Source organism: Latilactobacillus parafuchuensis, assembly GCF_055271665.1.
This window is the reverse complement of the sequence record NZ_CM143875.1, coordinates 634,388-749,730: the sequence shown is the minus strand read 5'-3', so window position 1 is coordinate 749,730 and position 115,343 is coordinate 634,388. Positions and strand designations below refer to the sequence as shown.

General features: G+C 40.6%; 97 protein-coding genes and 2 pseudogenes (1 of these 99 cut by a window edge). 82 read left to right on the top strand and 17 right to left on the bottom strand.

Going from position 1 to position 115,343, the window contains the following annotated elements; all coding sequences use genetic code 11:
• The first annotated feature begins 74 nt into the window (after positions 1-74).
• Positions 75-638, top strand: a complete 564-nt coding sequence (locus ACVPPQ_RS03935; RefSeq protein WP_463495838.1) for an NADPH-dependent FMN reductase — start codon at positions 75-77, stop codon at positions 636-638.
• Entirely contained in the window at positions 631-1,272 is a 642-nt protein-coding gene (locus ACVPPQ_RS03930; protein ID WP_463495837.1) for a DNA alkylation repair protein, read from the top strand. Before ACVPPQ_RS03935 ends, ACVPPQ_RS03930 begins: the two co-directional genes overlap by 8 nt.
• A 79-nt stretch (positions 1,273-1,351) precedes the next feature.
• Here ACVPPQ_RS03930 and ACVPPQ_RS03925 read toward each other — a convergent pair whose 3' ends face one another.
• The gene (locus ACVPPQ_RS03925) at positions 1,352-2,191 is read right to left on the bottom strand and encodes a MurR/RpiR family transcriptional regulator (RefSeq protein WP_463495835.1); all 840 of its coding nucleotides are present in this window, start codon (positions 2,189-2,191) and stop codon (positions 1,352-1,354) included.
• Between the two features lie 124 nt (positions 2,192-2,315).
• Between ACVPPQ_RS03925 and ACVPPQ_RS03920 the strand changes: the two genes are divergently transcribed.
• From ACVPPQ_RS03920 to ACVPPQ_RS03850, 15 genes and pseudogenes are all read left to right on the top strand, one after another.
• Entirely contained in the window at positions 2,316-3,221 is a 906-nt protein-coding gene (locus tag ACVPPQ_RS03920) for an ROK family protein (protein ID WP_463495833.1), read from the top strand.
• A gap of 97 nt (positions 3,222-3,318) precedes the next feature.
• Positions 3,319-4,380: a MupG family TIM beta-alpha barrel fold protein gene (locus tag ACVPPQ_RS03915; RefSeq protein ID WP_463495832.1), complete on the top strand. Its 1,062-nt coding sequence runs from the start codon at positions 3,319-3,321 to the stop codon at positions 4,378-4,380.
• Between the two features lie 4 nt (positions 4,381-4,384).
• Complete coding sequence (locus tag ACVPPQ_RS03910) at positions 4,385-5,644, top strand: PTS sugar transporter subunit IIC (protein WP_463495830.1); 1,260 nt, start codon at positions 4,385-4,387, stop codon at positions 5,642-5,644.
• Positions 5,641-6,582, top strand: coding sequence for a GNAT family N-acetyltransferase (locus tag ACVPPQ_RS03905; protein ID WP_463495829.1), 942 nt, complete (start codon positions 5,641-5,643; stop codon positions 6,580-6,582). Before ACVPPQ_RS03910 ends, ACVPPQ_RS03905 begins: the two co-directional genes overlap by 4 nt.
• Positions 6,583-6,584: 2 nt before the next feature.
• Positions 6,585-7,241, top strand: a complete 657-nt coding sequence (locus ACVPPQ_RS03900) for a PIG-L deacetylase family protein (RefSeq protein WP_463495828.1) — start codon at positions 6,585-6,587, stop codon at positions 7,239-7,241.
• 48 nt (positions 7,242-7,289) lie between these two features.
• Positions 7,290-8,186: an N-acetylmuramic acid 6-phosphate etherase gene (murQ, locus tag ACVPPQ_RS03895; RefSeq protein ID WP_463495826.1), complete on the top strand. Its 897-nt coding sequence runs from the start codon at positions 7,290-7,292 to the stop codon at positions 8,184-8,186.
• 152 nt (positions 8,187-8,338) lie between these two features.
• A complete protein-coding gene (locus ACVPPQ_RS03890) occupies positions 8,339-9,193 on the top strand; it encodes a MurR/RpiR family transcriptional regulator (protein WP_463495824.1) in 855 nt (284 codons plus the stop codon).
• A gap of 90 nt (positions 9,194-9,283) precedes the next feature.
• A complete protein-coding gene (locus tag ACVPPQ_RS03885; protein ID WP_463495823.1) occupies positions 9,284-10,558 on the top strand; it encodes a PTS sugar transporter subunit IIC in 1,275 nt (424 codons plus the stop codon).
• A 19-nt stretch (positions 10,559-10,577) separates the two neighbouring features.
• Complete coding sequence (locus tag ACVPPQ_RS03880; protein WP_463495821.1) at positions 10,578-10,868, top strand: hypothetical protein; 291 nt, start codon at positions 10,578-10,580, stop codon at positions 10,866-10,868.
• Between the two features lie 54 nt (positions 10,869-10,922).
• On the top strand, positions 10,923-12,107 hold the full coding sequence (locus ACVPPQ_RS03875) for a GNAT family N-acetyltransferase (protein ID WP_463495820.1): 1,185 nt from the start codon (positions 10,923-10,925) through the stop codon (positions 12,105-12,107).
• A 16-nt stretch (positions 12,108-12,123) separates the two neighbouring features.
• Positions 12,124-13,020, top strand: a complete 897-nt coding sequence (gene murQ / locus ACVPPQ_RS03870; RefSeq protein WP_463495818.1) for an N-acetylmuramic acid 6-phosphate etherase — start codon at positions 12,124-12,126, stop codon at positions 13,018-13,020.
• Positions 13,013-13,912 (top strand): BadF/BadG/BcrA/BcrD ATPase family protein, encoded by a 900-nt coding sequence (locus ACVPPQ_RS03865; RefSeq protein ID WP_463495817.1) that lies wholly within the window; start codon positions 13,013-13,015, stop codon positions 13,910-13,912. The genes murQ (ACVPPQ_RS03870) and ACVPPQ_RS03865 overlap by 8 nt, the downstream gene beginning before the upstream one ends.
• The gene (locus ACVPPQ_RS03860) at positions 13,909-14,994 is read left to right on the top strand and encodes a DUF871 domain-containing protein (protein WP_463495815.1); all 1,086 of its coding nucleotides are present in this window, start codon (positions 13,909-13,911) and stop codon (positions 14,992-14,994) included. Before ACVPPQ_RS03865 ends, ACVPPQ_RS03860 begins: the two co-directional genes overlap by 4 nt.
• Positions 14,995-15,231: 237 nt before the next feature.
• The gene (locus ACVPPQ_RS03855; RefSeq protein ID WP_463496332.1) at positions 15,232-15,471 is read left to right on the top strand and encodes a hypothetical protein; all 240 of its coding nucleotides are present in this window, start codon (positions 15,232-15,234) and stop codon (positions 15,469-15,471) included.
• Positions 15,472-15,495: 24 nt separating this feature from the next.
• Positions 15,496-16,910: pseudogene (locus tag ACVPPQ_RS03850) on the top strand (glycoside-pentoside-hexuronide (GPH):cation symporter).
• A gap of 322 nt (positions 16,911-17,232) precedes the next feature.
• Here ACVPPQ_RS03850 and abc-f read toward each other — a convergent pair.
• Positions 17,233-18,780 (bottom strand): ribosomal protection-like ABC-F family protein, encoded by a 1,548-nt coding sequence (gene abc-f / locus ACVPPQ_RS03845; protein ID WP_463495814.1) that lies wholly within the window; start codon positions 18,778-18,780, stop codon positions 17,233-17,235.
• Between the two features lie 592 nt (positions 18,781-19,372).
• On the opposite strand from abc-f, the gene ACVPPQ_RS03840 reads away from it, so the two are divergent.
• The 5 genes from ACVPPQ_RS03840 (at position 19,373) to ACVPPQ_RS03820 (ending at position 25,859) form a co-directional block, all read left to right on the top strand.
• The gene (locus ACVPPQ_RS03840) at positions 19,373-20,764 is read left to right on the top strand and encodes an amino acid permease (protein ID WP_463495812.1); all 1,392 of its coding nucleotides are present in this window, start codon (positions 19,373-19,375) and stop codon (positions 20,762-20,764) included.
• A 66-nt stretch (positions 20,765-20,830) separates the two neighbouring features.
• Entirely contained in the window at positions 20,831-21,922 is a 1,092-nt protein-coding gene (locus tag ACVPPQ_RS03835) for a YibE/F family protein (RefSeq protein WP_463495811.1), read from the top strand.
• Positions 21,919-22,686, top strand: a complete 768-nt coding sequence (locus tag ACVPPQ_RS03830) for a YibE/F family protein (protein WP_463495809.1) — start codon at positions 21,919-21,921, stop codon at positions 22,684-22,686. Before ACVPPQ_RS03835 ends, ACVPPQ_RS03830 begins: the two co-directional genes overlap by 4 nt.
• 59 nt (positions 22,687-22,745) lie before the next feature.
• A complete protein-coding gene (locus ACVPPQ_RS03825) occupies positions 22,746-22,874 on the top strand; it encodes a hypothetical protein (protein WP_268870693.1) in 129 nt (42 codons plus the stop codon).
• Between the two features lie 189 nt (positions 22,875-23,063).
• On the top strand, positions 23,064-25,859 hold the full coding sequence (locus ACVPPQ_RS03820) for a Cna B-type domain-containing protein (RefSeq protein ID WP_463495807.1): 2,796 nt from the start codon (positions 23,064-23,066) through the stop codon (positions 25,857-25,859).
• A 74-nt stretch (positions 25,860-25,933) separates the two neighbouring features.
• Here ACVPPQ_RS03820 and ACVPPQ_RS03815 read toward each other — a convergent pair whose 3' ends face one another.
• Together ACVPPQ_RS03815 and ACVPPQ_RS03810 are read right to left on the bottom strand one after the other, a co-directional pair.
• Entirely contained in the window at positions 25,934-27,190 is a 1,257-nt protein-coding gene (locus ACVPPQ_RS03815; protein WP_463495806.1) for a C40 family peptidase, read from the bottom strand.
• A gap of 225 nt (positions 27,191-27,415) precedes the next feature.
• Positions 27,416-28,294: a toxin Cry1Ac domain D-VI-related protein gene (locus ACVPPQ_RS03810; RefSeq protein ID WP_463495805.1), complete on the bottom strand. Its 879-nt coding sequence runs from the start codon at positions 28,292-28,294 to the stop codon at positions 27,416-27,418.
• A gap of 268 nt (positions 28,295-28,562) precedes the next feature.
• Here ACVPPQ_RS03810 and ACVPPQ_RS03805 point away from each other — a divergent pair, with 268 nt between their 5' ends.
• The 14 genes and pseudogenes from ACVPPQ_RS03805 to ACVPPQ_RS03740 all read left to right on the top strand — a co-directional run.
• Positions 28,563-29,987, top strand: coding sequence for a C69 family dipeptidase (locus ACVPPQ_RS03805; RefSeq protein ID WP_463496331.1), 1,425 nt, complete (start codon positions 28,563-28,565; stop codon positions 29,985-29,987).
• Positions 29,988-30,285: 298 nt separating this feature from the next.
• Positions 30,286-30,816: a MarR family winged helix-turn-helix transcriptional regulator gene (locus tag ACVPPQ_RS03800; RefSeq protein WP_463495803.1), complete on the top strand. Its 531-nt coding sequence runs from the start codon at positions 30,286-30,288 to the stop codon at positions 30,814-30,816.
• Between the two features lie 164 nt (positions 30,817-30,980).
• The gene (locus tag ACVPPQ_RS03795) at positions 30,981-32,162 is read left to right on the top strand and encodes an acetate/propionate family kinase (RefSeq protein WP_463495802.1); all 1,182 of its coding nucleotides are present in this window, start codon (positions 30,981-30,983) and stop codon (positions 32,160-32,162) included.
• A gap of 14 nt (positions 32,163-32,176) precedes the next feature.
• Positions 32,177-32,422 carry a YdeI/OmpD-associated family protein gene (locus ACVPPQ_RS03790; protein ID WP_463495799.1) on the top strand — a complete coding sequence of 82 codons (246 nt, stop codon included), beginning with the start codon at positions 32,177-32,179 and terminating at the stop codon, positions 32,420-32,422.
• Between the two features lie 180 nt (positions 32,423-32,602).
• Positions 32,603-33,487, top strand: a complete 885-nt coding sequence (gene rbsU / locus ACVPPQ_RS03785) for a ribose/proton symporter RbsU (RefSeq protein WP_463495797.1) — start codon at positions 32,603-32,605, stop codon at positions 33,485-33,487.
• Positions 33,488-33,504: 17 nt separating this feature from the next.
• Positions 33,505-33,900, top strand: a complete 396-nt coding sequence (rbsD, locus tag ACVPPQ_RS03780; RefSeq protein ID WP_254680388.1) for a D-ribose pyranase — start codon at positions 33,505-33,507, stop codon at positions 33,898-33,900.
• Between the two features lie 19 nt (positions 33,901-33,919).
• Positions 33,920-34,828, top strand: coding sequence for a ribokinase (rbsK, locus tag ACVPPQ_RS03775; RefSeq protein WP_463495795.1), 909 nt, complete (start codon positions 33,920-33,922; stop codon positions 34,826-34,828).
• Positions 34,829-34,943: 115 nt separating this feature from the next.
• Positions 34,944-35,960 carry a ribose utilization transcriptional repressor RbsR gene (gene rbsR, locus ACVPPQ_RS03770; RefSeq protein ID WP_463495793.1) on the top strand — a complete coding sequence of 339 codons (1,017 nt, stop codon included), beginning with the start codon at positions 34,944-34,946 and terminating at the stop codon, positions 35,958-35,960.
• Positions 35,961-36,070: 110 nt separating this feature from the next.
• Positions 36,071-36,760 (top strand): 2,3-diphosphoglycerate-dependent phosphoglycerate mutase, encoded by a 690-nt coding sequence (locus ACVPPQ_RS03765; RefSeq protein ID WP_025083713.1) that lies wholly within the window; start codon positions 36,071-36,073, stop codon positions 36,758-36,760.
• 426 nt (positions 36,761-37,186) lie between these two features.
• Positions 37,187-37,381 (top strand): hypothetical protein, encoded by a 195-nt coding sequence (locus ACVPPQ_RS03760; RefSeq protein WP_463495792.1) that lies wholly within the window; start codon positions 37,187-37,189, stop codon positions 37,379-37,381.
• Between the two features lie 107 nt (positions 37,382-37,488).
• Positions 37,489-38,094 (top strand): site-specific integrase, encoded by a 606-nt coding sequence (locus tag ACVPPQ_RS03755; protein WP_463495790.1) that lies wholly within the window; start codon positions 37,489-37,491, stop codon positions 38,092-38,094.
• 72 nt (positions 38,095-38,166) lie between these two features.
• Entirely contained in the window at positions 38,167-38,634 is a 468-nt protein-coding gene (locus ACVPPQ_RS03750; RefSeq protein WP_463495789.1) for a hypothetical protein, read from the top strand.
• Between the two features lie 731 nt (positions 38,635-39,365).
• A complete protein-coding gene (locus ACVPPQ_RS03745; protein ID WP_463495787.1) occupies positions 39,366-40,379 on the top strand; it encodes a reverse transcriptase family protein in 1,014 nt (337 codons plus the stop codon).
• A 106-nt stretch (positions 40,380-40,485) separates the two neighbouring features.
• Positions 40,486-40,692, top strand: a pseudogene (locus ACVPPQ_RS03740) (2,3-bisphosphoglycerate-dependent phosphoglycerate mutase); the annotation flags it as partial.
• A gap of 364 nt (positions 40,693-41,056) precedes the next feature.
• Here ACVPPQ_RS03740 and ACVPPQ_RS03735 read toward each other — a convergent pair.
• Complete coding sequence (locus tag ACVPPQ_RS03735; RefSeq protein WP_463495786.1) at positions 41,057-41,482, bottom strand: DUF6442 family protein; 426 nt, start codon at positions 41,480-41,482, stop codon at positions 41,057-41,059.
• A gap of 4 nt (positions 41,483-41,486) precedes the next feature.
• Positions 41,487-41,684 carry a helix-turn-helix transcriptional regulator gene (locus ACVPPQ_RS03730; RefSeq protein WP_463495784.1) on the bottom strand — a complete coding sequence of 66 codons (198 nt, stop codon included), beginning with the start codon at positions 41,682-41,684 and terminating at the stop codon, positions 41,487-41,489.
• Between the two features lie 331 nt (positions 41,685-42,015).
• Here ACVPPQ_RS03730 and ACVPPQ_RS03725 point away from each other — a divergent pair, with 331 nt between their 5' ends.
• The 15 genes from ACVPPQ_RS03725 to ACVPPQ_RS03655 all read left to right on the top strand — a co-directional run bounded on the left by ACVPPQ_RS03725 (position 42,016) and on the right by ACVPPQ_RS03655 (position 56,321).
• On the top strand, positions 42,016-42,702 hold the full coding sequence (locus ACVPPQ_RS03725; protein WP_463495783.1) for a DUF969 domain-containing protein: 687 nt from the start codon (positions 42,016-42,018) through the stop codon (positions 42,700-42,702).
• A complete protein-coding gene (locus ACVPPQ_RS03720) occupies positions 42,695-43,609 on the top strand; it encodes a DUF979 domain-containing protein (protein ID WP_463495782.1) in 915 nt (304 codons plus the stop codon). Before ACVPPQ_RS03725 ends, ACVPPQ_RS03720 begins: the two co-directional genes overlap by 8 nt.
• Positions 43,610-43,630: 21 nt before the next feature.
• Complete coding sequence (pcp, locus tag ACVPPQ_RS03715; RefSeq protein ID WP_463495780.1) at positions 43,631-44,278, top strand: pyroglutamyl-peptidase I; 648 nt, start codon at positions 43,631-43,633, stop codon at positions 44,276-44,278.
• Between the two features lie 456 nt (positions 44,279-44,734).
• The gene (locus ACVPPQ_RS03710) at positions 44,735-45,214 is read left to right on the top strand and encodes a DUF3955 domain-containing protein (protein WP_106482876.1); all 480 of its coding nucleotides are present in this window, start codon (positions 44,735-44,737) and stop codon (positions 45,212-45,214) included.
• A 249-nt stretch (positions 45,215-45,463) separates the two neighbouring features.
• Positions 45,464-46,177: a CPBP family intramembrane glutamic endopeptidase gene (locus tag ACVPPQ_RS03705; protein WP_106482877.1), complete on the top strand. Its 714-nt coding sequence runs from the start codon at positions 45,464-45,466 to the stop codon at positions 46,175-46,177.
• 143 nt (positions 46,178-46,320) lie between these two features.
• Positions 46,321-46,971 carry an NAD(P)H-binding protein gene (locus ACVPPQ_RS03700; protein ID WP_463495778.1) on the top strand — a complete coding sequence of 217 codons (651 nt, stop codon included), beginning with the start codon at positions 46,321-46,323 and terminating at the stop codon, positions 46,969-46,971.
• Positions 46,972-47,149: 178 nt separating this feature from the next.
• Positions 47,150-48,193: a zinc-dependent alcohol dehydrogenase family protein gene (locus ACVPPQ_RS03695; protein ID WP_463495777.1), complete on the top strand. Its 1,044-nt coding sequence runs from the start codon at positions 47,150-47,152 to the stop codon at positions 48,191-48,193.
• A 265-nt stretch (positions 48,194-48,458) separates the two neighbouring features.
• A complete protein-coding gene (locus ACVPPQ_RS03690; RefSeq protein ID WP_463495775.1) occupies positions 48,459-50,312 on the top strand; it encodes a BglG family transcription antiterminator in 1,854 nt (617 codons plus the stop codon).
• A 5-nt stretch (positions 50,313-50,317) separates the two neighbouring features.
• The gene (gene ypdE / locus ACVPPQ_RS03685; protein WP_463495773.1) at positions 50,318-51,361 is read left to right on the top strand and encodes an aminopeptidase; all 1,044 of its coding nucleotides are present in this window, start codon (positions 50,318-50,320) and stop codon (positions 51,359-51,361) included.
• 14 nt (positions 51,362-51,375) lie between these two features.
• The gene (locus ACVPPQ_RS03680) at positions 51,376-51,705 is read left to right on the top strand and encodes a PTS lactose/cellobiose transporter subunit IIA (protein ID WP_463496330.1); all 330 of its coding nucleotides are present in this window, start codon (positions 51,376-51,378) and stop codon (positions 51,703-51,705) included.
• Between the two features lie 2 nt (positions 51,706-51,707).
• The gene (locus ACVPPQ_RS03675; RefSeq protein WP_025083948.1) at positions 51,708-52,058 is read left to right on the top strand and encodes a PTS sugar transporter subunit IIB; all 351 of its coding nucleotides are present in this window, start codon (positions 51,708-51,710) and stop codon (positions 52,056-52,058) included.
• Positions 52,058-53,374 carry a PTS sugar transporter subunit IIC gene (locus ACVPPQ_RS03670; RefSeq protein WP_025083947.1) on the top strand — a complete coding sequence of 439 codons (1,317 nt, stop codon included), beginning with the start codon at positions 52,058-52,060 and terminating at the stop codon, positions 53,372-53,374. Before ACVPPQ_RS03675 ends, ACVPPQ_RS03670 begins: the two co-directional genes overlap by 1 nt.
• 44 nt (positions 53,375-53,418) lie before the next feature.
• Positions 53,419-54,060: an RDD family protein gene (locus tag ACVPPQ_RS03665; RefSeq protein WP_025083946.1), complete on the top strand. Its 642-nt coding sequence runs from the start codon at positions 53,419-53,421 to the stop codon at positions 54,058-54,060.
• A 32-nt stretch (positions 54,061-54,092) separates the two neighbouring features.
• Positions 54,093-55,124 carry an aminopeptidase P family protein gene (locus ACVPPQ_RS03660; protein WP_463495771.1) on the top strand — a complete coding sequence of 344 codons (1,032 nt, stop codon included), beginning with the start codon at positions 54,093-54,095 and terminating at the stop codon, positions 55,122-55,124.
• Positions 55,125-55,142: 18 nt separating this feature from the next.
• Positions 55,143-56,321, top strand: coding sequence for a MalY/PatB family protein (locus ACVPPQ_RS03655; RefSeq protein ID WP_463495769.1), 1,179 nt, complete (start codon positions 55,143-55,145; stop codon positions 56,319-56,321).
• 76 nt (positions 56,322-56,397) lie between these two features.
• Here ACVPPQ_RS03655 and ACVPPQ_RS03650 read toward each other — a convergent pair whose 3' ends face one another.
• Entirely contained in the window at positions 56,398-57,036 is a 639-nt protein-coding gene (locus tag ACVPPQ_RS03650) for a DUF1361 domain-containing protein (protein ID WP_463495768.1), read from the bottom strand.
• Positions 57,037-57,130: 94 nt separating this feature from the next.
• A complete protein-coding gene (locus tag ACVPPQ_RS03645) occupies positions 57,131-57,952 on the bottom strand; it encodes a glycosyltransferase family 8 protein (protein ID WP_463495766.1) in 822 nt (273 codons plus the stop codon).
• A 103-nt stretch (positions 57,953-58,055) separates the two neighbouring features.
• Between ACVPPQ_RS03645 and ACVPPQ_RS03640 the strand changes: the two genes are divergently transcribed.
• The 11 genes from ACVPPQ_RS03640 (at position 58,056) to ACVPPQ_RS03590 (ending at position 76,427) form a co-directional block, all read left to right on the top strand.
• Complete coding sequence (locus ACVPPQ_RS03640) at positions 58,056-59,690, top strand: FAD-dependent oxidoreductase (RefSeq protein WP_463495765.1); 1,635 nt, start codon at positions 58,056-58,058, stop codon at positions 59,688-59,690.
• Positions 59,691-59,712: 22 nt separating this feature from the next.
• Positions 59,713-60,924 carry a chloride channel protein gene (locus ACVPPQ_RS03635; RefSeq protein WP_463495763.1) on the top strand — a complete coding sequence of 404 codons (1,212 nt, stop codon included), beginning with the start codon at positions 59,713-59,715 and terminating at the stop codon, positions 60,922-60,924.
• A gap of 153 nt (positions 60,925-61,077) precedes the next feature.
• Complete coding sequence (locus tag ACVPPQ_RS03630) at positions 61,078-61,611, top strand: MarR family winged helix-turn-helix transcriptional regulator (RefSeq protein WP_463495762.1); 534 nt, start codon at positions 61,078-61,080, stop codon at positions 61,609-61,611.
• A 12-nt stretch (positions 61,612-61,623) separates the two neighbouring features.
• Positions 61,624-63,402 (top strand): ABC transporter ATP-binding protein, encoded by a 1,779-nt coding sequence (locus ACVPPQ_RS03625; RefSeq protein WP_463495760.1) that lies wholly within the window; start codon positions 61,624-61,626, stop codon positions 63,400-63,402.
• A gap of 117 nt (positions 63,403-63,519) precedes the next feature.
• A complete protein-coding gene (locus ACVPPQ_RS03620) occupies positions 63,520-65,592 on the top strand; it encodes a cation:proton antiporter (protein ID WP_463495759.1) in 2,073 nt (690 codons plus the stop codon).
• Between the two features lie 133 nt (positions 65,593-65,725).
• On the top strand, positions 65,726-66,874 hold the full coding sequence (locus ACVPPQ_RS03615) for an ROK family protein (protein WP_463495758.1): 1,149 nt from the start codon (positions 65,726-65,728) through the stop codon (positions 66,872-66,874).
• 272 nt (positions 66,875-67,146) lie between these two features.
• Positions 67,147-68,598 (top strand): glycoside hydrolase family 1 protein, encoded by a 1,452-nt coding sequence (locus ACVPPQ_RS03610; protein ID WP_463495756.1) that lies wholly within the window; start codon positions 67,147-67,149, stop codon positions 68,596-68,598.
• A 99-nt stretch (positions 68,599-68,697) separates the two neighbouring features.
• Positions 68,698-69,903: a PTS sugar transporter subunit IIC gene (locus ACVPPQ_RS03605; protein WP_463495755.1), complete on the top strand. Its 1,206-nt coding sequence runs from the start codon at positions 68,698-68,700 to the stop codon at positions 69,901-69,903.
• Positions 69,904-70,117: 214 nt separating this feature from the next.
• Positions 70,118-72,127, top strand: coding sequence for a beta-galactosidase (locus ACVPPQ_RS03600; protein ID WP_463495753.1), 2,010 nt, complete (start codon positions 70,118-70,120; stop codon positions 72,125-72,127).
• Between the two features lie 60 nt (positions 72,128-72,187).
• Positions 72,188-73,696, top strand: coding sequence for a glycoside hydrolase family 43 protein (locus tag ACVPPQ_RS03595; protein ID WP_463495752.1), 1,509 nt, complete (start codon positions 72,188-72,190; stop codon positions 73,694-73,696).
• Positions 73,697-73,709: 13 nt separating this feature from the next.
• Positions 73,710-76,427, top strand: coding sequence for a glycoside hydrolase family 3 N-terminal domain-containing protein (locus tag ACVPPQ_RS03590; protein WP_463495750.1), 2,718 nt, complete (start codon positions 73,710-73,712; stop codon positions 76,425-76,427).
• Positions 76,428-76,511: 84 nt separating this feature from the next.
• Here the strand turns inward: ACVPPQ_RS03590 and ACVPPQ_RS03585 are convergent, their stop codons facing one another.
• The gene (locus ACVPPQ_RS03585; protein ID WP_463495748.1) at positions 76,512-77,321 is read right to left on the bottom strand and encodes an AraC family transcriptional regulator; all 810 of its coding nucleotides are present in this window, start codon (positions 77,319-77,321) and stop codon (positions 76,512-76,514) included.
• Between the two features lie 253 nt (positions 77,322-77,574).
• Between ACVPPQ_RS03585 and ACVPPQ_RS03580 the strand changes: the two genes are divergently transcribed.
• From ACVPPQ_RS03580 to yicI (ACVPPQ_RS03535), 10 genes are all read left to right on the top strand, one after another.
• Positions 77,575-79,053, top strand: a complete 1,479-nt coding sequence (locus tag ACVPPQ_RS03580) for a glycoside hydrolase family 1 protein (RefSeq protein ID WP_463495747.1) — start codon at positions 77,575-77,577, stop codon at positions 79,051-79,053.
• 274 nt (positions 79,054-79,327) lie between these two features.
• A complete protein-coding gene (locus ACVPPQ_RS03575; RefSeq protein ID WP_463495745.1) occupies positions 79,328-80,239 on the top strand; it encodes an ABC transporter permease in 912 nt (303 codons plus the stop codon).
• 14 nt (positions 80,240-80,253) lie between these two features.
• Positions 80,254-81,162, top strand: a complete 909-nt coding sequence (locus tag ACVPPQ_RS03570; RefSeq protein ID WP_463495743.1) for a carbohydrate ABC transporter permease — start codon at positions 80,254-80,256, stop codon at positions 81,160-81,162.
• 25 nt (positions 81,163-81,187) lie between these two features.
• Complete coding sequence (locus ACVPPQ_RS03565) at positions 81,188-82,945, top strand: type 2 periplasmic-binding domain-containing protein (RefSeq protein WP_463495742.1); 1,758 nt, start codon at positions 81,188-81,190, stop codon at positions 82,943-82,945.
• A 78-nt stretch (positions 82,946-83,023) separates the two neighbouring features.
• Positions 83,024-83,674, top strand: coding sequence for an SGNH/GDSL hydrolase family protein (locus ACVPPQ_RS03560; protein ID WP_463495740.1), 651 nt, complete (start codon positions 83,024-83,026; stop codon positions 83,672-83,674).
• Between the two features lie 3 nt (positions 83,675-83,677).
• Positions 83,678-85,141, top strand: coding sequence for an alpha-L-fucosidase (locus ACVPPQ_RS03555; protein ID WP_463495739.1), 1,464 nt, complete (start codon positions 83,678-83,680; stop codon positions 85,139-85,141).
• A gap of 10 nt (positions 85,142-85,151) precedes the next feature.
• Positions 85,152-85,964: an alpha/beta hydrolase gene (locus ACVPPQ_RS03550; protein WP_463495737.1), complete on the top strand. Its 813-nt coding sequence runs from the start codon at positions 85,152-85,154 to the stop codon at positions 85,962-85,964.
• Positions 85,965-85,989: 25 nt separating this feature from the next.
• Positions 85,990-86,595 carry a YesL family protein gene (locus tag ACVPPQ_RS03545; RefSeq protein ID WP_463495736.1) on the top strand — a complete coding sequence of 202 codons (606 nt, stop codon included), beginning with the start codon at positions 85,990-85,992 and terminating at the stop codon, positions 86,593-86,595.
• Positions 86,596-86,622: 27 nt separating this feature from the next.
• Positions 86,623-87,537 carry an ROK family protein gene (locus tag ACVPPQ_RS03540; protein WP_463495734.1) on the top strand — a complete coding sequence of 305 codons (915 nt, stop codon included), beginning with the start codon at positions 86,623-86,625 and terminating at the stop codon, positions 87,535-87,537.
• A gap of 43 nt (positions 87,538-87,580) precedes the next feature.
• Positions 87,581-89,794: an alpha-xylosidase gene (gene yicI / locus ACVPPQ_RS03535; protein ID WP_463495733.1), complete on the top strand. Its 2,214-nt coding sequence runs from the start codon at positions 87,581-87,583 to the stop codon at positions 89,792-89,794.
• A 41-nt stretch (positions 89,795-89,835) separates the two neighbouring features.
• Here the strand turns inward: yicI (ACVPPQ_RS03535) and ACVPPQ_RS03530 are convergent, their stop codons facing one another.
• The gene (locus ACVPPQ_RS03530; protein WP_463495731.1) at positions 89,836-90,843 is read right to left on the bottom strand and encodes a LacI family DNA-binding transcriptional regulator; all 1,008 of its coding nucleotides are present in this window, start codon (positions 90,841-90,843) and stop codon (positions 89,836-89,838) included.
• A gap of 257 nt (positions 90,844-91,100) precedes the next feature.
• Between ACVPPQ_RS03530 and ACVPPQ_RS03525 the strand changes: the two genes are divergently transcribed.
• Positions 91,101-93,152, top strand: a complete 2,052-nt coding sequence (locus ACVPPQ_RS03525) for a beta-galactosidase (protein WP_463495729.1) — start codon at positions 91,101-91,103, stop codon at positions 93,150-93,152.
• Between the two features lie 24 nt (positions 93,153-93,176).
• Entirely contained in the window at positions 93,177-95,108 is a 1,932-nt protein-coding gene (locus tag ACVPPQ_RS03520; protein WP_463495728.1) for a glycoside-pentoside-hexuronide (GPH):cation symporter, read from the top strand.
• A 50-nt stretch (positions 95,109-95,158) separates the two neighbouring features.
• On the opposite strand, the gene ACVPPQ_RS03515 is transcribed toward ACVPPQ_RS03520, so the two are convergent.
• From ACVPPQ_RS03515 to ACVPPQ_RS03505, 3 genes are all read right to left on the bottom strand, one after another.
• The gene (locus tag ACVPPQ_RS03515; protein ID WP_463495726.1) at positions 95,159-97,174 is read right to left on the bottom strand and encodes a beta-galactosidase; all 2,016 of its coding nucleotides are present in this window, start codon (positions 97,172-97,174) and stop codon (positions 95,159-95,161) included.
• A gap of 1 nt (position 97,175) precedes the next feature.
• Positions 97,176-98,633, bottom strand: a complete 1,458-nt coding sequence (locus ACVPPQ_RS03510; RefSeq protein WP_463495725.1) for a glycoside hydrolase family 1 protein — start codon at positions 98,631-98,633, stop codon at positions 97,176-97,178.
• A 109-nt stretch (positions 98,634-98,742) separates the two neighbouring features.
• Entirely contained in the window at positions 98,743-99,546 is an 804-nt protein-coding gene (locus ACVPPQ_RS03505) for an AraC family transcriptional regulator (protein ID WP_463495724.1), read from the bottom strand.
• 103 nt (positions 99,547-99,649) lie between these two features.
• Between ACVPPQ_RS03505 and ACVPPQ_RS03500 the strand changes: the two genes are divergently transcribed.
• Positions 99,650-100,900, top strand: coding sequence for a PTS sugar transporter subunit IIC (locus ACVPPQ_RS03500; RefSeq protein ID WP_463495723.1), 1,251 nt, complete (start codon positions 99,650-99,652; stop codon positions 100,898-100,900).
• 36 nt (positions 100,901-100,936) lie between these two features.
• Positions 100,937-103,228, top strand: coding sequence for an alpha-xylosidase (yicI, locus tag ACVPPQ_RS03495; protein WP_463495722.1), 2,292 nt, complete (start codon positions 100,937-100,939; stop codon positions 103,226-103,228).
• Between the two features lie 60 nt (positions 103,229-103,288).
• Here the strand turns inward: yicI (ACVPPQ_RS03495) and ACVPPQ_RS03490 are convergent, their stop codons facing one another.
• Positions 103,289-103,858 (bottom strand): PepSY domain-containing protein, encoded by a 570-nt coding sequence (locus ACVPPQ_RS03490; RefSeq protein WP_463495720.1) that lies wholly within the window; start codon positions 103,856-103,858, stop codon positions 103,289-103,291.
• Between the two features lie 139 nt (positions 103,859-103,997).
• Here ACVPPQ_RS03490 and ACVPPQ_RS03485 point away from each other — a divergent pair, with 139 nt between their 5' ends.
• Positions 103,998-105,050: a S66 family peptidase gene (locus tag ACVPPQ_RS03485; RefSeq protein ID WP_463495718.1), complete on the top strand. Its 1,053-nt coding sequence runs from the start codon at positions 103,998-104,000 to the stop codon at positions 105,048-105,050.
• A gap of 5 nt (positions 105,051-105,055) precedes the next feature.
• Here the strand turns inward: ACVPPQ_RS03485 and ACVPPQ_RS03480 are convergent, their stop codons facing one another.
• On the bottom strand, positions 105,056-106,000 hold the full coding sequence (locus ACVPPQ_RS03480) for a helix-turn-helix transcriptional regulator (RefSeq protein ID WP_463495717.1): 945 nt from the start codon (positions 105,998-106,000) through the stop codon (positions 105,056-105,058).
• Positions 106,001-106,136: 136 nt separating this feature from the next.
• Between ACVPPQ_RS03480 and ACVPPQ_RS03475 the strand changes: the two genes are divergently transcribed.
• The 5 genes from ACVPPQ_RS03475 to ACVPPQ_RS03455 all read left to right on the top strand — a co-directional run bounded on the left by ACVPPQ_RS03475 (position 106,137) and on the right by ACVPPQ_RS03455 (position 113,224).
• Positions 106,137-106,382 (top strand): Mor transcription activator family protein, encoded by a 246-nt coding sequence (locus ACVPPQ_RS03475; RefSeq protein ID WP_463495716.1) that lies wholly within the window; start codon positions 106,137-106,139, stop codon positions 106,380-106,382.
• A 142-nt stretch (positions 106,383-106,524) separates the two neighbouring features.
• Positions 106,525-107,751 (top strand): CHAP domain-containing protein, encoded by a 1,227-nt coding sequence (locus tag ACVPPQ_RS03470; RefSeq protein WP_106482885.1) that lies wholly within the window; start codon positions 106,525-106,527, stop codon positions 107,749-107,751.
• 154 nt (positions 107,752-107,905) lie between these two features.
• Complete coding sequence (locus ACVPPQ_RS03465; protein WP_463495714.1) at positions 107,906-110,878, top strand: SpaA isopeptide-forming pilin-related protein; 2,973 nt, start codon at positions 107,906-107,908, stop codon at positions 110,876-110,878.
• A gap of 12 nt (positions 110,879-110,890) precedes the next feature.
• Positions 110,891-112,363 carry a SpaH/EbpB family LPXTG-anchored major pilin gene (locus tag ACVPPQ_RS03460; RefSeq protein WP_463495713.1) on the top strand — a complete coding sequence of 491 codons (1,473 nt, stop codon included), beginning with the start codon at positions 110,891-110,893 and terminating at the stop codon, positions 112,361-112,363.
• A gap of 15 nt (positions 112,364-112,378) precedes the next feature.
• On the top strand, positions 112,379-113,224 hold the full coding sequence (locus ACVPPQ_RS03455) for a class C sortase (RefSeq protein WP_463495712.1): 846 nt from the start codon (positions 112,379-112,381) through the stop codon (positions 113,222-113,224).
• 58 nt (positions 113,225-113,282) lie between these two features.
• Here the strand turns inward: ACVPPQ_RS03455 and ACVPPQ_RS03450 are convergent, their stop codons facing one another.
• Positions 113,283-114,782, bottom strand: a complete 1,500-nt coding sequence (locus tag ACVPPQ_RS03450) for a helix-turn-helix domain-containing protein (RefSeq protein WP_463495711.1) — start codon at positions 114,780-114,782, stop codon at positions 113,283-113,285.
• Between the two features lie 176 nt (positions 114,783-114,958).
• Positions 114,959-115,343, bottom strand: partial view of an MmcQ/YjbR family DNA-binding protein gene (locus tag ACVPPQ_RS03445; RefSeq protein WP_463495710.1) — the 3' portion only. It continues 299 nt past the right edge of the window; the window shows 385 of its 684 coding nt (coding positions 300-684); its start codon lies off the right edge, out of view; its stop codon occupies positions 114,959-114,961.

Below are 115,343 nucleotides of genomic sequence, written 5' to 3'. Positions count from 1 at the left end.
ATATTGACAATTTGTTGATTAAGCTTATAATACACTTTGTATTCAAGTGAATCAATATGAACGGAGCAAATAAAATGACAACTCATAAAATCGCTATTATTATCGGGACAAATCGGCCTAAACGAATTGGTCGTTCAATCGCTGAATGGACGCAACAACAACTGCAATCGACCGATTTGCAGGTGGATTTGTTGGATTTGGCGACAATCGATTTGCCATTTCTAGATGAACCGGAAATGCCAGCTAAAGGTGACTACCAACAAGCCCACACCCGCGCGTGGAGTCAATTAGTCAGTCAATATGATGGCTTTGTTTTATTATTTCCACAATATAATTGGGGTTATCCGGCCGTTTTAAAGAACGCCCTCGATTATCTTTATCGGGAATGGGCACACAAACCGGTTAGTATCATGCCGTATGGGAGTCACGGTGGTTTTCAAAGTCTGATTGCCATGAAGCTCGTGACGGAAGGGTTGCACATGCAAAATTTGGCGACCAATCCGCAAATCAGTATCGCACCCGAGATGTTTAATGCAGCGGGCCAGTTCATTGACGTTGACCAAGCGCTGAAAGACTACCAACCCGTACTACAATTAGTGGCGACTGAGATGCGTCTGTTAGTGGCTGCGCATGATTAAGGTTGAGCTGCCACTGCATCCTGAAAATCAAGTCGCAATGGCCCGTTATATGCAGGATCAATTTAAATTTAACGGTGTCAAAGCACCGGAACGTCATTTATTAGAACGCGCTATTTGGCCAGCCGTGAAACATTATTCGGCGACCGAAATGTTGGTGTTAATTCGCCAACTTTATGCACAAGAAGCCCGGGAATATCAATACTTAGCGATTGATTTAGCGGTTCGGGCCAAGCGTTTATGGCAATTAGCGGATTTACAAGACTTGTTAGCGGTCGTGACCGATAAAGCTTGGTGGGACACGATTGATATTTGGCGCAAACTCTATAGCGAATACATCAAGTTACATCCCGAACAGTTTGACGTTATCTGGGCGCTTTTTGCCGGTAACGATAACTTTTGGCTGCGACGGATTAGTCTGATTTTGCAGTTAGGGTTTAAAAATCAGACACGTTTAATGCATTTAACCCAAGCGATTGAGGCCGATCAGGCGACTGATGAATTCTTCATTCAAAAGGCGATTGGTTGGGCGCTTCGTGAATACGCCAAGACTGATGCTGACTGGGTACGCCAATTTGTAGCGACGCATCAACTAGCCAGTTTGGCGCAAAAAGAGGCCCTAAAACAGATTAAGTAAGCTAGATGTTTCGTGTGAAACATTATTAAAAATACCGAATTAACAATCAGAAGAAAATGATTGTTAATTCGGTATTTTTTTATTTTAGGAGTGTTCGAGAGGCTTTAATCATATTAATATTTTTCTCGTAATCTAAGGTCATATAGGCAAAAAATAGAATGTCGATAACGGTAAATTGGGCATGGATGGAGCTGGTGGCAGCACTGCGCATCTTGGCTTCATCCATTTTAAAGGTTTGTAAAGCGATATCGGCAGTACTGCTTAATTTATTGCTACCAAATTGAGTAATACTAACAATGAACATCTTTTTCTTTTGCGCCAATTTAACCATGTTATTAACGATTAATGTTTGGCCAGAGTTAGAAATAGCAATAAAAAGGGCATTTTCAGGAGCGGACATTAAGGAGGCGGTCAGTAAGTGCGTATCAGGGACCGCAATGACTAATTTACCAACCCGACTCCATTTTTGGAAAACATCTTCGGCGGCTAGCCAAGAGGCGCCTGCACCAAAAACGTAAATGACTGATGCCTCCTTAATTTTTTGACTAACAGCTGTAATTTTTTCATTGTTCAATTGTTCAACCGTTGATTTCATTGAGGAGATCGCGTTATTTAATAGTTTGTTTTTGATTTGGTCAATCGATTCATCTGGGAAAATATCAACGTAAGGTTCAGGTTGGCTGTCGACGGATAATTCCGAAGATAATTGTACTTTAAATTCAATAAAGCTATTAATATCAATCGATTTGCAAAAGCGGATAACCGTTGCGGCGCTAACACCCGCAGCAATGGCCAAGTCCGCTGCATTCATATTGATTACTTTTTCAGGATTGTCGATAACAAAGCGTGCTACTTTATTTTCAGCGTTTGAAAAATCAGCTAGAATACTTTTTATCCGTCCAAGAATATTTCGATTCATTATATCATCCCCGTCGTGTAGTATGGTTTCATTATAACATGTTCAATAAAAATGATATTGAAATTTAATTTCGTAAAAAGTATAATAAAAATGAAATAAAATATTTTTTAAGTGGGAGAAATTAATGGCAAATAAATTAATTATTTTTGATATCGGTGGGACGTCCGTTAAATACGCCACTGTTGACGGCGCAGGTGGTATTGCTAATAAAGGCCAGTTTGGAACGCCTTGGGAAGATTTAAGCCAGATGATTAATATCATGCAGGATATCTGTCAGACGTTCATCGAACAGTATCAAATTTGCGGGATCAGTATTTCTTCCGCCGGAATTGTCCAAAAAGAAGAACGATTAATCGGAATGGGCAGTAAATTTTATGAAGGGTTTGGGAAAGAATTAGTAAGCGCCTTGGAAGTTTGCTTTGGCTTGCCTGTTTCGGTTGAAAATGACGCCAATTGCGCGGCTTTAGCGGAAATGTGGCGCGGGAATGCGCAACAAGAGACTAGTTTTATAACACTTGTTTTTGGAACTGCAATTGGTGGCGCATTAATGATAAACGGTGAGATTTGGCGGGGGACCCATAATTTAGCCGGTGAATTTGGATTTGCGTTAGACAAGCAAGCCGATGGTCATTACAGCTTGTGGAGTACGAATAATAGTACAATCGGCATGGTTAAGCGGTATGCTCGTCAAAAGAAGACATCCAATACAGTGAGTGGTAAAGATGTCTTAGCAGCTTATCATAATGGCGATCAAGATGCGATTGATGTCTATGAAGATTTTTGTGAGCAGATTGCGGTCCGATTATATGAATTACAATATTATTTTGATCCGAGTCTTATTTTATTAGGTGGCGGGATCAGTTCGGCTGATGGCTTTATCGAAAACGTTGAGAAACACTTAGAATTGATTACAAAGCAAATTCAGCAAACTATTATTGTCCCGCGGATTAACGTTTGTTATTTTGGGAATGATGCCAATATTTTGGGCGCAACGTATAACTGGATTATGGACCATGGTGAATATCGATAAAAGGCATCCAGTATTTATGAAATTAAATTTCATAAATATTTAAAAACTATTGAAATATATATTTTTTGATATATAATCATTTTAAGGAGGATAGCCAATGAATTTATCAGTTTATTTAAATGAAGATATCGATACGATAGCAACGTATTTAAACAGATTCCCAAAAGAAGCAGTTGACTATGTCTTTATTTCTTTTCAATATGGGGTGAGTATTGAATCAAATGAAGATAAAATTTATTTTTTTAATAAAATGAAAGCGATTTCTAAGTTATGCCATTCGTTGGCGATGAAAATTATTGTGGATATTTCGCCCGATACGTTGACGATTTTTAAAGAAGATGACATCTTTTCTTTTTTAGAAAAAGTGGCGATTGATGTTATCAGGATTGATTACGGCTTTGATGACCAAATGATTAGGGCGCTATCTAAAAAATATATCATTGCCTTAAATGCGAGTACGCTAAATCAACAAAAAATAACAGCGCTTGGTATTGAAGCAAGTCGATTAATCGCGTGTCATAATTTTTATCCTAAAAATGGTAGCGGCCTACCGGAGAGCCTGTTTATAACTAAAAATCTTGAATTACAACACTTGGGTATTAGCGTCGCGGCTTTTATACCGGGGGATGAAAATTTAAGAGGCCCTTTGTATGAAGGGTTACCGACTATTGAAAAGCAGAGAGCGACCGGGTTGATCAATAATTACTTAGAAATGAAAAATCGATATTATGTTAATACTATTTTTGTAGGGGATATGGGGATTAAGCCAGAGACGATTTCCCAAATTGAATCATTACAGCGCAACGAAATCACTTGTAGAATGAGGATTAACCAAAAGATTCTCCCCATAGTGCAACAATTGTTAGATCAGCCATTACAAACTAGATCAGATTCTAGCGCCTGCTATATTCGCAGTTCTGAAACCAGAAATTATTTTAAGAATAGTGTCATTAGTAGTGAACATAACGATTTGCGAGTTCGCGGGAGCGTGACGATTGATAATGAGAAATATGGTCGTTATCAAGGTGAAATTAATATTATGTTAGTCGATATGCCGGCGGATTCCAGAACGAATGTGATTGGCAAAATAGACGAAAAAGATTTAGAACAGCTCGAACTAATGGCTAGTGGCACCACGATTAAATTTGAAAAGGAGTAACACAATGGATAAACTAGTAAAATTTATCGAAACGAAGTTGGCACCACCCTTATTGAGAATTTCGCAAAATAGATATTTAGATGCTATCCAAAAATCATTCATGATTGTAACACCTTACTTATTAATTAGTTCATTATTTTTATTAGTTGCAAGCTTACCAATTCCGGGTTGGACGAATATTGTAAAGCCGTATGCACCAATGCTCAATAGTGTTGTCAATGCAACATTAGGGATCATCGCGGTGATTGTCAGTGTTTCGCTAGGGTATAGTCTGGGAGAATTTTATAAGAAGAAGGATAAACGGGTTAGTCCGCTTTCAACGGCAATATTAGGATTAGTCTCTTTCTTAATGTTGTTCCCCGTAACGGCCATGAAAGATGGTTCCGTCGTAATTGATGCTTCCCATTTTAATAGTGCCGGTCTATTTAGTGCCATTATCGTGGTGATTATTTCAACTGAAATATATCGTTTTGCAGTTAATAAAAATTTAGTGATCAGAATGCCAGAGCAAGTGCCACCAATGGTTTCACAATCATTTGCAGCTATTATTCCAGCATTTTTAACCATTCTTTTCTGGTTTATTGTTTTAAAAGTTGCCCAAGTTAATTTAACGAACATCGTTGACCAAGGCTTTGCACCGTTATTATTAGCGGGTTCAACACCACTTGCCCAATTTATTGGTTTCATGTTGGATCGCTTATTATGGTTTGTCGGGATTCATGGTTCAAATGTTGTTGGGAGCGTCATGTCACCAATTTGGACGCAAATGATTACCGATAACATCAACGCTTTTTCAGCCGGCAAAGCCATTCCATGGTTATACACCAATGTGTGGATTGAATATGTTGTCCGGGTTTCATTAGTACCACTGGTCATTTTAATGATTTTCTCAAAAGTTAAATCGTATAAAATGTTAGGGAAAATGTCTTTAGCACCAGCGATTTTTAATATCGCAGAACCAATTATGTTCGGATTACCTTTGGTTCTAAATCCGATTCTCTTTATTCCGTGGGTTTTCGGTTATGCAATCATCTTCTTGTTCTCATACGTATGTACCGCGTTTTTACATTTGATTCCGCCAATGGTCGCAACCGTACCGTGGACGATTCCAGGACCAATCGCTGCTTATCTGGGGACTAATGGGAGCTGGGTAGCGGCCGCGATTAGTTTGTTGAATATGGTGATTATGTTCTTTATCTGGTTACCATTCTTTAAAGTATTGGAACGTCAAGAACTTTCAAAAGAAGGAGTCGATAACCAATGAGAACAATCGAGTATGATAGTGCCTATACCAGTGAGGTACTAGCGCTATGGAATACAACCATGCGGGTTGATCCATTGAGCCGTAGAAGTTTCATTGAAAAAATGGTACTGGATCCTAATTTTTATCCCGAGTTATGCCGAATTTGTCTAGACGGCACGGAAGTCGTCGGTTTTATTTGGGCGACTAAGCGTAAAGTGCCCTATGGTGATAAAGGGTTAGAAGCAGATCGTGCTTGGATTGTTGGACTCTGTGTTAAACCTGCCTTTCAAAACAAAGGCATCGGAACCCGCCTTTTGACTGAAGTAGAAACCTTGTTTGATACGATGCAAGTTAAGACGATTACAATCGGCGCGTACAGTCCAAGTTACTTATATCCGGGAGTTGATGAAAATCATTACGCACCAGCGGTCCAATTTTTTAACAAAAATGGTTATACAAATTATGCAGCCGCCGTCTCGATGAAGATGGATTTACTCACTTATCATTTTTCAGAAGAATATCTAGCTTTGAAAAAGCAAGTGCTGCATCAATACCAAATTGAAAAACTAAGCATTGATTCATACGAAGCCTTAATTAATTTTTTACATCAAAACTTTGGTGGTGGTTGGGCCCGCAATGTTCAAAATGCGATTGCTAAAGGTGAAGCGGATCAAAGCATTATTATTATTAAAGATGAAAAACAGCAAATCGTGGGTTATGTTCAACGGGGAATTGAGGGACAACCATCGCGCTTCGGGCCCTTTGGCGTCAGCGAAACACTAAGAGGTCAGAAATTAGGCACCGTCCTATTTAATGAAATGATGCGGGATATGCAAAAAAGTAATATCCCAATGACGTATTTCTTGTGGACGGGTGGTAAAGCCCAACGATTCTACGAGCGTAATGGGATGCAAGTTTATCGTTCTTATCAATTAATGAAAAAAACAGTGGAGGCGTAATGATGAAAATATTAAGTATTGGGGCACATGCTTTGGATGCAGAATTAATGGGTGGGCCTTATCTGACTAAACGTGCACAAGAAGGCGACCAAGTGACTTTTGTACACATGACGCGTGGTGAACGGGGCAACAAGAATAAATCACCTTTGGAATATGGTAAACAACTTGAATCTGAAATGGTTAAGGTGGCCCAAACAATGGGTGGGCAAGCTCATTGGATGGGGTATGTTGCCGGTGAATTACCTAGTACGATGCAACTAATTGAAGACTTTTCTAATTATATCGACCAAAGTGGTGCCGAAGTTGTTATTACGCATTGGCGTGGGAGCCTGCATGATCGGCACATTCTGTGTCATGATGTGGTTAAAGCGGCCGTGCATCAATTGAATCATCAGGGGAAACATATCAAACTCTATTTTGGTGAAAATTGTGAAGATTTAAATGGCTTTATTCCAGAAGTTTATATTCAATTCAGTCAAGCCGTTATGGATACTTGGTTTAACGCTTTGAATGAATATGAATTGTTCAGAGGCGGTGTTTTAACCGTGCCGTACCAAGATTTCTATCAAACAATGAGTAAAATGCACGGGATTGAATTAGGCATTTTACCCTATGCCAAAGTTTATATGTCAGACCCAGCTTTGAGGGATGAGTTGTAGCATCGCACACTGGTACTTTATGAATTTTTAAAAGGAGCATTGGAGAAGATGTTAGAGAATTTATTGACGGAGAAAAGGAATCATGCAACAGAACAACTAGATAGCATGTCAATTACTGAGATATTAATTGAGATGAACGTTGAGGATGCTAGAATTGCGGAACATATTGAAGCCGTGTTACCAAACATTAAGTTAGTTATTGATGATGTTGTCCGAGCATTTAAATCTGGTGGTCGTTTGATTTATATTGGGGCGGGTACTAGTGGCCGCTTAGGTGTGCTAGATGCGGTTGAATGCGTTCCGACATTTGGGACAACGCCTGAGATGGTCCAAGGGATTCTGGCCGGCGGGTACCAAGCGATGTTTTCAGCCGTCGAAGGGGCCGAAGATTCTGCAGAATTAGGCCGTGCCGATTTAGTAGATTTAAAATTAACACCACATGATGTCGTTATCGGATTAACGGCTAGCGGCCGTACGCCATATGTGATTGGGGCAGTCGATTATGCCCGTGAAATGGGTGCGATGACGGCAGGTGTAACCTGTAATCAGTCTTCAGAGTTAGGAGCGTATGTTGATCAAATTATTGATATCCAAAGTGAACCAGAAATTGTCACCGGATCAACTCGTTTAAAAGCGGGGACAGCACAAAAAATGGTTTTAAATATGATTTCGACGATTAGCATGATTAAAATTGGCAAAGTTTATCAAAATCTGATGGTTGATGTGCGAGCAACTAATGAAAAATTAGTAGATCGGGCCATTCGAATTGTCGTTCAAGCAACCGGTGTCACTACTGAATGTGCGGCTGAAAGGTTAGCTGAAGCTGGTCAAAATGCTAAGTTGGCGATTGTGATGATCAAAACGAATTTAGAAGCAAGCGCGGCCCAAAAATTATTGGTGAAATACAACGGTTCGATTAGTGCTGTGTTGGAAAATACTCATTAACTAGAATACATGGCGATATTTCGGCGTAGTGGATAGTCTTACAAAAAATAGAGATATCAGCTGGGAATGTAGACTGATATCTCTATTTTTGATTTATCTAGGAATGAAGTTTGGTATGATAGGGATAATTGAATTATGATGGGGGTCTCAGAATGATTATTGCCAAAATAACAAGTTCATATTCAGATTTAACAATATCACAGAAAAGAATTGCCGATGTGATATTAAAAAATGCAACAGAAGTATTAGCAATGACGGCAGAACAACTTGGCAATGAAGCTGGAACAAGTGCAGCCTCTGTTATTAGATTTTGTCAAAAATTAAAAGTCGTTAGTTTTACTCAAATGAAGATTCTATTATCACAGGATATTCAAGATAAAGGGACCAGTCGAAATGAACAGGCTTATTCAGAAATACTAAGCGCTGAATCGAGTACTGATTTGAGAAATAAGTTATTGGCAAATTCGATTAGAGCGATGGAAGATACTTTTCAGCAGATCGATGGTATGTCGATTAAAACGATTAATCAGTCGATTTATACAGCACCCGTTATTTTTATTTTTGGCATGGGCTCTTCGTGGTTAGTTGCCGAGAATTTTTTTCAAAAGTGGATTAAAACTGGTAAAAATATTTTATTAAATAAAGACCCCCATATTTTATTATCGGCGTTTGCGACGGCGCCTGAAGGCTCAATGTTATTGGTTATTTCTAATTCGGGTGAAACAAAAGAAATATTAGAGATGACTAAGATTGCCCAAAAATATCAAATTAAAGTTGTTGCAATCACTAAATTTGGGGATAATTCACTGTCAAAATTGGCAGATGAATCTTTATTGAGTATTAAATCATATGAACCGATTGAAAGAACCGCGGCGACTAGTTCGCTACATGCACAATTTTTAATTATTGATATGCTATACCTGGAATACTTAGCGACTTATAAAACGGTTTTTGCAACGGTTAAAAGAACCAGAGAGGCAATTAGCAATTACGAAAATGAAATTTAGTTTCTTTTTTATAATATTATATTGAAATTTAATTACGTTTGGATTATAATCAAATATGAAACCGGTTACCAAAAATAAAGGAGTTTTAAAATGGATGCTTGGATGAATATATTTGAAAAAAAGTTAGCTGAACCGATGGCTCGATTTTCACAACAAAGACATTTACGGGCTATTCGAGACGGTGTTGTATCAGCCATCCCGTTTATCATTGTTGGCAGTTTCTTCTTAATCATTGCTTTTCCGCCGATACCAGCGACTTGGGGGTTTGCTAAGTGGGCAGCAGCGAATGCAACTGACATATTAATTCCATATCGATTAACTTTTTGGATTATGTCGTTATATGTTTGTTTTGGGATTGGGTATAATTTAGCAAAATCATATCATTTAGACCCATTGCAGGGGGCAGAATTATCTGTCGCAGCATTGTTACTCAGCATTATGCCAGTAATGACAAAAGCTGGATTAATGTTACCGATGGCATCATTAGGGGCAGTTGGGATATTTCCAAGTATGTTATTGGCGGTATTCGCAGTTGAAACAATGCGTCTTTGTAAAAAGCATAATATAACAATTAAAATGCCAGAACAAGTGCCACCATCTGTTGCAAATTCGTTTGCGAATATTGTACCAGCTATTATTGTCATTCTTGTAATGACGTTGATTAACGTTGTTTTTAAAATTAATTTAGAACAAGTTATCCAATTGATCTTTTCGCCATTAGTAAAAGCGGGCGATACACTAGGTGGCGTTTTAGTACCAGTTTTCTTAGTTTGTTTCTTTTGGATATTTGGGATTCATGGTGATTCGATTGTTGGATCAGTTGCGAGACCTATTTGGTTACAATATTTCTCTGAAAATGCTGATAAAATGGCTACTGGACAGGTTCCAACTCATATTGCACCGGAACCTTTCTTACAGTGGTTTGTTTGGATCGGTGGATCAGGGGCGACGATTGGTTTAGTGTTGATGACGTTATTATTTGCGAAAGCTAAATATTCTAAAGCAATCAGTCGAGCTTGTATTGTACCAGCAATTTTTAACATTAATGAACCAACTATTTTTGGATTTCCAGTAATGCTAAATCCAGTTTTCTTTATTCCATTTATTGGTTCACCAATTATTCAAACCTTAGTCACTTGGTTTGCTTTTAAATGGCATATGATACAGTACATTTATGTACAGCCACCATGGACTTTGCCAGCCCCAATTGGTGCATTTTTAGCAACTGGTGGTGATTGGCGAGCGATTGTACTATGTTTAGTTAATATTGCCATTTCATGTATAATCTATTATCCATTTGTTAAGATGTGTGATAAGAAACAATTGGAACAAGAAAGACTAGAAGCTGTTTCAGCTACAGAGTAGTTATAGGAGAATAATCAAGATGATGAATAGCCAAAATCCATTGCGTATTAGTATTAAAAACATTGTCATTTTAATGGGAATTGTTGGGGGAATGAATATCCTGACAATTTTAATAAGTAATCTATTGCAATTCGAAAGTAATCTATTATTTTTCATTGTGAATGTTGTTACAACAGGTTTTGTGTTTCCGTATATTATGTTGTATAAACAACGAACAGAAAAGTTTATGATGACACGTTATTTACGATTTGTTGTACTTTCAACAATCGCATTTGGAGTAGTTGCTTATTTATTTGTTATTCGTTTCTAGTGAATCTAAAAAGCAATCTACTTTGTAGATTGCTTTTATTTTTGAGGTGATTATATGGATGTTAGAGAAGTAGCGCCAAATGAATATCAAAATGTATATGATTTAAGGGACTATGCCTTTCGCCATGTTTATAGTGGTTCCAAATTAGCAGATTTTAAATATTGGGTCGAGAATAGTGCTGTTATTGGTAGTTTCGATCAACAAAAATTAGCGGGGCAATTAATCGTTTTACCGTTAAATATTTATTTTGAAGGGCAGCAGCTTTCAATGGGCGGAATTGGCTTTGTAGCAACTTATCCTGAATATCGCGGAAAAGGGGTCATGAAAGAACTAATCATTGCTGCCTTGAAAAAGATGCACGATGATGGCCAAATCGTTTCAGTATTGGGCCCTTTTTCAATCGCATTCTATCGCCATTTTGGATGGGAAGTCTTTTTTGATAAGGTAAACTATAAAGTTGTTCAAGAAAAGTATCCAAATCCTAAGCTGTCAGAGGAGTTACAAATTGAACGTTATCAGTTTGTTGACGTGCCAATGGCTATAAAATCTGAATTGTTTTCTTTTTATAACGAGAAAGTAAAAAAAGAAAATGGCGGAATGAATCGTAATGAGGCATGGTGGCAACGACTAGTATCTAGAGAGTCTAGCGATACTGTTACGTTGTTTCGGCGAGCAAATCGGATTGTAGGTTATTTACGTTATGAAATTAATGATGTTGTGCTAAATATACATGATTATGTAGCAACCGATTTAAACGTGGAAGCAGCAATTTGGCATTATTTAACATCACACCGTTCTAATGTTTTTGAAATCAATGGTGAAACGAGTATTCAGAAACATATTAACTTTACATTTAATAATCCACAGATTAGTCAAAATATTATTCAAGATTGCATGATTCGGTTAGTCGATGTGTTTGCTTTTTTAAAGAAGTCTCGGTTTGAATTAGCTGATAATGAAAAATTATATTTGAACGTACAAGATCAATTTGCAGAATGGAATACCGGTTTATATTGTATTTCTAAACAAGGTATTGAGAAAATAGCGATGGAGAATACTGTTGATTTAGATCAGCAATTAACTTTGCCGATTAATTTAGCATCAAGTTTACTGTTTGGCTATCTGTCGGTAGCGGATTGTTTATATCAAACAAATCAAACCATGACAACTTCGGCACAGATATTGTGGCAAAAAGCATTGATAAATAAAGAAAAACCAGTATTTTACGAGCATTTCTAAAGGGAGAATTAAGCAGATGTTAGAGAATTTATTGACTGAAACAAGAAATAAAGCGACAGAACAATTGGATAGTATGTCAGTTGTCGAGATATTAACTGAGATGAATACTGAGGATGCAAGAATTGCGGAACATATTAAAGTCGTGTTACCAAATATTAAGTTAGTCATTGATGATGTCGTTCGAGCGTTTAAATCTGGTGGCCGTTTGATTTATATTGGTGCAGGAACTAGTGGCCGTTTAGGTGTGCTTGATGCGGTTGAATGTGTTCCAACATTTGGGACAACGCCTGAGATGGTTCAAGGGATACTGGCTGGCGGATACCAAGCCATGTTTTCGGCTGTTGAAGGCGCCGAAGATTCTGCTGAATTAGGTCGTACCGATTTAGTTGATTTAAAATTAACGTCACATGACATTGTTATTGGGTTAACCGCTAGTGGTCGTACGCCATATGTGATTGGTGCAGTCGACTACGCCCGTGAAATGGGTGCCATGACGGCCGGGGTAACCTGTAATGCAGTTTCTGAATTGGGCACACATGTTGATCAGATTATTGATATCCAGAGTGAACCTGAAATTGTCACCGGCTCAACTCGATTAAAAGCGGGTACAGCGCAGAAAATGGTTTTAAATATGATTTCGACGATCAGCATGATTAAAATTGGCAAAGTTTATCAAAATCTGATGGTCGACGTGCGAGCGACTAATGAAAAATTAGTGGATCGAGCAATTCGAATTGTCGTTCAAGCAACCGGTGTTACTACTGAACGTGCGACTGAAATGCTAGCTGAAGCCGGCCAAAATGCTAAATTGGCGATTGTGATGATTAAAACGAATTTAGCAGTTGATGTCGCTAAAGCATTGTTGGATAAATATAATGGTTCAATTAGGAGTGTGTTGGAACGTGATGTCTGATTATATAATTAGTATTGACAGTGGTGGAACACATACAATGGCCAATGCAATTTCGATGGATGGACAAGTTTTAGCTACGGCGACTGCCGGATTTGGTAACCCCATGGTCGATAGTCAGCAAGGGATTGAAAATATTATGATGACAATCGAATCGTTATTAGAGCAGTTAAATAATCATAAGTGTTGTTACATTATACTTGGAATAGCAGGCATTGATGCAGGAGATTACCGTCCAGATTATCAGCATCAAGTAAACCATTTTGGAATTCCAGTGACGATTATGAATGATGCACAGTTAGCCTATTGGGCTAAATTTAAAGGACAGTCAGGTGTGTTGGTCATTGCGGGGACGGGTTCAGTTGCCGTTAGTTATGCCAATAACCAATGGATACGATCTGGCGGCTGGGGGCATTTAATTGATAGTGATCCTGGTAGTGCCTACTGGATTGGTATGCAAGCAGTTAAAAAAGTATTAGTCCAAATTGAATCGAACCAACCAGTTACTGAAATAACTGAAATGGTTTGTGAAAAGATTCAGTGTACTTCTATTCAAACTATTCTGGCGTTTATTTATAGCCAACCTAAAAGTGAGATTGCGAAACTAGCGGTGGAAGTTGCGAAATTAGCAGAATCCGGCACAATTGACGCGATACAAATATTAAAAGATGCCGGGAAGAATCTGGGGATTATGACCAGTCGTTTATTGGATAGATCTGTTGAAATTAGAAGAGTCTCTGAGAGTGGGACTGTTTTTGAAAAGAATGAGTTAGTTAGAACCGAATTTGAAAAATATTTAACTAGTCAATATCAGGATATCCAGTTTATTCGAGAAGAAGCACCAGCAGTTCTAGGTGGTTTTTATAAATATCAGAATAGCGAGGTTACAAAATGACATTTCGCCAATTAGGGTTATCAATTTATCCAGATCATAGTGATGCAACTGCAGACCGGCAATACTTGGCATTGGGTCAACAGTACGGGTTTACGCGGTTATTTATGAGTATGCTAGAGGTTCAAGATATTCAAACCACTAAAGCTAAATACCAAGCAATTATTGGTTATGCGAAGGAATTAGGGTATCAGACGATTATTGATATTTCGCCAAGAATTTTTACCCAATTACAAATTAGTTATCAAGATTTAAGTTTCTTTGCTGAATTAGGCGTCGATGGCATTCGGTTAGATCAAGGGTTTGATGGCAATACTGAAGCCCTAATGAGTTACAATCCGGAGCATTTAATTATTGAACTCAATATGAGCAATGATGTGGCCTATTTAGATAATATTTTAAGTTATCAAGCCAATGAGCCTTATCTGTTCGGTTGTCATAACTTCTACCCACAAGTCGGGACCGGTTTAACGACTGATTTCTTCATGAGTTGTAGTCGGCGATTTAAACAAAAAGGGCTGCATACCGCTGCATTTGTTGCAAGCCAGGTGGGACAACATGGTCCTTGGGATATCAATGACGGCTTACCAACGTTAGAAAAAGATCGGTATTTACCAATTGAAGTTCAAGCGAAGTGGTTATTTGGAACTGGTTTAATTGATGACGTGATTATCGGAAACGCCTATGCGTCGGAAGCGGAATTGGCTAGTTTAGCCCAACTCGACCGGTATCAACTGATGTTTAAACCGGATTTATTACCAGAAACAACTGATTTGGAACGGCAAATTATTTTAGGCATGCAACATTTTAGACGTGGTGATAGTAATGCGTTGGTCGCTAGATCAACGCAATCACGGGTTATTTATAAAGCAGAACCGAATGCGCCACATGATAACCAAATAGAATTCCAAGTCGGGGATATCGTGATCGGCAATGATCAGTTTGGTATTTACAAAAATGAATTACAAATTGTTTTAGAACCACACGAAGATCAGCGGAAAAATAAAGTTGGCCAGATTAGTCCGGCCGAAATACCGTTGTTATCAATGTTAAAACCGTGGACCAAGTTTAAATTTAATATGTAATTTAGAAAAGCCTTTGGAAAAAGGCTTTTTTTATTGGCTTAATTTCAAAAATGAGAAAACGCTATACAAATAGAATTAAACGTTTACATTTTAGTAAAGTTTTAGTAAAATAGAATTACTGACTTAGGAATACGGTTACATTGATATTCGTAGAAGCTTGATAATATTGATTTAACGATTAAGTAAACGTTTACTTAAAGCCTATGTGTTAATTTGAGAGAGAAAGAAGCGGTTAGAATGAGCGAGCATAAAATTATTATTGATGCTGATCAATTTGCATCAGCCATCATTGCTGGGAATCCCAAGCAAACCAACGAAGACAACAAGGTTTACATCAAACGGCAATTAACGCTATACCTTGAATCGGTTTTGTTAGCTAAGGATTTTAATTCATTAGAAGCAAATCAATTTGGTTCAGCCAAAGAAAAGCAACGCCAAGCGATTTTAGAAAAAATTATCGAACATCGTTATCAATAATGATTAGCCTGAAAGGAGTTTACCATGAATAAATTTAAAGATCTGAAACAGTACAGTTCGTATGCCTTTGGGGCTTTTGGACACGATGCTTTTTACGCAACACTCAGCACTTATTTTATGATTTTTGTCACGAGTCAATTATTCGATACCAATAATGCGGCTTTCAACGCGAAGATGATTGGTTATGTTACTTCGATGATGGTTGTCATTCGGATTATCGAAATCGTTTTGATCCATTAATCGGTGGGGTCGTTGATAATACACGGACGCGCTGGGGTAAATTTAAACCTTGGCTACTCATTGGTTCGATTATCAGCTCAATTGGGTTAGCGTTAATCTTTACGAACTTTGGTGGCTTGAACACTAAGAGTCCTTATCTTTACTTGACGTTATTTGGAATCGTTTTCGTCATCTTAGATATTTTCTATTCGTTTAAAGATATCTCGTTTTGGTCAATGTTACCGGCTTTAAGCGTTGATTCGGAAAAACGGACGAAGTTTGGCGCGATTGCGCGTTTTGGGTCAACTTTAGGGGCGCAAGGCGTGATTATCGTGATTGTCCCAACGGTCGTTTTATTCTCACGAATTTTCTCTGGCACACATGGTAGTCAACAAACCGGTGCTGGTTGGTTCGGTTTCGCCATTGTGATTGGGATTGTCTCATTTTTAGGCGCTTTAGCCACGATTTTAGGGACTAAAGAAGAAAAGAGTGCGATTCGTGAAAACACCGAAAAAATTCGTTTTCGCGATGTGTTCAAAGTTATCGGTAAAAATGATCAATTAATGTGGTTATCCGTGTCATATTTCTTATTCGCATTTAGTTATGTGATTACCAATTCTCTTTTAATTTATTATTTCAGATATGTCATGGGTCGGGCGGCTGCCTTTACAACGGTCGGTGTGATTACGGCGATTCTAGGCGTCATCTCTGTTGCATTGTTCCCAACACTAGTCGCTTTAATTCAACGGCGGGCCATCTATCTAGGCGGGATTGCCTTGATGTTACTCGGCTACATCCTATTTTTATTCGCTGGCAGTAACTTAGTCATTGTTTTAATCGCCGTTGGGTTGTTCTTCTTCCCATACCCAATGGTTTTCTTAGCCGCTTTAATGACCATTACCGACAGCGTGGAATACGGTCAATTAAAAAGTGGCACGCGAAATGAATCGGTCACATTGGCAGTTCGGCCATTATTGGATAAATTAGCCGGTGCTTTCGCCAACGGAGTGGTTGGGACCGCGGCTGTCCACGCTGGGATGACGGGTAATGCAAAACCAAGCGACATTACCAATGGTGGTTTAGTACAATTCAAAATGTATATGTTCTTCATTCCAATGGTCTTATTGATTGTTTCAGCCTTGATTTTCATGGCCAAAATTAAATTAACAGAAGCTAAACACGCTGAAATCGTCAACGAATTGGAAAAGAAATTAGATTAAAACAAGTGCTAGCTCAGCTGGTTAGCTTCTGAGTATAGCCTAGAATTGTGAATTATGACCGTTTCTTGGTCATGATTTACTAATCGTAGCTAGACGGAAGAAGTTGGCTGAGAAAGCACGTTTCAGAACAGAGTTGCTAGCTCAGCTGGTTAGCTTCTGAAGTATAAACAAAAAAGTGACCAGCTATCTTGAACTTAAGATAACTGGTCACTTTAGGTTAAGCGAACATTCTGCATTGATAACGTGTCAATACCCACTGATTCCTGCGCTTAGCGACGTTTCGTAAACAAGCCCATAAACCGGACTTATTCACGAAACTAGGCTAATGCTCAGAATCAAACCGTGGGTGTGGGCACTCATTTGGTTCTAACTGGTAAGTCCGCGTCGCAACTGCCTTGACGAAATCGACATCGTGATCAATTAACAATAAGGTCGGCCGTTTTGTTTCAATCAAGGTTTGAACTTGTTGGCGGGTGATGACGTCTAAATAATTAAGCGGTTCGTCCCAAAGATAAAGATGCGCCTCTTCACAGAGTGAACGCGCGAGTGCGACTTTACGTTTTTGGCCCATGCTCATCGTTTCTAAACGGTGCGCAAATAACTGCCGATCGAAACCGAGCTTGCGCAACATGCCAAGTAATGACTCAAGTTCAACTTGTTTTTCAAGGGCAAAATCGGCTAAAGAGCCCGCTAATTGGTCAAAATTCTGCGGCAAATAAGAAATTTTCAATTGTTGATTAAGTTCGAGTTGCCCATGATGAATCAATGTGGTGGTGGGAAGGGCCAACAAGGCTTTAATGAATGTCGATTTTCCCGCGCCATTGGGACCGGCCAACACGATTTGTTCACCGGGTTTGACGACTAAGGATAAGGTTTGGTTGAGTGGGACATTTGGTGTGGCCTGTAGGGTGAGTTCGGTGGCCTGTAACACGAATTGTTGTGCGCGCAGCGGTAATGGCTTTAAGGTCAGCGGTTCAGCGATTTCGACGTTCTTGAGTAACTGTTGTTTGGCGTCAACGGCGTGTTCAGCACGATTAGTAATCGCAGTCGCCCGTTTCATGACTTTCGCTGCGCGGTGACCGATAAAACCTTTATCCAGATTGGCACTTTCATTTTTGACACTAGCGGCATTTTTACCGCGTTCGGCTTGTTGCGACCATTGCGCCTTTTGTTGTGCGGTTTGGGTCAAGCGTTTGATGTCGTGATTCAATTGGTGATTGGTCTGGATTTCGGTTTGTTCTTGTTGGGTATAAGCGGTTTGCCAAGTCTCATAATTGCCTTGGTGCACGGTAATATCGGCCCGATTAATCGCTAAGACGTGATCGATGACTTGGTTTAAAAAATGGCGGTCATGGCTGATAACGATAAAGCCACTTTTGCGTTTTAAATATTGGGCCACAACCGCGCGACCTTCTTGGTCTAAATGATTGGTCGGTTCGTCGATTAATTGAAAATGCTGATCGTCAATGAATAATAAGGCGAGCAAGGTTTTCGTTTGTTCGCCGGGACTGAGTGTATCGAACGGTTGCCAAACAATCTCGGGGGCCACTTGTAAGCCTTGTAATTCACGTTCGATTTGCCAAAACGTGGACTCATCGAGGTGACCGAGCTGCATTAAAATATCGCGTGTTAGCCAAGTGGGGTCCTTGATTGTTTGGGGGAAATATTGGAAATCTAAATCAGTGGTTAACTGCCCTTCAAAGGAGAGTTGGCGTTGTAATAATTTGAGTAATGTCGTTTTACCACGACCGTTCCGGCCGATTAAACCGAGTCGCCAGTTGGCATCGAATTTAAGCGTCACGTGGTTGAAAAGGGGTTCGATTTGATCTGGATAGCTAAATGTTAAATTGGTTAGTTGGATAGTGCCCATTGAAATCACCTCATCAATTAATTCAGGCGATTGGCCGATTGGGATTAAGAACGCAAAAAAAGACGCACTGCTGGGCGTCTTTTTAACAAGTCGAATCAGGGTGAGCGACTTGAAAATAAACGCAGGCTATCTTAATACCAATCAGAATAAACGGTTCGCAAATAAAACGAACAGTTGGTTCCAATCGAGTTATCAGATAAATTAGCCTGCTATTTTCAATGTACGTCACTTCTTTCGGTATCAATTGGTTTAAAGTCTAGCAGAATTGAGTTCAAAAAACAACTAATTAGAGAATGATTAAAAATAAGGCTTTACAATTAGAAAACAGTTGTCTATAATTAGAAATTAATTAATAACAAGGAGGTTCTATCATGATGACAATGCAACGGACAGTCTTTAGCTTTTTCTTTAAGAAACCCAGTTCTCAACTGGCTTATTAAGGAAAAACGTTGCAGTTAAAACGATGAACCTTAATAAACGAGAAGGAGACTGGGTAACCAAGTCTCCTTCTCTAGTGGCACCCACTAGTGAAGACTAGTGGGTGTTTTTTTTGGTCATCATTGCAAAATTGGTTTAAAAAGGGAGAATTCATATGGGCTTACGAGCGCGTTTATTGAGAAAAGAATCATTGGATCGGTATTTACAACAGGATCAACGACTCGCCAAAACATTAACGGCGAAGGATTTAATTGCATTAGGCGTGGGGGCGGTGATTGGGACCGGGATTTTCATTTTACCGGGGACGATTGCGGCGTTACATAGTGGCCCGGCCATTACGGTGTCGTTCATGATTGCGGCCGTCGTCTGTGCCGTCGCAGCAATGTGTTACGCGGAATTTTCATCAGCCTTACCCGTAGCTGGCAGTGCTTATTCATACGGCAACATTATTTTTGGCGAACTGATTGGTTGGCTGTTAGGTTGGGCCTTATTCTTAGAATACATGTTATCAGTAGCCGCCGTTTCAACTGGCTGGGCGGCCTACTTTATCTCGTTTATTGAAGGTTTTGGTGTCCGGATTCCCAAAGCGATTACCGGCGCGTTTGATCCGGCGCATGGCACGTATATTAATTTATTCGCGGTACTGATTGTGCTTTGTATTTCGTTACTCTTAACGACCGGGACGCGGTCATCGACCCGCATTAATAATATAATGGTCCTGATCAAAATTGGTGTCGTGCTATTATTCTTAGTGATTGGCGTTTTCTATGTTAAACCGGCGAATTGGCAACCATTCATGCCGTTTGGTGTGAGTGGGGTCTTCAAAGGTGCGTCGTTAGTTTTCTTCGCCTATCTTGGGTTTGATTGTGTTTCAGCATCCGCGGCCGAGGTTAAAAATCCGCAAAAGAATTTACCAATTGGGATTATCGGCACCTTAGTGATTTGTACGTTGCTTTATATTTTAGTCGCGTTTGTTTTAACCGGCATGGTTTCTTATCAGGAATTGAATGTCGCCGACCCCGTGACCTTTGCGTTAAAAGTCGTTCATCAAAATTGGTTTGCCGGGATTATTTCGTTAGGCGCTTTGGCGGGGATGTTTACTATGATGCTGACGATGACCTACAGTAGTTCGCGGTTGATCTATTCGATTGGCCGTGATGGCTTGTTACCAAAAGCCCTAGGCAAAATTGAAACGAAACACCAAACACCGATTAACAGTGTCAAAATTGTGACGGTCGTGATTGCCACGTTAGGCGGGTTTGTTTCATTAAATCAATTGACCAATCTGGTCAATATCGGGACGCTGGTCGCCTTTTTCTTCATGTCGATCGGGGTCATTCCGTTGCGGAAACGTAAAGATATTCCGAACAAAGATGGTTTCAAGGTGCCCTTTTACCCCGTTTTACCGTTAATTTCGGGGGTACTGTGTTTGTTCATGTTGTTCGAATTACCGCTTGAAACGTGGATTGCGGCCGGAATTTGGTTTGTTTTAGGTTTAATTGTGTATTTCAGTTATGGGATTAAACATAGTCGGTTAAATGATTGATAAGATTTAAAATTGAATTTGGTCTTCACCCGCTAAAAGGCTACAATGGGAGAGCGAGGTGAGCGTGTGACAACCAAAAAAAGACTGTGGGTCGGTTTAATCGGTTCGTTGATTTGTATTTTAGGCCTACTGGGTACGAGATATGATGCATCACTATATCAACAACCAATCATTCAGATTACCCAAGTTAAAACGACAAACAAAACGAAGTCGATTGATGATTATCAAAATCAAGATACCGATGTGACCCAACAAGTTACCGGGACCTTTTTAAATACGACGGCTAAGGGCCGTTCGATTCAATTGCAAAATCGCTACACCGTTTCTCAAGCGTCGAGTTTTCGGTATTATCGCGGTCAGCAAGTTTATTTACATCAAGATACAACGAGCCACCGCTATACGCTGAGTGAGCCTAAGCGGGATACCGTGGTGGTTGGGGTGATTTTAGGGACCTTAACCTTATTATTAGTTGTCATGTTTAACCGGGGGCTTAAAACGATTCTGAGCATCGGATTGAACCTACTATTATTTATCGGTGCGATTCGGTTGGACGTGGCCTTAGGTGGCCGTTGGTTATTACCGTTAATGGGCGGCTTGGCGATTCTATTGACCGCTTTGACATTAGTCTTGGTTCTAGGCCCGAATCGGCAATTTTTAGTGTCGTTTTTAGCGACGATTAGTGCCACTTTTCTGGCCTTATTGATCAGTGTCGTGATTTTAAAAATCACCAATGATCAAGGCATTCATTATGAAACGATGGCTTATGAATTACAGCCGTATAAAACCGTCTTTTTGGCGGAAGTTTTATTAGGCATTCTCGGGGCGGTGATGGACGAGACGACCGATATTTCATCGTCACTGCAACAATTAGTGTTGGAACAACCGACGGTCACTCCCAATCAATTATTTAAATCGGGATTGGCAATCGGCCGTGAGATTATCGGTCCGCTCGTCAACGTCTTGTTTTTCATCGTGATGGCCGAGGCGTTTCCGATTATGTTATTGTATTTGCGTAACGGAAATACGATTGCCTACACGTTATCACGCACGATGACGATTGGGTTTACCCAAACAGTGATTAGTGCGATTGGCATTACCTTGGCCGTACCAGTCACCAGCTTTTTAGCGAGTCGTTTAGTGGGGGTGAAAGCCGCATGATGGTGTTAACATTCGTCCTATTAGGCTTACTAGTCTTGGTTTGTGGTCCGCAAGGCTTGACGATTTTCTTCAGTTTAGGGTTAAACTTTGTTGTGATTGTTCTGGCGTTAGTATTGGTGGCCGGCGGGTTTAATCCGTTGGTCATTCTAGGGCTATTGAGTTTGACGTTGTTGGCGACGTCGATTTTCATGAATACGAAACAACCGTTAACGGCTAAAACCGCCTTCTGGACGGCGTTAATCGTGGTGGCGGGCTTGTTACTGATTATTGGGCCGTTGAGCACGTTGGCGGCCACGTACGGCTTTGGTGCGGAAGATGCTGAAGAGATTGAAGGTTTTAGTTTGGCCATCGGGCTCTCTTTTCCGCAGATTAGTTTGTTGATGATGACGATTGGGAGTCTGGGCGCGATTGCCGAGACGAGCATTGCAGTTGCCAGTGGCTTGGTCGAAATTTTAGAATATGATCAAACAATTGCACCGGGCAAACTGTTCCATGCGGGGTTCGAAATTGGTGAAAAAATTATTGCGACCGCGTTTAATACGTTGTTCTTCAGTTTTTTCGGCAGTTTTTTATCGTTAACGATTTGGTTTATCCAACTCGGGTATCCGTTAGCCAAAATTTTAAATCATCAAATTTTAATGGGCGAAGTGATTTCGTTATTAGTCGGTGTCATTGGGGTTATCTTAACGGTTCCGATGACCGGCTGGCTCTTGAATCGGTTTAGAAAAATTAAATCTAATGAAGATTTACTAAAGAAACCTTGAAAAAAAAGTAATTTCAGCTTAAAATGAAGTAATATATGCACGAAAGGAGGAAACGCGTAATGTCACAAAACTTACATGTTAGTGTTTCTGGCAACCGTCGTCCTATTAACGTAAAAAATACTAAAAAACGGATGGACGAAACAGCCGCTGTCTTAAACTTCTTAAAGGAACGTAAAACAGCCAAATAATTATATGACTAATATAATAATGTTAAAAGCACACTCACTGCCGACGATTAATCGTTAAGCAAGGGGTGTGCTTTTTTACGGTTTAAACTTTTTTGAATTAGATAGAAAAAAATCAAACTAAAATCCGTAATTAAATAGTGAGGGTCGATGAAGTACCCGGGATAACTATTTTAAAGGAGACAGTTTGGAATGCAGAAAAGAATGAGTCAGTATTTAATGTTGCTCGTATTTTGGGGGAGTCTGTTGGCAACGCCGCTCACCGTACTTGCCAGTGAGCCATTAGGGAATGCACAAGATGTGAGTCGCAATGTGACGTTGATTACCAGTACCCCCCAAAATGTGATTGATGGCGGAACCGCGACGATTCGCGTCACCTTTGATGAACGCGCACAAGCGATTCAAGCGGGGGATTATATCAATATCGCTTGGCCGAATTCAGGCGCAATTTACGGCGTTGGGTTTCATAAAACAGCGGCCATCACGATTGGTAACGAAACGGTCGGCGAATTGGTGGTTACGAGCGCGCGAGCAACGATAATCTTTAATGAAAATATCGACAATTTAGAAAAAGTAACCGGCTGGTTCGAATTTGACCTTAAGGGTCGTAATGAGACGAATACGACTCGGGGCCATATCGGTCAATTCGATATCGCCGGTGGGTTGCAACACAATCAAGTCGTAGTTGAGAAACTAGCCGCTGGTGCTTCAGGGCCGTTTTATTATAAGTCTGGCGATATGTTACCAAGTGACACAGATCATGTGCGTTGGTTTTTAAACATGAATAACAATCGACAATATGTGACCGATCGAATTGACGTAGCGGATCAGATTCAACCGGGTCAAACGCTAGATTCCGCTAGTTTTTATATCATGATTAAGGGTTATCGCAATCAGTCTTTCAGTGGGCCCGACGCTATCACCCAATTCATGACGGCCTATCCTGGTGCCGTCATTCAGGCGAATCAGGAGACCGGTCAGATTGCCATCTCGATTCCGCAAAATTTAGCGGCTTATAATTCGGTTGAAATCATGTATTTAACCGATATTGATGATTATTGCCAAGCCAGTTTTCAAAATAAGAGTCAGGTCTGGTATCGCGCCTATAATCAGGCGCCGGTTAACGGACTTGAATCGGATTACACAGTGCAAAATGCTAATGCGGATGGCAGTGTGCACGGCAAAAATCAGACAAGTGTGACTGTCGATAAAATTTGGGACGACCACGAGAATCAGGATGGTTTACGACCGGCTAACATTCGGGTGCAATTATATGCTGATGGGGTGCAGCGGGGGGTGCCAGTCACCTTAACGCCAGCACAAAACTGGGCCTATAATTGGCGAGGACTGGTCGCTAAGCGCAAGGGTCGAACGGTTAAATACGCTGTTAAAGAAGTCAGTGAAACAGCGGGGTATACGACCAAAACTGAAAACGTGACGGCCCATGAAATCAGGATTACCAATACCCATCAACCCGCGATGACGACCGTTGGCGGGCACAAAACATGGCTGGATTACGACAATCAAGATGGTAAACGGCCCGCTGAAATTACCGTCAATTTACTGGCGAACGGTCAATCGATACAACAACAAATCGTGACGGCTAAGAATCAGTGGGGTTATCAGTTTATAGATTTACCAGAATATCAGGACGGTCAAAAGATTGACTATACGATTACCGAAGAACCCGTCAAAGATTATACAACTGAAATTAACGGATTCGAGTTGATCAATCGGTATACACCAGAAAAAACTAAAATGACCGTGACCAAAAAATGGGCCGATAACGATAATCAAGATGGTCTGCGACCAACTGATATTAAGATTCAATTATACGCAGATGGTCAAAAACAAGGTGCGGAAGTGACTTTGAATCAGGCAACGGCTTGGATTCATCAATGGTCGGATTTAGCGGTTAAACGAAATGGCCAAAAAATTAACTATACGGTTCAGGAAATTAATCCACCGACGGTCTATCAGACGACGCTTGATGACAGCCAACCCAATAATCTGGTGATTACGAATGCGCATCTACCGAGTGAGATTGAGGTTAGTGGCACAAAAATATGGCACGATAGTCATGATCAGGATGGTAAACGACCAACTGAAATCACGGTTAATTTATTAGCGAATGGGCATTTAGTGCACCTAAAACGAGTAACGGCTAAAGATGAATGGCGTTATTCTTTTGCGAATTTACCAGGATATCAAAATGGTCAAAAGATACAGTATGCGATTACCGAAAAGCCGGTTAAAGATTATACAACTGAAGCGGTAGGTTACGATTTAATTAATCGGTATTCACCAGCTCAAACAAGTGTCAGTGTGACTAAAAAATGGGCTGATAGGGGGAATCAAGATGGGATGCGACCTACTGAAATTCAAGTTCAATTATTGGCGGATGGACAGAAACAAGGGGGAGCCGTGATACTATCCGAGAAAAGCAATTGGACTTATCAGTGGCAACATCTAGCTGTCAAAGCCAATGGTCAATCGATTCATTATACGGTTCAAGAAGTTAATGTCCCAACTGGTTATCACGCAATCGTTGATGATCATGATCAAGCCAACATCGTTATCACTAATACGCATCAGTTAACGGCGCCAATGGCGGACTTAATCGAAGCAAAGAAAAAAACCGAGGAACCGAAAACCCCAGAGGAACCAAAAGTACCCGAAGAACCAAAAGTACCCGAAGAACCAAAAGTACCAGAAGAACCAGAGGAACCAAAAGTACCCGAGGAACCAAAAGTACCCGAGGAACCAAAAGTACCCGAAGAACCAAAAGTACCAGAGGAACCGAAAGCCCCAGAAGAACCAAAAGCCCCAAAAAATTCAGAGGGAACCCGTATTAACAATGCATCTAAAAAGTTACCACAAACAAGTAGCCATCCCAATAATAAGCAGATCACTGTAGGATTGCTTCTTTTAATGCTCAGTTTAGTGATGGGTGTGATTAGGCATCTGAAGCTTAAAAACTTAAGCTAAAATAGCGCAAAAAAATAATGCCGACTGATTGAAATTTCTCAGTCGGCATTATTTTTAATGTTTTAAAAGTTTAATTAAAAGACACGTACGGCGAATGATGGCATGAAGTAGCTTGAAATCGTACCAATTTTAACTGATTCGCCAGGTTGTGGTGCGTGGACGTATTGGCCACCACCGATATAGATTGCATCGTGATATGAAGCACCTGAACCACCCCAGAATAAAATATCACCAGGTTGTAGGCTGTTTAATGAAACGCGTTGGCCAGCACCTTCTTGAGCAGTTGTGACCCGGCCCAATGATTTACCAGCTTGACCGTATGCGTATTGCACTAAACCAGAACAATCAAGACCAGTTCCGGGTGTTGTTCCACCCCAAACATAAGGTGTGCCGATTTGTGATAAGGCAGCGTTGACAACGGTTGATGTGCTACCAGTTGCTTGTGTATTTGTGTTCGTTGTTGTTTGGGTATTAGTCGTTGTTTGAGTTTGAGTTGAACTTTGAGAAGCAGCCGGTGTTGAAGTTGCTTGTGATTGGCTTTGACTTGTTGCGGGTGTTGAGGCAACTGAGCTGCTTTGTGCAGGGGTGCTAGTAGCAGCGGCTGTTGAAGTTGAAGTTGCTGGTGTGGTTGTTTGTTGTGTTGCAGTTGCTGACGTTGCCGCAGCTGATGATGAGCTGACAGTAGCTGTACTGTTTTGAGAAGCAGCCGGCGTTGTTGTGGTAGTTGCTGGTGTCGTTGCCGCAATCGTCTTAACCGCAGGGGCCGTTGTGATTGGTGTCACGTTGGTTAAGCTTGGGTTGTTTAAAACAACGTAGCTAGCAGGCACCCAACCGTTACTTTCTAATTGATACCAAGTTGTGCCATTAGCGACTTTAGTGTTAGTGACATTTTTAGTGGCGCCATAAGCTAAATATTGGCCAGTTGGTTGGCTAGCTGATGTGTCAGACCAAACGGTGGTTGCGCCAGATTGGAAATTAGCGGTAACCGTATCTTTAACAGCAGTCGTAGTAGCTGTTGTTGTGGCAGTAGCTTTAACGGTTCCGCCGGCTGTGATAAATTGGCTTGAAACCCATTCGTTATTACCTAAGTTGTACCAAGTTTGACCGTAAACCTGTTTCGTTGATTGGATACTAACTTGTTGATCTTTAGCTAAATAGCGACTTGGTTTTTGGCCAACTTCAGGGCTAGTCCAAACAGTTGTTGCGCCGTCAGTGTAGTTAACGGTGCCGGTAGTTGCGGCTTGTGCTTGGTTAGCTTGAACCCCCATTAGAACAAGTCCTGCTAAACCAACGATACCTGATGATAAATAAGTCATTTTTTGCTTTTTCATTATATTTGTAAATCTCCTTCAAGATTAGATTAATTTAAGTTTAATTTTTAGTTTACTTGCAACGGTTATAAGCATAGCATCTCAACGTGACAAAACTGTTACATAAAAGTTAGTGCGGTGTTACAACTTTCTTAAGATGTGACGCTAAATGAGACTAATCGATTGTGAACGTCAAAAAAAGCCTACTTATTAGACGAAAAGTAGGCTTGAATCTGAATGATTAAGTTATTGTGTGACAGTCCCGGTTTGGGTTGTAGCAGCTGTATCGGTCGTGTCAGTTTGTGTGGTGTCAGCAACAGCTGTGCCAGTCGTATCAGTCGTTCCGGTAGTATCGGCTGTTCCGCCTGTCGCATCGGTTGTTTGCGCGGTGGTATCTGTAGTAGTGGCTGTAGTGTTATTTGTATTATAAGTGTCAAATTGGGTTTTAGCATTAGCAATTAAGGCTAAATATTTCGTTTTAAAAGCTTTGTGACTCGCCTTGTTAACCATTGATTGTGCGTAAGGAAAGTCATTGGTCGTCAAAGTGGCAGGAATCGTGGTGTGATTAGCATCGGTGAACAAATTATTGACGGTCGCAATCGCTTCTAATTGGGTTTTCGCTTCATTATAATTAGCAAGTTTCTTAGGGTGACCGGTGTAATCTGATTCTTGACCAATCACTGCGTCACTTTTAACGATGCCCTCTTTATCAAAAAAGGCGCTTGTTTTAACCGTTGATTTAGTGGCTTTAGCTGGCGTTTTTGTTGATTCCTTTGAAGAAGATTCCGCAGCCGGCGTATCGCCAGTTACTTTTGCGAGGTCTTTTTGAGCAGACTCAAATGACTTTTTGGAACTACTATGAATGCCACTCATATAGAGGTTAGGGGTGATTTTACTGTCGAGCGTTTTGGCAGCTTTGATGATGGTTGCTTTCTTATTAGCTGTTAAACTAGCTGGTTTTTTGTGGGCGTCATCGACATAAAGTTGATTGACCTGTTGCACGTAAGATTCGATCTGAGATTCGGTCTTCGTCGCCGCTTCAGGGACCGTTGTTTTATTTTGACAACCCGCTAAAATGAAGGCAAAGGTCATCGCTAATAATAACGGAAGTGCTAATTTTTTCATGTTGGAACCACCTTATTGTTAGGATACTTAACTTATAATATACCATGAAAGTGGCGGGGATAAACAGTGATTGCTGATATTTGTCGGAATTATCCAGCTCGTTAGTGAAGAAATAGACGAGACATAGTGAATTAGTATTCCGAATTAGGAATATTGTGTTTTTTAGATTCGATTTGGCGCAGATTACCGTATACTTTCAGACCCGACTGGCGTACACTGATAGTAGAATTATGAGAATAATTTAATAATTGAATGACGTAAAGGAGCGATACACATGGAATCAGCTTGTACAACAATTTTAGTCGGTAAAAAAGCATCATTAGATGGTTCAACAATGATTGCCAGAAATGATGACACTTTTAGCCCCTTAACCCCCCAACGTTTATATATGAATCCGGCGGTTAAAGGCCGCAAAGGTGCCAAGATTAAATCTTGGTTGAACGGATTTGAAGCCGAATTGCCTGAAAATGGTTACCGGTGGCCAGCCGTTCCGAATGTTGATTATAAAAATAAGGGTTACTATGACGAAAGTAGTATTAATGAAGTTAACGTCGCAATGAGCTGTACTGAAAGCACGTATGGTAACGAGAAATCATTAGCCTATGATCCTTTGGTCAAAGACGGCTTAGATGAAGATTGTATGCAAGCTATGGTCGCACCCTATATTGATTCAGCGCGTGGTGGTGTTGAATATTTAGGCAATCTAATTAAACAATATGGTTCACCCGCTGGCAATAGTGTCTTGTTCAGTGATCACGATGAAGTTTGGTATATGGAAATCGTCACAGGACATCTCTGGTTAGCGCAACGGATTCCGGATGATAGTTATGCGGTTGCTGCCAATCAAGTGGCGATTCAACAAGTTGATTTTAACGATCCTGATAATTTCATGTGGGCTGAAGGCATTCAAGATTATGTTGAAACCCATCATTTGAACCCTGATAAGACCGGCTGGAATTTCCGCCATATCTTCGGCACAATGAATGAAAAAGACCGTCATTACAACACACCACGGGTTTGGTACGCTCATCAGCTATTCGATAGTGAATTTGATATGAGTCCGGAATCAGCAGAACTTCCTTTTATTCGCCGAATTGAACATCAAATTAGTGTCGAAGACATCGAAATGTTACTTGGGTCACACTATAATGAAACGGAATTTGATCCAATGGGTCACGGGGCTGACGCTGATAAATATCGTTATCGTCCAATCGGTTTAAACCGGACGCAAAATACGCATATCTTACAATTGCGCAACGATGTCCCTAAGGAACAAGCTGCGGTGATGTGGATTACAATGGGGATGCCAACTTATACGCCATTTATCCCATTCTTCACGAATGCTAACGATACCGATCCTAGCTTCAGTGAAACACCGATGACTTGGGACATTAACAGTGCTTATTGGCTGTATCGGACAATTTCTGTTTTAGTTGAAGGTCATTATAGCCAACATCTTCAAAAAGATGTCGATTATTTAACGGAATGCAAACAAGAATTAAGAACGTTATTGGATTCAATTGAAGTTGAAGCGCATCAATATCAAGGCGAAGCGCTAACAAATTTCTTAACTGAAAAAAATTATTTAATTGTTAAAACGATGAAAGACAAAGCAATGGGCATGATTGGTGAACTTGTAATGTCAGGAATTAATTTATCAAAATTGACATTCAATATGGATAAAAATTTATAAAATGATAACTAATAAGAGCATTAGCGGGGGTTTAACGCTAATGCTTTTTATTTAACAAGGTTAATCAGTATGTTCAAATAGTTGTAAATTATGATTTGGTTAATAAAAACGGGTCAATAGTGAAATGGTGATGAGAACAATTTAATTGTTTTGGATTAACTGTAACGGCACCCATTTGTTGAAAACAGGTAGTTCTTTTTTTGAAAATTTGTGCTAGTATATTGAGAGTAAATAAATTCAAACCATTAATTGTTTCTGTACAATACAATTGAATTGTTAATCTAAAGGAGCCGAAAATATGTCTGCAAAAATCACCGGAAAATACTCAGAAGACTGGGAAGTTGTCACGCACTTATCATTGATCTATCGTTGGATTATCAGCAATCTAAGCGATTTTGTCAGTGGTGAAAGTTTAAATTATAAAGTGTCATTTGATCAGTTTTTAATCATGTATGAAATTGCAACTAACACCGATTTAACAGGTAGTAAATTAGCCAAAACAATGAGCGTCAGCCGTTCTGCAATTTCACGTCAATGTCGTCTTTTAAAAGAAAACGGCTACGTCGTTGAAGAACATTTACAAACTGACCAACGGGTTAAATTTTTAAGTTTAACGAAACAAGGCCAAGAAGTCTTGGACCGTTTAGTGAGCCGTTATGTTGAAAAGTATCATGAAATTGAAAGCCAAATGGGTCGCGAAAAAGTGGATGGTCTATTGAGCTTTGTTGATCAATTCTATACAGAAGTCATCGAACCAAGTGAATATGAAGATAACAAGATGGGCCGGTCATTCTTGAACCGGGTTCAAAAAATGAGTGACGCTAAATAAATCGAGATTGGCTCGTGTGATAAGCTGATTAAGGTTTGATTAAAAAGGTCGTTGATTACGAAAAGTAATCAATGGCCTTTTTGCGTGTTGATCGATTGAGGGTTGTAACTTGTTATGAAATTGCTTACAATTGTGTTATTAAAGGATTGATAGGAGTCGACACCATGGAAAAAATTCTCGCAATTAATGCAGGTAGTTCTACACTGAAATGGCAATTATTTGAAATGCCAGCAGAACGAGTCATCGCTAAAGGAATGATTGATCGGTTAGGCTTACCAAATTCCGTTTTTACGGTGCAATTTGGGACCGAAAAATTTAAAGAAGTCCAAGATATCGAAACCCATAAATTAGCAGCAACGTTGTTATTGACACGTTTAAAAGAACTTGGGATTGTTGAACATTTGGAAGAAATCACCGGGGTTGGCCATCGAGTTGTCGGCGGGGGCGAGTTGTTTAAAGATTCGACCGTCATCAATGCAGTCGGGCTCGATGAAATTAATCGTTTAGCCGAATATGCGCCATTGCATAATCCAACTCAAGCTTACTACATCAAGATTTTTACGGAACTGTTACCAGAAGCACCCGAAGTGGCGGTTTTTGATACGTCGTTTTATAGTACATTGCCTAAAGAAAATTATTTGTATAGTATTCCAACTGAATATTATGAAAAATACGGCGCTCGGAAATACGGCGCTCATGGGACAAGCCACCGTTATGTTTCCCAACGGGCTGCTGAAATATTAGAAGTGCCATTAACTGAACAAAAGATGATTACCTTACATCTAGGCAGTGGGGCTTCAATCACCGCGGTTGAAAATGGAGAAGCAGTTGATACATCGATGGGCTTTACCCCACTGGCCGGGATTACGATGGGCACGCGCTCTGGCGATATCGATCCATCATTAGTGGCCTTTTTAGCGGACAAATTAGCCATCAGTATGCCTGAAATGATTAATATTTTGAACAAGAAATCTGGCTTATTAGGGTTGTCCGAATTATCACCCGATATGCGCGATTTAGAGGAGACCGCGGCAACCCGTCCACAATCCGCCTTAGCGTTGAAGATTTTTGTCAATCGCGTTGTGAAGTATGTCGGATCGTACGTTGCATTGATGAACGGAATTGATACATTGGTCTTTACGGCGGGGAGTGGCGAAAACGGCAGTGAGTTGCGGGCCGATATTTGTCAACAATTAGCTTGTTTTGGTGTAGAATTAGATGCAACCAAAAATAAAGTCCGCGGCAAAGAACAGATTATCAGTACACCAACTTCTAAGGTTAAAGTCTTAGTGGTGCCAACCAATGAAGAATTGATGATTGTGCGCGATGTCATGCGGTTAAAATAGATGGAGTGATTTAAATGCCACAAAAACCATTAGCGGAATATGAGGTCGATATTCCAAGAGTCAGTGCGCGCTTAGTTGATCAACCGGCGACCCAAGCCTTTTTTGACGGGTTAACCCCGGGATATCAACGTGAATGGGCCCGCTACGTTTACGGTGCGGTTGCTGAGGCGACGCAACAGAAGCATTTTGACGAGATGTGCCAGATTTTAACAGCCGGGTATAAATCTAAACGGGGTTATAGCCAGGCGAAGAAAAAATAAAAAAATTTTTAAAGCGTCAAAGACTTGGCAATTAAAGTCTTTGACGCTTTTTGATTGTCTTTTTTATGAAACGTTTACATTTTAAGCTTGAAATCTGAAAATGAGACCGTTATAATAAATGTCATGATAGTTAGTAAACCGTTTTACTAACCGCTAAAAAAGGGTTCGGAGGTCAGAATAATGAATATCGGAAATATATTAATTGGGTTATTGCCTATGATTGGTTGGGGCGTTTTCCCAGTATTAGTTGGTAAGTTTGGTGGTAAACCCGCCAATCAATTGATCGGAACAACTTTTGGGACGCTAATTTTAGCCATTGTGGTCATGCTTTTCCGTGGCACACCGATTCCCGAAACCAAAACATTTATCTTCTGTCTAATTTCTGGTGCTTGTTGGGCACTCGCGCAAAGTATTACATTTAAAGTTTTTGAAATGGTCGGCGTTTCACGGACGATGCCGATTACGACTGGTTTTCAATTAATTGGCGCTTCAGTTTGGGGCGTTTTGGTGTTAGGTAACTGGATCAGTTTCCAATCAAAAGTCATTGGCTTTATCGCAATTGCTTTAATTATCGTCGGTGTTTACTTGACCGCTTGGACTCAAAATAAGACGGTCGAAAGTAAATCGGCTGCGACTAAAGGTGTTTTATTATTATTAGTTGGCGAATTAGGTTACTTAGGTTATTCAGCCTTTCCACGCGCCGTTGATGCCAACGGTTTTGAAGGTTTCTTGCCACAAGCTTTAGGGATGGCAATCGTCGGGGCTGTTTTTGCACTTGCGCATACGAATAAAGACTCACATCCTTTCAGAGAAAAATCTTCTTATACTAATTTAATCAGTGGGTTATTCTTTGCCTTCGCTGCTTTAACATACTTGATTTCAGCACAACCCTCCGTTAATGGGTTAGCAACTGGTTTTGTTTTATCACAAACGAGTGTGATTGTAGCCACTGTGGGGAGTATCTTCTTCTTACATGAAAAGAAAACTAAAAAAGAAATGGTTGCAGTACTCGTTGGCCTATTATTAGTCTTGGTTGCCGGTTCTGTCACCGCGTTTATTAAATAAAAAGGGGAAATGCTATTATGCGTAAAACAAGAGTGATTAATTCACAAATTTCAAATATTATCTCAGACATGGGACATTTTGATACAATGAGTATTGGGGACGCTGGCATGCCAGTACCTGCTGATACGAAAAAAATTGATGTTTCAATCGAAAATGGTGTGCCTAGCTTCATGCAAGTTTTGGAAAATGTCTTAAGTGAATTAGAAGTACAAAAAGTTTATTTAGCCAAAGAAATGATCGACCAAAATCCAGAACAACTTGCCAACGTTAAAGCGCTAATCGGTGACACACCAATCGAATTTATCGAACACGAGCAGATGAAACAAGATCTAAGTAAGGCTAAAGCATTCGTCCGAACTGGCGAAATGACCCCTTATTCAAACATTATTTTAGAAAGTGGCGTTGTCTTTTAGCAACCAGGAGGAAAATCAAATGAAAAAAGTAATGGTGTTAGGTTCAACCAATGTTGATACAATTCTAGGCATCGAACGTTTCCCACAACCTGGTGAGACACTTGCGATGAATTCACGTTCAGTTGCCGGTGGTGGCAAGGGTGCTAACCAAGCAATCGCAGCGGTTCGCTCTGGTGCACAAACGGCCTTTATTAGCAAAATTGGTCACGAAGGCGCTGCTAATTTTATGTTAGAGACGTTTAAAAAAGACGGGATGAATATTGAGCACGTCACCATGTCAGAAACAGCTGGCACGGGTCAAGCTTACATCATGGTGGATGAAGCGGGTCAAAATAGTATTCTAATCTATGGTGGCGCCAACCAAGACGTCACAATTGATGACATTCATCAAGCAGAAGCTGATATTAAAGCAGCTGATCGAATCGTGGCACAATTTGAAGTACCCGTTCCCGCTGTCATTGAAGCCTTTAAGATTGCCCGGACTAACGGGGTTCAAACTATTTTGAACCCCGCGCCAGCGATTAAGCATATTCCCGCTGAATTATTAGCGGTGACTGACATGATTGTCCCAAATGAAACGGAAGCTGAAATCATTACTGGGATTAAAGTGACCGACCAAGCATCAATGCAACAAAATGCGGAAGCGATGTTTAAAATGGGTATCAAAGTGGTCATCATTACGGTTGGCGATAAGGGCTCATTCTATGCAACACCAGATCAAACGGGTTTTGTGCCGGCCTTCAAAGTAACTGCCGTTGATACAACTGCCGCTGGTGATACTTTCATTGGGGCACTCAGTACTCAATTAGAAATGGATTACAGCAATATTGAAGCGGCGATGACGTATGCCAATAAAGCCTCATCGATTGCTGTTCAAACTAAAGGTGCCCAAAACTCAATTCCTTATGCAAAAGATATTCAACTTTAAGACGCTATTTATTAAAACCAAACTAATCGAAAGCCGATTAGTTTGGTTTTTTGTTTAAAGTGAAGGGTATCAAGGGTATACTTTAATGGAGAACTTAACAATCGGGGGTCATTAAGTGGTACGTAAAGTAACAATTAAAGATGTTGCGGCCTTAGCGCAAACGTCAGTCACAACGGTTTCGCTGATTTTAAATCATAAAGGGCAGCGCTTTAGTCCAGAAACAATCGATCGGGTCCGCAAGGCGCAAGTTAAATTGGGGTATACGCCGGACTATTTCGCACAGAACATGGTCAATAAACAGACACGGACGATTGCGGTCTTGGTGCCGGATATTAATAATCCGTTTTTTAGTGAATTCATTCAAGGCATCGAAGAAATTGCGTACCAGCATGATTTTATTCCGCTAGTATACAGTGCCGGGACTCAAAATCAAAAAGTAAATTACTATTTGAAAGAATTAGTACGGCGCAAAGTCGATGGTTTAATTTTAGCCGTTTCTGGTTTAGATGAGGCTATTTTGCGCCAATTGGCGAGTCAACAGATGCCTTACATACTATTAGATCAGTCTGAAAAACAACACCAAAGTGATGAGATTATGGTCCAGGATTTGATTGGTGGCCAATTAGCGACTGACTATTTAATCCAACAAGGACATCGTAAAATCGGGATTATCTTGCCAGCCAATAGCGCATGGAATATTGAACAACGACTATTAGGTTATCGCAAAACATTAGCAGCCCATCAGATTACCGTTCAAGAAGATTGGATAATAAATGCCGAACTTTCTAAAAAAGGCGGTTATCAAGTAACCGACCAAGTGATTGCGAGTGGGGTGACGGCTGTTTTTGCCGTCAATGATGAATTAGCAATCGGCCTATACCGTGGCTTTGCGGAACGACAACTGCGTATTCCTGAAAACCTATCGATTGTCGGTTATGATAATGTTGATTGGTGTGAATACGTGAGTCCTAAATTGACAACGGTGAGACAACCGATATTCGAATTAGGCCAAGAAGCGGCTCGGTTGCTATTGGACCGGATTGCGGATCCTAAAAAAGCGATTCAGCAACGGATATTAGCGGTTGATTTAATTAAACGGGATAGCGTCCAAACTGTATCATCTGGGAAATAGTCGCTAGATAATTAAAAAGTAATTTTCTGAAAATATAAGACTGTAAATTAACTTGAAAACAGTGTAAAATAAGAAACGTAAACAAAAAAATAAAGTGAGGTTACTTACACATGGCTAAATTAGTATTTATTCGTCACGGACAAAGTGAATGGAACTTATCAAACCAATTTACAGGTTGGGTTGATGTTAACTTAAGCGAAGAAGGCGTTCGCCAAGCTCAAAACGCTGGTGCTTTATTGAAACAAGAAGGCATCCTTTTTGACCAAGCTTACACGTCAGTATTGACTCGTGCCATCAAGACATTACATTATGCACTTGAAGGTTCAGATCAATTATGGATTCCAGAAACTAAATCATGGCGCTTAAACGAACGTCATTATGGTGCTTTACAAGGCCAAAATAAAGCCGAAGCCGCTGAAAAATGGGGCGACGAACAAGTTCACGTTTGGCGTCGTTCATACGACACACTTCCTCCACTATTGGATGCAAGTGATGAAGGTTCAGCAGCAAACGACCGTCGTTATGCACACTTAGATCCTAAAGCTATTCCTGGTGGCGAAAACCTCAAGGTTACTTTGGAACGTGTTATCCCATTCTGGGAAGACGAAATCGCTCCAAAATTAATCGATGGCGAAAACATCATCATCGCTGCTCATGGTAACTCACTACGCGCTTTGACTAAATACATTGAAAACATCTCTGATGAAGACATCATGGACGTTGAAATGGCAACTGGCGAACCAGTTGTTTACGATTTAGACGAAAACTTAAACGTAGTAAGCAAGAAGAAATTAAACTAATAACAAGTATACAAGTAGGCTAGCCCTTCAATGGGCTAGCCTATTTTTTTGCCTGAAAATGGCAGGTTAGGACGCTTTTAGGACGCTTTTTTTCAAATATTGGAAAGACTGGTAATGAAGAGGCGCACTTTTTGCCCTAGGTGCCCTAAACGAAGTACCACAGTAAAATCGTTGTTGATACTTAACTGCCCCTGATGGTGATTTCAATCATGCAACGGGGATTAAATGATTTAACCCGAATAATAAATATATATTATTAATATGATCTGAATCGATTGATTCAGATCTATTTTCATACAGAAAGGGGTGTAATTGTTGGTGCACACGACATGTCACTGTTATTGTGGTGTGCATTTTCAGTGGGCAACAATTTTTGGTATCTTGTTAGTGACCAGTTCGATATTTATTTAGAAGGAGGAATTTACCATGGGATTATTTGGAAACATGATGGACAATGCAAAGAAGGCCGGTGTTAAGAAGTATAATGCCGATAAAAAAGCAGCTGAGCGAAAAGCTGAGAAAAAGGAAGCAAAAGTGGCTCAAGAACGCCAGGATGCCTACAATGAATGGATTGGCGATGCGGTTGATAAGGCAACGAAAGATCAATTGAAAGCTCGTTAAACGATGCCGTTATTGATGGGGTTATTCCTAAAAATCCAGCATTAAGAATTCGAATTACGGCCGATTCAAGCAAGACGAAGAGTGAAAACGACAAGTACCTATCGGACATGGACTTTGAAAAGGTAAGACATTATTTGATTAGCAAGCAATATACCTTTGACGATAGTAAGGATATGGCGCTGCTAGTGTGTGCTTACACTGGTGCTCGTATTGGCGAAGTATTAGATTTACGTTTTGGTGACATTGACGTTCAGGCCGGAACCATTAATATCGATAGTTCTTGGGATCGAGTAAATGGAATATCTAAAGCGCCGAAAACACCAAGCGGCATTCGTAAAATAAAAGTAGCAGCGACGTTGATTACCAAGCTGAAATTGTGGCAAATAATCGTTAAGAAGGAGCAGCTCAAAGTGGGCAAGCAAGGAATAGGTGACCACTTATTCCTTGATAAAAATCACTACATTTTAAACGAAACAACCACCAATTCAAGATTTAAGGTCATTCAACGTAGGTTAGGTCTTACTAAGATCATCAGTCAGCACGGGTTACGACATAACGTTGCTAGCCGTCTATTGGCGAACCACCTATCAATTGAGTATGTTTCACAATACTTGGGACATGCTAACAGCGAAATCACACGTAAGTTTTATGTGCATTTGCTGCCGGAACAAAAGGCGGTTGAAGACGTGAGATTGCTAGAGTTACTGGGATGAGGAAAAGACCGGAATGGTCTTTTTTTTGTGTAGTATAATTTCATGTATGAATAATATAGAGGAGATTCTTGGATGTTAGCTATTTTAATGATAATAATATTGGTGATTATAGTAATAACGGCCGTAATAATTATGTTGATACAAATTGGAGGTTTGGGTAATAGAAGGTATGCTAAATGGATGATTAGGTTTGGCGAATATTTCTTATGTATCAGTGCATGCCTTATTTTCATAGTTAATACTAATATTTTAGGAGAATTTAGTAATAGTGATGCCTATGTGACGAGAGAATCATTGAAAGAAATTGCTATGCAAGTAGACAAAATCGAAAGAAGATCAAATACGGAACAGTTACCAGCGTATAAAAGAGTAGATACAGAATCGACACTGTCTAAAATTAATGACATCGAGAAACAAGTAGAAAGCTCAGATGTTCAGGTTAATTTTGCTAATAAATTAATAGGGTTAATCAGTCTATGTGGAACGATTTTGATATTTAGTGGGAAGTTAATTAAGCAACGAGATGAGGAATCGAAGTGAAGCATCTCAGGATGATTGGAGACGTTAAACTTTTCACTATTAGAAAGTAATGGTATAATTAGTTTATAGTAGTTTAATGCTTCACGATTTCCCTGTAAACTAATTAGCCATTAATTTGGTGCCAGTATCATTGGCCTGCATAGGTCTCGCGACAGCCGCATTGGGATTGTCCAGTCGCGGTGGTCGATGATTGCTTCTATGATTAGATGAATATGCTCATTAGATCGTTAGGGTAGTGGTTAACATAAGATAACGACTAAACTAATGTGCAACTAAAGAGGTTGCCCTGAGTGTTAATTAATTAACTAAGAAGTCTAATCGCAATAACCTAATGCACAGGGTTTTATAACCTTTGCCTAATTAAGAGATAAACCGTATTTTTGAATTATCCTAACTTCTAAAAATAATTTGCACAGGGGGGCTCATGTTTTGAGCCTAATAATTATTTAAAGGAGCGTTAAAGATTATGAAAAAATTTTTGACAAAAGCTACTAAGTTAGGAAAAGTAGGAAAGTATACTAATGAAAATCATGTATTAAGAATATGGCATTTTCTGAAATGGATATATAAAGCATACGAAGTAATGGGTTTTATACGGTTCATGATGATTATTGCCGTGCCAATTCTAGGTGTGTTGGCACATTTTCTTTTATGGTTAGCAAGCTTCATTAGTGCTCTTCTCAATTCAGGTTTATCTCTTTTTTATTTTGCCCAAAATAGGAGATGTCTAAATGGATTTTAGCCGGTGCCCACTATATGGTGTTGAGAGTAAAAAAGAATTATCTTATCTATTAAAAGTTCCAACTGATACTTTTAAGCCAGGATACTTAGGTAAGCACTTCATTTCGGGATATTACTTAAAGAATAAAAAGAGGATTATCCATACTCCAAGCAAAGAATATAAAGCTATATTACATAGGATAAATGAATTATTGTGTTTCTGTGAAATACCATATTATGAATTTGGGGGTATTCCAGAAACCGGAACTGTTGATAATGTTGCACTACATTTAGATAACAGATATGTGCTTAGAACTGATATTAAGCACTTCTTTCCTTCGGTTAGGGGTGAAGCAGTACATAGTTTTTTCTTTCATAAATTAAAGATGTCAAAAGATTGCGCAGCAATCATTACCACCTTAGTAACTCAAATGAATAGTGAGGGACAACGTTTTTTACCACAGGGATTTCCAACAAGTTCCTTAGTTAGTTTATTTGCTTATATTGATCTATTTGAGGAATTGGCTCTATTTGCTGAGAATAACCAATTTAAATTTTCGGTATACTACGATGATATTACTTTCTCTTCTGATTATTTCATTCCAAAGAGTAACTTAAGAATTGTGAAAGATATTATTAAAAAGTATAAACTGGAGCCTCACAAAGATAAAACGATGCTCAGACATACGACTGATATCAAAATTACAGGAGTAGTACTAAATTATAATGAACTAAAAATACCACGTAGTAGGTTTATTAAACTTAATGATGGATATGGCACTTTAAAGTATATGAAAAAAAATATGAATGAATATGATTCTACGGTTATTGAGTTAGCATGTCGCAGAATGGTGGGAATTATAGCATCAATCAAAATGATAAATTCAGGCTTTAATGATGCACGATATGTGAATATAATAAATTATTTACGGAAAAGAATTGATAAGAAACAAGTTAATGATAAGGTTATGAAAAAATACAAGAATGTAAATGATTTAAAACTTGTAAAACGGTATCAGATGTAGAATGTATTTATTAAATCAGTGCCTTTTTTCAAAAAAAGCGGCAATCGGTGCGAAAAGGGCGCTATTTTCTCTCTATATTATTGATATAATAGGCTTCATAAATACATTCTGGGAAGACGAAATCGCTCCAAAATTAATCGACGGCCAAAACATCATTGTTGCCGCTCACGGTAACTCACTACGCGCTTTGACTAAATACATTGAAAACATCTCTGATGAAGACATCATGGACGTTGAAATGGCAACTGGCGAACCAGTTGTTTATGATTTAGACGAAAACTTAAACGTAGTAAGCAAGAAGAAATTAAACTAATTTAAGAGTGCTGACCACCCTGGTCAGCAACTGAGTATCATGCAAAATAAGCGCGTATCTTCCGAACTTTAGGAGATACGCGCTTATTTGTAATTAGACGGAAGAAGCTGTTTTGAATCGGAGTGGGGATGGTGCAACTAGGAGCACGTTTTAGAAATTAGAATAAGCTAGTTTTTTCATGGACGACTCTATTTTGTTGCCTAAAAATGAAATCTAACTAAATACTGAATTAATAACGCTGTGAACAGTCACATCCTGAATGGCTTAAAGAAAAGGGAGGCGTAATTAGCATGGAGTAAGGTGAATATTGAAGAAAATCTGATATCACCACATTTGATTCTTGAAAGTAAAAGAATCATTCAGGTTACATTTCCTTATCATATTTTATTCGATAATAAAGAGCGTAGGCCTGAACCAATAAATATGTAAAAACCAAAATAAGTAATGGGGCTAATGCAACCTTCATAAGTGTTAAAACAAGTAATAATGCTATAAATGCATAACTCATCAAATCGAACCCTTTAGCTTTAGCACGATTGGATATAGTAATAGTTCTTTCATCTTTATGAAGAATTTCTATTTGCTTTTGAATTTCGGGATTATTTTTAACTGATTTATTAGTGATGTAATGGTTCACGCTATGTCCAAAAATTCCACAACCAAGAGCAACGCAAATATAAAGTACAGCAAGTATAAACTGGTTTTTATTTTCTAAAGTTTTAATCAAAAATATACCACAGACGATAAGCGCAATACTGGCAACAATCAGGTAATTTTGCTTATATTTCATTTTATTATTTCTCCTCATAAATAAATATTTCCTCAATGCTCATATTAAAGTATCTTGCAATTTTAAAAGCTAGAATAATAGAGGGATTGTATCTGCCGTTTTCTAAAGATCCTATTGTTTGTCGAGATACTTCAAGGATAGAGGCTAAATCTTCTTGTTTAATGCCTTCTTGCTTTCGCAATGTTTCTAAGTGGTTTTTCACGATATTCTTCTTTCTATTTATGGAAAGCTAGCTTTTCTTTTTATACGTTCAATGTATCATTAAGATATTATGGTGTCAAGCTTACTTTCCCTATCTTGTCAAAATATGTGGGTCACGTTCACCCATATAACTATTTCAAGAAGTGGGACATTAGTTCTAGTTGATGGTTCATAATTATTTAAAAATCGTTGGTATTTATGCATTCAAATTGTATCATTCGGCTAGATTATTCTAGATACTAGAAACGAAATTAGATTAGCTTGTATAAATCTTAGAAATCGATTAAGATATAATAATAATAATTCTAATCTTTGACACGAGGTGATGTCTTTTGGAATATTTGAAACTTTTAGGAATTGCGATTATTGTCATTGGTTTTGCATTGAAGTGGGATACTGTTGCGGTAGTTGTCATTGCCGCGATTGCAACTGGATTGTTCTCAGGGATGGGGGTCCCTGAACTATTATCGACACTGGGCAAAAGCTTCGTCGATAATCGAATGGTTTCCTTATTCTTTTTAACATTACCGATGATTGGATTGGTCGAAAGTGCTGGTTTAAAGGAAGTTGCGGTGAGTTCGATTAAGAAATTGAAGAAACTGACACCCGGCTGGATTTTAAATATTTACTTAGTGATTCGTGAGCTAACCGGTATTTTTGGGATCTCTTTGCAAGGGCAAGTACAATTTGTGCGGCCTTTAATTGCACCGATGGTGACTGCTGCAGCCGAGATGAAACACAAACTTTCACCTGAAGAAAAGGACCTGATCAAAGGGCGTTCAGCTGCTGTTGATAACTTAGGTAACTTTTTTACACAGAATTTATTTGTTGCTTCGGGCAGTGTCTTATTAATTGTGAGTACAATGAAATCGCTTAATTACCCAGTGCTGTCAACGCAGATTGTCATGTATAGTATTCCCGTCGCCCTTGTGACGTTGATTGTGGTCGGTATTTATAATTTGCTATTTGATAAGAAATTAAAGAATCAGGCTAAGAAGGGCGGCAAACAGCATGATTAATCTCATTTTGACAGTAATGTATGTCTGTATCGGCTCTATGATGGGTTTGGCAGCAATCGAATCATTTCGTGATCAAACTAATCCAGCGCGTATTGGAACGGGGCTCTTTTGGAGCCTGATGGCGATTATTTTTGCTTTTGCTGACCTCATTCCGAGTTTAGTGATCGGGATTCTAATTGTAATTATTGGCTTACTAGCGTTATTTAAACAAATCCGTGTTGGTTCCGTGACTCAAGTAAACCCTAAGCAAGCCGCAGCCGGCGCACAGAAGTTAGGGCTATTGATTTTTGTACCCAGTATCGTGCTCGCGATGGTCTCGATTTGCATCACTCAGTTTACTAATTTAGGTGGGCAAGTTGGTATTGGTATTGGCGCAATCACCTCGTTTTTACTCGCCTTAATACTAACTAGGTCTTCTGGTCGTCAGGTTTATCATGATACGCAAAGGATGGTGCGTTCGATTGGCACGGCTGGCGTTTTACCTCAACTTTTAGCAACGCTAGGCGCGGTATTTACCATCGCTGGCGTCGGGACGTTGACAGCCAAATTAATCGCTGATATTTTTCCTGCAGGAAATCACTTAGGTGGTGTCATTCTATATTGTGTTGCGATGGCCATCTTTACAGCTATTATGGGTAATGGATTTGCGGCATTTGCCGTCATAACTGCTGCCATTGGGATCCCATTTGTTGTTGTCCAAGGTGGGAACCCGGCAGTGGTTGCTGCAATCGGGATGACATCTGGATATTGTGGGACTTTAATCACACCGATGGCTGCTAACTTTAATAGTTTACCGGTTGCGCTAATGGAAATTAAAGATCAGATGGCGGTTATCAAACAGCAAGCCCCGATTGCGGTTATTCTGTTAGTGATTCAAATTGCCTTAATGTATCTGCTTGCTTTTTAAAAATAGAAGGGAAGTTTTTAGATGAAAATTTTAGTAACTGGTTTTGACCCATTTGGGGATGACCTGATTAATCCTGCAATTGAAGCAGTTAAACAACTACCTGATGAAATTAGTGGCGCGGAAATTATTAAGCTAGAGATTCCAACGAAATTTAATGTTTCAGCCCAAGTTGTTCACGATGCAATCGAACAACATCAACCTGATTATGTCTTAAATATTGGACAAGCAGGTGGACGCTTTGCTTTAACCCCAGAACGGATTGCGATTAATTTAGATGACGGCCGAATTGAAGATAATGCTGGCTACCAGCCTTTCAATCATACGATTCATGAAGACGGCCAAACGGCTTACTTTACACAGCTACCCGTTAAGGCGATGGCTCAAGCAATTCGCGAGGCCGGCTTGCCAGCCGAGGTTTCCAATACCGCAGGCACGTATGTTTGCAACCATATTATGTATCAAGTGCAGTATATGCGGGATAAAGAATTTCCACAGATTAAGGCTGGTTTTATGCATATTCCATTCTTACCTGAACAGGTGACTAGTCGTCCAGAGACACCTTCATTATCTTTGGCAGACGATGTTAGAGGCATTAGTGCAGCATTATCAGCAATTGTCGCACGTGATGGACAAGCAGATGTTATGACGGTTGAAGGGAAAACGCATTAAGAAACTAAATTTGTAGGACACCTAAAAAAGTGAATAAAAGAGATTTAATCTTAAAAAGAGCGCCCACATTTCTTGTGAGCGCTCTTTTTTGCTAGAACTTAGCGACTAACTTGCCCAACACCTGATGATTCTGAATAGCGCTGGACGCCTTTATGTAAAGTTTGGCTAATGACAATTATGGGGGATGTATCATGATTATACACTTATAATCTAAAAGGTTATTAAACATCACTCGGAAAAATTGTGTGTTGTAGAGGTGTGTGGGTCTAAAATGATGTCCTGGGAAATAGAGGCCAGACTATTTGTTAGCAACACCAGTAATGGATACTAATTGGCTGAGATAACAGCTTTGCAAGCAACTGTGTCCAGTAATTAGCCAAAGGCAAGGACGGCTGTCTTGGCAATCGAAGCGGTATCGGGTATGCTAAAAATAAAGCGAGAAAGGCGGTATCAGATATGGAATTTGGTGAACAACTGAAAAAGATTCGAACCATACAACAGCTGACTCAGGCGCAGTTCGCGGTTCGCATCAATGTGACTAGGCAAGCTGTTTCAAATTGGGAGAATAATCGAAATTTACCGGACTTAGAAATGGTGATTCTGATAGCGACTATTTTTAACCTGTCACTTGATGAATTAATTTTAGGAGGAACGCATGTGAATAATATGACTGAAAAACTAATTAAAGATGGTCGTGAAACCAGACGCGCGAAGTTTAACTTAATAACGGTACTGATTGGCGCTTTTCTCTTAATTCTCGGCGTTGTTTGTTTTCTGATTAAGGGTAATTCAGTAGAGTATGTCGATTCAACTGGGCTTTTACACGAGAATTTCTATTTGTTACCGATTGGTTTTGCTTTCCTGTTTGCTGGGCTGATGGTGTTTGCGGTAATGGGCTTAAAAACGTTAGTCGGGATTTTTAGAACAAAAAAATAGAGATAACTTAAAAGATGTTCACGATTTGGTGAAGGTCTTTTTTTTAGCTGTTATAATTGTCGGGCGCTGTTGATAATAACTTCAGGATGACAGCGAATAGCGATTTTTTAGAAATTGATAGGTGTCCGCCAAGTCCTTAAGAATATGACGATAGACTTAGAGGTCTTATTATAGATATAATTATATTTTTATTATATAATTGAGTACAACCTTTATTTTAGAATGTGTGATTGATTAGGAGGAGACAATATGACTAAAGACACCTTTACAAAGAAATTCTGGCTTTCGATACTAATTAACTTTGGTGGGATGTTAGCGGTTCTAACGCTGGCTCGCCAAGTTGCCGGAAACAGTGGCGTCATTTATTTAACAATTGCATCACTCTGGTTTATTTTCTTGTTATTCTTTAACTTAAAACTATTTGGTGGTTATGTTGCCGCCCAATGGCACGAGTTTGCAAAGAATAAATGGCGTAATATACTCTACGTTGTGATTGTTTTGGTTCTTTTGGAAGTGGCTGTTACGGTCGCAAATCTTTATTTCCATCAATTTATACCATCGGCTAAGTCGGCTGGTATTGTGCAATATGAATTTTCAACGGTGACAATCGTGGGAACGTTGTGGGGGATTGTAGGCGGTCTGGGTGATTTAGTGGCCGCTTTTGTTGAAGAGTTAGCTTACCGTCATGAGTCCATGTACGTCTTCAAATCTAAAGGGAAAGTACTGACCGGGATCATGGTGATTGTTTCTAGTTTACTTTTTGGATTCAGCCATTATTATAACTTTAACGGCAGTTTAATTGCGACCATGCCGTATGTGATTGCCGGTGTGGTTCTCTCGTTAAGCTATTTACTAAGTAAGAATTTTTGGGTACCGACATTGGCCCATCTGCTATTTAATAGTTTGTCGATTCTATCCGCATTAGTGCTTTTAGGGATTCAGTTAGTTGATGTTATTCGATAAGCTATTATTAGATTGGTATACGATAAGACCCTTCTGCCTTTTGTCAGGCAGCGAGGTCTTATTTTTTTAAGTTAAAACACTTGCTATAAAGTGCACTCCAAGGTTTAGACTAAGGCTAACTTAAATTGAAGGTGGTTTTAGAGATGAAATTATTAGTATTAGCAGCCAATGGTCAAATTGCTCGGATTGTAACCAATCGAATTTTAACGGAATCCACTTTTAAAGAGATTGAATTGACGTTGGTGTTACGACAAGCTAGTCGGTTAGCGGTGCTAGCGGATAATCCGCGGATCACGATAGTCGAAGGTGATTTGACGGATGAAGCGTTGATCAACCGGGTGGTGGTCGGGCAAGATTTCGTTTACATTGCGGTCGTGGATCATGGCGTGACGAATGCTACGACTAAGCATGTGATTCAAGCGATGCAAGCTAACGGGGTTACTCGCGTGATTAGTACGAATATTTTAGGGATTTATGGCGAAGTGCCAGGAGAATTTGGCCGTTGGAATTTATCAATGGTCGAAAGTGGCCTACAAGCTGCGATTCGCGCAGATCAACTACTGGCAACATCGGGTTTAGCCTATACGACGTTACGCTTGCCTTGGTTAAATGATCGTGACGAGATTAAATATGACGTGACAATGCGTCATGAACCCTTCATCGGCGTATCGGGGTCGCGCCAAAGCGTTGCAGATTTAGTCTTGAAAATTATCGCAGATCCTGATTATGGGACCAAGGATAGTTTAGGACTAGCCGATCCGGAGACACAGGGATTAGATCGTCCGGTTTATTAAAAAAATATCTAAATCGTTAATTCTAATCAGCGACCTGCAAGCGTATAATTGAGACAAATTGCTGAATTGTTTTTAGCGAAAATGAGGAATGAACAAAACGCGACAATCGGTTTTTCATTAATGTAGGCTGTCGAAAAGTAACGCCAAAATGAAAACTAATTTGTAGGAGATGTTAATGATGAAAGCAACTATTTTTGTTAAACTAGGTGAGGTTCAATTACAAGAAACACCAAAACCAAAAATTGAAAAAGCGACCGATGCGATTATTAAAGTCATTCGGGCTTGTGTCTGTGGTTCGGATTTATGGTGGTATCGTGGACTCGCTAAACGGGAGGCTAACTCGTTGGTGGGGCACGAAGCGATAGGGATTGTTGAATCGGTTGGTTCAGAGGTTACCGATATTCAAGTCGGCGATTTTGTGATTGCGCCCTTTACACACGGGTGCGGCCACTGCGCAGCTTGTCTTGCGGGTTTTGACGGTAATTGTACGAATCGTGAAGAGGGCGGTAACGGCGGTTATCAAGGTGAATATTTACGATTCACTAATGCGAATTGGGCGCTCGTTAAGATTCCAGGCCAACCTAGCGATTACAGCCAAGAACAGCTCGATTCATTATTGGCACTCTCTGATGTGATGGCAACTGGCTACCACGCGGCAGTGACGGCTGAGGTCAAGGTTGGAGATACTGTCGTTGTGATGGGCGATGGGGCTGTCGGTCTATGTGGCGTGATTGCAGCCAAATTATTAGGGGCAACTCGGATTATCGCAATGAGCCGCCATGCTGATCGACAAGTCTTAGCCCGTGAATTTGGGACAACCGATATTGTGGCTGAACGTGGTGATGAAGCCGTTCAACGCGTATTAGAATTGACTGAACAGGCGGGTGCTGATGCCGTTTTAGAATGTGTTGGGACCGAACAATCAGTCGCAACCGCTGTTCAAGTTGGCCGCCCCGGCGCATTAGTCGGTCGGGTAGGTGTACCACAAAAAGCCGAAATGAATACGAATCAATTATTTTGGCGAAATATTGGGTTACGCGGGGGGATTGCTTCGGTCACTACCTATGATAAAGCCGTATTGCTCGAAGCGGTTCTCAGCGGTCAAATTAACCCAGGGAAAGTATTCACACAACGGTTTGAATTGGCCGATGTCCAAAAGGCTTATCAAGCAATGGATCAACGAATAGCGATTAAATCGTTGTTGGTGGTTGCGGAAGGATAAATCGTTAGAGTCGGATTAAACACAGTTAGGGCAATTAATATTATAGATGGTTGTAAAACAAACTCAGGATGTTCTGAGTTTGTTTTTTTGTATAAAAGCTGACATTAATCGATTAATTGCACTTTTTTGTGCAAAACTAATTCTGTTATAATACACAGGTGCTGTTAATATTAGTGTTGTAGAAAGGGGTAAATACGAGATGAGATCGTATCTGATTCTAAAAGCATTGGCCAATACTAAGGATTACATACCGATTACCTTTTTTATGGAACAACTACAGGTTTCAAAACGAACCATTCAGAATGAATTTGTCTATTTAAAAAAGGTAGCTGACCTGAATGGTTATATGATTCGTGTTTCTTATGGGAAAGGTTACTTTCTAGAAGTGTTTAATCAAGATAAGTTCAACCATTTTCTAGAGCAGATGACCGTTGGAGAAGCTATTACTAATAAAGAACAATTAATTTCTGAAATACTAAGTTGTTTATTAAGTACTTCGCAAAATTATGTGACAACTAGCCAGTTAGCAGATTTATTGGGAATTAGTCGAAGTTCATTGTCCACAGAAATGGAAACGGTTTCAAATTATTTGGGGTCATATTCGTTACAATTAGAACGAAAAAGTCATTATGGGGTCCGCATCATTGGTGATTCTAAAGATATTCGTCGATTAATGTTGGACCTTTATTTAAAAGGCGACAAATCTTTTAAAGAAATAGTTGATCAGTGTGCGGGGAACTTTGATGAATATGAACGGTTGGTAGAGGATTATATTCGTTTAAATCAAATACGGATTGGTTATTATGAATTTCAAATGTTAATCGGTTGGCTAAAAGTTTTTGTGCTATTTTCTAAAAGGCGTGTAACGGTTTCTAAATTAATGCACCAAACAAGTGGATTAATTGATTATGAAATAAATCAAGAACAGTTAGAGCAAGTACTGCTCTGTTTACAAGAACAATTTGAAATCAGTGTGACGACCGCTGATGTAGCGGAATTTAGAGCGTTCATCCAAAGCAATTTCCAAAAAAAAGGTCAAATTGAAAATCGTCGAGAATTAAAATCTTTTAAACAGGATTTAATCGCGTTTTTTACAGAAATGGATTTGAGAAACCATACGGATTATAGTCAAGATAAAGAATTTTTAGAACAAATAACAACACACTTATCATTCCTACTGGATCGAATTGATCAAAAAATTATTTATAAGAATCCATTGTTATTAGAATTATGTATTCGATATCCGTTAGTTTTTGATATTGTTTTAAAATTCTCTTCATTCTTACAAGTTAAGTTCGGGTATGAAATTTCTAACGATGAATTGGGATTTATTGCGGTTCACTTTTTGAATCATACTGAAAAAGAGAAGAATAAACGGATTAATCAATATGAAAGAATTGCCGTCATCTGTACGACTGGTGGAGGTGTGAGCAATTTAATTCGAACCCAGATATTAGGGATATTTCCAAATGCTAATGTTAAGGCATTTTCATTTTGGGAGGAGGTTGATTTAAAGGAATTTCAACCAAATCTAGTTTTTTCAGTCGTGCCACTTAAACAAGCACCAAATGTACCAACTATATATATTAAAGAGCTATTATCTAATCGCGATATCAAAAATATTCGACAGGTACTTTGTAATCAGAAAATAGAGCAACGAAAAAGCGCACCAATTGACGTTTCTCACGACTATCTCGAATTGTTGAAGCCGACACTATTTTCAGTTGAAACGGCCAAAAATTATGATGAATTAATTAAAAAAATGGCTTTAAAAATGATTACTCAAGGATACGGGGATGATGGGTTTCAGAAAAATGTTGATCAAAGAGAACGCTATATGAGTACTGTCTACAACCATGGGATTGCGATGCCACATCCGATTGAAATGAAAGGTCGAAAAAGTGCAATTGCAGTCGCGGTTGTAAAACCAGAATTAAATGTTGGAACACACAAAGTTCGATTGGTATTTATGGTCTGTTTAGCAAAAGACGATTTCCATTACTACAGTGGTATTTCTAATGGTTTGTTTCAGTTAATGCAAGATGAAAGTAAAATTAGTGATATTTATAATACCCCGGAATTACAAAATATTATTAATATTCTAAAGGAAATGGAATGATAGTTATGGATTTTGAATTATTACGTCATTTATCAAATGCAGATGCAATTGCGTCTAATGAAAATGAAGTCCGCGAGTTGCTAAAACATGAATTAGTTCAATATCAAGAAACTTTTCAGTTTGATGGATTGGGTAGTTTGATGGTCACTAAAAAAAGCCAACAGAAAGATGCGCCGACGATTATGTTTGCAGCACATATGGATGAAGTTGGTTTTATGATTCGGTATATATCTGATATTGGCATGGCCTATTTAACAACTGTGGGTGGTGTTGAAAATCGAGCGAAGTCAATGCAACTAGTACGGGCAACAACTCGGAATGGCGATAAAATTGAAGGGTTATTAAATGTCAAAAAAGATAGTCATGGCCAAATCCAACAAATGTATGTCGATTTTGGCTTTGATTCTCGGACGGAATTAATTGCATCAGGATTAGATATTGGCAATATGGTTTGTTTTGCCTCTGATTGTCGATCATTAGCACCATCAGAGATTGTTGCTGGTAAGGCAATGGATGATCGAGCAGGCTGTTTTGCATTAGTTCAAGCAATGAAAGATTTGGTAGATATCGAGCTAGCAGTTAATGTAGTGGCTGCATTTACGAGTAGCGAAGAGGTCGGCACTCGAGGTGGTCGATTAACGACTCAAATAATTAATCCAGATATATTTTTTGCAATTGATGTTGCAAAAAATCCAGAACTTGATCGTAGCTTTATGAATACGCGAAAGTTAGGTGCCGGACCGATGGTTGAGTTCTATGATAAGACAATGGTTCCCAATCCTAAATTGATTTGTCTGGTATGTGACGTTGCTGATGAAGAAAGCTTAAGCTATCAAAAAGATATGTTTAAAGGCGGCGGGACAGATGCAGGAACTGCACATCTAGAACATGGTGGTATACCAGCGTGTGTTTTGGGATTGCCACTACGATATTGTCACGATCCGTATTCGCTAGTCAATAAAAATGATCTAATGAATATGAATAAATTAATTCAGACATTATCTAAAAGCATTAGCAGTGATGTGATTGCTGAAATCAATAATTATTAATGAGGAGAAATTGAATTATGAATGAAGCAGAAAAACAAATTATGGGACTTATTTCTTCAGCAGGAGAGAGTCGGGCTAAGGCTTTTGAAGCATTACAGAAAGTACGTACGCAGGAATATGAAGTCGCACATGAATTATTAAAAGAAGCGCAAAGCTTAGATGTTGAAGCGCATAATATTCAAACTGCCATTATCCAGCAGGAATTGGATCCGGAACAGGATAAAACGGAGATTAGTTTGTTAATGGTGCATGCGCAAGATCATTATATGACGGCCCAGTTATCACGCGATTTGATTGAAGAAATGATTAATATCTTTGAAGCACGCGACAGAAAGGAGTTTTAAAAATGAAAATAGTATTAGCTTGTGTAGCCGGATTATCAACAACCATGATGATGGATAGTATGAAGAGTGTGATTAAGAATAGTCAGAAATTGAATTTGGATGATTTTACGCTGATGGCGATTCCGGTTGAACAATTACCGGCTGAAATTGAAGGGACTGATGTAGTGCTATTAGGACCGCAAGTATCTTATAAAAGTGATTTTGTTAAATCAGTAACGGAACCGAATAATATCCCATATGTCATCATTGATAAGGAAACTTATGGTTCTATGGATGGGGCAACGGTGATTAAGGAGGCTTTAATCGCTAAACGAAAGCAAGAAATTAAGAATCGCGAAATGGAGGGTAACTAATGTTTGATAAATTTGAAGCGTTTATGTCGAAATATTTTATTCCACTAGCTAACAAGATGGATCGTAACATCTATCTAAGTGCAATTAAGAAATCAATGGTTGCGATGACACCAATTTTAATTATTGGTAGTTTTGCCTTAATTCCGGATGCCATTCCGAATATGATTGGTAAGAATAATCCAATATCACAATGGATTACACAGTATTCAAGCGTCATTAGTATTCCGTACACGGTCGGAATGGGCATGATGGCACTGTATGTTGCCGCAATTATTGGGTTTCATTTGGCACAATCACATAAATTAGACGTACCAGGTTGTGTCACAATGGCAGTAATGGGTTTCTTAATTTTAGCCGTTGATTTTACGAAAGATGGTGCAATTGATACAACTTATTTTGGAACGAAAGGTCTATTTGTTTCAATGTTCGGGGCTATTTTAGCGGTGGAACTTTTTAGTTGGTGTAAGAAGCGTAACTTTACTATTAAAATGCCGGAGACGGTTCCGGATTTTGTATCAAAGTCTTTTGAAATGTTGCCAATTTCAATTATTGTTGTCGGTACGTTTGTTGTTATTCGGGTCATTTGTGTAGATGTTTTACATACAATTCCACCGATGATCTTTACCAATCTATTGGCACCATTAATCGGTTCAATGGATAATCCTTTTGCATATACCTTCCTCAAAATGTTGCAATGTTTACTCTTCTTTTTTGGTATTCATCCAGCAGTACTCAGTCCAATCACGAGTCCAATTTCAACCCAGTTTATTGCGGAGAACATCGCTAATTATAAATCTGGTGTTGCAATGACTCATTTCTTTACACCGGGGATGGATTCAGCTTTTGGTAATTTAACCGGGACTGGTGTTACTTTTGGGCTAGTATTCTGGTGTATGTTCTCGAAGGCTGCCGCTCAAAAAAAGATTGGTCGGATTGCTTTAATTCCCGCATTATTTGGGATTAATGAACCTATTTTATTCGGCGCACCGGTGGTCTTAAATCCATTATTATTCATTCCATTTGTGATTATTGGACCAATCGTTTCTTCATTTGGAGCGTGGGCAATGAATTTTGGTTGGCTAAAGATGTCAGTTTTCACACCGCCATATGTAGGCGTTTTCTTTGAAGGCTACTTAGCAACTTTTGATTGGCGTAGTCTGATTGTGAATGGGTTGCAACTAGTGGTTTCTGTATTAATTTGGTATCCATTCTTTAAAATGTATGAACGACGTGAACTTCAAAGCGAAAAAGAAAAGGCATCCGTCATTTCTAAAGCAGACGAAGCGATGCTCGATGATCTTGATTTAGATTTCTAAATTGAAGGTTGCTATTAACGTTAGGTTGAAAGGTGTGAATCGCAGTGGCCAAACATAAGGGATTACAGTCGAAAAAATTTGAAACTAAGTCGCAAGACACAATAGAAACTAATGTTGATAGCAAGCGGATATTATCGAACGTCATTGATTGGTTCTTAGGGGGGATTATTAGTGGCTTACCAGGCGTGGTTTGTTTTGCTTGGTTAACCGGTAGTGGCGAGTTGTTAACCAGTATGTATCAGTTTGAAAGTGCTGGCTTTAGTCGATATATCACACTAATAGTTAGTTTAAGCTGTTTACTGTTTGGATTTTGTTACTACGTCATTGTGCCATGGAAAGTATGGCCTGGACAAACAGTCGGCAAACGGTTAGCGCACTTAAAAATCATTCGATATGATCAAAAATCAATAACGTTTGGCACTTATTTTATCCGTCAATTTATTATTCTAATGTTTGTGGAAGGTGCTGGAACCGCAACTTCGACTTACATTAAAATTCTATTAACAACTAGTTTGCGGTTCTATGTAGACGGTTATCTTGCGGCTATATGGAATTTAATGACGCTAGTTTCGATTGGATTACTGTTTTGGTCAAGACGACACTTAGCGATTCATGATTATGTATGCAAAACGACAGTTGTTTCAGCAGAAACGATGAAGAAGTTAGTTGATAGAGGGGCTTATTAATGAACAAACGATTAAATATTTTAAGAGCGAAAATGAAACAAGAAAAAATCGAAGCATTCATCATTAATAATAAAGCAAATCGATACTATTTAAGTCAATTTACGGGGACTGATGGGCAATTATTGATTACTCAAAATCAGCAGTATATCATTGCGGATGGTCGTTATTTTGAGCAGCTAAAGATACAATCACCTGATTTTGAAGTAATTGATAATCAGATGCAGATGACAAAGACGTTGGTTGATTTAATAATGGAAAATAATTTCGAAACAGTTGGCATTGAGGCCGATGAGATGACAGTTTCTGAGTATCTTGAATTGGCGCAAACTAAATGTACCTTAGTGGCAATGCACAATATCATCGAAGAACAGCGAATGATTAAAGTAACGTCCGAAAAAGAAAAAATTCAAAAGGCAGGTCAAATTGCTGATCAGACATTTAATCATATCGTTGAATACATTCAACCTGGGATGACTGAAAAGCAAGTTGCTGCTGAAATTGATCAATACGGGATGAAAATCGGCGCTACTGCACCCGCTTTTGAAACGATAGTGGCTTCAGGCAAGCGCTCAGCGCTACCGCATGGACATGCATCTGAGAAGGTAATCCAGAATAACGAAATGATTATCCTAGATTTTGGATTTGAATATGAACATTATTTTTCTGATATTACACGGACGATTGGTTTGGGTGAGGTTTCAAATAAATTAAAGCATGTTTACGACGTTACCTTGGCTGCTCAAAAAATTGCAATTGAGGCTTGCTGTGCTGGTAGGGCAGTTAATGAAATCGATCAATTAGCAAGGGACTATATTACTGATGCTGGCTTTGGCGATAATTTTTTACATGGGACAGGGCATGGCTTGGGACTGACGGTTCATGAGTATCCATTATTAAATCAAAATACCGACGTTAAAATGCAACCACATATGACATTTACGGTTGAACCTGGTATTTACTTGGAACAAGTTGGTGGTGTTCGAATTGAAGACGATGTTTGGCTAGACGATAATGGGCATCCGGTTGTTATGACGCATGCATCAAAAGAATGGCGCCAAATTTAAATGAGAGGAAGTTAATGAATGACGAAAGTTGACTTTGATTCAGTCGTTAATCGATATGAAACCTATTCGACGCAATGGGATTATGTAAAAGATCGATTTGGCGTAGCTAATCTGTTACCCTTTACGATTTCGGATATGGATTTCAAGGCACCACAAGGGGTTAGCGATGTCATTGAACAAACTGCCAAGAGAGGCTTGTTCGGTTATACTAGATGGAATAATCCTGAATTTAAAGGAGCGATTGTTAATTGGTTTGATCAGCGGTATCAAGTGACAATTGATCCACAGGAAATTGTCTATAGCCCTAGTGTTATTTTTAGCTTGGCTAAATTAATTGAACAATTTAGTCAGCCAAAGGGAAAAATAGTCACGTTTTCACCCTGCTATGATGCTTTTATTAATACAGTAACTGCAAATGATAGACAATTAGTTCAATTAGAAATTACGCCAGATGTAGATTTGCAGCAGCTAGAACAAATATTTATAAAAGAACAACCGCAAATGTTTTTATTGTGTAATCCGCAAAATCCGTTGGGGATTGCCTGGTCTAAAGTGCAATTGAAATTGATGGTCGATTTATGTAATCAGTATCAAGTCGCGATAATCAGTGATGAAATTCATATGGATGTTGTTCGGAAAAATACAGAAGTCCATTCATTAGCTGAATATTTTAAACAGCTAACAGTGAAGGGTGCAGTGATAACTTCAGCTAGTAAGGCCTTTAATATTCCTGCATTAGGGTGTTCATATGTATTGTTACCCGATGAAGATGTTCGCGAAATGTTCTTATTCACTTTAAAACAAAAAAATGCGTTATCTTCGGTACCTTACTTAGGAATGCTTGCGACAATTGAATGTTATAATCATCAAGCAGAATGGTTAGATCAGTTGAATGATTATATTGACGATAACTTCAAATACATGGCAGCATTTCTAAAAAAAGAATTAGATATTGATTATCCAATTCCGAATGCGACGTACTTGGGCTGGATTGATATCCAATCATTAGGGATATCGATGGCTGATTTACAGAAGGAATTAGTAGAAAAGCAACGGGTCGCTATTATGGATGGCCAGATTTACGGGTATGGTGGCAGCAATCATTTACGTTATAATCTAGGTGCACCACGTAGTAAGATTGAAATTGGGCTAAATAAATTAGCTGCTGCTGTCCGAGCGATAAAAAATAGAGCATGATGATGTACTAAAGAAACCAATCACGTCAGATTAGAGGACGTGGTTGGTTTCTTTAGTTTTATAATGATTAGATTTTTCACTTTTTAAGGTCGGCTGGGTGCTGCATCAATACCTTTTGTAGTTGATAACTGGCTAACATTAACATCAGTTGGAGAATTGAGAAGGCGCCGATGAAAATCCAGAATTCAGATTGGTCGAAGACACTCAAAACTTTAACGGTCGTTTGGTGTAAATTAACCAAGACGTCCCAAGAATTAATCCGTAAAAAACGGCCTAAATAAATCGCAATTGATGAACAAATACTCAACAGACTGAAGCTCATAATTTGGCGGGAGAGTAACTGGCTTTTAGGGATGAACAAAGGATACATCATCAGTAAACTAAAAATGCCTAAGCCGACACCCAAGAAAACCCCGCCGGTTAAAATCGCGTATTCAATAAATTGGGTCGGGGTACTCAGGCCGACGCCGATTGAAGCTAGATGGCTGAAATCGGTCATCATGTATAAGGCGTTGGGGAAGAAGAGTAACCAAACAATTCCGAATAAATAGCGTTGTTTGAGGTGCGCTTGGCGATGACAGAGCAAACTTAAATCAAATGGGATGATGGCCAAAATGAGATTCCAAATTAAGAAGGTAAAGCGACTTTGGCATAATAAGATGAGACCAAAGAACACTAAAATGATGAGGTGAATCGTGATAATATTTTTACGCATTTAATCAGCCCTTCCAGAATCGGTCTATCTCTTCTAGTATACCGGTCATTAGTGAGTTGAACGGTAAAGTTTTGTTAAAAATATGGTAAAGTGATTAAGATTGGCCCGCAAGGTGTTGATAATGTTTGTAGAGTAGGCTGAATTTATTCTTGGCACTCGGGAGCCACGGCTTTTCCTTGCCACAAAAATGAAGAAAGACGTTATTTTGAACGAGCCAATCAAGGTCCCAAGTCCCGTGACTGATGGCTTCATAAATCGCGGGTTTACGAACGTCGTAATTGTAGACTTCATCTGGAATGGTCAGGATTTGGTGGCCGTACAACGCGTTTAAGACATCTTGATCGGGCAACAATAAGGGATTCAACGGCATCGCTAATCGGTCAAAAATCGCTTTTTCAGAAACCGTTTGGCGAATCAAAGGCAGATTCATCAAGAGCACGCCAGAATTGAAATAGCCATCCGCTTCGTAAGTGCCAAGACGAATTTTGTTGACGACGTCCGGCACGTTGGTCAAGCTCGCGTGACTGGCTGCGGCGTATAAATCAGTGCCTAAGTCCAAATTATAGAGTGGTTGTAAATCATTGATACATAAAATATCCGCGTCTAAATACAGAATTTTAGTTAAATCCTGGGGTAAGTATTTATGGGCCAGTAACCGGTAATAGATGGCCTCTGGATAGCGTTTAGATACGGGGGCATCTTTAAAAGTCGGGTCTTCACCGATAATCACCGGATAATAGGCGATATTGAATTGCTCGCAGAATTGGTGAATATCGTCATTTGCCACTAGCCGGTTTTTTTGAATGACGTAAACCGCTAAATCAGTGGCGGCGGTATTGGCGACGATTGAAAAAAGGGTTGTCTTAAATTGAGGGACGAAATGGTCGTCGATTGAGAATAATAAATTAAGTGGCATCCGAAAAACTCCAGTCTTAAATTGAATATTATAAGTATACTACGAAATGGCTAGCATTAATCCGTGAAATCGGTTACTATCCAGTTATATGGAGGCGATGATGATGAAGTATTTAATTATTGGTGGCGTTGCGGGCGGTATGTCAGCGGCCACACGGTTACGACGGTTGGATGAACAAGCTGAGATTATTATATTGGAAAAAGGGCCCTATGTCTCATTTGCGAACTGTGGGTTACCCTATTATTTAGCGGGAGAAATTAGCGAACGTTCCGACTTATTAGTCAAGACGGCGGCGCAACTCACTAAACGGTTTAAACTTGATATTCGTCAAAATAGTGAAGTGACGGCGATTAATCGAACTGATCAGTCGGTGACGGTCAAAACTGCGCAAGGGACTTATCAAGAACATTACGATCGGTTGATTTTATCGACTGGTGCCCAACCAGTAGTCCCATCAATTGAGGGTCTCGATTCAGCACAACACGTTTACACGTTGCGCAACGTCCCCGATGTCGATCAAATTCTCGCGCAGGCTAAAGCGAGTCAAAAGGCAGTCGTGATTGGGGCTGGTTTTATTGGTTTAGAAATCGCGGAGGCACTGGTTAATCGCGGACTCCAAGTGACGATTGTGGAACGTGGCACGCACGTTTTACCCTCATTCGACATTGAAATGGCGATGTTTGTGCAACAAGCACTCGTTCAACACGGCGTGACGGTTCTAACGGAAAATGCAGTGACTGAATTTCAAGCGGCTGGGCAGACGTTGGTCTTGGCAAACGGTCAAACGCTGGCCAGTGATTTAACGATTTTGGCGGTCGGGGTGCAACCCGCGACCCAGTTGGCCGCCGCGGCAGGCTTGCAACTCGGCTTGCGTAAGGGTTTAATCGTAAATGACCATTATCAGACGAGTGATCCGTTGATTTATGCGATCGGCGATGCGATTATTGTCAAACAAACGACGACTAATCAGGACACGCTGATTTCGTTAGCCTCACCAGCCAATCGCCAAGGTCGCCAAGTTGCGGATGTTTTGGCCGGTAAGAATCGGTTGAATCGCGGGAGTCTCGGCACCGCAATTGTCCGTGTTTTTGCGATGGCGGCTGGCAGTACCGGCTTAAATGAAAGTCAATTACAGGCAGCGGGGCTGACGTATCAAGTATTACATCTTTCTGGAAAAAGCCACGCTGGTTATTTTCCGGGGGCCGAAACAATTTGGCTCAAGCTACTTTTCCAACCGCAAACCGGGGAACTTTTTGGGGCGCAAGCAGTCGGTCCCGATGGTGTTGATAAACGGATTGACGTTTTAGCCACTGCAATTAAGGCCGGTTTAACGGTTGATGATTTACCTGAACTAGAATTGAGTTACGCGCCGCCGTTTGGTTCGGCGAAAGATATTATCAATTTAGCGGGCTATGCGGCGCAAAACTTGATGGCCGGTGATAGTCAGTCGGTACAATGGCACGAATTGTCGGCCGCGATGGCGGCTGGGGCGCAACTAGTCGATGTTCGTGAACCAACAGAACACCAGCAAGGCGCGATTCCGGGGGCTATCAATATACCATTGGATGATTTACGGCAACGCATGAGCGAATTACCTAAAAGTAATCACTATATTGTTAGTTGTGCCAGTGGCTTGCGCAGCTATTTAGCGGAACGGATTTTGAAACAAAATGGCTATCAAGTACAAAATTTAGATGGGGCTTATGCGTTATATGCATTGATGCAGCCCCAAGATTAATAGAAAGATTCGGGGAATCAACGTGCGATTTAAAGCAATTTTTATTGGTTATTGTGGGGTTATGGGTTTATTAGTGGGGGTCGTTTCGGCGCTGTTCTTAGCGTTCGTTAATTTTCTGATCCATTTGATATGGGTTAGTTTACCGACAGCGATTGCCGCACCGCATTACTATCCGTTGATTGTCGGTTTAATCGGAGGCTGTTTGGTGGGCTGGACGCAAACCAAGTTAGGCGCCTATCCGAAAACGATGCATGAAACGTTAAGTGAGTTCAAGGCAACCCAACGAGTGGCTTATCATCAGCGCGTTTGGAAAAATTTCGTGACGGCCGTGATTGTACTCGCCTTTGGTGCCAGTCTCGGACCCGAAGCGGCGTTATCGAGTATCCTGGGTGGTCTAATTAGTTGGTTGGGCGATCGTATGAAACTGACGTTGGCTAAGAAAGAAGAATTAGTCAGTCTCAGTATCGGGGCGATGTTGGCAACCATTTTCAAAGCGCCTTTCATGGGTTTGAGTCAGCCACTAGATGATAGTTTACGCCAAGGAACGTTTAAGGTGAAATGGCAAAAGGTCGGTTTGTACGCGATTACGACACTCATCGGCATTATCGGATTCAGTGCCACGAATCGGTTATTTCCGAAAGAAAAACTCTTTGCGATTCATATCCCGAATGTTGATTGGCAACCGTTGGCCTTTGCGATGTTAATCCCCGCGTTTATTGTCGGTGTCTTATTTGGTTATGGCTTCTTAAAGACTGAAAAATGGTCTGAATGGTTAGCGCAGCGGATTAAACAACCGGTTGTGCTAGCGCTATTAGCGGGTGGTGCGATTGGGATTATGGGAATGTTATCGCCGTATTTCCTATTTTCAGGTGAACACGCGTTACTCGATTTCACGACCCAAGCGAGTCAGCTGAGTCTAGTCGCCATCTTAGCGATTGCGCTCGGTAAAGTCGGGTTAACCCACATTTGTTTTGCGTTTGGTTGGCGCGGGGGTAAAATTTTCCCGGCCATCTTTGCGAGTGTCGGGATTGGCTTAGTTCTGACGAACCTGATGCCGTATACACCGGGCTTAATCATTGGCGTGGTCGTCGCCGCTAGTGTGACTGTGATTTTGCAACAAGCAGTGGTCACTGCAACACTCTTATTATTCCTTTTCCCAATTCAATTCTTCCCCTTTATTCTCATCAGCTGTCTCGGCGCACAACTAATTACTAAACGCTGGAGAGTGGCTTAAATCGGTATCAAACACTGGTCGCATAGCGAACGGTGTTTTTATTTTATATTTTAGTTAGTTTGGTGTTGACTAAAACTAACTAACGAGTTAAACTAATTTTCGTTAGGTTAAACGAGTTTAAAGCTAACTAATTCAGAAAGAAGCGATTAATAGATGACTAATGAAACACAAGAAACAATGATGCTATTTGCAAAATTAATGCAATCTCGCTACTTTATGACCTCGGTTTGGATGACGTTGGGTAAACGTCGGAGTCATGATTTTGCCAATACCAAAGGTAAATACCGCCTCTTGAATTTATTATCGGAACAAGATGGTTTGACGAATGCCGAAATTGTTGAGTTACTCGATATTCGGCCTAGTTCGGTCAGCTTACAGGTCAAAGGGTTAGAAGAAGAAGGGTACGTGAGTCGTCAAGCTTCGGCCGCCGATAAGCGGGTCTCATTAATTTATTTAACGAACAAAGGCCGCCAAGTAATTGCGACTGGTAATTCTGAAACGGATAGCATTTCAGAAGACATTTTAGCGGGATTATCAGCTAGTGAAATCGCGGAATTACAACGGTTATTAACGAAGATTACTAAAAATATTGACGGTCAAAAAATGTATGATGATCAATTTGACCGCAATATGCATTTTCAACATCAAAATCATAAGAGCTGGAATCGTTCAAGATTCCCTTGGTAGGAGTTGGGTAAGATGGATCGAACGAATATGACGTCACCGATGACTAATCGGCGTTTTAGTTTTAAGGACTTTTTAAATTTAATTAAACAAACAAAACCTAAATATTGGCAACTGGTCGTCGGATTGTTATTAGGGTTAGTGGCCACTGGCGTTCAATTAGCGGTCCCGAGTTACGCCAAAAATTTAATCAATAGTTTTAGCCACGGGATGAATCCCTATTTAATGGTCGGAATTGTGGGCTTGTTTATAGTGAGTGCAATCGTTAGTGCGCTTTCGGGTTCGCTGCTCGGTTTCTTCGGTGAAGATGTCGTTCGTAAACTCCGAACTACGATTTGGCATAAGTTATTACATTTACCGGTTGGCTATTATGATGAGGTCAAGTCGGGCGAAATGACGTCGCGCTTAGTGAATGATTCGACGCAGATTAAGCAGTTGTTATCCCAATCATTTCCCGGATTAGTGACGGCGATTCTAACAATTGTGGGTGCACTAGCCATCATGTTGTTCATGGACTGGAAAATGACGTTGATTATGGCGATTTCAATTCCATTGATCATGGTCGTGTTGCTCCCCGTTGCGCAGAAGTCGCGTCAAATTGGTCATTTACGGCAAGATGCGTTAGCCAAGTTCAACGGTGAAACGGATGAAACGTTAAGTGAAATCCGATTGGTTAAATCATCGAATGCCGAAGACCAAGCTGCCGTTCAGGGTGAAAATGAGGTGCAAACGCTTTATCAAATCGGTCTTAAAGAAGCGATTTATGATTCCGTGGCGGGACCGATTATGACCGCAGTGATGATGGGCATTATCATTGGGATTCTAGCTTATGGCTCCGCACGAGTGGCGCAAGGAACGATGACGATTGGGGCGATGCTCTCGTTTTTAATGTATCTTTTCCAATTGATGGGTCCGGCGATGACGTTAGGCCAGTTTATGACCACGTTGTCGAAAGCGAGTGGTTCGACTGAACGGCTGCAAGAATTAATGAATGAAAAAGAAGAAGATTTCGCGCAAGGCACCGCAGTCGCCGTTGACGGTCAAACTTTAAAAATGGCCCATGTTGATTTCAGTTACGATGATAGCAAAATTATTTTGCAAGATTTATCGTTTGAAGCCCAACCGAATACGGTCGTCGCTTTTGCAGGACCTTCTGGTGGTGGTAAGTCGACAATATTTAGTTTATTAGAACGGTATTATCAACCAGATGCGGGGCAAATCATGATTGGCGAAACGCCGATTGACGCCGTTGCGTTAGCTGATTGGCGTCGTCAGATTGGGTTTGTCAGCCAAGATTCAGCGATTATGGCCGGTACAATTCGGGATAATTTAACGTACGGTTTAACGGCGACTTATTCGGACGAGCAACTGTGGCACGTGTTGGCTTTAGCCTATGCCGAAGATTTTGTCCGGGAAATGCCAGATGGTCTTGAAACCGAAGTTGGAACCCGCGGCGTGAAAGTTTCGGGTGGACAACGCCAACGGTTAGCGATTGCGCGGGCTTTCTTGCGTGACCCGCAAATTCTAATGTTAGATGAAGCGACAGCTAGTCTGGATTCCGAATCAGAAGCGATGGTTCAAAAAGCTTTGGAAACCTTAATGAAAGGTCGGACCACCTTGGTGATTGCCCATCGACTCAGTACGATTGTGGATGCGGATCAAATTTATTTTATCGAACAGGGCCACGTTTCCGGTGCGGGGACGCATGCCGAATTAGTTGCGAAACACCCACTATATCGGGAATATGTTGAAACCCAATTTAAACAAACACAAAAACCAACTTTAATGAATTAGACTTAAAAACGGGCGCAGTTTGGCCCGTTTTTCGTTTTTAATGGTGGTCAGTAGAATTCTAAATTAAGTTGGTGCATAATAGATAATACGATTAATTATCAGGTATGGGAGAATAATATGTATGAATTATATTTAGTCGCACTGTTATTGGTGGGGGTCATCGGTGCGAACGTTTTGAAACAATTTTTACCGCAAATTCCGGAAGCTTTTATTCTGATTGCAACCGGCTGGGGACTATCCTTTATCCCGATTTTTAAACAGTTTCAGTTAGAACCCGAGTTTTTTATGTTGTTGATTATTGCACCGTTAATGTTTATCGACGGTCAAAAACAATCGTTCAATAAAATTCGGAAGAGGTTCCAAGGGATATTCTTATTATCAGTGGTGTTAGCTGTTTTGACGGCAGCGGTTGTCGGAGTAGTGGCTCATCAAATTGAAGCGCAGTGGACGTTACCGTTGGCGATTGCCTTAGCGGCGATTGTCACGCCAACCGATGCGGTGGCGGTGAAGTCGCTAACCGGCAACAATGAGTTGCCTGGTGGGGTGGGTGAGGCCTTAGAGTTAGAATCGCTATTTAATGATGCAACTGGGTTGGTGATGTTAGATCTCGCGCTGTCGGTTTTATCGCGAGGCACCTTCTCGGTGGTCGATGGTATTGGCCATTTCCTATTTGTTGCGGTGGGCGGTATCTTAATTGGGATTGCCGGTGGCTTCTTACTCGTTATGTTACGCTTCAATTTAAATATGCGTGGTAAAAATCCGGAATTAACGACGATTCCGATTAGTTTATTGACGCCGTTTGCGATTTATTTGTTGGCGGAACATTTTGGGACCTCCGGGATTTTAGCCGTTGTCGCCACTGGGATTGAACATAATTGGGAAGCCAACCGCTTACGCTTAACGTCGACCAACGTACAATTGACCTCGCGGACGATTTGGAACATTGTCACAGATGTGTTAAACGATGTCGTGTTCCTAATATTGGGACTATCATTGCCAACGGTCTTCCAAAATACGTTGACGATTGGCTGGCTTGGCACCGTCCAATTAATCGGGATTAGTCTTTTAATCTACTTGATTATGTTGGGCATCCGGTATTTTTGGGCCTTGCGGGGCGATAATCCTGAGATGGTGACCTTCTTCGGTCGTCGCGCCGATCAAAATCATCGGTTTAACGCGCAAATTTTTGCCATCAGTGGGGTCCACGGGACGGTGACGTTAGCGATGGCGTTATCGTTGCCAACCAAGATTGCGGGCCACACTTTTCCGTATCGCAATGAATTAATTATGGTCGCGATGTTTGTGATTCTAATCAGTATGATTGTCAGCGCGCTCGTCTTACCGCGGAAATTACCGGAAAAGACGGAAGCCTATACACTCGATGATTTAAACCACATTCGCAATAAGATGGTTGATTACGCGATTCTACAAATCCGGGGTACGATTGAAGACCATGCGACGCGTGAAGTGGTGACGGCTCAATTGCAGTCGCAGAAACAGAATAATCCGGGAGAAGATCGTATTGCTCGCGGGGCTAATTACCAACAAGTGTTGGGTGATACCAAAGAAGTCATGGACACGTTTATTCATGGCGATTACGTCAGTGACCATTACAGCACGATGACGATTAAAGTTTATAATAATATTTTGCAACATTCGTTAACCAATACTACGAAACCGCGGCTAGGTCATCGTATGAAAAAATCGATGAAACATGCTTACCGAGAAGTCGTTTGGCATACAGCCCACGGCGTGATTACGAAACGGCAAAAAAGCCAGTTTCGTCAACGTCGATTAGCAGATGATCCGCAATATTCGGAGAAGGTCCAACAATGGCAGACGGTTCGTTTAGAATTATTGGCGTTAAATGATGACGTTACCGGCGTGGTTGATCAATATTTAGACCGGGTTTTAAAAACCCGCTTGGAACAGAAATTTAGTGATAACGACCACATCTATATGGTGCGCAACGTCATCAATCACTTCTTCGATAACGTTAAACACGAATACCGTCAAGAAACAGTGGTTGTCGACGGGACCGTTTATATGCGGGCTTTCCAGTGTGAATATGACTTCATTCAAAAAGGGTTGAACGACGGTTTCATCAGTCAAACGATTGCGAGCACGTTATACACTGAAATTAACCAGGCGCAATTGTTGCAGACGCAGCAGTTGGCATTGGCGGAATAAAATGATATTCATTTGTGCCAGTAAGTTTATCAAATTATACAGGTTTGTCTACCGGTAACGTGTTTGGAAGCGTATACTGAACGTTTAGAGTAGGAACTGGATATGTATGATTAAATTTTGAAAGGTAATGACAATGAATCGAATAAACATCCGAAAGATTAATGAATTGAATGTTTTGCGTGAAATATTCAATAAGGCACCCACTTCACGGGCTGCAGTCACTAGTGAATTAGGGTTAACTAAGTCAACGGTCTACAGTATTTTTACCGGGTTACAAGAGGCCGGGTTTATTTATGATATTGGGCAAGGTAGCAGTACTCGGAGTGGTGGTCGTAAACCAGCACTGACTAATTTTAATATGCAAGCTGGTTATACGATTAATACAAAAATTAACCGGACGACGATTAGCTGTATGCTTAATTGGTTGGATGGCAGCGTGATTTCGTATGAGGAATATCCCGTTTCTGGCGAAGATGTATCACAGTATCTATTAGCATTATATGATGCGATTACGGCGGTCAAATTAGTTGATCAAAAGTTGCTGGGTATTTCGGTCGCAATTTATGGTGTTGTGCATAATAATCGGATTATTAAGTCAACGTTAGCAGAACTTGTTAACTATAATTTAGCCGAGATACTACAAAGCCGATTTAATGTGCCAGTAGTGCTCGAAAATGAGGCCAATTTGGCAGCCGTCTATATTCGTGATTTCACACGCAATAATTCAGTTAAAAGCGCAATTGCGGTCAGTCTATTGGATGGCATTGGTGCTGGGATTATTATTGATGGTCATTTATATACGGGAACCCATAGTGAAGCAGGTGAGATTGGACATGCCTTATTCTATGGTTTAAAAGAACCAGTTCCGATTGAAACATTGTGTTCGGATCACGCGGTGGTTGAGCAATTAAATGCTCTTGAAGGAACCAATGTCCATATCGCTGATATTCGCAAAGATTTCGATAGTGAGAAACCTGAAGTTATGACAATTTTAAACCAGTTTTGTTTAGGTATCGGGATGGCGTTACAAAATTTAGTACTGGCTTTTGATCCAGATGAAATTGTACTGAGTTCAGCGATTCTACAAGGAATACCGGAACTACTGATTATGATTAAAATGCAAATTCAGCCGTTCGCCCATAAGAAGACAGAAATTATTTTAGCGGACAATCCAAATCAAGGATCATTGTTAGGTGGGAGTGCTTTGATTGCGCGTGAAATTTTAAAACTGCCGGATGGTGAATTAGTTTTTAGAAAACGGAATATACCACTAAGTAATTGAATATAGGATAGCCCTTAGATGAGAATCAGTCTAAGGGCTATTTTTTTGTAATCGGGTAAAATTTAATAAAAAAACTTGACTATCCAAAGGAAAACGATTACATTTTAGATAGTTCTTTTATTAAAAAAACTATCAAGAATATGTATCAATATTTGGTTAATTCGTATACTTGATTGTTTTGACCATCGATACAGCGACTTCCGGAAGGGTTATTAAGTTGGTAAGAACACAAAAATAAATAATGACTTATTGGGCAAGGGAGGGGCGTTATTATGTACTATCAAAATTTACAGCAGTTTCCCAAACATTTTCTTTGGGGAGCGGCCTCTTCGGCTTATCAGATTGAAGGTGCTTGGAATGAGGATTGTAAAGGACCATCGATTTGGGATAATTTTGTTGAAATACCCGGTAGAACACATCATGGAACGAATGGCACCGTAGCGGTTGACCATTATCATCGGTATCAAGAAGACGTACGGTTAATGGCGGAGATGGGCTTAAAGACCTATCGTTTCTCAATTGCCTGGTCACGGATTATTCCTGACGGCGATGGAGCTGTTAATCTACGTGGTCTAATGTTTTATGAGCATTTAATTAACGAATTAATTAAGTATCATATTGAACCCATTATTACTTTGTACCATTGGGATCTTCCGCAGGCATTACAAGATAAGTATGGTGGGTGGGAATCACGACGAATTATTGAAGATTTTTCGAAGTATTGCGAAATTGTGTTTAACCAATTTGGTGATAGGGTCACTTATTGGGTTACCTTTAACGAACAAAATGTTTTCACCCAAATGGGATATCGATGGGCAGCACACCCACCCAACATTCAAGATGTTAAACGAATGTATGCAACTAACCATATTATTAATTTAGCCAACGCGACAGTCATTAATTTATTTCACGAGTTGGTGCCTGACGGTAAAATTGGTCCTAGTTTTGGTTATGGACCAACATATCCGATAACCGCTAATCCAGATGATGTGTTGGCTGCGGATAATGCCGATGATTTTAATAACAGTTGGTGGTTAGATGTTTATTGTCGAGGGACGTATCCCGCTTTTGTGATGAACCACTTAAAAATGTTAAATATCGCACCAGACGTGACGGCAACAGATGGACGTTTATTAGCATCAGCAAAGCCCGATTTTTTGGGACTTAATTATTATCATGGTGGGACGTTTCAACAAAATTCGATTGAACATCCAATTAGACCAAGTGAACAGAAACAATTTTCAAAAACCGATCCTTATTTAAGGCAATCTCAAGGAGAACAAGCGCAATCGCTTGAAGTACCAATGTTTACAAGCGTTCAGAATCCGTATCTTAGTAAGACAGATTGGGATTGGGAAATAGATTCGGTGGGTTTTAGAATCGCTTTACGGCGCATTTATGAGAAATATCGATTACCAATTCTTGTCACTGAAAATGGTTTTGGTGCGCAAGATGAGTTAGAAAATGGCACGATTAACGATCAGTATCGAATTGATTATTTGCAAGCACATTTAACAGAGATGCAACGAGCAATTATGGATGGTGTTGATGTCATTGGCTACTGTGCTTGGTCGTTTACCGATTCATTGAGTTGGTTAAATGGGTATCAGAAACGATATGGTTTCGTCTATATTAATCGAGATGATGTGAATCAGATGGATTTAAAGCGGATACCCAAAAAAAGTTTTTATTGGTATAAGGAATTTATTAAACAACATTCTTAAATTAAAGATTGATAGATTAGAAGGGACTCTTTAATAATGAAAGCAATGGGAAACTGGTTTCAAAATGTTTTTAGTCCAGCATTAAGCAAATTTAGCAACATGAAATATATGTTAGCTTTACGTGACGGGATGATCATCACGGTACCGTTCACAATTTTTGGTAGTATCTTCGAAATTTTAGCTAATTTACCCATTAATGGTTATTCCGAATGGATTAAACCATACTTGGCCCAGTTGAACTCGGCTGTTGCGATTACATTTGGGATTATTTCCGTGATTGTCGCAATTGGGATGAGCCATGAAATGGCGAAATTAAATAAAATTGATACTTTAACGGGGACGGCAATTGGGGTCGCAGCATTTTTATTATCGATGTTAGATAATAAATTCACCTTAGATCCATCAACGTTAGGCTCTGACGGGATGTTTACCGCAATTGTCGTTTCAATTGTATCAAGTGAAATTGTTGCTTGGTTTATTCACCGGCACATTGTTATTACGTTACCCGATTCTGTTCCACCAGCCGTTGCTGGTTCTTTTGTCGCATTAGTACCAGCATGTGCATCATTAGGCTTTTTCTGGATTATTCGGGTTTTCTTTAATATTAAGATTAATGCTATTATAACAGCGCTTTTCTCACCATTAGTCGTTGGATTAAATAGTTTCTGGGGTTTTGAATTGGTATTATTCATAACCTTGATACTTTGGACAGTCGGGATTCACGGTAATAACGTCGTCGGCGCCGTGGCTAATCCAATTTACGGATACTTTATCATGTCAAATATCGATCGGGCTTCTAAAGGATTAGCACCTACTCATATTACTGCCGATGGTTTCCTAGATTTTGGGATGAATATCGGTGGGACTGGTGCCATCTTAGCCTTAGTCATTTGTTGTTTATTGTTTGCTAAGAGCAAGCAGTATAAACAGTTAGCACGATTGGGAGCTGTCCCTTCAATCTTCCAAATTAGTGAACCTATTATGTTTGGTTTACCAGTTGTCTTAAATCCTGTATTGTGCATTCCCTTCGTTGTAATTCCAATGGTCCTTCAAGGAATTACGTATTTTATGATGAAAGCGGGCATGTTGGGCATGGTTATTGCACAAGTACCTTGGACAACCCCAATCTTTATCAACGGCTACCTAATTACGGGTGGTGATTGGCGAGCACCAGTTTGGCAATTAGTTGAATTAATCATTGCCATTCTAGTCTATTTACCATTTTTCAAGATTATTGACCACCAAGCTTATAAATTGGAGAATAGTGAACAAAAAGATGCCATTAGTACCACTGAAGCTGCTTAAGGAATTGGTTGCTGATAGTGATATTTAATATCGAATTTGAACCTTCAACTGGTCATTTGTTGAAGGTTTTTTTATTAAACACGTTAAATGCTAACTGATATTTAAGATTCAAATAGTGAAAAATGTTAATCACATTATGATAGTTTTTTAAAAGACGGTATGCTAATCTTGAACATAAGATGAAAACGATTACAAATGGAGGATGACTTGATTTATGGCAGATGTAAATTTTAAATCAATGCTTTTTGGTGGTGATTATAATCCGGAACAATGGCCGGAAGAAGTCTGGCTTGAAGATATGCAGATACTGAAAAAAGCAGATATTAACTCGGCAACGATTAATGTATTTTCTTGGGCGCTGTTGCAACCATCTGAAAATGAATATGACTTTTCAACGTTAGATAAGATCGTTGAAATGCTTGAAAAAAACAACTATCAAATTGTCTTAGCGACCTCAACCGGGGCGTTACCAGCGTGGATGGCACATCGGTATCCGGATGTTAATCGGACTGATTTTGAAGGTGTGGCCCATAAATTTGGTCATCGGCATAATGCTTGTCCCAACAGTCCCACTTTTCGCAAATATTCACCTCGGTTAGCTGGAAAAATTGCCGAACGTTATGGGCATTCTAAGCAGTTAGCTTGTTGGCATATTTCGAATGAATATGGTGGTGAATGTTATTGTGATAACTGTGCCAAAGCATTTCGAGTGTGGTTAAAAGCAAAATATCAAACAATCGAGGCGGTGAATCAAGCTTGGAATATGACTTTTTGGAGTCATACACTTTATTCATGGGACGAGGTTATTCCGCCCAATCGGCTAGGTGACGGTTATGGTGCTGATGGGGGCGCTTTTGCCGGTATGTCAATTGATTACAAACGGTTCATGTCCGACAGCATTCTACAAAATTATAAAGATGAAAAAGCCGCGATTCGACAATTTGATCAAAAAACACCCATTACGACTAATCTGATGGGGACTTATAAAGGGTTAGATTATTTTAAATGGGCGAAGGAAATGGATCTCGTTTCTTGGGATAACTATCCAAGCTATGATACGCCAAAGAGCTTTACGGCCTTGTCACATGATTTGATGCGGGGGTTAAAAGGTGGGCAGCCTTTCATGTTGATGGAACAAACACCGAGTCAACAAAACTGGCAGCCGTTTAATTCATTAAAAGAACCTGGACAAATGCGCAATATGAGTTATCAAGCCGTTGCACATGGTGCGGATACGGTTCAATTCTTCCAATTGCGACGTTCAAAAGGGGCGACCGAGAAATTTCATGGCGCGGTGATTGAACATTCTGGGACTGCGGAAACCCGTGTGTTTAGAGAAACGGCCGCATTGGGCCATGAATTAAAACAATTAGGGACCACTTTAACCGGCGCGCGCCATCATTCTAAGGTGGCCATCATGTTTGATTGGGATAATTATTGGGCTTTAGAATATACGATTGGGCCTAATATCTTACTCAAATACGTCGACCAAATCCATCATTACTACGCTGCCTTTTTCAGAAAAAACATTTCAGTTGATATGGTGCCCGTGGATGCCGATTTAAGTGGCTACGATTTAGTCGTTGCGCCCGTTTTATACATGGTTAAAGACGGCGTTGATGAAAACATTCGGCAATATGTTAAAAACGGTGGGACTTTTATCACGACGTTTATGAGTGGTATTGTTGGGCAATCCGATAATGTTCATCTTGGTGGTTATCCCGGCCCATTACGCGATATTATGGGAGTCTGGGTAGAAGAAATTGATGCGTTGCAACCGAAGACCCGCTATCAAGTTGAGTTTAGCGACCAGGTTGTTTCGGACTGTCAAATGTTATGCGACGTTATTCATTTAGAAGGGGCCACTGCGACAGCGACATATGGGGCTGGTAAATTTTACGCTAATAGGCCAGCTGTGACGGAAAACCAATTTGGCCAAGGGACCGCTGTTTACGTGGGCACGATGCTCTCTGACGCCGGCATGGATCATCTAGTTGAGTCATTGATTACTAAGTTAAATTTAACGTGTTTTACAACACCTAAAGACGTCGAAGTTTCAATTCGGTATCAGAAAAAGCAAGCGTATATTTTTGTGTTAAATCACACCGACCAAGCGGCTGATGTCGCACTCCCATTTGAAGGGTTAACTGACCTTTTAACGGGAGAAAAGTGGTCTAAAAATCAAAAATTAGCACCGTTTGCAGTTAAAATCTTAAAAAAATAAATGATAAAAAGACAGTGAAAATAAGAAATTCACTGTCTTTTTAGATAAAGGAGAATTTTAATGGATTACCAAAACCCTATTTTAACCGGCTTTTATCCAGACCCCAGTATTTGTAAAGTTAATGGCGGATTCTACCTCGTTTGTTCCAGTTTTGAATTTATGCCGGGCATTCCGATCTTTTATAGTGAGAATCTGGTTCAATGGGAACAGATTGGCAATTGTTTAGACCGCGAAGGAATGGTCAATATGGCGGACACCCATGATTCGGGTGGTATTTTCGCACCCACCATCAGATATCATCAGGGTCTCTTTTATATTATTACGACCAATATTACACAAGGTAATTTTATAATAACGGCCAAAGATCCGGCTGGCGATTGGTCAGAGCCATTGTGGTTGCCAGAACTCGACGGTATCGATCCGTCGCTCTTTTTTGAGGATGAAAAGGTCTACGTTCAGTATTCTGGTCAGAATGAGCATGATATTTCTGCAATCCGTCAATGTCAGATTGATTTAAAAACGGGTAAGCGTGTCGGTGAAGATCAGATTATTTCGATGGGGACCGGCGGAAGGGATGTCGAAGGACCCCATCTATATCGTAAAGATGACTATTATTATTTAATGTTGGCTGAAGGTGGGACTAGAGAAGGTCATTATGTCACGATGTTTAGAAGTACTCATATTTGGGGGCCATTTGAAGCAATGCCCACCAATCCGTTGGTGACGAATCGAGATCGTCCTGATTTGGTCATCCAATCAACAGGGCATGCTGATTTAGTAGCGGATGATAATGGTCATTATTGGCTAGTTTTATTAGGCACTCGGCCCAATAATTTGCGCCACTTACTTGGCAGAGAAACAAGTTTAGTGCCCCTTGAATGGTCTAAGGGGACGTGGCCAGAGTGTGTCGGCGGGGTGGTTAACGAAAAAATTGAGACGGTTAACTTGCCGAAGCCGTTGATGACACCTTACCCAACACCAGTCAGAGTAAAACAGTTACCCCTTGATTTTTCTTGGAATTTCATCCGGGGCATTAATGCCCAATATGTTGAATTACACGAAGATTTTTTGAAAATAACAGCTAGTGAAGCGTCGTTAAACGATAAAACGCCCAACGCATTTATTGGTAGACGCCAGACGGCCTTTGATTTTAATTTTTCGGGGATTTTTAACCCAGCTTTAATGAAGGACAAGCAAGAAGTCGGTATCGCGATTTATAAGGATACGCACCATCATTTTGATTTATTGTTGACGATGCGTGCGCAACAACCGACGGTGATTCTACGAAAAAATGTTGCGGATTTGATTGTCGAGGAATCCAGAGCAATTCCTAGTTTCAAGAACGTCAAGCTAATGATTTCAGGGAATCGTGATCAATATCACTTTGCTTATGCCTGTGCTGATGCTGACGCTATTTCAATCGGACAAACAGAAACCAGCCATTTAACGTCTGAAGTTGCTGATGCACCCTTTACTGGGCTTTATATGGGTGTTTACGCAACTAGTCATGCTCAAAAAGAAACATTTGAGACGTGCGTTTCAGAGTTGAATTATCAAACTTTTTCATAAAGGAGCGATTTTAATGGATTGGGCACGACGACAAGCAAAAAAATTATTAACTGAAATGACAATTGAAGAAAAAATTGGGTTATTGTCAACGACGCAAACCCCGATTGAACGATTGAAAATTGGGGCTTATAACATCGGCGGCGAGATTGCTCACGGGGTGGTTGATCGTGAAAAAATTCAAACGACGAGTTTTCCCACGGCACTAGGACTCTCCCAAACCTGGAATTCGACTTTATTAAAGCAAGTGGGGACCGCAATGTCGGATGAAGCCAGGATTTTATATCACCAAGATTCAACCGGGTGGCTAACCCCCTGGGCCCCGACGATTGATATGGAACGAGATCCTTATTGGGGTCGGAATGAAGAGGGTTATGGTGAAGACCCCCATCTGACTGGCGAGTTAGCAGTCGCGCTAATCCACGGGTTGCAAGGCGACGATGAAAAGTATCTTAAGTTAGCCGCTGCGCCAAAACATTTTTACGCGAATAATAATGAAGCCGGTCGGGAGTCGACGTCTAATACGGTTGATTTGAAAAATAAATATAATTACTATTTGCGCCCATTTGAACAGGCCTTTAAAGCCGGCCAGGCGCAATCAATGATGACGGCCTATAATGGCATTAATGGCGTGCCGATGATGCAATCACCCGATCTTTTAGAGGTGGTTAAAGGTGAGTGGCAGATGGATGGCTTTATCGTCACTGACGGGGGCGCGTTGACCTTAAATATTGAAGACTACCAGTATTACACGGACTATTCCGATGCGGTTGCCGATGCGTTACAAAAAGGGATTGATTGTTTTGTTGATGATCAAACCTTAGTTGAAACGGCTGCCAAAAAAGCACTCGATTTGGGCAAGGTTTCGGAAGCTGTTATTTCGCGTGCCGTCGAAAACACCTTAACCGTGCGGGCCAGGTTAGGCAACTTCGCGCAAACGACACCGTTTGATAGTATTCCTAAAGCACTTTTGGGTGGTGAACAACACGATCAGTTAGTTAAAGCCTGTCTAGCGGAAGGGAGTGTGCTCTTAAAAAATGAGGCAGTATTGCCGCTAAAAAGAACTGAACAAGTTCTATTAACGGGGCCGAGTGCGAATCGGTATCCTAGAGATTGGTACGCCGGGATTCCAATGAACGAAATAACGGCTGCAGAAGCACTGAACACCGTTGATTTTGCACCCAATATGAACTATCAAGCTTCTGGCGAAAAAGTTAAAATTCAAACCGCTAACGGGTTCATTGAAATTGCTGAAAATGGGGACGCGGTTGAAGGCAAGCACGGGGCTATTTTTGAATTAGAGGATTGGGGATTTGGCAAAGGTTTTTTGCGAGAAACAAGTAGTCAACGTTATCTAGTGCTTGCTGAAGATGGCCATTATCAGTTGAATAAGACTGAAGTTTACGATTGGTTTGCGAAAGAAACCTTTCATTTAGAGCCGGTGTTGCGGTCCTATTTTGAACGCAACTTGGCCATTATTGATGGTCGGCTCTGTGAAAGTAATCGCGACACGACATCTGTAACGTTAACCGTGGTTGAGCAGATGACACTTGAGATGCTTGAAAAGGCCGCCCAATTTGATAAAGTGGTTTACATCGGTGGCAACCACCCCATGCTGAATGGCCGCGAAACACAGGATCGGCCGGGATTAGAGTTGCCGGCAAACCAAATTGCAGAAATTAAACAACTCCATCGGATTAATCCCAATCTAGTGGTTGTTATTTTAGGTGGCTATCCGTTTACAATTGATGAACTACAAAAAGAAGTGCCGGGGATTATGTTTGTCACCTACGGGGGTCAAAGCCTGGGGACTGGGCTATTAGAAATTTTGTATGGGATTAGAAAACCAACCGGTCGCTTGAGTCAAACTTGGTATAATCAATCCTGGCCTAATCCAGGAATTTTGGAATACGATATTGAAAAAGCACAGAAGACCTATCAATATTGCCCAGAGCAAGCCGTGTTGTATCCTTTTGGATATGGGTTAGATTATGCGGGACATTTGAAATTGCTTAATTGTGTCGTCCAACCAACAAGTTGGTCGAGCGATTGTGCAGCGCAAGTTGAAGTCGCCGTTGAAAATAATCAAGATCAAGCGGTAACCGAGGTGATTCAAGTTTACGGCAATGCACGAACTGAATTAGGGACTAATCAGAAATTATTGCTCGGGTTTAAAAAAGTGACGGTCGCAAGTGGTCAACGTGAACAGATAACAATCGCTATCGACGTTGCGATTTTAGAACGCTACGATGTCGTTGCTAAAAAGAATGTGTTGAACGAGAAAATGATAACGTTAGAAATTGGCTTTTCAGCGGCGGATAAAGCGGCGTTAAAACAAAAGGTTCGCATTGACGGGCCAAAATGGCGGGAGTCTCGTTTGTTTGATGAGACCTTTGACGTCTTAGCTTTTGATGATTATCAATCGATGACCATCGATTCTTTAAAAGATGAAGGATCGCTAGTGCAAATTAAAGAAAATGGTTATTTAAAATATTGTCAGATGATTGTTGCAAAAAATGGCATTCAATTAGCGATTAAAGCGACACAACCGGGAACTTTAACCATTTCTGATGATTTAGTGCAGACCAATATTATCGCACGCTTTAGTTACCAAGCCGGGGCTGAATTTCAAACCATTTTTTCAGAAATAACCAATTCTGAAAAATGTTGCGATTGGGTCATTCAAGCAACTTCTGCTGTGACACTGTGGCAAATGCAACCTAAAGCACGATAAAGTAGTGTGCTTTGGTAGATATTAAAATAGGACTAAACAGAGCCATAATACGTCTCTGTTTAGTCCTATTGATTGTTGCCAAGGTTAATTCTTATAATAGTTGCGGAATTTATTGGGTGAAACATTTTCATTTTTTTTGAAGGTTAACGTGAAATAACTAAGCGTGTTGAACCCGACTAGTTCAGAGACTTCTTGAATAGAGAGGTCCAGATTGTTTGCCAATAATTCCTTTGCTTTACGAATGCGTAATTCAATGAGGTATTGGTAAGGCGAGACATCAAAGGCTTTTTTAAAAAGTTTGGTGGCGTACTGGGGGCTATAGCCAATCAACTCTGCTAATTTTTCATTACTAATATTCTCCGCATAATGGCCATTCATATAGTTAAGCATCGGTAAAATAAGATCGGGATAATTAGTGGTTTGTAATTGATTTTTAATCATGTTTTTTTTGACCATGATTAAAAAATTATAGACAGAGACGGAAGCGTCAAGAATGAGAAATTCGTCCAATGAGTTCTGTTTAGGGAAGGTATTTTGCACAAAATCGCGAAATTCTTTTTGACCTTCGTTGATGGTTAAAAAATCATGGAAACCAATCAAAGTGTCAATTTCTGAGACCAAGGCACCGCCAAAGGTGAAGTAGGAGGTCGTCCAATTGTCCGTAACGGCGTGGTAATCATGTGGAATATAACGATTGATTAAGATGCCCTGCCCAGGCGTTAAGTATATTTCTTGATCTTGAATAGTAATCACACCGGTTCCCGCAGAGGTTTGAAGCCAATGAACGTAAGGGTATCCGGCGGGACGATCAACAGATTCTTGTTCCCAATCAAACCCAATACTGTCAACAAATAAGGGCAGTCCACGATCCTTTCGTTTAAAACTATAACGCATAGCGATGACCTCCTTGAGTTTCAGATAGTTATAAAAGCGGTTGCGAAACTATAATTACATTATAGCCGATATATGTTAAATTGCATATTGTAAATATAAAAACGCTTACAAAAATATTCAGATTATGACAGGAGATTTAAATGAAAGCCAGTAATTATTTTTTGCGAGCGATTTGGTCAGCGGATGATTAAGAGTGGCGAATTAAAAGCGACACTTAAATCAGCATAAATGTATAAAGGGAGGTAATTAGGTTATGTTTTATGAAAAATTAGATGATTTTCCAACAGATTTTTTGTGGGGAGCGGCATCAGCAGCGTACCAAATTGAAGGGGCTTTTCAAACCGATGGGAAAAAGGATTCCATTTGGGACACTTTTTCTAAAATAGACGGTAAAACATTTGAAGGGACTAACGGGGATATCGCGATTGATCATTACCACCGGTATCCCGAAGATGTCGAATTAATGGCTAAGATGGGGCTAAAAGCCTACCGTTTTTCCGTTTCTTGGTCGCGGATATTACCTGATGGGGAAGGTGCGGTTAATGAAGCCGGCCTCGTTTTTTATGAGAAATTGATTGATGATTTATTAGCTCACCAGATTGAACCCGTGTTGACGTTATACCATTGGGATCTACCCCAAGCCTTGCAAGATAAATATCTTGGTTGGGAATCGCGCAAAACAATTGCAGCGTTTAAGCAATATTGTCACATTTTATTCGAACGATTTGGTAAAAAAGTTAAGTATTGGGTTACTTTTAATGAACAGAACGTCTTTGTGCCACTCGGCTATCGCTGGGAATTGCATCCACCCGTTGTGTCTGATATGAAGCGGATGTACGCTGCGAATCACGTCATCAATCTAGCCAACGCAACCGCCATTAATCTATTCCATCAGATGGTACCAACTGGGAAGATTGGCCCCAGCTTTGGCTATGGTCCAATGTATCCGCTAACGGCTAATCCCAACGATGTGTTAGCTGCGGAAAATGGGGAGGCCTTTAATAATAGTTGGTGGTTAGATGTGTATTGTCGTGGGAAATACCCGGTTTTCATTATGAAGCAGTTAAAACGTTTAGGAATTGCACCGGAAGTCACGCTTGAAGATCAGCAATTATTGCAATCAGCGCATCCTGACTTTTTGGGGGTCAATTACTATCATGGTGGCACCGCTAAACAAAATAAAATCGAAGCGCCAATTGAAAACAAAAGCACTGAAAAAGAATTCTCGGGGATTGATCCGTATTTGATGCAACCTAAAGCGGAACAAGCGCAGACACCTGAAACTGCTATGTTTAATGCGGTTCAAAACCCATATTTAGAAAAAACGGATTGGGGTTGGGAAATCGATCCTGTCGGATTTAGAGTGGCATTGCGGCGCTTACAAGCCAAATATGATTTACCAATGTTTATTACGGAAAACGGGTTAGGCGCAATCGACCAACTTGAGGAAGATGGAACGATTCGAGACACTTATCGGATTGATTTTTTACAGAAACATTTGTTAGAAGTTCAAAAAGCAATCACTGATGGGGTCGACATAATCGGCTACTGCGCTTGGTCCTTTACGGATTTATTGAGTTGGATGAACGGCTATAAAAAACGGTATGGTTTTGTGTACGTTGATCGTGATGATCATGACGAGAAAACGTTAAACCGTATTCCGAAAGAAAGTTATTTCTGGTATCAAAAAGTGATCGAAACTAATGGTCAAAATTTAACCAATTCAAAATAGTAATGGCTAAGGCAACGCTTTTATTCTTATAAAAAATGAAACTGATTTTTAGGTATCGCTATTAAATCCTTTGGTAAAAGGATTGTACCTAGAAAAATAGATTCAAATAGTAGTAAAACAGTTTGTAATAGTGATAGTGACGATTGGTTAAACATGGTACTATTATGTAAAGAAGTTGTAAGCGTTTACTTATAGACATTCAAATGGTTATGCTATTTTATTCGCCATATCGTGGAAACGTTTCAACAACAACTGCTATTTTAGGGAGGATATCATGAAAAAGAGTGATAATTTATATGGTAAAAAGATGTTCTTATGGATTTTACCATTTATGATTTTAGTTTTTCTATTTTCGTATTTCCCGTTACATGGTTGGATTTATGCCTTTTTTGATTATCAACCACCAATCGCATTATCCCAAAGTAAATTTGTGGGATTGCAGTGGTTTAAGATGCTAGTTTCAAATAAAACGCAAATGGCTCAGATTTTACAAGTGATGGTCAATACCTTCGCGATGAGTTTATTGGGAATTGCAACGTCGTTCTTCCCAGTTCTGTTCGCCGTTTTCTTAAACGAAATTGGCAATAAATATTTTAAGAATATTGTTCAAACATTAACGACTTTACCTAATTTTATCAGTTGGGTATTGGTTTATTCCATCGCATTTAGTCTTTTCTCAAGTACTGGTATGTTGAATACTGTTTTGCAAAACTTAGGCTGGATCACAGAACCTCTTAAGTTTTTGGACAGTGACAGTCATACTTGGTTGGCGATGTTACTTTGGAATACTTGGAAGGGTCTTGGTTGGGGGGCTATCATGTATTTGGCAGCCATTAATGGTATTGATCCGGAGCTTTACGAAGCTGCGCGGGTCGATGGTGCCAACCGATTCCAATTGATTCGCAACATTACGTTACCAGCGTTGATGCCAACTTATTTCGTCTTATTGATGTTATCCATCGCGAATTTCCTAACCAATGGGATGGATCAATACTTCGTCTTCCAAAATGCGTTTAATCGAGCTCATATTCAAGTGCTGGATTTATACGTTTACAATATTGGGATGACTGGTAACAGTTTGTCACTTGCAACCGCGATTAGTATGCTGAAGAGTTTAGTCAGTGTCGTATTACTCTTTATCGTCAACGGTGTTTCCAAAAAGACACGTGGCGAATCGATTATGTAGGGGAGTGAGAAAAAATGAATAGTCATATAGAGGGCTTAAGTCCATCAGAACGTATTTTTAAAGTATTGAATTACATCGGCTTTGCAATTTGTACCATCATTTGTGCTTACCCGTTTTATTATTTAATCATTAATACGATTAGTGCGAATGATTTAAGTGCAAGTGGTGCCATTAATTTCTGGCCTCAAAAATTACATTTAGAAAACTACAAACAAGTTTTGAGTTTAAGTGGTTTACCACTAGCAACATTGGTTTCAATTGGGAGAACGGTGATTGGGACCGGTTTAACCGTTTTAGCTTCTGCTTTCTTAGGCTTCATGTTTACCCAAAAACGGTTATGGGGTCGTCAGTTCTGGTATCGATTTGTGGTCGTCACAATGTACTTTAGTGCCGGCTTGATTCCCTTATTTATCACGATGAAGACCTTACATTTAACCAATACATTCTGGGTTTACGTATTACCTTCAATTGTGCAACCATTCAATATTATCTTGGTTAAAACGTTCATCGAATCCATTCCGGATTCATTGCAAGAAGCCGCTGAAATGGATGGCGCGGGGATTATTACAATCTTCTTTAAGATTATTTTACCAAGTTGTACGCCAATCTTAGCGACGGTTGCGATTTTCTCAGCCGTTGGTCAATGGAATTCATTCCAAGATACCTTGATTTATATTACCGATCAAAAATTATATTCCTTACAATACTTATTGTATCAATATATTAACCAGGCCAGTTCATTAGCGGCGATGGTTAAGGCGTCAGGAACGGGTGCAAATATGGCTGCTTTAGCCACGCAACAAACACCAACATCGATTCGGATGACTGTTTCTGTCATTGTTGTTATACCAATTATGTTTATTTATCCAATATTCCAGCGGTTCTTTGTTTCTGGGATTATGCTTGGATCAGTAAAGGGTTAGTATCAAAAAAATAGGAGGAGTTACCATGAAGAAAAAGTTGGGCTTGTTGGCGGTTGCGGCGTTGTCCGTACTTGTCATCGCGGGTTGTGGAAAGTCGAAAGACGACACAACCAAAACATCTGCCAAGGGGAATTACGACAAAGAAATTACAATCGATGTTTACGATGATTTAGCTAACTATCAAGGGATTCAAAAAGGTTGGTTTGCGAAAATTGTCAAAGATAAATTTAACATGAAATTGAATATTATTGCCCCTAATGTTTCCGGTGGTGGAGATACCTTATTCCAAACGCGGTCGACGGCGGGTAATCTAGGCGATTTAATCATCACCGGGGCCGATAACGGTCGGTTATCTAAATTAGTCAAAAGTAATTTGATTATGGATATGTCGCAATATACTAAAGATGCCAAAAATATGAAAAAATATCAACTGGCTATTGATACGATGGCTAAGTCAACTGGTAAAAGTAGTGGGTTTTACGCGATGCCAACCAGTGTTTCGTCTGAATCACCAACGACTAATGCCAGTGGTAATGAATTAAACTATGGTTCATATTTACGCTGGGATCTTTATAAACAATTAGGGTATCCAAAGATTAATACCTTAGAAGATTTGTTACCAGTCTTGAAGAAGATGCAAACCACGATGCCAAAGAGTGATAGTGGTAAGAAAACGTATGCCTTTTCGTTCTTTAAGGATTGGGATGGCAACATGATGAATAATGCGAAACAACCAACGGCGTTATACGGTTATGATGAACTTGGATTTGTCTTAGCTAATGCTGATGGTTCAGATTATCAAGGTATTTTAAGTAGCGATTCGCAATATATGCGGGCTTTAAAACTATACTTTAAAGCGAACCAAATGGGCTTAGTTGATCCCGAATCAACGACGCAAGATTATGATACGTTATTCGCTAAATATAAGGATGGTCAAATTCTCTATTCACCATGGCCATGGTTAGGTCAAACTGCTTATAATACCCAAGCACATAAAGCAGCGGGTAAAGGTTATGAATATGTGCCAATTACTGATAATAAAGTTTTCGCTTATGGTGCAACGACCGAAGGGACCAAGACATTCATGTCGATTGGGAGCAAAGCGAAAGATCCACAACGAATTGCCGACTTTATTGACTGGTTATACTCACCAGAAGGTATTATGGCGGGGACAGCACAAACACAAGGTTCTTCAGGCCCAGAAGGTTTAACTTGGGAAATGAAAGACGATGAACCCGTTTTAACGGCATTTGGTAAGAAAGCATTGTTAGATGGCGATGCAACTATGCCTAAGAGTTATGGTGGTGGTTCTTGGAAAGATGGCGTTTCAGCATTGAACGTTGCAACCGTATTGACTGTTGATAAGAATCCAAAGACGAAGCAACCGTATAATTACACGATGTGGCCGTCCGTCTTGAAGTTAAACAATACAACATTGGATAAAGATTGGTCGACTAAGCTGGACGCAACGACGCAATCTGACTATCTTGAAAAGAATGATATGATTGCGGTCGCACCGGGGACAACTCAGATTACACCTGAAGAAGAATCGAATATTACGACGTTGCGTGGTCAAGTGAAATCAACCATTGTTGAATATTCTTGGAAGATGATCTTTGCTAAGGATGCCAAAGAATATAATAGTTTAAAGGCCGAATTACAGAAAAAAGCAGATGGTTTAGGGTATAAGAAAGTCCTTAAAGTGGATATGAAGAATGCCAAAAACCAAAACAAAGAACGGATTCAAGTTGTTAAGAATTATAAAGCTGAGCAAAAAAAATAATTAAATAAACTGAAGAGGGCTAGGGACAAAACAACTGTTTTGAGCCTAGCCCTCTCAGGTTTTAGAGAGGTTTCAAAAGTGAAAATTGAAAAGCAAGCAAAGTTAATTATGATGGGTGATTCCGTTACGGATTGTGGCCGGAATTACGATGCAAATCCAGCCGGATGGGGTTCCTTCGGAGACGGCTACGCAAATCTAGTGAACTCATTTCTAACCGCTTTTTACCCAGAACGTGAAATCATGGTGGTCAACAAAGGCGTTAGCGGGGATGATATCGTTAGAATGGCGCAACGTTGGGATACTGATTTAATGGCTAACCACCCGCAATGGGTCAGTATCATGATTGGCGTCAATGATGTTTGGCGGCATTTTGATGCGAATTTTCAACATCCAGAAATGGTGACGCTTGAAAAATTTGAACAGACTTATCGTGAATTAATTGCTAAAACGCAAAAAGAAACGGCTAATATTATTATTATGGCGCCATTCATGATGGAAGCCAATCGGCAAGACCCAATGCGTTTAGAGATTGAAGCCTTTGCTAGAGTGGGTAAAAAGCTCGCGACAGAAAATAATTTAATCTATATTGATACGCAAGCGCGGATTGATGCATTCTTAGAAAAACAATCTTCGTATATATTGACGAGTGATCGCGTACATCCCAATGTTACAGGCCATATGCTGTTAGCGAAAACTTGGCTAGACGGCGTTGATTTTGAATGGTCATAAGTCATGATAACGTTAGCTGAAATTAATCGCGTGATTCAAGCCGGCCCGTATCAAGATTCGTGGGAAGATCTGAATCAATTCACAGTACCAGAATGGTTTAGCCAAGATAAATTTGGGATTTTCATTCATTGGGGGCTTTACAGCATTCCGGCATTTCGGAATGAATGGTATTCTCGCAATATGTATATTCAAGGCTCACCAGAATTTAAACATCATCGCCAAACATTTGGGCCACAGGATCAGTTTGGGTATCGGGATTTTATTCCGTTATTTACCGCTAAAAAATTTGAACCGGCCGAATGGCTTAAACTGTTTAAAGAAGCGGGGGCCAAGTACGTTGTGCCGGTTGCGGAACATCACGAAGGGTTTCAGATGTATCGGAGTGCACTTTCACACTACAATAGTTATGAAATGGGCCCACAGCGGGATGTTTTAGGCGAATTAAAAGCAGCAACCCTCAAACAAGGGTTACATTTTGGGACTTCTAGTCATCGAGCGGAACATTGGTTTTTCATGGGTCATGGTAAAGAGTTCAATAGTGATATCCGAGAACCATTGAAAAAAGGCGATTTCTATTGGCCCGCAATGCCTGAACCAGATAATCAAGATTTATTCAGTACGCCATACCCGACTAAGGCATATTTAGAGGATTGGTTGTTAAGAACCTGTGAATTGATAGAAAATTACCAACCAGAAATTCTTTATTTCGATTGGTGGATTCAACACGCTGCGTTTAAACCCTACTTAAAAAAAGTGGCCGCTTTCTACTATAATAAGGGCGCAATACGGCATAAAAAAGTAGCGATTTGCTATAAACATGATGCAATGATGTTTGGCAGTGGGATTGTGGATGTTGAGCGGGGCAAATTTGCTGAAGCTAAACCTTACTACTGGCAAACTGATACGGCAATCGCGCGTGATTCATGGTGCTATACAGAAACATTGGATTATAAATCACCACAAGAAATCATTATTAATCTGATTGATGTTGTCAGTAAAAATGGTAATTTACTCTTAAATGTGGGGCCTAAAGGCGATGGTTCCATCCCGGCAAAAGATCAAGCAATCTTGCAAACGATTGGGCAATGGCTAAGTGTCAATGGTTGTGCGATTTATCAGTCCAAAGTTTGGCGGAAATCGCAAGAAGGGCCTACCCAGATTGTGGAAGGCCAATTCCAGGAACAAAAGGTTATCAAGTATACCCAAGCTGATTTTCGGTTCACCGTTCGCGGCGCAAACTTGTATGCATTCGTATTAGGTGAAATTACCGCAGAACCACTTTTAATTAAATCATTAGCCTTATCTGCGGATCAAAATGCCCCAGAATTTCACGGTATCATTGATGAAGTCAGTGTGTTGGGAACACAAGAACCTTTGGAATGGCAACAAACTAATCGAGGTTTAGAAATTAAATGTGGTATTAGCCATAATCCGTTACCAGTTGTCGTGCAAATTAAAATGAAATAGAGGGATGTTTATGATTGTTCAGAAAACTAAAGTTTCTGATACTAGCGATGCGTTCATCCAGACCTATCTGCTAGAGAATACGGATGAAATTGATCAAAATCGGAAACGTCCGCTACTGATGATTTGTCCAGGCGGCGGTTATGAATTCACGTCAGACCGTGAAGCAGAACCAATTGCCGTGCAAGCCTTGGCTAAGGGCTACCACGCTTGTGTCTTGCGGTATAGTCTTAGTCCCCAATCACATTTTCCGGAATCATTATTAGAATTAGCGAAAGCCGTTATCTTAGTACGCAAAAACGCTGAAGAATGGCACGTTGATACCGATAAAATTATTGTAGCCGGGTTTTCAGCGGGCGGACATCTGGCGGCCAGCTTAGGTGTTTTCTGGAATAAGGCCTGGTTTCAAGCGCTATTGGATCAACCGCAACTTGCGCAACCTAACGGATTACTATTAGCCTATCCGGTGATTTCAAACGGTGAGTATGGCCATCAGGATTCTTTTAAAGCGTTGTTGGGTCCAGATGTCGATAATCCTGAAAAACGATTTTTGACATCGCTAGAGAATCAAGTTGATGAACAAACGCCACGGACTTTCATTTGGCATACCGGTGAAGATGGCTTAGTGCCGATGGAGAATAGTTTATTATTTGCCCAACAGTTAAGGGCCAAACAAGTCCCGTTCAGCTTACACATTTTCCCAAATGGTGGGCATGGCTTAAGCCTAGCGGTCAAAGAAACCGAGAGCCACTACGGTGGTGGGGTTCAGAATGAAGTTTCTGAATGGTTTGAAATGTTTGATCGATGGCTTAAAGCCAATTTTTAAGGATTAAAGTAGAGGAGTAACGAAAATGAAATACAATCCCAATAGTCGTATTCAACAGTTCATTGAAGTTTTAGTTAAATTTATCGGTTTGAATCTAGTGTTTTTAATCATGTGTATCCCTATTTTTACAATCGGTGCAGCCATCACATCTTTATATACAGTTGTGTTAAGGTTTGCCCGCGGTGACGGCGATCACATGGTAACGGGGTTCTTTGTTAGTTTTAAAGAGAATTTCAAAAGTTCAATTGTGCCCACCTTAATTTACCTCGGCCTTTTTGCCATTATCCTGTTCAATCTTGCTTTTTGGTTAGGGATGAAATCAATCGTCGGCATCATTTTCGTATTACTTTTTACATTATTATTCCTACTTTATTTCTTGTCGTTCCAATATTTTTTCCCATTGCGCGCGCGGTTTGAAAATAGCGTTAAACGTTCTTTGAAGAACTCGTTGTTAGTGGGATTTGGTAATTTTAAATCAACGTTATTTTTATTGCTGATCAATGCCTTTGTACTGACGTTTGTTTATTTCTCAGGACCATTGAGATATGCCTTTGTGTTATTCTTTTTCCCATTTTTAGCGTACTGTCAAGCGTTCATCTTGAATCGCGTTTTTAAACAATATGAAAATTAATTCATCTTCGAAGGAGCTTAAAAGGTAATGGCTTATATTGGTTTTGATATCGGAGGGACCTTCATCAAATTTGGTGTCCTGAACGAACATGGTGAAATTCTAGAAAAGGATAAGGCCCAAACTAAGGCGGAAAGTGCCGAACAGTTTATTGCGTTACTTGCCGAAATAGTGTTGAATTATGAAAAGAAATATACGATAGACTCGATTGGGTTGAGTTTTCCGGGGACCATTGATACAAGTACCGGGACCGCTGTTTTAGCGGGGGCCTTGGAACACTTGCACGGGACACCAATCGTTCAAATGTTGACGCACCAACTTGGCAAACGGTATCCAGTATTTATTGAAAATGATGCCAACGCGGCGGCGATGGCGGAAAAGAATCTTGGTAACGCGCAAACCGTTGACGACTTTACGTTAATCACAATTGGCACCGGTATCGGCGGTGGCGTCTTTAAAGACGGCCAAATTATGAATGGTTTTCGCTATAAAGTTGGCGAATATGGCATGATGATTACTGATTTTTCACGCTCAGGCTATAAAACCCTCCATGAATTAGCTTCGACTAGTAGTTTAGTGCGACGATACGCTGAATTTAAAGGCGTTGCGACTTCTGAGGTAACGGGTCAACAAATTTTAGCCGATTCGGAGCCAGCAGTTCAAGATTTGATTGAGGATTGGGCTAATTATTTAGCGATTACGATTTTTAACGTAGTGACGAGTTTCGATCCCCAATTGGTCTTGCTAGGTGGTGGTATCAGTCAAAATGTGAAACTGTTGCCGATTGTTGGCAAAGCGCTGGAACGCATTCCTTATTGGCATGATTTTAAAGTGCCAATTCAAACCTGTCGCTTCTTTAATGATGCGGGTTTGATTGGGGCCATGGTGGTTGCCAAAAAAGGGTTAGAAAATCAAGAATTAGTTGAGATTAATGAATCGATTTAGGCTAGTAAATAAATTAATAAATAAGCTATAAAGGAGCAAATTCATGAAATATATCGACGGCGGTTGGATGTTAAAAGAAGGCTTTGACGCTAAATTTGCAGAACAAGTGTATGATTATCGGTTTGAAGGCGATAAATTAGTCTTATTTTGCCCATTTCAAGCGATTGAAAATAAAGGGGCAACCTTGGATGGTGGCCTGTTAACCATTGAAATTACGGCACCACGAGCTGATGTAATCGGCGTTAAAATGTATCATTATAAAGGCCGTCAGCATAAAGCACCCGAGTTTGAATTGAATTCGGAAAAAGTGGCGGCGACTTTTGAAGAACAAGACGACAAGTATGTTTACACGAGTGGTAAACTCTCCTTAGAAATCTTTAAAGATCATTTCCAATTTGACTATTATTTTGACGGTCAATATTTGACGAGTAGTAGTGCACGCGGGAAAGCGTATATCTGTGATCCGGCTGGCGACTTTCATATGAGTGATCAACTGGGCATCGATGTTGGTGAAAAGATTTATGGCTTAGGTGAACGGTTCACTAACTTTGTTAAAAACGGCCAAAGTGTTGATATTTGGAACGCTGATGGTGGCACAGGCACGCAACAAGCTTACAAAAACATTCCATTTTATATCAGTAACCGGCATTATGGTGTTTTCGTGAATACGCCGGATAAAGCTAGTTTTGAAATTGGCAGTGAAAAAGTATCACGGGTTCAATTCAGTGTCCCTGGCGAAGAAATGGAATATTTCGTGATGGGTGGCGCCAACCTAAAGGATGTTTTAGGGCGCTATACCGATTTAACCGGGAAACCATCGATGCCACCAGCTTGGACTTTTGGCTTATGGCTCAGTACTTCCTTCTTAACGAATTACGACGAAAAAACCGTCAATGAATTTGTCGATGGGATGATTGAACGTGATATTCCGTTAGAGGTTTTCCATTTTGATTGTCTTTGGATGAAAGAATTAGAATGGTGTAATTTCACATGGGATGAACGGACTTTCCCAGATCCAATCAATATGTTGAAACGATTGAAAGCAAAGGGCATCAAGATTTGTGTCTGGATCAATTCCTACATTGGTCAGAAATCACCATTATTTGATGAAGGCGCTGAAAAAGGCTATTTCATTAAAAATCAAGATGGCGACGTTTGGCAATGGGATAAATGGCAAGCTGGCATGGGGATTGTCGATTTTACTAATCCAGAAGCGACTAAGTGGTACCAAAGTGAATTAAAAGCATTATTGGATATGGGTGTGGATTGTTTCAAAACCGATTTTGGTGAACGAATCCCAACTGATGGCGTCTATTTTGATGGTTCTGATTCGGAAAAAATGCATAATTATTACACACTGCTTTATAATAAGGCCGTCTATGATGTTTTGGCACAAGAACGTGGTGCTAAAGAAGCCGTCTTGTTCGCTCGTTCAGCCACTGTCGGCAGCCAGAAGTACCCGGTTCATTGGGGTGGCGATAGTTCTTCTAATTACCCATCAATGGCAGAATCATTACGCGCAGGACTTTCATTTGGCCTAAGTGGTTTTGGTTACTGGAGTCATGATATTTCTGGTTTTGAAGCTGAAGCTGATCCTGATTTGTATAAACGTTGGACCCAATTTGGTTTATTGTCGTCGCATAGTCGTTATCATGGTAGTTGGCAATATAAGACGCCATGGTTCTATGGCGAAGAAGCCGTTGCTGTATCGCGTCAATTTACAAAATTAAAATTAAGTTTAATGCCGTATTTAATGGCTCAAAACAAGAAAACGCATGAATTGGGGATTCCGATGATGCGGGCTATGGTCTTGGAATTTCCAGATGATCCAGCCTGTGCTGAATTAGATCGTCAATATATGTTAGGTGATAATTTATTAGTCGCACCAATCTTCTCTAAGACCGGTGAATGTACGTTCTACGTGCCTGAAGCCGGTGGTCTTTGGACCAATATCTTAAGTGGTGAGAAGTATGAAGGTGGTCAATGGTATACGCAAACCTTTGATTACTTTAATTTACCAGTATTAGCACGCCCTAACAGTGTGCTTGCTCGGGGTAAAGAAGATTCGCATGCAGAATATGATTACACTGACACCCCAACTTTAGAGGTTTATGAATGGAATCATGATCAAGAACAAGTTGTTGAATTTACGGATACGTATGGTCAACAAGTTGGTCAAGTAACGCTTAAGCAAGTTTCCAATGAAATGACATCACAAGCTGACAACGTCACTAATTACAAAATAATCACTAAATAGTCAAAAATCCCATCTCGCAGAAAAAGCGGGATGGGATTTTTTTAGTGGGTCTCTTGTGGGACGAAACTCTTGCGAATAATCAACGGTGCCTCTAATAGAATCGTTTGTTTTGTGGGGTGGTTAAAAATAATACTTTCTTTTAAACGGTTAATGGCCACCCGACCCAATTCATCGGTGTCGATTCTAAACGTGGTTAGTGGCGGCGCGACGTATTGTGCAATATCGAGATCGTTAATGCTGATAATCGCGGTATCGTTCGGCACAGTGATTTGGTGTTCATTAAAAGCTTGTAGAACGCCGATTGCTAAAGGGTCAGAGGCAATTAAAAAAGCGTCTGGCAAATTTTCTTTAGTGCATGATTGACCAATGTGGCGACCCAAAGTGTAGCCGGTTGAAACCGAAAAATTATCACCGATAAAGATATTTTGCGCATCAAACCGATTTAGTTCGTGCATATGGCTTTCGAAATATTTGCGTCGGGAATCATTCAAAAAAGTAGTGGTATTATCCAACGACCAGAATTTACCACCAATAAAGCCGATTCTTTGTTTGCCAGCCGCGACAAATGTGTCGATAGCTTGTTCCGTCATCGCTTGTAGATTAGGTTGGACAGCATCAAAACGGTGGGCATCCGGACTGGAATCCACGAAGACACCGTGGCTGGAGCGTGTATTGAGTTGGTCTAACTCTGCGGCGGTAAATTGACCAATCGCTAAGAAACCGTCGATAGTGGTTGGAACTGCCGTGACTTCACGATAGAAGGTCAATTCTAAATCGGTTTTGGTCGCATAGTCCACAATGCTGGTGCGCAGTTGACTAAAGTAAGTATCTTCGAGCTCTTTTTGCGGTAAAACAGCAAATAGGACGGCGATTTGGTAATGGGTATTTTTATGGGTATTTGATGGTTGATAATCTAGGCTCTCGGCTGTTTTAAGAATCTTATGGCGTGCAGCGTTTGAAATGGAAAAAGTTGGATCGTTATTTAATAATCTGGAAACGGCTGCGGGGGAATACCCCGACTTGGCCGCAATTTCACGAATCGTTGACACCTTAAAAACCCCTTTCACAACTGTAATCGGTTACATATTTGTTTACTAATTAATGATGTTAATCGCGCCAGATATTGAGCGTCATTAATTTATTAGCTCCAATATACCATATTAACGGTAGGTAAACATAGTGAATAAATGGTAAAAATTGTTTACTATGTTTTAGTAATTAACCACAAGAAAGCGCTTGCTGACGGCGTTTTTTTTGAGTATGCTTATGACATCAAGTAGTGCGAAATGAAAGTGAGTGACTAACGATGAGCAAGCAATTAGCAGTCGATGAATTTTTACATGGTGGGGATTATAATCCCGATCAATGGTTAGCACAACCAACCGTCATCGATCAAGATTTTGAAGATTTTAAAACCGTTAAAATTAATACAACGACTTTAGGTATTTTTTCATGGGCCAAATTAGAACCAGTTGAAGGTCAATTTGAGTTCGAATGGTTGGACCGGATTTTTGATCGAGTAGACGCAATTGGCGGCCACGTTATTCTGGCAACACCCAGCGGTTCACGGCCACGTTGGTTGGCTGAAACCTATCCAGAAGTTTTACGAGTTGATCAAAATGGTCAACGGCAAAACTACGGTGAACGGCACAATCATTGTTATACGTCACCAATCTATCGGCAAAAAATACAAATCATTAATCAAAAATTAGCCGAACGTTACGGTCAAAAACGAGCGTTAATTTTATGGCACATCTCCAATGAGTTTGGTGGCCAATGTTATTGCGAGTTATGCCAAGCGGAATTCAGAAAATGGTTGCAACGTAAATACCAAACGTTAGCAAACTTAAATCACGCGTACTGGAATGCTTTTTGGAGTCATACGTATACTGATTGGGCCCAAATTCAAGCACCTAGTCCTTTGGGTGATCAAACCGTGATGGGTTTAAATCTTGATTGGCGCCGGTTTGTTACCGATCAAACCATCAGTTTCTACGATGCAGAAACGACACCGCTGCGGGCAATCACGCCGACAGTGCCAATCACCACGAATTTTATGGGTGGTAATCCGCCAGATTCACACGTTTTTTATGATTTAGATTATCAAAAATTTGCTCAACACGTCGATATCGTCAGCTGGGATTCGTACCCTAATTGGGCGAATGATTATGAAAGTAGTCAACGGTTAGCGTTAAAAACGGCATTGATGAATGATATGATGCGCAGTTTAAAACACGCGAACTATTTAATCATGGAAAATACGCCCTCCCAAGTCAATTGGCATCCGTTTAATCGGGCGAAACGGCCGGGGATGCACCGCATGGCGAGTTTACAAGAGATTGCGCACGGCGCGAATTCCATTTTGTATTTCCAATTGCATCAATCACTCGGGGCTTCCGAGATGTTCCACGGTGCCGTCGTCGATAATCGCCTCGGTAATCAATCGCGGGTATTTAAAGAAGTCGGTCAGGTCGGCCAGGATTTAGCTGATTTACAACCGGCGTTAAAGACGACCCATCAAGTCGCTAAAGTCGCGATTGTCTTTGATTACGACAATATGTGGGCACTCGATGATGCGCGGAATTATGCGAATCAAACCAAAAAATATTGGCAAACGATTCAAAATCATTATCAATATTTCTGGGAACATGATATTCCGGTTGAATTTGTGTCGGTTGAAGCTGATTTAAATGATTATCAATTAGTGATCGATCCGATGCATTTTATGATGAGCAAGTCATTTGCGACTCAATTACAAGCTTATGTCCAACAAGGTGGCCATTTAGTTGGGACCTATCTTAGTGGCGTAGTTGATCAAGATTTCCTAGCCCATCAAGGTGGTTGGCCACAAGCTTTAACCGCTACTTACGGGTTGACGGTGACCGAAACCGATACGTTATATCCGCAACAACATAATCAAGTTGCAGCGTTTAAAAAAACGTATCAAACCGCCGATTATAGTGATGTTTTACAACCAACGACTGCCCAAACAATCGGGTATTATCAACAAGATTTCTACGCCAATACGGCGGCGATTACTGAAAATCAAGTCGGCACGGGAACGGCCTATTATCTGGCCTGCCGAACGGAACAAGCTTTTTTAAATGATTTTTATCAATCGATTTGTGCAGAATTACGACTCAATAATCAATTACCAATTAGCAAACAGACTTCATCGGTTTCAATTCAAGTTCGTGAAGCGGCTACGAAACGTTATTATTTCGTGATTAACTTTAGCCATCAAAAGACGCAAATTGAATTGAAACGCGATTTACACAATTGTTTACAACTTGAACCAGCAGCCACTGCAACTGAAATACCAGGTTATGGTGTCCGCGTTTTCAGCGAATCAATCTAATTCAATTAATAATGGAGGCCAATTATGGCAAGTCAAACAGATACGGGGACGTCAAAGAAATTCGGACACGGACGGTTTAAAGAACAAATCGCCTTTGCGTTAGGTAATTTAGGCCATTCTGCCTTTTATGGGGCACTCAGCACTTATTTCATTGTCTATGTCACCAGTGGGATGTTTAGTGGATTGAGTCAACACGTTGCCAATAAACTGATTGGATTAATTACAACTTTAGTGGTGATTATTCGGTTAGCTGAAGTAGTTGTTGATCCTTTGATCGGGAACGTTGTCGATAACACCCATACTAAATGGGGCAAGTTTAAACCATGGCAAGTGATTGGGAGTGTTGTCAGTTCAATTTTGCTAGTGGTTGTGTTTACCGGTATTTTCGGGTTAGCCAAAGTGAGCTGGGTGGCCTTCGCAATCGTTTTTGTGATTATCTTTGTGGTCTTAGATATTTTCTATTCGTTTGCAGATGTTGCTTATTGGGGCATGGTGCCAGCGATTAGTGAAGATAGTCATGAACGAGGGATTTTCACATCACTTGGTAGTTTCACCGGTTCGATTGGGTGGAATGGTTTAACGATGATTGTAGTGCCAGTAACAACCTATTTCACGTATTTAGCAACGGGTAAACACGAACAAGGGCCTCAAGGCTGGTTAGCCTTTGCGGTGATTGTGGCGATTGTGGCGGTTTTATCCGCTTTAGCCGTCGCTTTTGGCACCACTGAAAAAACCAACGTCATTCGTCAAGCAGCCAGTCAAAAAACGACGATTAAAGACGTCTTCGTTGGGATTGCAAAGAATGATCAAATTTTATGGATCAGTTTAGCATACTTGATGTATTCGTTAGCTTATGTCGTCACCAATGGGGTTTTGTTCTACCTATTCAAATTTGTCATCGGTAAACCAGGAGAATTCTGGATTGCCGGAGCCGTTGCGACGATTATTGGTTTTTCAACCGCGCCATTATATCCAATTTTAAATAAATTTGTTCCGCGGAAAATATTATTTGCGGTTGGACAAGTGGCGATGATTATTTCGTACATCATCTTTATTTTCGCCAGCACCAACATGGTCTGGTTGATTATCGGTTTATTACTCTTTAACTTCACATTCGCACAATTGGTTGTTGTTTTATCATTAACCGATGCGATTGAATACGGTCAGTTGAAGAATGGTAACCGGAATGAAGCCGTTGTTCTAGCGGTTCGACCAATGCTCGATAAAATCTCGGGCGCCTTTTCAAACGGGATTGTCGGTTCAATTGCCATCATGGCCGGGATGACCGGTAGTGCGACTGCGGCGGATATGACTGCTAAAAATATTCATACTTTCGAGTTATTCGCGTTCTATACACCCTTAATCTTGGCGATTTTAGCCTTAGTAATCTTCATGTTTAAAGTCAAGATTACCGAAAAGAAACATGCTGAAATTGTGGAAGCCTTGCAGGTTAAATTAGCTCAAGATAATCCTGCCGGTGACGATCCAATCCCAGGTAGCCAACCGTTAGCTTCAGTGACGATGCAAGCACCGGTTTCAGGGGAACTAATGGCCCTTGATCAGGTGCCGGATAGTCTTCAAGGAAAAGGTTTTGCGATTAAACCGAATGAAGGTCAGTTGTATGCACCGTTTGACGGGACAATTAAATTCACGTTCTCAACGAAACATACGTTAGGGATTATTTCTGACAATGGACTAGAAGCGGTGATGCATGTGGGGTTAGGAACGGTTAATCTGCGTGGCGAAGGCTTTGTGACCCATTATACCGATGGGCAACGGGTTAAAGCGGGCGAGTTACTGTTAACCTTCGATCAACAGTTGATTCAAGCACGCGGCTACAATGATGTCGTGATTACGTTCTTAACGCAACCGGGTCACGTTCGGCAGATGACGACTTTAAATGAAGGCATCGTGATTCACGGAGAAGCCGTGACAACTGTCATGTTTGAGCCATAAACAACAAACGACCAACATCCTAATGGGGGTGTTGGTCGTTTTAGTTTAACTTAAGATTTCTTTATCCGGAAAATCAACACCGCAAAAGGTGCTAATTGTAATTGTTCAGGGCAGATTTGACCGGAAAGCAAGTCGAGTTGGCCCGGATACGGATTGATGGTCGGTTGCGTTTGATCAGTGGTGTTGATCACGAAGTGGAAAGCTTCATCAGTCGTTTCACGGGTCGTGATTTCAACGTGTGGATTATGTTGTTCCTGAATTTGAGTCAGCGGGATGAGGTTGATTAATAACTTGTTTAGGAAGTCAGAATCGGGCTCCGTACCGATGTAATAGGCTTTACCAACACCGAAATGGTTAACGGTGACGGCCGGTGTGCCTTGATAAAAGACTGAATCGCCGTAGTAAGCAAGTGGTTCAGCCGTTGACACTTGAATCAGATCACAGAGGGTTGCGCCGGTGCCTAACACGTTGGCTTGTTGATCAACTAAGGCAACGGTTTGTTCATTAGGCAGTGCATCAGTCTCGTCAAACATTAAGCCGAGAACTTCCCGAAAAGCGCCCGGATAGCCACCCGGAATGATGTGATCATGGTCATCGGTTAAACCGGCCATAGTGGTCGTCACGAATTGGCCACCATTAGTGACGTATTCGGTCACTTTAGCCGAGAACTGGGCGTCAGCGGCGTATAGTTTAGGCGCTAACACTAAGTGGTAATCGGTGAGAGCCATGTCAGTCGAAATTAAATCGACGGCGATCCCGGCTTGGTAGAACAGTGCGTAATAGCGGTGGATCATTTGAACGTAATCCAGTTTGGTCGTCGGTCCGATTGAATTTTCAAGGCCCCAATAACTATCCCAATCGAAAACTAAGGCAACTTGGGCCTTTTTAGAGGTGTCGAGTAGGCTAGCGGGTAGCTGTTGAAAATCGGTGCCTAACTGGGCGATCTCTTTAAAAATCCGACCAGTCGTTTGGCCACTGTGGGGAATAATGGCGCCGTGGAATTTTTCAGCGCCACTTAATGATTGTTTAAGTTGGAAGAACTGGACACTGTTGGCTCCGTGCGCAATGGCTTGGAAACTAAACATACGAACTTCGCCCGGTTTTTTGAGCGCGTTAAACGGTTGCCAATTTTGTTGATTTGGTGTCTGTTCCATCAATAGAAATGGTTTTTGTTTCAAACCGTACATTAAATCGTGTTGCATGGCCGTAAAACTAGCCGGAGTGTCGTAGCTCGGATAATTATCCCAAGAAATGATGTCCATTTCGGGCGCCCATTTGAAATAATCGAGATCCTTTTGACTGCCCATTAAATTAGTGGTCATCGGGGTCGTCGCATCAAACTGGCGAATAATATCGCGTTCCATGGTGTAGTTGGCGAGCAAACTATCGGATTGGAACCGTTGATAGTCGAGCGCGGCGCCCCCTAAAACCGGTTTGCCATTCGAGAATAAATCCGTGGTGCGCATGGGTGGCAGAATGTCGATCCAATCGGTGTATGTGTGGCTCCAAAAATGACTGTTCCAAGCAGTATTGAGGGTATCAATATCGCCGTAACGAACTTGAAGCCAGTCGCGGAAAGCCTGTGCACAGTTGTCGCAATAACAAAGACCGCCGTATTCATTAGAAATGTGCCAATAAGCTAAGTTGGGTAGATTGGCAAAACGTTCGGCAAGCTGCGTGACCAATTGACTGGCGAGTCGTTTAAAATCAGGATTGTTGGGGCACGCGTTATGGCGTTTACCATGTTGTTGTTGAATCCCATTAGGGTTAACGCGGCCAACAGCGGGGTATTGGCGCACTAACCAAGCAGGCAAGGCGGCTGTAGCAGTCGCAAGGACGATTTTGAAATCATATTTAGTCAGTAGTTCAATGATTTTTTCAAGTTGTGTAAAATCAAACTGACCTTCAGCCGGTTCTAAGAGCGCCCATGAAAAGACGTTAATCGTGGCTGAATTGATGTGGGCTTGTTGCAACAGCTGAATATCATTTTCCCAAGAGTCTTCGGGCCACTGTTCTGGATTATAGTCGCCACCAAATAATAGTTGTTGCCCAAGTGTTTTGTGCATGTTAATTAACCTCCGAGTTCAGAGATTGACCGTTACTTTGAATCACGTTTTGATACCAATAGAAACTTTTCTTCGGAATCCGGGTGAGTTGTTTGGCGTCGTGATCGTCACGATCGATATAAACGAAACCGTAACGCTTGCTGTAACCGTTCAGCCAGCTTAAGAGATCGGTGAAAGACCATGCACAATAACCAATCACCGGCACACCAGCAGCAATTGCGGCGTGTAATTGTAATAAATGATCATTGAGGTAGTTGATGCGGTAGTCGTCGTTGATTTGGTGGTCGGCGGTTAATGTATCAAATGCGCCGAGGCCGTTTTCAGTGACGAAAATCGGGAGTTGGTAACGTTCGTAGACGGTCCGTAAAGCAATTTGGAAACCAATCGGGTCGATTTCCCAACCCCATTCTGTTTTTTCGAGATAGGGATTGCTGACGGATTGGAATAAATGACTTTCAATTGAATCATCTTGGGTATCAGCGGCCATTAAATAGGGATCGATCTTAGTGAAGGATTTATCGGCCGTTGGTTGTTGGTTAACCGCTGGCCGTTTGACGGTCCCGCCGTGGTAATAATTAATGCCGATAAAGTCGGGTTTGGCCGATTTTAATAAGGTTTGGTCGGCATCCGTGATGTCAAAAGCCAAGTTTAATTGTTGTAACAAGGTTAAGATTTTTTGCGGGTATTGTCCGCGACAATAAACGTCTAACCACCAATCATTATTCAGTTGGTTAGCATCGTGGGCCGCTAATATGTCGAGTGGATGTGCTGATTCAGGCGCAACATAACCATAACCGAAGCTAGGACCGATTGAACCGTTTGGCACCAACTTGTGGAAGAGGTTAATCGCCGTGGCACTGGCTAAGTTAATCACGTGATTAGCGGTATACATCCGTTTAACGTTTGAGACATTGGGTGGATGAGAAGCCCACCGGTAGCCTAAACTTGTGAAGACATTTTGTTCGTTGAAAGTGACCCAATAAGTGACCCGGTCACCAAAGGCTTCAAACAGAATCTGACAATAACGTTCAAATAAGGGGACCAAAGCGCGTGATTCCCAACCGTTATAGCGGTCTTGAAGGGCTTGCGGTAAATCCCAATGATATAATGTGACGACGGGTTGAATCCCGTGTTGCAGTAAGTCGTCGATTAGGTCAGAATAGAATTGAATCCCAGCTTGGTTGACGGCCCCTTCACCATCGGGCAAAATACGACTCCAAGCAATACTAAAACGATAGGCTTTCAAGCCTGCTTGGGCCATTAAGGTGACATCTTCGTGGAACCGGTGGTAATGGTCAACGGCTAATTCGCCGGTGGTGCCGTTTTTAGTTTTGCCGGGTTGTTGAACAAATGTATCCCAAATTGATGGACCCTTACCGTCAGTCGTGGCAGCGCCTTCAATTTGATAAGCAGCTGAAGCCGCTCCCCAGAGGAAGTCTTCAGGAAATTGTTGTGTCATCATATAACCTCCAAAATTAACAATTGTAGCGATAATACCAAGTTACCATAAAAAAAGGCGACTGTAATTAGCGATATTAATGGCAAAATAGTAGAAAATGAAACTATACCTATTTGTAGAATCCACGGAATTTACCTGGGGTTACGCGTTCGCTACGCTTGAACATTGCAATAAAATAACTATTTGTTTGGAAACCGACTTGCCGCCCAATTTCTTCAATCGACAAATTGGGCTGATTTAATAATAATTCTTTGGCTTTCAGAATCCGATAATCCAAGAGCACTTGATGGGGCGAAACCCCTTGATTATTCCGGAAAACTTCTAAAACATATTGTAAACTATAGTTAGTCAATTTAACGAAATCTTGGTTATCGATTGGTTGCTGGTAATGGCGATGAATGTAGTGCAAAATCGGTTCGACAATTTTTTTATTCAGTTGATAATTATTCGGATTTTTAACCCGATATTTTTTAATCAACAATAGAAATTGATAGACCAACGCGGAAGAAGCGTAAGGATCGGCGTCGTCTTGACTGAATTCAGTGTGTGATTTCTGAATGAAGTTGGCCAAGGTAGCATCGGGTTGCTGAATGGACAAGTAATCATTAAAACCTAAAATGGTGGTGATTTCGGAAATTAACGCACCACCAAACGTGAAATAGCCGGTCCGCCATTCGGGACTAGTCGCGTGGTAAGCGTGAGGAATATCTTGATTAATTAAAATACCGGTGCCGGGAGTCAGTAGGATTTCTTGATTTTCAATCACGACTATTCCAGTGCCTGAATAAGTTTGTAACCAATGAACGTATGGATAACCAGCTGGCCGTGAAACATCTTCTTGTAGCCAGTTGTAGCCAATACTATCAATAAAAAGTGGGAGTGAACGATCTTTGTTTTTAAAACTATATCTCAATAGGGTCACCTTCAATATCTTGTATTTATCAATAAATATCTGTAATTACAATAACATTTAATTATGATAATGTGAACATATTGAAAGAAAGGTGGAATTATAAATGAAAGCGTTAACTGGATGGTTCCAGAATAAGTTTAGTCCAACATTAGCAAGATTCAGTAATATGAAGTATTTAATTGCATTACGGGATGGCATGATTATCACCGTACCGTTTACCATTTTTGGTAGTATTTTTATGATCATCGCCAATTTACCAATCCCTGGTTGGAGCGATTTAATTGCGTCGATGTTACCCAAACTACAAGCACCCGTCACGGTGACTTTTGGGATTTTAGCTTTAATCGTAGCGGTTGGGATGAGTTATCAAACCTCTAAGGTTAATAAAATTGATCCATTAGCCGGAACGGCCATTGGTCTCATTTCATTTTTAATCTGTATGTTGAATTCGAAATTTGCGATTGATACGTCAACTTTAGGTTCAGGCGGGATGTTTACTGCGATTGTCGTTGCAATCGTCTCTAGCGAAATTATGCATTTCTTCATTAAACGGAATATCGTCATTAAAATGCCAGATTCAGTACCACCGGCAGTTGCTAATTCTTTTGCATCATTGATTCCTGGTGGGGCAGCCTTATTATTCTTCTGGTTTGTCCGTGTTTTATGTAATATTCAAATCAATGATGTCATTCAAGCAATCTTCTCACCATTAGTTGTTGGTTTAAACAGCTTCTGGGGGATGGAATTTGTTTTATTCTTAACGCTATTATTATGGACCATGGGGATTCACGGCAACAACGTGATTGGCGCCGTCGCGTCACCCGTTTATTTACAATTTTTAACTGGCAATATTGCCGAAGTTTCTAAAGGTCAGATGGCGACCCATATTACCGCTGATGGTTTCTTAAACTTTGGGATGAACATTGGTGGCACTGGTGCCATTCTAGGTTTGGTCATCTGTATGTTATTTGCCCGGAGTAAACAATACAAACAATTGGGCCGGTTAGGGTTTGTTCCCGCTATCTTCCAAATCAGTGAACCCATCATGTTTGGGTTCCCAGTGGTTTTAAACCCAACTTTGATGATTCCATTTATCTCAGTACCGATGATTTTACAAGGGATTACTTATTTCTTAATGAAATTCCACGTGATTGGCATGGTAATTGCTCAGATTCCATGGACGACACCAACCATTATCAACGGGTACTTAATCACCGGTGGCGACTGGCGCGCACCGTTATGGCAAGCGATTCAACTCGTGATTTCAGTAGTTGTTTACTGGCCATTCTTTAAAATTTGTGATCGCGCAGCGGTTAAAGCTGAAGCGGCTGATGAATTAGCGCAACAGAATTAGGATATTTGCTTTAAGTTAAACGGAGGTTTTTAAAAAATGAAATTTACAGACGGCTATTGGATGGACCGTGACGGGATGACCGTCAATCACCCGCAAGAAGTTTATGATTTTCAAGTTGATGAACAAGCGGTCACGTTGTACGCGCCTTATAAAAAGGTCGCCGAACGCGGCGATACGCTCAATATTGGGATGACGACGCTCACGATTACCTCGCCGCAAAGCGATATCATCGGGGTGCAGCTAACCCATTTTGACCAGATTGCTCAAGGCCCTAGGTTTGCGATTGATGATCAACAAAAAAAGCTGAAAACCAGTGTGGTTGATCAATGCTTGGCGATTAAATCAGGTGATTTAACCGTTAAAGTACCGGTCGGTCATCAACCGTTTAACTTGGTGTTTGAAGCCAACGGTCAAGCACTGACCACTTCTGAAAATGGTGCGCAAGGTCAAATTGTCGATACGAAACACCATGAAAGCTATATGCGCGAGCAATTATCACTTGATATTGATACGTTAGTTTACGGTTTAGGTGAGCGGTTTACGCCATTTGTTAAGAACGGCCAGGTCGTCGACACTTGGAATGCGGATGGTGGCACGGGTAGCGAACAATCGTACAAAAACATCCCGTTTTACATCACGAATCAAGGCTACGGTGTATTCGTCAATCAATCCGAGAACGTGTCTTACGAAGTCGCTTCTGAAAACGTGTCACGGGTGCAATTTAGTGTGCCTGGTGAAAGCCTGGAATACTATGTGATTTACGGTGCGACGCCTAAAGAAATTCTCAATAAATATACAGATTTGACTGGCAAGCCGGCCTTACCACCCGCTTGGTCGTTTGGTTTATGGTTATCGACCTCGTTTACCACCGATTACAGTGAAAAAACGGTGATGAAGTTTATTGATGGCATGCAAGAACGAGATATCCCATTGGATGTTTTCCATTTTGATTGCTTCTGGATGAAGGGTTTTGAATGGACCAATTTTGAATGGGATCGTCAAAAATTCCCGGATCCAGAGGGTATGTTACAACGCATTCACGAAAAAGGGGTCAAAGTCTGTGTTTGGTTAAATCCGTATATCGGTCAGAAATCACGACTCTTTAAAATTGGCCAAGAAAAAGGGTACTTCATTAAACGCCAAGACGGCAACGTTTGGCAATGGGATTTGTGGCAAGCGGGTCAAGGTATTGTTGATTTCACCAATCCGCAAGCCGTTGAATGGTATAAAGGGTATTTAAGAGAATTGATGGATATGGGCGTCGATTCGTTCAAGACCGATTTTGGCGAACGAATTCCGACTGAAGATGTTGTTTACTACGACGGTTCATCGCCTGAAAAAATGCATAATTATTACACCTATCTCTATAATCAAACGGTTTTTGAAGTCTTACAAGAAAAGAAAGGCATCAACGAAGCGGTCTTGTTTGCCCGTTCGGCCACGGTCGGGTCGCAGAAATTTCCAGTTCACTGGGGTGGTGACAACCTATCACGCTACGCTTCAATGGCGGATTCATTGCGCGGCGGTTTATCATTCTTATTGTCTGGATTTGGTTTTTGGAGCCACGATATCGGCGGTTTTGAAGACAATGCAACGGCTGATATTTATAAACGGTGGACCCAATTTGGATTACTATCCAGCCACAGTCGCTATCACGGCAATATCGAATATCGGGTACCTTGGAACTACGATGATGAAGCGGTCGCGGTCACCCGTAAGTTTGTTAAGAATAAGTTAGCGATGATGCCGTATTTATTCAGCGAAGCCGTTCAAACGCACCAAACGGGTGTGCCGTTAATGCGTCCGGTCTTCCTCGAATTTGATCAGGATCAAAATGTCGGGCATCTCGCGACCCAATATATGTTGGGTAGTCAATTGATGGTCGCGCCAATTTTTAACGATCAGGGAACGGTTAAATACTACTTACCCAACGGCGTCTGGACCAATCTGTTAACGCATCAAGTTTATGATGTGCCTGAAAATGGTCAATGGTTACAAGAAAAATATGATTATCTTAATTTACCATTATTAGCACGTCAAAATACGATTCTGTTACAAGATCCAACGGCCACCCATGCAGAATATGATTACACCCAAGCACCAGAAATCCACCTCTTCCAAATGACGGCCGGTCAACACCAACAAGCCGTTGTCGATAGTCACGGCAATCAAGTGGGCTTCGTCACGGTGACCGTGTCAGTTGATGGTCATGAACGATCAGTTGATGCGCAATGCTTAAAGATTTTGCCGAAGTTAATTTGGTATCAAGGGACGACGATTAAAGAAATCCAAATGACGACGAGTTGTGAAAGTTTTACTTTAAAATGAGAGATACGAAAAAGGCTTATCCAGATTCTGGATGAGCCTTTTATCTGTTTATGCGGCTGATTAGTCGTCGACTTCTTTGGTTAAGACTTCACCGGTTTGCGCGTTGATTTGAACATCGGTGGTTTGACGATCCTGTTTAACCGCGACGTTCCAGTGGGTGATGCCGACTTCTTTTGCCAGTTCCCAACTAATAGCCTCACCGCTGCCAACCGCTTTTTGCGCGATTGAAGTCACTTTTTTAAGCGACAGCAGGTTTTTTAAGTTTAAAGTATCGTCTGTATCTTGCTCGTCCATTTCCAGTTTTTCGGACTGTTGGTCAGAAATGACTTTTGTTTTAGCGTTAATTTTGAGGCTGACTTCATCGGTGCTAGTGAGACCTTCGATTTCGTAGAAATATTGGCCCAATGTTGTCTCTAATTCGAGATGTGTCACTTTAACTTGGGGATGTTTTTTCTGAAAAATAGTCAGTGCCTCATCAGCAGTGACTTTAATTGATTGTAACGCAGTGGCTTTTTTGACCGTCGACTTTGATACGGCCGATTCAGAGGTTGTTGGCTGGGATTGGGTTTGGCAACCCGCCAACGTCGCTAACAGGACAGTTGTTAAACCGAGATAGATAACTTTAGACATGGGAAACCTCACTTTTTATATTAGTATATTCTAATTATAACAAGAAGAATATGTAGCGTCAAAACTGAAGCGTTAATCCTAGTCTTTTTAGGCGAAACTTGTATAATAAAAGACAATTTAAGGATTGGGGGTTTTTGAAATGTTAAAACCGAAACCGTTACAAATTGGGGACCGTGTGGCAATCGTTAGTTTATCGAGTGGGGTGCTAGGTGAAGATTTTGCGGCGCATCAGCGTCAATTAGGTGAGCAACGATTACGTGAATTCGGGTTAGAACCCGTTTATATGGCTAATAGTCGTAATGGGCTGGCTGATTTACAGGCGCATCCGGAAAAGCGGGCGGCCGATTTGAAACAGGCGTTTGCCGATGACTCAATCAAAGGGATTATTTGTGCGATTGGTGGCGAGGATACATATCGCTTGTGGCCATTTTTAATGACTGACCCGCAATTCATCGCTAATGTTCGTGACCAGCCTAAAATTGTCACCGGTTTTTCGGATACGACTAATAATCATCTGCTGTTTTACCGCTTAGGACTCCAAACTTATTACGGGCCCAATTTTTTAAACGATTTGGCCGAATTAGATCAACAGATGTTGCCGTACACCAAGCGGGCCTTTACCCAATATTTGACTGGTTTTGCTGGGGCCACAATCAGCTCGAGTCCAGTTTGGTATGAAGAACGAACTGATTTTTCAGCTGACGCGGTTGGGACGCCACGGATTAGTCATCCGGAAACCCATGGTTTTGAGGTTTTGCGTGGCAGTGGTCAGCTAACCGGTCAATTATTAGGCGGTTGTTTAGAAAGTCTGACCGACTTATTGATGGTTCCAGCGATTAAAGCCAGTGCTGAACAGTATCAAATCATGCCATCAATCGCGGAATGGCAGGCTAAAATCCTGTTCATCGAAACCAGTGAAGAGCAACCGAACCCAACCGAATACCGGGCCATGTTGCAAGCCTTAAACCAAGCTGGGATTTTGGCCGTCGTTCAAGGCATCATCGTCGGTAAACCACAAAACGAACGCTATTATGCGGACTACCAAACCGAATTATTAACGATTACTGAACCTTATCAAACGCCAATTCTGTACAACGTCAATTTTGGCCATGCTTATCCGCGTTGTGTGTTACCGTATGGGGCGGAAGTCCGGGTGGATTTAGATCAGTTAGAAATTAATATGATTGACTAGTAATTTTAGTATCGCTTTAAACTCTCATTCAAGCTGGCTTTCACCATTGCCACGAAATCGGTTGGTGCCACCACTTTCACTAGTGGTCCTTGGCTGAGCAGCCACATTAAGGCGCCGCGATCATAAGCTTCAGTTTCAATCAGCACGCTACCGCGTTTTGGGTAGCGTGCTTTTATTGTGGCATTCGGGAAACGGTCGAGAGCGGCCTCGACGATCCCCCAGAATTCAAATTGAATGGTAGTCAGTTTGCCAGGCTGCATGTAATGGGTGTTCTGGCGGAGTGGACCGTCTTCGAAACGCTGCGCATAAGTCCGACTAATGACTTCATCGGCAAGATGCCAATCCTGAATCCGGTCGATACGGTAGAAAAGGTTGCTTTGATATTTAGCGTTATAGGAAATTAGATAATAATAGTACTCGGAACAAATAATTGCTTCCGGTAAAATCGTCCGTTCAACAATCTCGCCATGCTGGCGTTGGTAGTGAATCGTAATGGTTTGTTTTTTAAGAATCAATTGGCTGAATTGCCAAATTAATTGTAATAACGGTTTTTGATGATGAACGGGGATGTAATGAAATTGTTCATTTTTAATAATCGGTTCAATCGCTTGACGGTCGGCCGGTTTAATCAGTTTCAATAAGCCGGTAATCGTTTGATTGAGTTCGATTTTGGTCAACGAGCGACTCGCCAACAACACTTTAATCAGGACCAAGATTGTTTGCTTGGACAGGTCATCTTGTTGACTGGTGAGTTGGTAGCCGCCTAATCCGCGGTGATAGGCGAGTTGGTAGGGCAACTGTTGGTCAGCGATGAATTGCTTCAATTGGCTAAAATCGCGTTGAATCACTCGTGGATTGACGGCAAATTGGGCAACGAGCTCACTTTTTGTGATGAGTTGCCCATTCATTAAACTTTGGAAAATGGTGAGTTGGCGGTAAGCTGCATTCATAAGCGTCTCCTTAAAAACGAGTTATTTGTGTTGCAAAAAGCCTTAATTTGAAAGTAGATAGACTAAATGTGTCTATCAAATAGTGTAAATTAGGTTTATCGAATAAACAAGTGAATCGAGAAAGTGGGTTTTGGCGATGCTAATTGAAACTGAAATATTACAAGAATCGTATGCGGAATTATTTGAAATCGTGGACGAAGAAACATTGTGTCAGATTTACGAGATTTATCGGGGACGACAAATCTCTTTTCCCATGCGGCTGTATAATCGGCACCAGGTTGCACAACGAATTAAAAAGGAATATGACGGCCAGAATTTAGTGGCGTTAACTAAGAAATACGATTATTCGCAACGGTGGATTCGCAAAATTCTTCAAGATTAATGATGTTAACTAGTAGAAATGGTTTATAGGGTTATCATTTTTTGTTAAATGAACATAATATGGGTGTAATGTAAATGTAACAATCAAGTTCTATACTAGTAAAGGATTAAGAAGAGCAACTCAGTATAGGAGATTAATTTAAATGTCATTGAAAAAGTCAATTATGAGCGTACTTGCAATCGGAGTATTAGGAATCAGTATTTTACCAGTCGTCCCTGCGGCTGCTAGTTCAGCAACAGATGCTAAAACAGCAATTTCAGCTAATGAAAGCAGTACTGACGATTTGTTAACTCAAATCGCAACTGCTAATACTGAAAGTATCAAGCTTGATCAACAAATCAGCACGAACTCAAGCAAGATTACTGAACAAGAAACAGCCATCAAAGATGCAACGACTAAAATCGCAAGTCTTTCAGGCCAAATCGATCAAGCACAACAAGAAGTCACTAAACGGACTGCTGTCTTGAAGAGTCAATTGGTTTCTTTACAAAAGACGAGTGGCGATGCCGTTAGCGGGAATGTCTATATCGATTTCTTATTAAACTCAAATGACTTTGCTGACCTTGTATCACGTTCAATGACGGTCAATAAATTAAACCAAGCAAGTAAAACGGCTTTAGCTGATGTTAATGATGCTAAAACAAGTTTAACGACTTTAAAGAATGATCAAGAATCAACTAAGACGACATTAGTGAATACTAAAGCGAGCTTAGTAAAAGAAAAGACTAACTTAACGGATTTAAAGGCTGAAGCAAGCAAAAAAGAAGACGCCTTAAACCAAAAAATTACAGATAATAAAGATGAATTAGAAGCTTTACAAACAAAATATGATCAAGCAAACGCTGAAGAATCAGCTAAGGCTGCCGCTGCGAAAGCGGCCGTTGCATCTGCTGCTAAGACAACTGTAACAGCTAAGGCAGAAACAACAACTGATAGTAATAGTTCAGCAACTAGTGCAACACCTGCTGCTGCAACACCTGCTTCAAATGGTTCAGGGACACAATCTTCTAGCAATTCTGCTGGTAACTCATACGCTTGGGGCCAATGTACTTGGTACGTTAAATCAGTTGCATCATGGGCTGGTAACGGCTGGGGCAATGGTAACCAATGGGGCGCTTCAGCTGCTGCTGAAGGCTTCACAGTCAATAACTCACCTGCTGCTGGTGCAATTGTTAGCTTTGCTGGTGGTCAAATGGTTGGTTCATGGGCTGCTGATGGTTCTTATGGTCACGTGGCTTATGTGCAATCATATAACGCTGCTAGTAACACGATTACCATCACTCAAGGTGGGATGGGCTTTGACAGCCCTGGTGGTCCTAACACCCAAACTGTCTCAGGTGCTTCAGCATTCACTTACATCCACAGATAAAATTTAAATATTAAACCAAAAAGACTTGTCAACTGACAAGTCTTTTTTTTGCGTTCATTTTGACCCAGTGGCTAGTGCTTTTTAGATAATAAAAGATGAATACTGACCGTTAAAATGAAATTAACACCATTGCGATAGATAAGGAGGAGACAGTATGAAGTATTTGATGCATCTTTTCAAATGGCTGATGTTACTGACCCTATTGGTTTCAGCGTTTGGCAATAGTTTATTGTTGTTACCCGGCAAATCACTGGCCGTTCAAGTAGAACAGCAAGTATTGCTCGATAGTCAACAATTAAAAGTTAGTGCCAGATCAGTTGAACAAGCGGATCAAGTTCATTGGGTAATTGATTATGAAAAAAGGACGACACCAAATGAACAATTCAAGTTTAAACTTAAAATACCGGTCGCGACCGAGATGGTTGAACAACCTAAATTTGAACGACAGTCTGACTGGTTAGTGGAAAAAGAATTTACATCAAGCACTAAAGGGACCATCGAATTACTGACAAATAGGGGGCCGCTGGTAGTTAATTTGCAATTAGACCAACGGGTCGATCAAAATACGACCGTCGATATATTAACCGACACGGACGCGGGACCTTACACATTAACGCTACCGCAAACAACTACGACTGAATCTGAAAAAGAATCAGAACGTATCGAACAGCCGATAAATCAACCTAGCCAAGTTCCAACTGCTTCGACGAGTAGTCAGGAATCGGCTAATCAAACGAGTCAAGCCATGGTTCAATCAGAAAGTGAAATTGCGGATGGGTTAAGTTTAAAAGCGACTCAATTAGTCAATGGATTGCCGCGGATATTGCCAGTAACGCGGGCAATCAGTGATCCGTTTCACTATACGACACATGACCAGGGGACGCATGCGACTAATGGGGTTGATCAACATCTTGGGATTGGGACGACATCTGAACTTTTAAAAAATTATCATTATGGATTAAAAGAATCGGATAGTGGGATTGCTCAGTATAATTTGAATGATAACGAACTTTCATTTAAAGATGGTTATCATGAATACGGTAGTGCCAAAAGCGGCCGGGCTAATTTAAAGAAAACAGTTCAACCCACGACAACTGCCAATCAATTTAAGGTGCAATTGGACGTAATTGGTGATGCAATTCAACCAATGCCTAAAATTGACGTCGTTTTAGTGTTAGATAAATCCGGTAGTATGAAGACAACGACCAGTTCTGGAAAAACGCGTTGGCAAGATTTAAAAGCAGCTGTGAATCAGTTTTCGGCGGGAATGTTGACGGACGATCGCGATATTCAAATTGGGTTAGCAGCGTTTGGCTCAACAGAAGGTAGCCCACGACGACCGTACGGTGAAATCGCGGCATTTGATAATAAAGCCAACCAAAATAAATTTGCCGGTTTTACAAATAATAAAACGACTTTGATGGGGCACAAGTTATTGACGGAAGATATTCAAACTTCCGGAACACCGACTTTCTTAGGGGTTGATGCTGGCATTAAGTTATTAACGAACGCCGATTATGGCGCGCGGGCTGATGCTTATAAAGTATTAATCACGATTACCGACGGTGAGCCGACTTTTTCACCGAGTGATACGTATGCGGGTAATAAGACATTGGATCAGTCATTGGGGCAGTTAACGCCGACGTTTATAAATGGTAATAGTATTTTAAAAATGACTGCACAAAAGAATGATTTATACAGTGGTAATGGGACGGTGGTCAACAACCCACTAACCGTAAAATTTATTGAGGATCGGTATAAACAACAGAAAAATGCTAATTTACACCGTTACGGGATTGGGTACCATACCGGTAATACGGCCAATACAGTCGTTGGTGCATTAGGACCGGAAGGCACTTATACAGTCTCAGCGATTGCGACATTGGTGACGGCTTTACAAAATATTATTGATAAACTCATCGCGACAATTGCGGCCGCTAATGTGACGGATCCTTTAAGTGAATTTGTGAATTATGTGCCGGGTTCGCTAAAAGGAGTCAATCTCGTATTGAAAGATGGGAAGCTAACAGACGGGGCTGGAAGTGCGCAACAACCGACTATAACGTCGGGCAAAGTGGTTAAAATGGCCGATTTGCACTTAGGTGCGGATCAAAGTAGTCGACAAGGCTATCGAATAACCTATGATGTATTGTTAAAAGAAGCGTATCGTGACGGCAAGTTTTATCCGGCCAATGAAACAACTTATTTGACCAATGGTAATGGGGCTAATATGTATTTCGCAGTACCATCAATTCGGAGCATTGCACCCAAACCATACCAAATAACATTAAAAAAAGAGAATGGTTTTGGCGCAGGATTAGGGGGCGCTGAATTTAAATTGAGTACTAAGGATGGTACCCCTATTGAAACGGTAACCTCTGATAACAACGGCGCAATTAAGTTCACGACTAACCTGCAAACAGGAGACTATCTGATTACCGAAACTAAGGCGCCGGCGGGGTATGAATTAGTGCAACAACAACCGTGGCAATTAAAAATTGGCGCCAAACAACAAGTCACGTTAACGGATGCCGCGGGTCAAACAGTGGCATTAACGGTTGATCCAGACGTTGGTCCAAACGATGATTATTGGCAAATTACACCGAAAGGTCAGAATGGCGTCATCATCAATCAACACAAACCGTTTGATTTAGGTATTTTAAAACGGGATGCACTCACACAAAAAGTATTAGCGGGTGCCGAATTTACTTTATATGATACTGAGATGAAGTCACTTGCGACGTTAATAACGGACGATAATGGTCAGGGACAATTCAAGATAGATGCCACGACTGTTTACCCATTAAAGGCTGGTCAAGCTTATCATATTAAAGAAACCAAAGCACCAAACGGCTATCTTGAATCGAAAGCCATTCTAAAGGTAGTCATCGGAAAAGATGGCCAAGTAACGGTTACCAAAGACGGTCAGGCAGATACGCAAGTCAAGTTAACGGAACAGTCGATCCAATTGACGATTGATAATACGCCAGTGGGTGGTCATCTACCGGCGACCGGCGGATCAGGTTGGCGTCAATATCAATATTGGGCTGCTGGATTAATGGCTATTGCACTAATCTTAAGTGGTTATTATGGGTACCAAAAAAAACGGTCGATAGATAAAAAATAGGAGGAAACCATTATGAAGTTCAAATTAATGAAAGCATTGATGGCAACGACGCTCTTAGTTTCTAGTTTAACCGGAATTGGGGCTGTATCAGCGGCAACTGAAACCAATACCGATCAGGCACAAATCAGAATTCACAAACGGATTTTTCCGGCGGGTGAAACGTCAACGCTGACGCAAAATACGGGTGAAATCATGAACTTTGGTGGGAAAGTATTGAATGGTGCCGGTTTTAGTATCTATGATGTAACCGATGAATACTATCATAAATTAGGCGATAAACATAGTGAAACGGAAATTAATACCGTCATTTCCGAAATTCAAGACGAATCAATTAGTGCAGCTCCCGATTATGCAACTAAAATTGGCAATGAAATTACGACGGCCGGTGAAGGGATCGCTGATTTTGCTAAGTTACCAATCCATAAGGGTGGGCAATACGCGGCGTATCTTGTTTTAGAAACAACAACGCCGGTGACGCCGACTATTACTAAAAAAGCTGTACCAATGGTCGTTGTCATGCCAGTCTATAAACCAGGAACAACCACCATTAATAGTCAGATTCATCTCTATCCTAAGAATGAAACTGGCGAAGATCAAAAGGTGTTAACGGATCAAGCTGATTTTACTGAAGTTGACTTTAACGGGACTAAATATCCGAACGTGAGTAGCGGTGCTCTTTTAAACTACGCATTGACGGTAAATATTCCGGTAAATATTGCGGAAGATAATGTCCAGTCTTTTGTTATTCAGGATGCACCTAGTAACGGGTTAGCGCTAGCTGATTTAGCAGCCGTTAAGGTGGGCGATTTAGTGCAGGGTACGGACTACACGATTGCAGCAACTAATAATGGGTTTGAGATTACTTTGAAAACGGATGCCCCTAACGTTAAACAATTAGCGGGTCAAAAATTGTTAGTGACTTATCCAATGGAGCTGACGGCAAGTGTTGATCCGGATCAAGTGATTCAAAATAAAGCAACTATCAGTGTTAATAATCAACCAGGAACAGATTTAATCGTTAAAACGGTAACGGGTGGCAAAAAATTCAAGAAAATTGATGCACAAACGGATAAAGGATTAGCTGGTGCCCAGTTTGTTGTTAAAAAGGTTGATCAATTCGCGATGTTTAAACAAGACCAAACGGATACGTATCTATTCGATACATGGGTTTCTGATGAAGCACAAGCGACTAAAATTAGTTCTGGGAATAATGGTCAGTTGTCGGTTGTCGGTTTAGCTAATGGTAATCACTCATTGATTGAAGTTAAGGCGCCAAATGGTTATTTGTTAAATGAGAATAATCGACCAACGAAAGATTTCACAGTGGTTGCTGGCCAATTTAGAACGGAGACCATCAAATTTGAAAATATTCGCAAAGGTGGTTTTTTACCACAAACCGGTAGCATTGGTATCTACGCCTTCGTTGTAGTTGGGTTAATGCTAATGGGCGGGGCCTACTTCTGGAATCGTAAAGTAAAACGTTAATCAGGAATTAAGCCAATGAAAAAACAGGAGAAATCGCGTTTAAGTGCCAAAAAGTTAAAATGGGTGATTATTACTTTATTTATTACCGGCTTGCTCATCTTTTGTTATCCCTTTGTGGTGAGTTTCGTCAATAATCAATTAGACCAGATTAGGATTGAACGGTTTCAACAAAAAATGAACCAAACCAATGGTCAGGTGCGACAGAAACGATTGCAAGCATTAAAAAAACGAAATCAAGCGTTAAAAGATTTAGGTGGTGTGCCCAAACAAGGTGAGGATCCCTTAACCGCGACGGTGGCTAAAAATGATCTTAATCGGCAGTATTTTGAAGAACGTTTATTAGGCAGTTTGTCGATTCCAAAAATCAAGAGTCAATTACCATTATTTGATCGGACCAACCCGGAATTACTCGAAAAAGGGGTGACTTTATTGCAAGGCACCTCGTATCCAATTGGTGGGCAAGATACCCATTCAGTTATTATGGGACATAATGGGTTGCCGAATCGGGTGTTACTGACTAAATTAAATCAATTAAAAAAAGGTGACCGGTTCTATATAGAGGTATTAGGTAAACAATTGGCTTACCAAGTTAAAACCAAACGAATCGTGAAACCATCGAATTTGAAAGGTTTGGAAGTGCAACCGGGTCAAGATTTAGTAACGTTGGTGACTTGTACGCCATATACGGTCAACAGTCATCGATTGCTAGTGACCGGTTATCGAGTACCGTTGAAACAATCAACGCCAAATCAAGCCAAACAAACGACTAAGAATCAGCAATGGTATTGGTTATTGGGTAGCGTCTCAATTGGTGCGTTAGTGATTGGCGGTGGTAGCCTCATTTGGCGGCGGCGCCGTTAATTGAATAGAAATTCATCAAAAAAAGCCGAATCAGCACGATTCGGCTTTTTTGGTGGGTTTAATGACCTTGCGGTAACTGAATTAACGCATCGTGGATTCGTTGACAATCTTGAAAGGTGACTTGGTTTGTGACGGGAATCGGCGAATGATGATTAGTGGGCGGTTCGTGGTGGGGATTAAAAAATAAAAGATCAGCCGGTTGCTCTCGATGTGGATTGGCAACGAAAGTAAAAGAAAATAGACTTTTAAAACGTTGTTCAATGAGGGTCTGAACGGCGTGGCAATCTTGATGGGAATCATAACCAAAGAGACCGACTTTAAAGCACTGTGTTGGTTTTTCAAGTTTGAAGAAGTGAGTCAAAAGTTCATGATAGCGAGTCGCTAGTTGTTCCATTAATAAATGGGTGGGGCGGTGTTTTTCAAAACGGATAAAAGATTGAATCGTTTGGCTGATTTGTTGGATTGGATTAGGGGTCGCCGTGGGTGATTGCGCATGGGGTTTAGTTAGCAACGGGAACGCAACCTGAAACCGCTTGGCGAGGGTAAAAGCGTAATTAATGGCTAACAGACTTGGTAACGCTTGGGTATCAGCCGTTAATCCTTGGACGGTAAATAGTGGGAGAATTTGCGCCTTAAAAAGATCGATTAATTGATGTTCATCTGAATCGACGATTTGATGTTGGTTTAGGGCAACGTGATTGAATTGTTTAATTAAATAAAAATCGTCTCTAGTCTGGCTGTAACAGAGAAATAAATTGAGGTCGGTGGGGCTGAGGTTTAATTGGGCAACTAATAGTTTAAGGCGACTGGGTTTGAAACAGTTTAATAGTTGCTGGTTAACGGTTTTGTTTTCAGCGGACAAGGCGCGTTCCGTGGTTTCTTTAATGTGCACGGGTTGGCAACGTAATAGCCCGACTAAAAAGCTGTAATGGGTCAGTTGGGTTTTTGTTAAATGGATTTTTTCACCTTCAAAAAATAAGCGCAAACTAGCGGTGACCACTGTTTGTGAACTATTGGTAAACGGCCAAATTTGATAATTAAAACCGGTTCTGAAGAATTCTAGAAAATAGGCCATCAATTGAAAAGCGTTCCCGCTAAGCCGGTAGTGTCCTGTTCGTTTTTTGATTGAAAGTGCATAGGGAGCTAAGTGGTTCCGTAAAAGGGCCATTTTTTTATGGAGACAGGATTCACTGATGTAGAGTTGGTGACAAATTTCGAGGGTCGTGAGCTTAGTAGATTGCATGAGCAATAACAACAGTTGAACATTGCTGTCAGCCGCCAATAGGTGAGCGCGAATCAGCAAACTGTTCAAATGTTGATGGGGGCCAGCAATGACCAATTGATGTAAAGTTGAATGACGTTGAATTAAAGTTTGGTCAAGCCAAGTTTGGGCTAATTGATTGATTTCAGTCAGGTAGGTATTAATGAGTTTACGACTGCAGTTGAATTCTTGTGCTAAGGCGCTTTGAGTCCAACTGTTGGGTTGATCACGAATCAACGTTAGAATTTCAATTTTGATAACGGTGCGGTCGTGTAATAGCTCGCGATTAAATATCATTAAGGCCTCCAATTAATAAGTTATTAATTATAGTGTAGCATGTTTAAAAAGTGAGATGCACGCAAAACGATTATTGTTAAAGACTGGCAACATTACATTGTAGGCAATTAAAAAAGGCGACTAGCCCGAATTGGGCAGCGTCGCCAGCATTAGTAATTAATGATTGTTGCCAATGATTATTTAGCCAATTGATAACTTTGATTGAGATGGTGTTCCAACGTTTCAAGTGGTGTATTTTGATTTAGGATAATCGTCAGCCAATGGGTTTTATTCATATGATAGCCGGGGAAGAACCGTTGGTGATCAATCAAGGTCGGGAGGATGGTAGGGTCGACCCGGACATCAAGAATTTCGACGATTTCATCGCTGTCCAAGCCAAGTTTGCGCTTAGAGACAACTAGAATGGCCGCGTACCATTTATGTGAATCACGTCGCCGTAAAACGGCATTTTGCGGCGATTTAGCCCATAAAAATTCGGGCTGATTCGCGTATTGCTGGTGGGCGTAGTCTAAAAGTGCGAGCGTTGCCGGTTGGCTAAAAATCGTCACCTGAAAGCAACGG

What these genes read in the sequence shown, in the direction of transcription:
- ACVPPQ_RS03935 (WP_463495838.1), top strand. Translation starts at nt 75, where the DNA reads ATGACAACTCATAAAATCGCTATTATTATCGGGACAAATCGGCCTAAA.
- ACVPPQ_RS03930 (WP_463495837.1), top strand. Translation starts at nt 631, where the DNA reads ATGATTAAGGTTGAGCTGCCACTGCATCCTGAAAATCAAGTCGCAATG.
- ACVPPQ_RS03925 (WP_463495835.1), bottom strand. Translation starts at nt 2,191, where the DNA reads ATGAATCGAAATATTCTTGGACGGATAAAAAGTATTCTAGCTGATTTT.
- ACVPPQ_RS03920 (WP_463495833.1), top strand. Translation starts at nt 2,316, where the DNA reads ATGGCAAATAAATTAATTATTTTTGATATCGGTGGGACGTCCGTTAAA.
- ACVPPQ_RS03915 (WP_463495832.1), top strand. Translation starts at nt 3,319, where the DNA reads ATGAATTTATCAGTTTATTTAAATGAAGATATCGATACGATAGCAACG.
- ACVPPQ_RS03910 (WP_463495830.1), top strand. Translation starts at nt 4,385, where the DNA reads ATGGATAAACTAGTAAAATTTATCGAAACGAAGTTGGCACCACCCTTA.
- ACVPPQ_RS03905 (WP_463495829.1), top strand. Translation starts at nt 5,641, where the DNA reads ATGAGAACAATCGAGTATGATAGTGCCTATACCAGTGAGGTACTAGCG.
- ACVPPQ_RS03900 (WP_463495828.1), top strand. Translation starts at nt 6,585, where the DNA reads ATGAAAATATTAAGTATTGGGGCACATGCTTTGGATGCAGAATTAATG.
- murQ (WP_463495826.1), top strand. Translation starts at nt 7,290, where the DNA reads ATGTTAGAGAATTTATTGACGGAGAAAAGGAATCATGCAACAGAACAA.
- ACVPPQ_RS03890 (WP_463495824.1), top strand. Translation starts at nt 8,339, where the DNA reads ATGATTATTGCCAAAATAACAAGTTCATATTCAGATTTAACAATATCA.
- ACVPPQ_RS03885 (WP_463495823.1), top strand. Translation starts at nt 9,284, where the DNA reads ATGGATGCTTGGATGAATATATTTGAAAAAAAGTTAGCTGAACCGATG.
- ACVPPQ_RS03880 (WP_463495821.1), top strand. Translation starts at nt 10,578, where the DNA reads ATGATGAATAGCCAAAATCCATTGCGTATTAGTATTAAAAACATTGTC.
- ACVPPQ_RS03875 (WP_463495820.1), top strand. Translation starts at nt 10,923, where the DNA reads ATGGATGTTAGAGAAGTAGCGCCAAATGAATATCAAAATGTATATGAT.
- murQ (WP_463495818.1), top strand. Translation starts at nt 12,124, where the DNA reads ATGTTAGAGAATTTATTGACTGAAACAAGAAATAAAGCGACAGAACAA.
- ACVPPQ_RS03865 (WP_463495817.1), top strand. Translation starts at nt 13,013, where the DNA reads ATGTCTGATTATATAATTAGTATTGACAGTGGTGGAACACATACAATG.
- ACVPPQ_RS03860 (WP_463495815.1), top strand. Translation starts at nt 13,909, where the DNA reads ATGACATTTCGCCAATTAGGGTTATCAATTTATCCAGATCATAGTGAT.
- ACVPPQ_RS03855 (WP_463496332.1), top strand. Translation starts at nt 15,232, where the DNA reads ATGAGCGAGCATAAAATTATTATTGATGCTGATCAATTTGCATCAGCC.
- abc-f (WP_463495814.1), bottom strand. Translation starts at nt 18,780, where the DNA reads ATGGGCACTATCCAACTAACCAATTTAACATTTAGCTATCCAGATCAA.
- ACVPPQ_RS03840 (WP_463495812.1), top strand. Translation starts at nt 19,373, where the DNA reads ATGGGCTTACGAGCGCGTTTATTGAGAAAAGAATCATTGGATCGGTAT.
- ACVPPQ_RS03830 (WP_463495809.1), top strand. Translation starts at nt 21,919, where the DNA reads ATGATGGTGTTAACATTCGTCCTATTAGGCTTACTAGTCTTGGTTTGT.
- ACVPPQ_RS03825 (WP_268870693.1), top strand. Translation starts at nt 22,746, where the DNA reads ATGTCACAAAACTTACATGTTAGTGTTTCTGGCAACCGTCGTCCTATT.
- ACVPPQ_RS03820 (WP_463495807.1), top strand. Translation starts at nt 23,064, where the DNA reads ATGCAGAAAAGAATGAGTCAGTATTTAATGTTGCTCGTATTTTGGGGG.
- ACVPPQ_RS03815 (WP_463495806.1), bottom strand. Translation starts at nt 27,190, where the DNA reads ATGAAAAAGCAAAAAATGACTTATTTATCATCAGGTATCGTTGGTTTA.
- ACVPPQ_RS03810 (WP_463495805.1), bottom strand. Translation starts at nt 28,294, where the DNA reads ATGAAAAAATTAGCACTTCCGTTATTATTAGCGATGACCTTTGCCTTC.
- ACVPPQ_RS03800 (WP_463495803.1), top strand. Translation starts at nt 30,286, where the DNA reads ATGTCTGCAAAAATCACCGGAAAATACTCAGAAGACTGGGAAGTTGTC.
- ACVPPQ_RS03795 (WP_463495802.1), top strand. Translation starts at nt 30,981, where the DNA reads ATGGAAAAAATTCTCGCAATTAATGCAGGTAGTTCTACACTGAAATGG.
- ACVPPQ_RS03790 (WP_463495799.1), top strand. Translation starts at nt 32,177, where the DNA reads ATGCCACAAAAACCATTAGCGGAATATGAGGTCGATATTCCAAGAGTC.
- rbsU (WP_463495797.1), top strand. Translation starts at nt 32,603, where the DNA reads ATGAATATCGGAAATATATTAATTGGGTTATTGCCTATGATTGGTTGG.
- rbsD (WP_254680388.1), top strand. Translation starts at nt 33,505, where the DNA reads ATGCGTAAAACAAGAGTGATTAATTCACAAATTTCAAATATTATCTCA.
- rbsK (WP_463495795.1), top strand. Translation starts at nt 33,920, where the DNA reads ATGAAAAAAGTAATGGTGTTAGGTTCAACCAATGTTGATACAATTCTA.
- ACVPPQ_RS03765 (WP_025083713.1), top strand. Translation starts at nt 36,071, where the DNA reads ATGGCTAAATTAGTATTTATTCGTCACGGACAAAGTGAATGGAACTTA.
- ACVPPQ_RS03760 (WP_463495792.1), top strand. Translation starts at nt 37,187, where the DNA reads ATGGGATTATTTGGAAACATGATGGACAATGCAAAGAAGGCCGGTGTT.
- ACVPPQ_RS03755 (WP_463495790.1), top strand. Translation starts at nt 37,489, where the DNA reads ATGGACTTTGAAAAGGTAAGACATTATTTGATTAGCAAGCAATATACC.
- ACVPPQ_RS03750 (WP_463495789.1), top strand. Translation starts at nt 38,167, where the DNA reads ATGTTAGCTATTTTAATGATAATAATATTGGTGATTATAGTAATAACG.
- ACVPPQ_RS03745 (WP_463495787.1), top strand. Translation starts at nt 39,366, where the DNA reads ATGGATTTTAGCCGGTGCCCACTATATGGTGTTGAGAGTAAAAAAGAA.
- ACVPPQ_RS03735 (WP_463495786.1), bottom strand. Translation starts at nt 41,482, where the DNA reads ATGAAATATAAGCAAAATTACCTGATTGTTGCCAGTATTGCGCTTATC.
- ACVPPQ_RS03720 (WP_463495782.1), top strand. Translation starts at nt 42,695, where the DNA reads ATGATTAATCTCATTTTGACAGTAATGTATGTCTGTATCGGCTCTATG.
- pcp (WP_463495780.1), top strand. Translation starts at nt 43,631, where the DNA reads ATGAAAATTTTAGTAACTGGTTTTGACCCATTTGGGGATGACCTGATT.
- ACVPPQ_RS03710 (WP_106482876.1), top strand. Translation starts at nt 44,735, where the DNA reads ATGGAATTTGGTGAACAACTGAAAAAGATTCGAACCATACAACAGCTG.
- ACVPPQ_RS03705 (WP_106482877.1), top strand. Translation starts at nt 45,464, where the DNA reads ATGACTAAAGACACCTTTACAAAGAAATTCTGGCTTTCGATACTAATT.
- ACVPPQ_RS03700 (WP_463495778.1), top strand. Translation starts at nt 46,321, where the DNA reads ATGAAATTATTAGTATTAGCAGCCAATGGTCAAATTGCTCGGATTGTA.
- ACVPPQ_RS03695 (WP_463495777.1), top strand. Translation starts at nt 47,150, where the DNA reads ATGAAAGCAACTATTTTTGTTAAACTAGGTGAGGTTCAATTACAAGAA.
- ACVPPQ_RS03690 (WP_463495775.1), top strand. Translation starts at nt 48,459, where the DNA reads ATGGAACAACTACAGGTTTCAAAACGAACCATTCAGAATGAATTTGTC.
- ypdE (WP_463495773.1), top strand. Translation starts at nt 50,318, where the DNA reads ATGGATTTTGAATTATTACGTCATTTATCAAATGCAGATGCAATTGCG.
- ACVPPQ_RS03675 (WP_025083948.1), top strand. Translation starts at nt 51,708, where the DNA reads ATGAAAATAGTATTAGCTTGTGTAGCCGGATTATCAACAACCATGATG.
- ACVPPQ_RS03670 (WP_025083947.1), top strand. Translation starts at nt 52,058, where the DNA reads ATGTTTGATAAATTTGAAGCGTTTATGTCGAAATATTTTATTCCACTA.
- ACVPPQ_RS03660 (WP_463495771.1), top strand. Translation starts at nt 54,093, where the DNA reads ATGAAACAAGAAAAAATCGAAGCATTCATCATTAATAATAAAGCAAAT.
- ACVPPQ_RS03655 (WP_463495769.1), top strand. Translation starts at nt 55,143, where the DNA reads ATGACGAAAGTTGACTTTGATTCAGTCGTTAATCGATATGAAACCTAT.
- ACVPPQ_RS03650 (WP_463495768.1), bottom strand. Translation starts at nt 57,036, where the DNA reads ATGCGTAAAAATATTATCACGATTCACCTCATCATTTTAGTGTTCTTT.
- ACVPPQ_RS03645 (WP_463495766.1), bottom strand. Translation starts at nt 57,952, where the DNA reads ATGCCACTTAATTTATTATTCTCAATCGACGACCATTTCGTCCCTCAA.
- ACVPPQ_RS03640 (WP_463495765.1), top strand. Translation starts at nt 58,056, where the DNA reads ATGAAGTATTTAATTATTGGTGGCGTTGCGGGCGGTATGTCAGCGGCC.
- ACVPPQ_RS03630 (WP_463495762.1), top strand. Translation starts at nt 61,078, where the DNA reads ATGACTAATGAAACACAAGAAACAATGATGCTATTTGCAAAATTAATG.
- ACVPPQ_RS03625 (WP_463495760.1), top strand. Translation starts at nt 61,624, where the DNA reads ATGGATCGAACGAATATGACGTCACCGATGACTAATCGGCGTTTTAGT.
- ACVPPQ_RS03620 (WP_463495759.1), top strand. Translation starts at nt 63,520, where the DNA reads ATGTATGAATTATATTTAGTCGCACTGTTATTGGTGGGGGTCATCGGT.
- ACVPPQ_RS03615 (WP_463495758.1), top strand. Translation starts at nt 65,726, where the DNA reads ATGAATCGAATAAACATCCGAAAGATTAATGAATTGAATGTTTTGCGT.
- ACVPPQ_RS03610 (WP_463495756.1), top strand. Translation starts at nt 67,147, where the DNA reads ATGTACTATCAAAATTTACAGCAGTTTCCCAAACATTTTCTTTGGGGA.
- ACVPPQ_RS03605 (WP_463495755.1), top strand. Translation starts at nt 68,698, where the DNA reads ATGAAATATATGTTAGCTTTACGTGACGGGATGATCATCACGGTACCG.
- ACVPPQ_RS03600 (WP_463495753.1), top strand. Translation starts at nt 70,118, where the DNA reads ATGGCAGATGTAAATTTTAAATCAATGCTTTTTGGTGGTGATTATAAT.
- ACVPPQ_RS03595 (WP_463495752.1), top strand. Translation starts at nt 72,188, where the DNA reads ATGGATTACCAAAACCCTATTTTAACCGGCTTTTATCCAGACCCCAGT.
- ACVPPQ_RS03590 (WP_463495750.1), top strand. Translation starts at nt 73,710, where the DNA reads ATGGATTGGGCACGACGACAAGCAAAAAAATTATTAACTGAAATGACA.
- ACVPPQ_RS03585 (WP_463495748.1), bottom strand. Translation starts at nt 77,321, where the DNA reads ATGCGTTATAGTTTTAAACGAAAGGATCGTGGACTGCCCTTATTTGTT.
- ACVPPQ_RS03580 (WP_463495747.1), top strand. Translation starts at nt 77,575, where the DNA reads ATGTTTTATGAAAAATTAGATGATTTTCCAACAGATTTTTTGTGGGGA.
- ACVPPQ_RS03575 (WP_463495745.1), top strand. Translation starts at nt 79,328, where the DNA reads ATGAAAAAGAGTGATAATTTATATGGTAAAAAGATGTTCTTATGGATT.
- ACVPPQ_RS03570 (WP_463495743.1), top strand. Translation starts at nt 80,254, where the DNA reads ATGAATAGTCATATAGAGGGCTTAAGTCCATCAGAACGTATTTTTAAA.
- ACVPPQ_RS03565 (WP_463495742.1), top strand. Translation starts at nt 81,188, where the DNA reads ATGAAGAAAAAGTTGGGCTTGTTGGCGGTTGCGGCGTTGTCCGTACTT.
- ACVPPQ_RS03555 (WP_463495739.1), top strand. Translation starts at nt 83,678, where the DNA reads ATGATAACGTTAGCTGAAATTAATCGCGTGATTCAAGCCGGCCCGTAT.
- ACVPPQ_RS03550 (WP_463495737.1), top strand. Translation starts at nt 85,152, where the DNA reads ATGATTGTTCAGAAAACTAAAGTTTCTGATACTAGCGATGCGTTCATC.
- ACVPPQ_RS03545 (WP_463495736.1), top strand. Translation starts at nt 85,990, where the DNA reads ATGAAATACAATCCCAATAGTCGTATTCAACAGTTCATTGAAGTTTTA.
- ACVPPQ_RS03540 (WP_463495734.1), top strand. Translation starts at nt 86,623, where the DNA reads ATGGCTTATATTGGTTTTGATATCGGAGGGACCTTCATCAAATTTGGT.
- yicI (WP_463495733.1), top strand. Translation starts at nt 87,581, where the DNA reads ATGAAATATATCGACGGCGGTTGGATGTTAAAAGAAGGCTTTGACGCT.
- ACVPPQ_RS03525 (WP_463495729.1), top strand. Translation starts at nt 91,101, where the DNA reads ATGAGCAAGCAATTAGCAGTCGATGAATTTTTACATGGTGGGGATTAT.
- ACVPPQ_RS03520 (WP_463495728.1), top strand. Translation starts at nt 93,177, where the DNA reads ATGGCAAGTCAAACAGATACGGGGACGTCAAAGAAATTCGGACACGGA.
- ACVPPQ_RS03515 (WP_463495726.1), bottom strand. Translation starts at nt 97,174, where the DNA reads ATGCACAAAACACTTGGGCAACAACTATTATTTGGTGGCGACTATAAT.
- ACVPPQ_RS03510 (WP_463495725.1), bottom strand. Translation starts at nt 98,633, where the DNA reads ATGACACAACAATTTCCTGAAGACTTCCTCTGGGGAGCGGCTTCAGCT.
- ACVPPQ_RS03500 (WP_463495723.1), top strand. Translation starts at nt 99,650, where the DNA reads ATGAAAGCGTTAACTGGATGGTTCCAGAATAAGTTTAGTCCAACATTA.
- yicI (WP_463495722.1), top strand. Translation starts at nt 100,937, where the DNA reads ATGAAATTTACAGACGGCTATTGGATGGACCGTGACGGGATGACCGTC.
- ACVPPQ_RS03490 (WP_463495720.1), bottom strand. Translation starts at nt 103,858, where the DNA reads ATGTCTAAAGTTATCTATCTCGGTTTAACAACTGTCCTGTTAGCGACG.
- ACVPPQ_RS03485 (WP_463495718.1), top strand. Translation starts at nt 103,998, where the DNA reads ATGTTAAAACCGAAACCGTTACAAATTGGGGACCGTGTGGCAATCGTT.
- ACVPPQ_RS03480 (WP_463495717.1), bottom strand. Translation starts at nt 106,000, where the DNA reads ATGAATGCAGCTTACCGCCAACTCACCATTTTCCAAAGTTTAATGAAT.
- ACVPPQ_RS03475 (WP_463495716.1), top strand. Translation starts at nt 106,137, where the DNA reads ATGCTAATTGAAACTGAAATATTACAAGAATCGTATGCGGAATTATTT.
- ACVPPQ_RS03470 (WP_106482885.1), top strand. Translation starts at nt 106,525, where the DNA reads ATGTCATTGAAAAAGTCAATTATGAGCGTACTTGCAATCGGAGTATTA.
- ACVPPQ_RS03465 (WP_463495714.1), top strand. Translation starts at nt 107,906, where the DNA reads ATGAAGTATTTGATGCATCTTTTCAAATGGCTGATGTTACTGACCCTA.
- ACVPPQ_RS03460 (WP_463495713.1), top strand. Translation starts at nt 110,891, where the DNA reads ATGAAGTTCAAATTAATGAAAGCATTGATGGCAACGACGCTCTTAGTT.
- ACVPPQ_RS03455 (WP_463495712.1), top strand. Translation starts at nt 112,379, where the DNA reads ATGAAAAAACAGGAGAAATCGCGTTTAAGTGCCAAAAAGTTAAAATGG.
- ACVPPQ_RS03450 (WP_463495711.1), bottom strand. Translation starts at nt 114,782, where the DNA reads ATGATATTTAATCGCGAGCTATTACACGACCGCACCGTTATCAAAATT.